Source organism: Luteibacter sp. HAY1-4A (genome assembly GCF_056755355.1).
The window spans coordinates 1-115,343 of the sequence record NZ_JBNDHZ010000003.1; the positions used below are offsets into that span (position 1 = coordinate 1).

Sequence of the window (115,343 nt, forward strand, 5' to 3'; positions counted from 1 at the left end):
CGAGGACGGCAATCGTCAGACAGACGACGAGGCCGATCACCAGGGCCGCGATGCTGAAAGCGCGAACGGCCTTGTACTGCGCCGTTTCGCGGGCGAAGATGGTCTCGGCTTCCGCGCGCTTGGCTTCGATCAGCTTGCCGAGCTGGCTCTGGCGATCCATGAGCAACGGCCGCACCTGCAGCTCGAGCACGTCGGTGGCACCCTGGTCGCCCTGGTTCAGGGCGTCGACCATGTCGGACTTGGCCTGGGCGTAGTCGTCGTTGGTCGACTGCCACTTGTCGTAGAGCTTCTTGATGTCGGCAGACATCGGCACCTTGTTGAAGGCCGCCTTCGTCGCGTTCATCTCTTCCTGGTACTTCTGGAACTCCGCGACCTTCTGCTTTACCTGATCAGGACTCCCGACCTTTGCCGCCGCCTCGCCGAGGACGACGAACGACATGAGCGATTGCGAGTTGATGCGCGTCAGCATTTCAGCCGGCACCAGTTCTTCCTCGTAGATCTGGCGCATGCCTTCGTTCTGGAAGTGCATGGCGCCGAGGCCAATGGCCGCACCACCGAAGAGCATGAGCGCGAGCAGGCCAAGCACTCCGTAGAGGCGGCCTCGGACGGTCAGGGCGGGCATTTTGAACTTGAACTTCTTCATTGCGATTCCAATCGGCAAAGTGCGACAAGGGCGAACCGGGGTTACACGCGAAAGGGCTGGCACCCCCTCGCGTCGGCGGCTCAGGCGACGGCTTTTACATCCGTAGAGGCCAGCGCGGCCTCCAGCATCTGGGCGTCCTGCGGCTGCAGCAGGCGATCAACGTCGAGCAGCAGCACCATGCGCTCGCCGACGGAGGTCAGGCCCTTCAGGTATTCGGTGTCGACGGTCGTACCCATGTCCGGCACCGGACGCACTGCACCCGGCGCGACATCGACGACGTCCGAGACGGCATCCACCACCACGCCGAACTGGCGACCGGCGACCATGACGATCACGCAGACCGTGGTGGCGGTGTATTCCTCGCGGTCCAGGCCGAAGCGCAGGCGCAGGTCCAGCACCGGAACGATGGCGCCGCGGAGGTTCAGTACGCCGAGGACGTAGGACGGGGCTTGCGGAATGCGGGTGACCGGTGTCCAGCCGCGGATTTCGCGGACGGCGAGGATATCGACGCCGTATTCCTCGTTGCCGAGGTTCACTGTGAGGTATTGCGCGGCCTCGTCGGACGCGGCGCTGGCGGTATTGGCGTGCTCGTTCATGTCGTTCCCACGGCGGATCGGATCGGCGGTTCGGGACCCCTTCCCTTGGGGTATCGGCCGCGGCCGCGGGGACTTGAGGGGGAATTGGACGCGGTGGAAGGACCATTCCGGTACAGCCGCGGCCCTGTGAAAGCCGGCCACAGCAGCCCCGAAGGACTCGGTTACAGGAACCTTGTGAGAGCCGGCTGTGGGAGCCGGCTATGCCGGCGATCCCGCGGCAGCGGGCCTGCTTGCCGCGAGCCCCCATCGCCGCTGAAGCGGCTGCCACACAGAGCACGGCTGCCGGTGGGAGAACCCATGTGCCCCAATGCGAGCCCTTGTCAGGCCGCCTTGCGGCGGCCCTGCATGCGCACGAGGCCCGTCACGTCGGCAATCAACGCGACGGAGCCATCGGCCAGGATGGTGGCGCCGGAGATGCCGGCCACGCGGCGGTAATTGGCCTCGAGCGACTTGACCACCGCCTGCTGCTGGCCGATCAACTCGTCCACGAACAGGCCGATGCGGGTGCCCTCGCCTTCCACCACGATGACGATGCCTTCGTCGACGGCGCGGCGGCGGCCATCACAACCGAACACGTCGAACAAGCGCACGATCGGCAGCCAATGATCGCGGAAGCGGAACAGCTCGCCGCCACCCGCCACGCTGCGCACGGCATCCGGCTTCACCTGCACCGATTCCACGATGGACACCAGCGGCACGATGTAGGTCTCCTCGCCCACCGCGGCCGTGAGACCGTCGATGATCGCGAGCGTGAGCGGCAGCGTGATGGTGAAGGTGGTGCCGCTGCCCTGCGTGCTGCGGATGGCGACGGTGCCGCCCAGATCCATGACGTTGCGGCGGACCACATCCATGCCCACGCCACGACCCGAGAGATCGGTGGTGGCGGCAGCGGTAGAGAAGCCCGCCTCGAAGATCAGTTCGGCCACGGCGTCGTCGGACATGCCGTCGCCCGAAGCGATGATGCCGCGCTGCACAGCCTTGGCCACGATGGCGTCGCGGTTGAGACCCGCGCCGTCGTCGGCCACTTCCACCACGATGGAACCGCCGCGATGGAAGGCCTCCATGCGCAGCGTGCCCGTGTCGGACTTGCCGGCGGCAAGGCGCTTGGCCGGCACTTCCAGGCCATGGTCGATGGCGTTGCGCACGAGGTGGACCAGCGGATCGCCGATCTTCTCGAGCACGGTCTTGTCCAACTCGGTAGTCTCGCCGCGCAGGTCGAGCACCACTTTCTTGTCCAGCTTCTGCGCCAGGTCGCGGACCAGGCGCGGGAAGCGGTTGAACACCGTGCTGATGGGCAGCATACGGATGCTCATCACGCTTTCCTGCAGCTCGCGCGTATGGCGGCCCAGCTGGGCGAGGCCATGGCGGAGCATTTCCAGCTGCGATGCGTCCACACCGTCGTGGAACTGGCTGAGCATGGACTGGGTGATGACTAGTTCGCCCACGAGGTTGATCAGCGTATCGATCTTCTCGATGCCGACGCGGACGGAACTGGCTTCGCTGTTCGTGGCCACGTCGCGCACGGCACGCGGCGCGGACGGGGCTGCCGGCGTGGCGGCGACCGGCGCGGGCGCGGCAACGCGGGGCGTGAGGGTGAGATCGCAATCGCCGTCCACCCAATCGAACACGCCCTCGACGGCCGCGCGCTTGGCACCGGCATCGAGGTGGAGCGTCCAGCCGAGGTAGGACGACGAGGCGTCCATGTCGGCCAGCGCGGGAAGCTTGCCGGCATCGCATTCGACGCGAAGCGGGCCGAGGGCGCCGAGTTCGCGGAACATGCGGGCCGGATCGTTACCCGTCTTCAGCAGGTAGTCGAAGGGACGGAAGGCGATGTCCCAGCCTTCGATGGCTTCGGCCGGGGCGGCGGCTTTCGCTGCGGCAGGTGCCGCAGCGGCACCACCGGACACCATGGCCGAAAGTTCTGCCAGCAGCGCCTGGCTTTCCGCCGTGGCGGCCGGTTTGCCGGCCATCGACAGGGCAAGCATGTCGCGCACGGTGTCGCCCGAGCGCAGCAGGAGCTCCACCACGGCCTTTTCCATCGGACGGCGGCCGCTGCGGACCTCGTCCATCAGGTTCTCGGCGACGTGCGTGAAGGCGGCCACATCGGTAAAACCGAACGTGGCCGCGCCACCCTTGATCGAGTGGGCGGCACGGAACACCACGTTGATCAGTTCCGGATCGTCGGCACCCTCGTCCAAGGCGAGGAGCGCCTGCTCCATGGCGTCGAGACCGTCGAGGCTCTCTTCATGGAACGCCTTGTGGAATTGCGCCAGATCGACTTTGGACATGGGGGTGGATCCTGGATTGCCGGAACGTCTTGGTACGGATTAACCGAGCACGCGGGCCACGGTGGCCAGCAACTGGTCGGGGTCGAACGGCTTCACCAGCCAACCGGTGGCGCCGGCGGCCTTGCCTTCCATCTTCTTTTCCGGGTTGGACTCGGTGGTGAGCATGAGGATCGGCACGCCGCTGTAACCCGGACGCGTGCGGATCTCGCGCACCATCGTGATGCCGTCCATCACCGGCATGTTCACGTCGGCAAGGATCAGGTCGAACTTGTGGTTGCCGGCCGAGTCGAGCGCCGCCTGGCCGTTGTCGGCCTCTTCGACGTCATGGCCCGCGCCACGCAGGGTGAAAGCGACCATGCTGCGCATGGAGGCCGAGTCGTCTACCGCAAGAATCTTTGCCATCGGAGCACCTTCAGTTCACGCCGGCGTGGGCCGGCAGTTCGATCAAAGCATCAAGGCCCAGCACGGCCACGCCGCGCCGGAGAGGATCGCTGACACCGGTCCAGGCGACGGGCAGGCCCGCCGCACGGGCATCGCGGGAGAACGCCGCGAGCACTTGCAGGGCGGCCGTATCGACCTGGGCCACGGACGCACCGTCGAGTTCGACGGGCTGGCCGGCAGCCAGGACACCCAACAGCGTGTCGCGGAGTGTGGGCGCCGCGCCGATACGCAGGTCGGCATCCAGCGCCAGCGGGGCGCGAGGGGCGTCTTTGGAGGATTTCTTCGCCATCGTCCGTACCGTTGGGACCCTTGGCGCGCATCGCCCGGGGGGTCGTTCGATGGTCTTATCGGCTTGGTGGGGGAAAGCTTTAGGGTAGCCGGCATGTCGACGCCCCCTGCAGCGACGCCGATACCAGCTGTGCCACCATGCGAACCGGTCGCAATCCTTATCCCGGCCCGCACGGCGACACCATCCCGGGCACGCTCGAGTTCCGGCGTGCCGCGCCGCTTGCGGTCCCAGCGGGACTCCTGGTGAAAAGCAAATCGCTTCTGTGGCAGTTGTTCGTGTCGCTCTCCGTGGTGCAGACCGTGGTGCTGTTCTTCGCCTTCGGCGGCCTGCTTTATTTACTGATAGATGCGCGTAACACGTACATTCCCGACAGCTTGATCAAGACGGCCGCGGAAGCGGTGCGTACCGGTTCCTACCGCAACCTGACGGTATTGACCGCGTCCAGCAACAGTTCCATCTCCTTCCCGTAATCGTTTGCCTCGAAGTCGTCATCTATTCCTTTGACGAGAAACTCGTCATTTATCACTTCACACAATATATCCACTTCATCCGAAGTAGCGGTACCTAGTTGCGCCTTAGCAATTAACGAGAGATCGGCTCCAAAAGTAAGACAGAGCTCCCGCAGCTTCTCTAGTTGTCGGCTACTTAGTTGAGCCTTCATCTACCAATACCCTCGCTCGACTTTGCCCACCCGGTTACTACGTTTTCCACAATGGTCGTACCCTGGCACAACAGAAGACCGCGGCGTGACAGGCGACCATTGGCGGCTTCAAACATTCCGTGCGGCCAGACCGTGCCGCTCTGGAGGATGGCGAAAATTCTGGATCGTCGTTTCATCGCAATCGCTTGCAACAACGACAATCGGGCGAACCGGCGCATGGAGGTGGTGTCGTGCTGCCGGATCGGACAGCGCGTACCACTGCTGCAGCAAGTGGGTGCGCAACATCGTTCCCTGGCGTACGGGTGTCAGCCGCGCCGCGCCTTGGCATGACCGACCACCTTCCACCCGCCGAATTTGAACGGCGCGCGGACAATGCTTCTACGCAGCGGCTTACGAAAAACCGGTCACTTCATTGGCGCTTCGCGCACCGACAGTCATTGAACCCCAAAGACAGCGCGGCGCAGGGCATTCTGAGCGTCAGCTGTGGCAGCTGATCTGAAATCACCAAGCAGGTACTCAACATGGAGAAGATCGCCGTCCGTGACGACCTGAAACTCTCCAGGATTCAACGCGGAGCGGTCAAGATCGCGCCCCAGGACCTGGAAAACCCTATTCGAAAGCCACATCCTCGAAGCGACCATTTCAACATAACCCTTGCGAAGAACTCGTCGCATCGGATTTTGGGATGTATCGACTACCAAAGCGTTGAGAGGTGAAGGCACCCCGTTATCGACAAGCTTCAAGGTTGAGATGTCAATACCGGACCCCTCGAACTCAAGCAAGTCCCTCGCATTCTGCCAATGATAATAATCGTAGACGAATGAATATCCCTGCACGAACGACGGCACCTGTTCAAACAGAGACCGCACGACCGCTTGAAGGTCAAGCAACCGCCAATCGTCACTGCTGATTCTAAACATCTGATGATCCCAGGAAGCGACGGTCGCAAAGTCCCAAACCAGACCACTCGATTCAATCACAAACCCCATGTTGCCCTTCGCTCTTAATCGCTTCTCCAGCACTTTCGGCGTCACTTCTTGACCAAAGAGAAAAACCTGCCCAGATACCCATGATTGGTCGGCAATAAACGCCCACAAACGTGCCGCCTCAACTTGCCTTCCGGTGAAGATGATTTCGAGACACTTTTTCATTTGAATTCCTTGACAACAACGGTCACGCCGCGAGCTCGGCCGAACTCTATCAGCTGATCGGCAGCCGCGGCGCCTCCTGGCTGAACCCTCAAATCCAGGATCATGCTCGCCGGCTTGTCATTCACCGTCGCGCCTGCAGCGCACTCTGCGGGAAGTCGGGTGGTGCCGCTTCCTGGGGTGTGGAGGCAGGCTGTGCCGGGTGCGTCCGAAGTACCAGTGCGTCTATAGCGCACCCGCACTGGTAAGCGTGTCCCAAAGCGCATGAAAGTTACATCCGTAGTACGAAAGCCCCAGCGACTTCTCCAGCTAAAGGTAAAAAATCAGCCTCGGAATTTATCCTTGAATCGTCTATCTGCATCGAGATAGAGCCATCCGCACGCGCTCTCCCAGCACATCGTCATTCTCTTGCAACGACACCTCGACGTACTGTGACGGATCGATACCATCACCAGTCCACGCTTCCAGCTTCACATGCACACTAGGGCGCAATGTCACAAGACTCTCAACGCAGCGCACCGAGCAACTCATCATTTTCTTGAACAGCGCTTTTTTCGACTTGTAGCCAAAGCGCCCCGATGCCGCCTCGGCCCATCCTCGATTAATTTCCTTAAATCTCTCGGTGTCGAAGAACAGAGGGTATTCGTCCAAGGAGATCCACCGACTGGCGTCCACCGCTTTGCGCAACGAGGATCCCAGCGTGACGCTCGGCGTATCAAGCTCGTGGAACTCACAAACGCCATCGGGATCCCTTCCCATCAGGCCACGACCAGAGTAGGTCTCAATGCAAATAAACATCTCATTCATTACCACGCTAGCAGCTTTAGACTCTTTCAACATTCCATCATTCCCCTGCAACCACTTTGACGTCTATGCGCGGTCTTGGCGGCACAACCGATCTTCAGGTGATCGCCATCTGAGCTGCTCGCGCGCTTAACGCCACTCAGTTGGGCCTTCATCTGCGTCGCTCACCCTCATTACCAAGAGGTCTCTGGGAAAGTCAACTCGGTACTGTGAAAACTTCACCCCGCGAGAAGCCTTGCTGACAAACCACGCAGTCATCCCTTGGAAGAATCTGACTCCGCAAAGAGGTCCCTGCGAAGTCTCTCCAATAACAGACCCCAGTTTTCCAGGAGTTGACTTTCTCCACCACTTCCCGGGTGTTCGGGCGGCATGTAGCGAATTATTGAAGACATGCATTCGGGATAATCAAAGTCCGCATACAGACATTCGGCCACTACAAAAACGTTGTCGTAAGCGTCCCGATTTCGATACACCCAAAGAAGCGTCAAATATATCCATAGACCCTTCATCCGATCTTCCGAGCTATCCGGCCTGATCAAGCGAGCCATCATGTCCTTCACATCGTCGGAATCATTCCCACCTAGGCCAGCCAGATCATAGTGAGCATCTGATGAGTCCTGCGACAGGCTATCGCTGGCGTATTCGACGACACCTCTGGGGCTGATAAGGCCTCTATCCAGTCCGCATCCGAGCTCGCTCCATTTCATCCCAGGCGCTTCCGCGAAGCAAAACCCACCTGTCAACGGCACTTCCATCGTTCACCTCAATTTTTCGTGACACCTCGCTATCGCCTCGTAACGCCAATTGCATGATCCGCCACTGCGAAGCAGAGCTCGCCCACCTGGCTACCGAAGCCTGACGGCGTCGGCGAAAAGTGTTGAAGCACTGCCCCCCTTTACTGCCGCCCCTGATTCAGGGGGGATGCGCACCTCGTCAGTGCAGTGGCAAGCCAAACGCACTCCGCTTCTGACGGGATCACGCAGAGGCAGTCTTCTGCAGCGCCACTGCTACTCTAAGTTGCTTCTCTTCAAGACTGCAGCGACCCCTGGCAGTGTGAGAAACCCGCACTGAGGATAATCACAACCTCCGAAGATCAGCCTCATGACTCCAACATTCTCATCTTCGGTTGCACAACCTTATCAATAGCATTCACAACGACATAGCTCTAGACCATGCAACTGCGCTGCGCGCAGGAGCTAATCACGGTAAATCCGTGATTCTCTTGGCACGAGCGGACCAGATGCATGCCGCAGGACTAGAATTCTTCAACGCCCCTTCCGAGGCCCAGGCCCTCCCATCGCGGTCAAGATTATCGCGATGAACCCAATAAACTGGCCGTTCTTAAGCGCGATCGGCCAGGCGACTTCGAACCTGAAAACAATGCCATCGATGAGACAACGAACGTATACGATAGCCATGATCAGCACAAAAAACGCAACCGCAAAAACGCCACCTAGAGCGAGTACACGTAACGATCTGCTAAGCCTCACTTTTGAGCCCTGCCAGTTCACGACTCTCCTTCGCAGGCTGTCTCATCTCACCCGCTTTAAACTTCCACGCATGGCCAGAAGGAACTTTGAGCCGCCAAGGTGATCGATATCGTCCGCAGAACGGAGGTCGTCGTCCATTCACGATCGACCGCTAGGCAGGAAGGCGCAGGTCACTGAGAGAGAGACTTCGCATCGCCAAGTGCAGTTCTTAAAGCCATGGCCGCATCCTGCTGTCTCCCTATCGCCGTGAATATAAGGCATACCCAATTCGCAGCGGCGATGTACTGGCAGCGGGATATCCAGCCATCGTACGAGGCTATCCTCGACCAAGCGACGGACATATGTGACTGTCACTGAAGTCACGAAGGAAAAAGTAGCGAAGACGACCCCATGGGCCACGATGAGGAGCATCCTACTTAGCCGCGATCAAAAACTCGCACCATTCTGGATGGTCGATATTGAGTTCAAAGAAATCCTCAAAATAGAGGAAACCAATTTTCTCGAGACGTCGCACGAATTCGCGCTGCGCTCCAATTCCGAACAAAGGACCAAATGAGACCAACTCTTCGCTTATGTCGAAGGGCGAAGTAGTGTCCATACAACGATACAACTCATCCAGCCCCACACCCCTCTCTTTCAGGCATTCACGCCTGACCACGATCCCCAACTCAACTGATGCATGTATAGACTTCACTAAGTAATCCTCAGTTCGATGGCGGGATGACTGAGCGCGATCTATCCGTGCATTCAGACTCTCAATTGACTTAGGAAGAATGTCTCGCGCGTCTCTCAGATCAATCCAGCGACCTCGGTTGCGGGCTGAACCGGAGTCCCTGGATAACTCCTAATCCAGGTCTTCGACCCCGTCAAAATATCCTGCCCCGCGTCGTTCAGATGCTGAGCCAGAAGTCCAACATGGAGTTCGAGCCACTCTGCGCGAGTTGTGGTCACTGGCTCTTTGGCCAAAAAGCTCAATTGATCACCGCGGGTAGCACGCAGAAAAAGGAAGAGGTTGTACCCCCTAACCGGCTTCTCGCTGGTGTTCAGGTATATCATGCTCACGCCGTCCCTATCAGCAATAATGTCGATGGCATACTTTGACGCCTTAAGGAGGACGTTGTTCGTTCCAGCGTCAATCACACTCAGATCGTGATCTGAGATCAATTTTTTCCAACACATGCGGGTGATCGCGGCCAAGCTCGAACTCTCGCTCATTTCACAAACTTCCCGTCTTTGTAAACATAACCTGCTCGCTTGAGCATCAAATATTCGCGCCCGAACCCCGACAACTCCATCATGTTCGTCGCCTCATTAGGCCGAGCCAGGACACTAAATCCCGTCTTAACGTCTCTTACATCGAAACCTGGACGAGTCGCCGCCAGAAAGGTATCACCGCGATCGATCGCGTTCGCAAGCCATGGCTGATTGTAGTCCGCCCAGAACTGCTGAGGGTTCACGTACAGATCATCGGGAACATTCAAGACGTTAAAGCCACCAGCCCTAGGCCCTAGATCGGTGCTCTTCACATTCCCCAACTCTGTCACCACTGACTTCATGTCATTCGTGTACGAGCCAAGAACAGTAGTGGTGCTTCCCTCCTCAGATTGCAGAATCACTCCCGAACTTGGCTTGTAGTTCAGAATAGTGGTTGATTCCGCGTTAACTAGCTCGGCACCTTCTTTTACGCGGTTCGCCGAACTGAGCGCTCCTGCAACAGTCAAGGTTCCGGCGGCGCCAAGTGCGCCATATATGAGCTCACCCGCACCTTCAGAGATTCCAAATGCGTTGGCAATGGCCGCTCCCCCAAACGTCGGGGTCGACGCACCCGTTACGGTGGTTCGTGTGCCCGCTTGGAACTGATCGACACCCCAACCAGCTGCAGCGACGCCAACAACTGCAGCCCCACAGCCGGTGCCCAGCGATTCTGGGCATGAAGCGGCTCCGCCAACGGCGAGGACGCCTCCCCCAAACGCAGTGGCTCCGCCGCCGATCGCCTGAACGACGCCGCCTGCACGAGTAAAGGGATGCCCGTAACTGTTATTGAGGTAGGTGAGGCCATCAGCAACACGGTCGCCAGGACCATAGGCAAACAAATACTCTGTAGATGGCGTCGCCTTGCCATCAACATTTACTCCCATTCGCTGGAACGACTGTCCCTCTAAAAGGTGACGTTCTGAGGCGTAGTCGTCACCGTTACCAACAGCTTCTAATTTTGAGTAGTACGCATACTCCGGCGAGTCCTTCGCATATTCTGCTGAGCAATGCACCAAAGCACACGCTGCCGCGCTGAGACGCACCTCCTTCGTCTTATCACCACCGGCAAGTAGCTCGATTCGTTGCTTTTCAGTCTCATGAAGCTGGCGGTTATAGAGTTCACCATCGAGTGCCGCCTTAGCGCCGGAACTTCCTCCAACCGCGCCGCCTATCGCAGCGGATCCGAGCTCCATGTACGTCTTCCACTCGTCGGAACCAGGGACGACCCCGCTCGAAACGAGGTAGTCCTGCATGGCCTTCGAGGCGGCCTCTGAAGACGCACCTCCCAACGCGCCCAGCGCGCCGTTTCCACCGCCTAGGGACGCCATCGCAGCGCCGACAACCCCGTGAAGGATGACTTTGTTGCGACTCCCGTCCGCCCAAGCATCTCGCTCCTCATCCGTTGTCGCGTGATCCTGCATGTACTGAGCAATCGCTCCCACGCTTCGCATGCCAACATATCCGGCAACAGCACCTAGCTCCTGCTGCTCCGCCACCTTCTTGGCGTCGTAGCTGTTCTTCAGCGCCGCATCGTCAAGCGTCGGGTCCCGATCAAGCCCGCTTAGATCCTTCCCCGGATCGTTCCGAACGATGATCGTCCCAGCCGCAATGCCAGACTTGGTGTCGCTACTACTATTCCCATGCTGCGGGGTGGCCATAGAGATCGCAGCACCGATGGCACCTGCCACGTTGCTCGCCATCGTGCTGCCACCACTGAAGCTCACCTGGCTGGCGTTGTACTTCGACTCGTTGTGCAGATCCTCCCAGACTAGGTCGCCCGTGCTGAGCACGTTCTTTGACGCGTCTGCCGTGCTGGCAATCTGCCCACCTACCAGATGGGTAGTGCCGCCAACGTCGATCTGGAAGCCGCCGTCGCCGGCCTTGATCCCGCTGACCTCGTTGACGCTGGTGTAGTGGCTGTCGACCTTGCTCGCGGCGTAGTAGGCGCTACCGCTTACCAAGCCGCTCTGGGTGATGCCGACCATGAGCTTCCCACCAGCCAGCATCGACTTGCTGGCGTAGTCGTCGGTATCTTGCTCGCTGCGGATCGTCAGGTTGTTACCGATATCGGCTACGACCTGGCTGCCCTTCAGCTGGGCACCCTCGATCGTAGTGTCGTTGCCGCTGACGATGGTGAGTTTGTCGTCCGCATTGATCGTCGTTTCGGCGTAGGTACTTCCATTGCCGTGGGCCTTCGCGCTGCCCACGCTGGCCGATGCGTAGATGCCGAAGCCATCGGAACCGAAGCTGACGCCGATGCTGCCTGCGGCATTCTTCGAATCGTTCTTGAGGCTGTGCTCCTCCGACTGGCTCAGGAGATTGATGTCGTTGGTCGCGGCCAACGCCACATTCTTACCTGTGACCTCGCCGCCGATGATAGTGAGATCCCCACCGGTGGCGCCAATGGTGACATTGCCGCCACTGGTGATGTGGCCGCCATAGGACGTGCTGTCATGGGTGGTGGTCTTGCTGCTCGCGCTGCTACCACCGATACCCACCTGGATATTGATTCCCGCGGCTCCCGCGGCACTCTGGGCATCGGTGACGCCACTGAAGCTCCCGACAGCCCCGACCGCGTCGTGTGCTTCGTACGCTGCCCTTGCTGCATACAAGGCCTTCAGGCGATCGTCGTCGCTGCCGCCGGCACGCTTCGCCGAGTCATAGGCATTCATGGCGAACTCATAAGCGGCGCCACCCAGGCCACCCGTGATGCCACCCTCGCTATGCTTCTGCGACTGCACCGTATCCAACGTGTCCAGACCCGCATCGATCGTGACGTTCTTGCCGACGATCGTCGTGCCGGTCTTGCTGATGACGTCCGTACCGGTCAAGTGCAGACCCCCACCCGCCGTCAACGTCACCTGCCCGTCGGTAGAACCGACCACACTGCCCGTGTGGGTTACCTGATGTGAGCTCTCGGAGCGGCTGTCCTTCGCCTGCCCATAAAGCTCGTTCATGCCGCTCTGCGAGTAACCCGTCTTCGTGACCGTCTTGCTGTGGCTGTCGTCGTAGATGTCGACCGCCGTGGTCAGGGTGAGGTTGTTACCCGCTGCGACCACCACATCGTGTGTGCCGGCGATCTTCGCGCCTTCGCCGAGCACATCGTGGCCCGCGGCGACCGAGATCGAGTCGCCACTGAGCAGCGTGCCGTTGGCGACGTGCTGCGCGGTGTCGTCGTTCGTTACCGTCTTCTTGCCCGCCTGGACGATGCCGCCACCTCGGTTGAGCGTGAAGCCGGACTTCTTGACCGTCTTGTCGTGGGTCTCGTTGTAAGTGTCGGTCGTGGCCAGCAGGTTGACGTCATGGCCTGCCGCCACGGCGATACCGCCCGTCGCCTGGACGGTCGCTCCCATGGCGGTCAGATCGTTCCCGGCCACCATGTGGATGTTGTCGCCGCTGAGCGACGTACCCACGGCCAGCGTCTGTTCGCTGGTGTCGTGCGTGGTGGTCGTCTTGCTGCTGAAGAGTCCGCTCTTCTTTTTCTTGGTATCCGTGACGACCGTATGCGTCTCGTCTTCGGCGGCGAGCGTCAGGTCGTGCCCGGCCGCCAAGGTGATGTCGCCGGTTTTGGTCGCGACCGTCGCCGCATCCAGCGTGGCGTCGTGGCCGGCGGCGATCTGCACGCCGGTGCCGGCGTCCACTGTCACCCCGCGGACGGTCTCGTCCGTCGTCGTCTCAGTAATCCGCTTCTTCCCTTCCTTCCAGCTCTTCGTGCTGGTGGTGCTATCCGTCACCGTCGTCAGGTCGAGGTCGTTCCCCGCCTGCAGTGCGGCCGTGCCGCCGGCCTTGATCTGCGTGCCTTCCAGCAGGGCATTGTTCCCGGCGGCCACGGCGAGATTGCCGCCGGCGTCGAGGGTGGTCACGTCATGCGTGACCTTGCTCGACGTGCCGTTGGTTGTAGCCGTCAACGACAGGTCGTGGCCGGCCAGCAGGGCCATGTCGCCGCCGGCCTTGAGCGTGCCAGCCTGCACACCGAGGTCGTGGCCGGCCTGCAGCGAGAGCGAGCCGCCGGCGTCGATGCCGCTGGCCGTGGTTTGCGTCGTCCAGCGTGTGCCACTCTGCACCGCACCCAGGGTGAGGTCGTGACCTGCCTGCAGTGCCGCGTTTCCGCCGGCCTTCAGCGTGGTGGCCGACAGCGTCATGTCGTTACCGGCGACCAGGGAAAGATCCTTGCCTGCATTGAGCGTGAGACCGTCGACCTGGGTGCCGGTGAGCGTATTGCTCCACGCGTAGGGATGAGTCGTGGTGACGCTGGACGTGATCGACAGGTTGTTGCCGGCCGCAAGGGCGAGACTGCCGCCCGCCGATACACCCTGCCCGCTCAGGGCCAGGTCGTGTCCTGCCGTCAGCAGCGCGTCGCCACCTGCCGCGACTTTGGTATGGTCGAGCGACAGATTGTTGCCTGCGCTTATCTGCAGGCCCTGCGTCGCGGTGATGCTCGCTCCTTCCATACCCCGGCCGGCAAGGCCGCCCACGTTCTCCGAGCGAATATCGCCACCGGCGATCAGGCTCACGCCCGCGCCGTCGATGCGACCGTTGATGTTGGCGATGTTGCCGGTGGCGCTGATGGCCGTAAGCCCGTCGCTGGAGATGCGGCCGCTGTTGAGCAGATCCTGTGCCGTGAGCAAGGTGCTGTTCTCACCGCGGATCAGGCCGTCGTTGGACAGCTTGCCCGACGCATCGATGCTGACGTCCTTACCGGCGATCACCGCGCCCTGCGTGGTGAGCCCGAGGTTGCCACTGGCCAGGTAAACCACCGGCACCAGCACCTCGTGTCCGTCGACGTTCTGCTGCACCATCCAGACGATGTCCTGGGTAAGTGCACTGACCTGCTCGGCCGTGAGTGCCACGCCCACGCTCAGGTTCATCGCCTGGGCCACATGCGTGGCGTTACTCATCAGCGCCTGGTATTCCTCCAGGCCGCTGGAGTAATCGGCAAGGTAGGTACGGCCGGTGAGCTGCGTCACCTGCTGGGTCACCAGCTGCTGCTCGTAGAAGCCGTCGCCCAGACGCATCATCGTCCGTGCCGGATCCAGTCCGAGCTGGTCCAGCAAGTAATCACTGCTGATGAACTGACTGTAGTCGACGAAGCGCGAGTTCGTCTCTATCAGGTAGTTGCCACTCGGCGGATGTCCGAGCAGTGCCGTCAGGTAGGCGTTGCCCATCAGGCCGACACGGCGCGCGGAGGCGCCATTCGCCAGCGCGGAGAGCGAATCCGCACCTGCGCCGTTCACCGAGGTACCCACGGCGCCGGATGCCGCGGCGAGCTGGGCGCCCGAGGGCGGGCCGTCCACGGCCACACTCTCGCCGCCGCTGCCGCCGCGAACGCTGTAGATCCCGCCCGTCGGAAGCACCACACCCGCCAGTGGCTGGCCCGCGCCGCCCAGCACCTGGGGTGCATGGCCCGTGGCGGGATCGACCTGCGCGCCCACCGGAAGACCTGCCGCGCCTTGTGCGTTGCCCTTGTTTACCGACGAGAGGCCGATCGCTTGCGCATTCGGGTTGAGGCGCGTGTTCCCCACGGAGCGTCCGTCGGGCGTAACGCCGCCGTTAGATACCGTCTGGCCGCTGATGGAAACGCCACCCGCGCCGGTCATCACCGTCCCGAGTGCGGTGTAGTTGTCGTGCAGGTAAGTCGAAGGGTCGGTGTTCGGCCGATAGCTATACGAATCTTCTTCGCCGCCGCCCTGTTCGCACAGATCGAAGTCAGTGCCGCAACCCATGTGGTGGGTCACGGCCACCTGCTGGATGGTGCGACCCGCAGCAAGGGACTGGTTGGCGACATTCTCGTTGCCGAACACCATGCCGGTGCCGCCGCCGGCACCCGCGATATTCACCCACAGCGCGCCATTTGCGGCAATGGTGGACGTGTTGTTGGTCACGGAGCCGTACAAGGCGATGTTGCCGCCGGCCAGGATCTGCGACTGCGCGCTGGCAGCGTTGACCACGGTCTCCTGGATAGTGTGGTACTCGGTGTAGGTCTCGTATTCCTGCACCTTGTTGATGGCATGCTTGTAGTCGGACCGCGGCAAGGCCTGCGAAGCGGCGGATTCCTCTGCCGTGAGCACATGCTCGGTCGTGTTCAACACGCGGCGCACGTTGTTGATCTGGTTCGCCGCCAGCAGGATGCTGCCTTGCGCCTGGATCGATCCGGAGATGTTGTCTATCTGCCCGGCGCGTGTCGCGAACAGCCCTTGGCCATTGCGCGCCGCGCCCGCCACGTTGATGTTGCCCAGGCTGAAGATCTGCGCATCGCGGTTGAGCAGGTAATTCGTGTAAATGTCGACGCTGTTCGTCGCGGCGATGGTGCCGCTCTGGTACGCGGCATTGCCGGTGGCCTGGCCGAAGTCGGCGCCGTTGATCACGGTGCCGGCCTGGATGGTGACATTGCCGCCCATGATGCTGCCGGTGTTGTTCACCACACCGGCATTCATACCGACGGTATTGCCCTGGATGCTGCCCGCGTTGGCGATCGTGCCGCCGGTGTTGAGCTGCGTATTGGCGGAGTTGAGCAACGCACCCGCGTTGTTGGTGATGTTCGCGGCGCTGATCGTCAGGCCGTTCACCGCCTGGATGCTGCCGTTGTTGACGAACTGTCCGTCCACGGCGAGGCTGAAACCGCCATTGGCCTTGATGCTCGAGCCCGCCGCCTGGATGTAGTCGCCCACTAGGTGCATGCCCAGCGTATTGTTGGCGACGATGGTGCCCTGGCCGACCAGGTTGCGAATGTCGAGCACGACGTTGCCGACACCGGCCACGCCGTCGATGCCCGCCTGGACGGTGCCGCCACTGTTGTTCAGGCTGGACAGCGTGAGGTTGAGCTGGCGGCCCGCGGTGATCTTGCCGCCCGCGTTGATGGCCGATGCGCCCGCATTGACGAAGTTGAAGGTATTGCCGGCGTAGACGGTGCCGTTGCTGTTATCCAGCTGACCCGTACCCAGGGTCATGGTGCCCGCGGCGACCATCGTGCCGCCCTGCGCGTTCGAGATCGACGTGCCGGAGAGGTTGACGTCGCCCTGCCCGCCAAGCGTGCCACCTCGGTTGTCGATGCCACCACCCGAGGTGATCTGGGTCAGCGCGGCACTGGCATTGGCGATACGGCCGCCGACATTGGAGATCGATGCCGAATTCAGCGTGGTGGCACCGTTGGCCTCGATGCTGCCCGAGTTATTGTTGAGACCGTTGGTGGCGCGCAGGTCGATGGCGCCGCGGCTTTGCAGATGGCCGCCCACGTTGGTGAGGGTGTCGGTAGCCTGTACGTTGAGCTGCCCACCGGCGATAACGCCAGCGTTGGTTATCCGGGCGGCATTGAGCCTGGCGAGCGTGCCAGCCGCGATGGTTCCCGTGCCGTTGTCGAGCGTGCCCGCGATACCCAGCGTTACGCTACCGGGAGCGGACTGGATCGTGCCGCCTGCATTGGAGAGGCCGGCCGCCGTGAGGGAGAGATCTCCCGTAGTCGCCTGCAACAGTCCCCCGGCGTTGTTCACGCCGTTGGTTATCGTCACGCCAAGGGTGCTACCCGATATCGCGCCGTTCGCGGTATTGCTCAGCGAAGCGGCGGAGATGGTAGTGGTCCCGTGGGCGTTGATCAGGCCGCCGTCATTGAGAAGGTTGGTCGCGGCCGTGACACGCGTCGTACCGTTACCGGCCAGGGTGCCTTGACTGTTGTCGATGTCCTGGCCGGCCTTGACGTCGAGCAGGCCGGTGCCGGCGAGCTCAATGCTGCCGCCCTTGTTGACCACGCGTGCGCCGTGCACGGTCAGGTCATTGCCATTGGTTGCGATTGTGCCGCCGGTGTTATCGAGCGTGCCGGCAGTGCTCAGCGTCCAGACTGCGTTGCCTGTCTGCAACAGCTGGCCGCGGCCGTTGTCTATGGATGCGGCATTCAACAGCAGTGTGTTCGCCTGCATGCGCGCGGCATGGCCATCAACACCACGGTTCACCAGCGCACCGCTCGCCTGTGCGGTGAGCGCACCACCCACGGCGAGGTCACCCGCCGTGTGGTCGATGTTCCCCGCCCTCGCGACGAGGCTGGCGTCGGCGCCAGCACGCTGCGTGCCGTAGGAAAGGTCGAGAGCGTTCGCTTGCGCGTCCAGCGCATGACCCGCAAGCAGGCTGCCACGGGCGCTGAGTGTCGTGTCGGCGGACACATGAAGATCGCCGACCGTCGCGAGCGTACCGTCGTCCTTGACGCCGGCCCCCAACACACCGGTTACATCCACGGTACCGCCGTGCACGGTGAGGTCGCCCGTGGAAAGCGTGTGTCCACCATTCGTTACCGCGATGCCGTCGAGCGCGATCGTGTTCGCGGACAACGTGCCGCCCTGGGAGAGCGTGGCACCGCTGGTAAGCGACGCCGTCTGCGCGGCCATGTCGCCTTGCGTAGCGAGGTCACCGTCGGCATGCAGGTTCAAGTCCACGGCGGCGAGTTGGCCGCTCTGGCGGATGGCGCCCGTAGCCGAGCCGTCCAGCCCCGCCGCCGACACCACCGTGCCGCCCAGCACGAGGTCGCCTTGCCGCGCCTGCAAGCGCACGTCGCCCTGCTGCGTGCCGAGCGTACCCATACTGGAGACGCTTCCGCCCTTCAGATCGAGCGATTTCGCGGCGACGATCTTGCCGGCATTGTCGACCGCGCCGGCTACGTCGATGGTCAGGTCGTCCGCGCCGGAAAGTTCGGCCGTGGCACCCTGCGTGAAGCTGTTCGCTCCAAGCGTGAGCTTCTGCCCCGCATAGGCGCCGCCCGTGTTGGTGAGTGCACCCGCGGCCTGAAGGTCGAGCGCGCCGTCGGTCGATATCGCACCGCCATTGCCGATGCTTCCCGCCATGACCGACAAGGCCGTCGAGGCCAGGAGTTGGCCGGCGTTGTTCACGGCGCCTGCCGTGTCGATGCCGAGCACGCCGCCCGCCTGGGTGGTTCCCGCGAGACCTATGTCACCCCGCGCTGCCAACCACAGGTCGTGGGCGCTCGCCAACGCGCCCTTGCTATCGATAGTCCCGGCCGTGACCGAGAGAGAGCCATTGGTTTGCAGTTTGCCGTTCGCATCCTGCGTGAAAGCGCCAGTGACATCGACGGTGACGTTCTGCTCGGCGGCCACGCTGCCGCGATTGTCCAGATCGCCGGCCGTATGCAGGCCGAGCGTACCGGCCGTGTAAACGCTGCCGGTGTTATGAAGATTCCGGCCGGCTTCCAGTACCAGCGCCCCACTCGCCGACGTGTCGCCCCCGAGAACCAGGTCTCCGGTGGAGATCAGCTTTGCCTCGTTCGCGCTCATGGCACCGGTCTGCGTGAGCGAACCGGCTGACGTCGCGTCCAGCCGGCCCGAGGCGACAGTGGTGCCAGCCAGCGAAAGGTCGCCTTGCGTCGTGACGAGGGAGACGTCGCCGCCTGTACTGCCGAGCTGCCCCGTGCTGCTCAGGCTGCCCGCATGAATGTCGAGGCCGGTGCCGCCGACAATGGCACCCGCGCTGTCGAGCGCACCTGCGATATCCAGCGTGAGGCTCTTCGCCGCGTTGACCTGTCCATCGGCTGTCTGGCCGAGGCTCGCCGCGTCCAGCGAAAGCACGTTGCCTGCGTAGAGCAGACCCGCGTTGACGACATCCTGCGACGCCACGAGCGCCAGGTCGCTTCCCGCGCTGATCGCGGAACCCTTCGCGCTGTCGAAGCGCGTGGCATGGACGATGGCATCTCGCGCGGCGACCACCGTCGCCGCCTGGGACAACGTGCCGGAAACGTCCGCGCGCACGTCGCGGCCCGCCTGCACATGGCCACCCAATGACGCCGTATCGGCAGTAAGGGCCAGGTCGTTGCCCGCATCGAGCGTTCCACGCGTGACGATGCTCGTAGCGTTCAGGCCAAGGTCGCTACCGGCATGGGTCGTGCCCGATTGATCGATACTATTGGCGTGGACCGACAAGGCGCCGTCGGCATAGGCATCGCCACCGAGCGCCATGCCCTGCGCGGCATCGAGCACCGCGTTCCCGGAGGCATAGATCGACCCGGCGAGCGTCATCGACCCGGCCGATGCCAGGTTCAGGGACACACTGGTGAGCTTGCCGTCGAGAAGGAGGTTGCCCGCCGAGCGGGCATTGAACGTCGTCGCGGCGGAAGCGACGCCACCGAGATGCAGGTCGCCACGCGTGGTCAGCGCCACCGCCCCCAGCGTGCTACCCAGCGAGCCGCTGGAATCGATGTTCGCCGCATCGACGGTCAGCGACTGCGCCCCCACCACGCTGCCCGCACTGGCCAGGGCTCCGCCCAGATGCAAAGCAGCTGTATCCGCAGCGCTCAGCGAGCCGCCGGTACCGATGGTCATGCTCCCGGCGTCCACTTCGAGCGCACGGCCGGCGTAGAGCTGCCCTGCGTTATCGATGTCGCCGGCGATACCAAGCGTCAGATCGTGAGCCGCCGAGACGGCACCCGTGTTCCTTAGTGCATTGGCTCGCAGTGCCGCATCGTGGCCGGCCACGACCGTGGCGGCGTTGTCCAGCGTGCCGGCAGCGGTCAGCGCGACATCCCGACCACCTTGTACGTTACCCGCGAGATGCATCGCCTGCGCGTCGATGGCGACGTCGCGACCGGCATCGATCTGCTTCGTGCTGTCGAGCGAAGCAGCATGAATGTCGAGGTCGGTTCCTGCGTGCAAGGTACCGGCATTGCTTACCGTGCCGTCGGCATTGAGAACAAGCCGACCGTCGGCGTAAAGCGAACCGGTGTTGGCCAGGTCGTGCGCGGTGTGCAGCTGCGCATTGCCCCGTGCGTACGTTTCACCGCTGTTCTCTGCCGAGGCGACATCGATATCGACATCGCCCGTGGTCAGCTGTCCCTGCTGACGGAGGATGCCCGGGGTGTACAGGCTCAGTTTGCCGCCCACCACCGTGTTTCCGGCAAGGGTGATGTCCGCCGCACCAGCCACGGAAGCGTCGCCCTGCTGCGTGCCCAGCTCGCCACTGCTGGCGATACCGCGCGCGTGGACAGTCAGGCCGTTACCGCCCACGAGGCTGCCGTCGTTGACCAGATCGCCGGCGACGGTCACCTGCGCGCTACGCACGCCATACAGCTGACCCTGCGCCCCTTGCGTCAGCGATGCCGCGCCCACGGCGACGCCACCTGCCGCGTACAGCGTGCCCTGGTTGAGCAATTCACCGGCGGCGTTGACCGCGAGGTCCCCGCCCGAGGAAACGGTGGCCGAGGACAGGTTGGCCACGCGGGCCGCTTGTAGATCGAGGCGGCCGCCGGAAACGATCACCGCTGCGTTGTTCAACAGGTTCGCCGCGTTGACCGCCACGTTGCCGCCACCCTGCACCGCGCCCGCAAGGTTCGCGTAGCCGCGGCTGAACAAGCCGAGGGCGCCACCGGCATCGACGATGCCGTTGCTGTTGACGGTGCCCGCATCGACGGCGAGGTCGCCACCCGCGTGCAGCGTGCTCGCCGCAGTGCCATCCAGGAGACCACCCACGACAAGGTGACCGCCGCCGAGGCCATAGATCGTGCCTTCGTTGCGAAGCGTGCCCGTGCGCAGGTCGAAGGCGCTGTCGGTGTAAAGCAGACCCTTGTTGCGCAACGCCTGCGCCGCGTACACCGCGAGACTCCCGCCCGCGCTGAGGCGGCCGGCCACATCGATGTCGCCCGCCGCATTGACAGCCAGTGCGCCACCTGCGATCACCCGGCCGGAGACACCGAGCGCACCACGCGTGACCAGCGCGACATTGCCGTTCTGCGTACCGAAGGTGCCGTCCACATTCACCGAACCATTGGCATCGAGCGACGCATTCCCTAGGGCCACCGTCGTGCCGCCAAGACGCACCTCCCCCGCACTGCTCAGGGTCAGGTCGCCCGCCTGCGCCGCGATGGCGCCGCTGCTGACCACACCGACGCCCGCCTCGGTACCCACGAGGCGGATCTTCTCCGCATACATACCGCCGAGTGCCGCGACGTCGATCGCCACGGCGGGATGGCTCGCGTCGGCGCCGAGGGCGCGAACGCCCGCGTCCGCATAGTTCGCGTCATTGCTGCCGGCAACGACGTTCAGGTCCTTCGCCCAAAGCTGGCCGTTCACCTGCACCGCGCGGGCGATGAGGTCGGTACGGTCCACCACGGAGCCGTCGAGGCCACCGCTGCCGATGGCGATGCTGCCGCCCGTCACGTGGAAGGCGTCGAGACTGCCGCTACCGCCGAATACCGGCGTGCCGGTGGTAAGTGTGAAGCGCTGGCTGTTGATGATGCCGCAGCCGTCGCAAGTGATGCCGTAAGGGTTGGCGATCACCACCGGCGCGGCCTTGCCGCCCACCTCGATGTAGCCGTGCAGGCTGCTGGGCAAGCCGGAAGTGACCTCGTTGAGGATCAGCGAAGCGGCGCCGCCGTTGAGATTGTCGTTGCCGGCGATATAGCCGCCGAGCTGCGTCTGCACGATGCTCGCGCTGTTGTTGAGGATCACGCCGCGCTGGTCGATGTCGAAGCGCTGGTACTTGTTGTGCGACACACCGCTCGCATTGGGCGCGACGATGTCGACCACCGGCACGCCGTTCGCCGCCGAATCCATCTTGGGTCGATGTGCTCCCGCCGCGGCGTCGGGCACCTGTTGTGCCCACGACACCACCGGGATACCCAGCGCCGCCAATGCGATCGCGAGCGCGAGAGCACGCACCGCCGAGATCGCCACATCGCCCTGAGGGCGCCCCATCACTGCCTTGTTCGTCGTCATGACCTTGCCCCTTGACGGATGCCGGCTCCGGCATCCCTGCCTTAGTTCAGTACTGGTAGATCAGCTGGAAGCCCGTGGTCGGCCGTTCGGTCTCGAATCCGCGCGGCGCGTGAATGCGCCGTCCCGCGAAGAGGTCCCAGCTCAAGCCTGCGTAGCTGCCGCGCAATCCGACGACCGCGCCCGTCAGCTGCCGATGTCCATCCACGGTCGACGGTCCGGCCACGCGGCCGATGTCCACGCCGAGGTACGGCGCCAGCGAACCGACCGGCAAGGTGAACGTGTTGCGGAGGTAAGCACCGCGTTCTCCCGCGAGCGTCTGCTCGCCGTCGAAGCCACGCACCGAGTAGCGGCCGCCGATGGTGATGAGCTCGGCGGCCGGCAGGTGGTCGGTCGACCGTTGCAGGCGCAGGCTGCTGTCCCAGATCGCCTGGCGATCTCCGAGCTTCAATGGCTGGCTCAGCGAAAGATCGAGCGTGGTGAGCCCATAGCGGTTGGTGGGAAAGCCCACCGCCGGGTCGTAACCGGTCCACTGGCTACCGAACCATGGCGTGCCGCGCTGGTATCCCAGGCGCGCATCGAGCTGGGCCTGTCCGATGTAATGCCGGTGCACCAGGGCAAGCTCCGCGCTCGCGACGCGCTGGCGCTGGATACCGACCTCCACGCCTTGGATGTAGCTGTGCGCACTGCGTGCGGCCAGGCGCATTTCCACCGAGGTCTTGCTCGACGTGCCGCGCGTCAGCAGGCGCTGCACGGTGATGTCGCTGGACGTGGAGATGCCCGTGGAGCGAAAGCGGGTCTCGAAGCCCTCGATCCACTGCCGATAGCGGTACGTGGAAATCGATCCGCTGAACGTCCACCAGCCCCAGGGAACGCTGTACGTCGCGTTCTCGCTGAAGGTGCTGCCGCCGTCGGCGTGGGTGAACAGCGCATGGCCCGCGCCTATGGAGAACAGGTCGTTCAGGCCCAGCGGGTTGTCGTATGAGACGTTGAGGTTGCCCTGGTTCTTGCCGGTGCCGTCGAGGCCCGAGTCGCTGGCGTCGAGCACGACGTGCCAGCGGCGCGTGGTGTGCACCGTGAGCACGACATCCGATTCGCCCACCTTCTCGCCGGGCGCGATGTCCATGGTCACGTCCTGCGACGGCACGCGCTTCAATTGCTCCAGCCCCTGCTCGATCGCGTGCAGGTTGAGCAGGTCGCCTTCGTGGATCGGGAACGCCGTGCGCCAGTTCAGTTCCGGCGAGCCGGGCGCGAAACGGATGTGCCGCAGCTTGCCCGGCACGAGAAGCATGCGCAGCTGGCCCTTCGAAATATCCTGCGCCGGCACGCCCACCCGGGTGGTCACGAAGCCACGTGCGATGACGAGGTTGGACAGTCGCCGTTGCAGGGCCTCAAGGCCGTCGCGGCCCACGCACTGGCCCACGAAACGGTCGAGATAACGCTGCGCCCAGGCGAAGTCCTGCAGCCGATCGCCCTCGAGCTTCAGGCTTTGCAGCGGGAAGCACGTGGTTTCTTTCGGCAACGGCGCGTCCAGCCGCTCGACCTGCGCCGGCGGTGTGGATTGGAACGGCGCCTCTTTGCGCTCCGCTTCCCTCCGTTCGAGTTGCTGTGCGCGACGCAGCTGCTCTTGCTTGTCCAACGTGGTCTGCTGCGCCGAGGCGGTACCGCCGGCCCCGATCGCAAGCAGGGAAATCAGCCCGTACGCCGTTGTGCGCCAACGGCCTTCCCCTGTAACCCTCATCAGTACTGCTACTCCAAACCGTCCTGGTTCAAGGGCGCGCGGGACCCCTCTCGAGTGCCACGGCCCGGCTCTTCAACGCCTGTTTTCGGCAGGCGACGCGGGAACTTTAGGGATGCCCGACGATTACGAATTCCCCTGGAGTCGATTATGATTTTTTCTTTATTTCACCAGTAAACGGTGTATTCATATTGACACACTGTCATGAGCGGGAAAGACTCGGCCCTCGTTAGCGCTCGACGAGACGCGTGTGTCCCCGCGCATTCGATCCACGCACGGGGCTCTGGCCACCTGGCCGCTGCGGGGAGCAATTGCAATGAAGAAAGTCGATCGGTTCCAGCGCCCGGGAGCGCGCCGTCATGTACGTCCGTTCCAACTCGCGCGCCGTGCCCTCGCGGCTTCGGTACTGCTGGCGTGTGCCCACGCGGCCACGGCACAGTCGTTGACCGGCGGCCTCTACGGCCATGAATCCGCCGGCACGGGGGTCACCATCCGTGTCGCCAGCGCGGCCACCGGCTTTCAACGCGACATAACGCCGGACGCGGATGGTCGATACACCGTCGCGGGCCTCAATCCCGGAACGTACCAGGTCACCTTGTTGCGCGACGGCCAGCCGCTCGGCAGCTACGACGTGGCGGTCAACCCGAATCGCAACGCGTCGGTGCCCGAACTCGGTGCGGCCCCGGCGGCGGCGGAAGCCAATGCGAGCGAGCTTGCGGGTGTCCAGGTATCGGCTACCGCGATGACGACGAACATCACGCCGATCGATGTCAGTACGCCCGAGCTCAGCACCAGCTACAACTACAAGCTGATCGATGCCCTGCCCGTCGACCGCAGCCCGGAAAGCGTGGCGAGGCTGGATTCCAGTGTCCGCTTCGACCAGCACAACACGGGCTTCGTTTCCATCGGCGGCGCCAGCCCCGCAGAGAACCGCTACTACTACAACGAATTCGACGTCACCAACGACAAGAACTCGCTGGGCTCCACCACCCTGCCCGCGGAAGCCATCAGCGACACCCAGCTGATCACCGGCGGCGCCAGCGCATCCTGGACCAACGCGACCGGTGGCGTGCTTTCCTCCACCATCAAGCAGGGCAGCAACCAGTTTCGCGCCGGCTATTCGTTGTACTTCACGCCGCCGACCTCGCGCTGGCTCAACCCGCGCGGTCACAACACGCTGAACTCGATCGGCGACTACTACAGCTATGCCTCGGCGAACAACCACGACGGCGTGGCGCAGCAATACCTCTGGGCCTCGGGCGCACTGGTGAAGGACAAGCTGTTCTTCTTCGCGCTGCTGGGTAACGAGCCGGCGAGCAAGAGCCAGGCTTACAACCAGACGCAGAAGCAGACGTCCAGCGCCCGCGACAAGAACTACCTGCTCAACCTCACCTGGAACATCACGGGAAACCAGTCGCTGAACGTTCTTGCGCACCGCGACTACGCGCAAACCTTCAACAACTACTACGACCTCGACGAAGACTACAACCCGAAATCGGTGGGCGCGTATCGCGCCTGGAGCCAGGTGCGTACCGACAGCCGCTTCCTCATCGGCAACTACCATTGGCAGATCAACGACGACCTGGCGCTGCGCCTGATGGGCGGCTACCTGGGCTCCATCGTGTATTCGCCAAGCTCGGGCGAGCAGGACACCGCGTTCCCGTATGTCACCTCCTACGACACGGCCACGCAGGTACAGACCAATATCGGCCGCAACAACGCGGCCTATGTGTACTCCCCGTCCGACTACTGGCGCCGCGGCTGGAAAGGCGACCTCACTTGGCAACTCGGCGACCATAAGCTCGTGTTCGGTGGCGAGTACTACAAGCATTCCCTCGCCAGCACCACGAACTCGGTGCCGGCCGGCTGGTTCACCTATTACAACCAGGCCAACGTGGCCCTGCTCAACGGCTCGCTGTCGCCGGCGGAAGGCCACTATGTCAGCCAGTACGTGGATCTCGAAGGCGGATCGTTCCAGACGATCAACAAGGGCGCCTACGTGGAGGATTACTGGCAGGCCACCGACCGCATGCTGCTCTACGGCGCCCTGCGCTGGGACAACTACATCTACAAGGACGGCGTGGGCAACCAGTTCATGCGCCTGCCGACCACGTCGCCACGCCTGGGCTTTTCCTGGGACGTGAACGGCGACAGCACGCTCAAGATCGGCGGCAGCCTCGGCAAGTATTCGATCCCCCTGCCCTCGTCCTTCAGCTTCGGCGTGGCCGAACCGCGCACCACCTATACGAACTACTACACCTACACCGGCATCGATCCGAACACGCAGGCGCCCACCGGACTCAGCCAGATCGGCAGTACGTACTACTACAACCAGGGCGTTCCCACGCCGGCACAGATAGCGGCCACGAACGTGAAGGCGCCCTACCAGTACGAAGCCCAGCTCTACGCACAGAAGCAGCTGACGCCCGAATGGTCCGGCCTGGTGCAGCTGGGCTGGACGGACCTGCGCCGCGTCGTGGAGGACACCTGCTACGGTGGCGGCGTGCAGGCGTATGCGCAGTCGCACGGCTATCCGGGCTACGAGCAGAACGACACCACCTGCTGGTTGGTGAATCCCGGCGAGAAGTTCACGCTGAAGCGCGACTACGACGGCGACGGGGACCTCGAGGCGCTGTCGATTCCGGGTACGGCGATCGGCATCCCGCGGCCCAAGCACAAGTACTACAACCTCAAGCTTGGCCTGACGCATGCGTCTTCCCCCGCCGAGCCGTACTTCCTCAACCTGAGCTACACCTACGCCCGCGAGTACGGCAACACGAACGGCCTGATCGACGAAGAACGGCGCAACGCCGGATGGATCGGCCAGACCACCGCGTTCAACTATCCGGCCGTCATGGTGGGCAGCAACGGCGATCTGGCGGGTGACATCCGCCACAGCTTCACGGCCACAGGTACGTACGACTTCGCCAACGGGCTGTCGCTAGGCGGTGTGTTCTCAGCGCACAGCGGCGCACCCACCAGTTGTCTCGGCACGGTGCCCGACGCCGCCGATCCGGCCTACCCGCTGGGCGCGGCCACGCACTATTGCGACGGCGTGGTCGACCGGCAGGGTTCCGATCGACGGCTGCCCTTCTTCTGGCAGCTCGACCTCTCGGCCACGTACCACTGGTCGATTAACGCGGCCAACGATCTCAGCCTGCAACTCAGGATGCAGAACGTCACCAATCGTCAGGGCACGATCGACATCAACCAGGGCTACGATACGGGTTCGCTCATCGACGGTGCCACGACGCAGAGCGTGAACTACCACGCCGCCACCTGGCAGCTTCCGCGCACGACGAGCATGGTGCTGCGGTACACGTTCCAGTGAAGGAGTTTCAATGAAGCGTTTCGTACTTGCGGGGCTGCTCCTGCAAGGTGTGTCGTGTCTCGCGGGCGCGTCCGTCCTGCACGCGGAAGCCACGCTGCCGTTGATTCCCCTGCCGGTGGAAAGCAGGCCGGCTTCGGGCTCCCTCGTCATCGATGCGCATACCGTCATCGGGTATGCGCCGGGCGATGCGGCGGCGAAGGCTGCCGCGGCGTACCTCGCGGCCGAAATCCAGCGAAGCCGCGGCCTGTCGCTTGCGGTGTCGTCTTCCGACAAGCCCGCGCAGGGCGCAATCGTGCTGCGGACGGACCCTAAGGATCCGGTCGGCAAGCCCGAAGGCTACACGCTAGACGTCGGTGCCGACGGCGTGCGTATCTCGGCGCGGAGCGGCGCCGGTCTGTTCTACGGCGCGGTTACGTTGTGGCAACTGGCGACGGCGGACGGCGGACAGGGCCGCACCAGCGTTCCCGCCGTAACCATCCACGACTGGCCGCGCTTCGCCTGGCGCGGCCTGATGCTCGACGTGGCCCGGCACTTCCACGACGTGGCGGGAGTGAAGCAGGTGCTGGACACGATGGCGGAACACAAGCTCAACGTTTTCCATTGGCACCTCAGCGACGACCAGGGTTGGCGCATCGAGATCAAGCGGTATCCAAAGCTCACCAGCGTGGGCGGCTGGCGGACGCCACCCGGTGCCGGCACGCATGGGGAACCGCAGCTTTATGGCGGCTTCTACACGCAGGCGCAGATTCGCGACGTGGTGGCCTATGCGGCTGCACGACACATCACCGTGGTGCCCGAACTCGACATGCCTGGCCATGCCCAGGCCGCCGTCGCGTCTTACCCCGAGATAGTGGGTGTGACCGCGGAACACCCGAAGGTATCGGTGGACTGGGGAGTGAATCCGTACCTGTACAACGTGGACGACAAGAGTTTCACCTTCATCGAAAACGTGCTCGACGAAGTCATGGCGTTGTTTCCGTCCACGTACATCCACCTCGGCGGCGATGAGGCGGTGAAAGACCAATGGAAGAACTCGCCAGCCGTGCAGGCCAGGATGAAAGCGCTCGGCATCGCGAACGAAGATGCCTTGCAGAGCTGGTTCATGGACAGGCTCGGCGAATACCTCGGCAAGCACGGCCGTCGGCTCATCGGTTGGGACGAAATACTCGAAGGCGGTATTCCGCGCACGGCCTCTGTGATGTCATGGCGCGGCGTGCAAGGCGCCATCGATGCCGCGAAGAAGGACCACGACGTGGTGCTGGCACCCGCCGGCTGGATGTATTTCGACAACCTGCAAAGCGACCGTGCGGACGAGCCGAACGGGCGCCTCTCCGTCCTGGACCTGAAGCGCGTGTATGGTTTCGAGCCCGTCGATGCGTCGCTCACGCCCGAACAGGCAACGCATGTCCTCGGCACAGAGGCCACGCTGTGGACCGAGTTCATTCCTTCCGCAGCGCACGTGCAGCACGCCTTGTTCCCGCGTCTGGACGCCATGTCGGAAATCGCGTGGTCGCCGAAAGAGTCGCGAGGGTGGGATGGTTTCCTCCAGCGCCTGCCCGCACAGCTGCGTCGCTACGCGAGCCTCGGGATCGGCGCCTCGGACACGGCCTTCGCACCCGCCATCCACGTGGACGAATCCGTACCTGCCGCGCTGGCATCCGGCAGGGCCACGGTGCGACTCGACAACCAGACGGGTTTCGGCACCGTGCGCTACACGACCGACGGCAGTACACCCGGCGCGAACTCGCCTGCTTATACGGGGGCGTTCAAGGTGAGCCTTCCCACGACGGTCCGCGCCATCGCGTTCGCGCCGGACGGTACGGCGTTGGCAGCCGTCCGTTCGCGCACCCTCGACCGCGCCAGCCTGCTCACCCGCAGCAATGGCGAATTCACCAAGTGCCCCGACGGCGGGCTGGGCCTGCGCATGCCCTTGCTTCCCGATCTCGGCGCCATGGACACGGCGGTGTACGACGTGGACCTCTTCCACTCCTGCTGGCTGTATCCGAAAGCCCCGCTGGACGGCATCGCGCGCATCCACGTCGACATGGCGCGCCTGGCGCGCAACTATGGCCTGGCTCATGACCAGTCCAAAGTGGTCTCCTACCCGGCGAAAACCGCACACGGCGAACTCGAGATCCACCAGGACACGTGCGCGGGCGCCCTGCTCGCAAGCCTGCCGCTTCCACCCGGCAACGCGTTGGGCGAGCGCTTCCCGCTCGACGGCGACCTGCCGGCCTCCAGCGGCGAACACGATCTCTGCCTGCGGGTGACGGCCCCGATCGACGGACCACTGTACGGTCTGGGTAAAGTGCAGCTCCTCGAACCGGCCACCAAGAAGAAACGATGACGTACCGCTGCCTCCTGCTTTCCCTCGCCATTGCCCTTGCCGGAAGCGCTCAAGCGGCGGCCCCGGCCACACCGGAGCAGAAGGCGACGGAGCTGGTCTCGCGCATGAGCCTCGAGGAGAAGGTCGCCCAGTTGCAAAGTGCGGCACCGTCGCTCCCGCGCCTCGGCATTCCCGCCTATGAATGGTGGAACGAGGGTCTGCACGGCGCCGCCAGGGCCGGCTATGCCACGGTGTTCCCGCAGGCCATCGGGCTTGCCGCCACATGGAATCCCGAGCTGCTGCGCCAGGTGGGCGACGTGGTGTCGGCCGAGGCACGCGCGCGATTCGACGCCATCGGTGCGGGTCGCGACCACGGCCGTTACGAAGGCCTGACCATCTGGTCGCCGAACGTGAACATCTTCCGCGATCCCCGCTGGGGCCGTGGCCAGGAAACGTATGGCGAGGATCCCTACCTCACCGGCCGTCTTGCCGTCGGTTTCGTCGAAGGCATCCAGGGCCCCGATCCCATGCATCCCCGGGCCATCGCCACGCCGAAGCATTTCGCGGTGCACAGCGGCCCGGAAGCAGGCCGGCACGGCTTCGACATCGACGTGTCGCCGCACGATCTCGAAGCCACCTACCTGCCGGCCTTTCGCGCGGCGGTGACCGAAGGCCGGGCGGGTTCGGTCATGTGCGCATACAACGCGCTGCATGGCACGCCGGTATGCGCCGATACCGGCCTGCTCGGCGACATCCTGCGCAAGAGCTGGGGCTTCGCAGGCTACGTCGTGTCCGATTGCGACGCCGTGGACGACATGACGAAGTTCCACTATTACCGTCCGGACAACGCCGGCTCGTCGGCGGCCGCGATCCGCGCGGGTACCGACCTGGACTGCGGCTTCGCCTATGCGGACCTCGTCCAGGCCGTACGCCGTGGCGATGTGGCGGAAGCGGTGCTGGACACCTCGCTCGTTCGCCTGTTCACCGCGCGCTACCGCCTCGGTGAACTGGGGGCCGCCGCCGTGCGGCCGAAGGCGGTGGCCACGGCAGCCCACGCCGCGCTCTCGCTGCGAGCCGCGCTGGAATCGATGGTGCTGCTGAAGAACGACGGCGGTGCCCTGCCCTTTCGCGGCACGCCGCGTATCGCCGTGATCGGACCGAATGCCGATACGGTCGAAACCCTGGAAGCAAACTATCACGCCACGCCGCGCAACCCCGTCACGCCGCTATCGGGCCTGCGCGAGCGGTTCGGCGCGGAGCGCGTCAGCTATGCGCAGGGTTCACCGGTCGCCGTCGGCGTGCCGGTGCCCATTCCCGAAACGGCCTTGCGCACCAGCGGCGCCCCCGACGCAGCGCCGGGCCTCGTCGGTCAGTACTTCGCCGGTACCGGCTTCGACGGAAAGCCGCGCAACACGCGAACCGATCGCACCGTGGACTTCGACTGGGATCACGTCGTACCGGCCGACCTGCCGAAGGGCCGTTACGCCGTGCGCTGGACGGGCACGCTCTTGCCGCCAGGTCCGGGCGACTACACGCTTGCGGTGCGCGTGGAGCGCTGCTTCGATTGCGCCGGCCACGATCCGGTCCGTCTCTTCGTCGATGGCAAGGCGATCATCGACGACGCGGGGGACGACACCTCGACGAAGGCCACCATCCGCTTCGACGACACGCGCCCGCACGACGTGCGCCTGGAATACGTGCACAGCGGTGAGGACCAGGGCGTGCGCCTCCAGTGGCTGCCGCCGGAAGCCGCGCAGCTGGCCGAAGTTGAGCGCGCCGTGGCGTCCGCGGATGTCACGGTGGCCTTCGTGGGGCTGTCGCCCGATGTCGAAGGCGAGGAGTTGCACGTCGACGTCCCCGGCTTCGATGGAGGCGACCGCACCGACATCGGTCTTCCCGCCCCGCAACAGGCGATGCTCGAACGGGCCGCCGCCGCGGGCAAGCCGCTCGTGGTAGTGCTCATGTCCGGCAGCGCCGTCGCACTGAACTGGGCGCAGGCGCATGCGGCCGCCGTTATCGCGGCGTGGTATCCCGGCGAACATGGCGGCACCGCCATCGCCAAGGTGCTGTCCGGCGACTACAACCCCGCCGGCCGTCTCCCGGTCACGTTCTATCGCTCGGTGCGCGACCTGCCGCCGTTCACCAGTTACCAGATGAAAGGGCGCACGTACCGGTACTTCAAGGGCACCCCGCTTTACCCGTTCGGCCACGGCCTGAGCTACACGCGCTTCGGCTACAGCGACGCGCAGGTATCCACCGCCACGCTCGATGCCGGACAGACGCTCACGGCGAGCGTCACCGTACGCAACAGCGGCGACCGCGCCGGCGACGAAGTGGTCCAGGCGTATCTGGGCTATCCCGCCACGGATACGCTGGCGCCAACGCGCAGCCTCGTGGGCCTCCAGCGTATCCACCTTGCACCGGGCGAATCGCGCACAGTGACCTTCCCCCTCGACGCCCGGCGGCTGAGTTCGGTGGATGCGACCGGCAAGCGTGCGGTGACCGCAGGTGACTACCAGCTCTTCATCGGGGGCGGCCAACCGGGCGATGCGCCAGGGCAGAAGATCGACTTCGCGATCCAGGGCAAGAAGGATTTACCGCGGTGAGTGCCACGCTCTGCACAAAGCCCTTCTTCAGGGACGTTGCTCCGGCTGGAAAACGAATGCCTCGCTCCACTCTCGCCCTCGTTGCCTTCGCCATCGGTACGCTCGGAGCGTCTCCTGCGGTGTTTGCCAATCCCCCGGTGACAGTGTCGGGCGCGCATTTCATCCGCGAAGGAAAGCCGTACCAGATCATTTCGGGCGACATGCATTTCCAGCGTGTGCCGCGCGCGTACTGGACGGATCGCCTGCGCAAGGCGCGGGCGATGGGCCTGAACACCATCACCACCTACGTGTTCTGGAACCTGATCGAGCCGGAACCGGGAACGTTCGACTTCGGCGGGAACAACGATGTGGCCGCCTTCGTGAAGGCGGCGCAAGCGGAAGGCCTGAACGTGATCCTGCGTCCCGGGCCGTACATCTGCGGCGAATGGGATGCCGGCGGATATCCCGCCTGGCTGTTTGCCGTGCCCGGCATGCGCGTGCGTTCGCGCGATCCACGTTTCCTCGCGGCCTCCGATCGCTACCTGCAACGCCTCGGTAAGGAACTCGCCCCGCTGATGGCGAGCCGGGGTGGCCCGATCGTCGCCACCGAACTCGAGAACGAGTACGGCTCGTACGACAACGACAAGGCGTACCTGGAAACCATCCGCTCGCAGTTGCAACGCTCCGGGCTGGCCGACGACGTTCTACTCACATACGACGGACCGGATCTGCTCGCCAACGGCACCCTTCCCGGCGTTACGGCGGTCATCGATTTCGCTCCCGGCGAAGCGAAGAAGAGCTTCGACCTGCTCGACCGTTTCCGTCCGGGCACGCCGCGCATGGCGGGCGAATATTGGGCGGGCTGGTTCGACCAGTGGGGTGGCAAGCACGCGAAGACCGACGCGAAGCGCGAAGCCGATGAAATCGGCTGGATGCTGAAACAGGGTTACTCCGTGAACGTATACCTCGTTCACGGCGGCACGAGCTTCGGCTTCATGAACGGTGCGAACTACCAGGGCAATCCCTCCGACCACTACGCGCCGCAGACCACCAGCTACGACTACGACGCTGCCCTCGACGAGGCCGGCAGGCCCACGGCGAAGTACGCGCTATTCCGCGACACGATCGCGAAAGCCACCGGGCGCACGCCGCCCGCGGTTCCCGCGTCGCCGCCCGTCGGCACGCTGCCCGCATTCACGCTGAAGGAATCGACGTCGCTTTGGGACAACCTGCCCACACCGCAGGCCTCGGACCAGCCCAAGCCCATGGAAGCGTATGGGCAGGCCTACGGATACATTCTCTATCGCACGCGCGTGCATGGGCCGTTTCGCGGCACGCTCTACCTGGGCGACGTGCGCGACTACGCCACGGTGTACCTCGATCGGAAAGCCAGCGGCACGGTCGAACGGCGGCTCAAGCAGGTGTCCACCCAGATCGACATCGGACCCGGCGAGCACACGCTGGACATACTGGTGGAAAACACGGGACGGGTGAATTACGGCCCACGCATGGAGGACGGCCGCGCGGGCATCGTCGATCCGGTGCTGCTCGGCGACACGATCCTTCATGGTTGGCAGGTGTTCCCGCTGCCGATGACATCGCCCGAATCGCTCCGCGGCTGGACCACCGCCAACGTCGAGGGGCCCGCCTTCCACCGCGGCTCCGTCCACATCGACGTACCGACCGACACTTTCCTCGACGTTCGCGCCTTCGGCAAGGGCGCCGCGTGGCTCAATGGCGTGAACCTTGGGCGCATCTGGTCGATCGGACCACAACACGATCTGTATGCACCGGCACCGTGGTTCCGGCGCGGCGAGAACACCGTGGTGGTGTTCGATCTGCAGACGCGTACGGCACCCGCCCTGCGCGGCGTCGATCAACGACTCTGGTCCGATGTTCCGGCATCGCCTTGACCCCTACTTACCCAGGATTCTTCCCGATGTCCCAACTTGCCTCCCGTCGCGTGAAAACTCTCCTGGCTGCGGCGCTGCTCGCGGCGCTGCCGTTTTCCGGCCAGGCCGAATCGTTCGCCGACGTGAAGCCTTCGCCGCAGCAGGTGGCGTGGCAGGACCTCGAATTCGGCGTGATCGTCCACTTCGGTACGAACACGTTCCTCGACCGCGAATGGGGCGACGGCACCGCATCGCCGTCGGTGTTCAATCCCGACAAGGTCGATCCTGACCAATGGGCGCGCGCGGTGAAAGCGGCGGGTGTGCGATACATGGTGCTGGTGGCGAAGCACCACGACGGCTTTGCGCTATGGCCAACCGGACAGACCGACTATTCGGTGAAAGCCAGTCCGTGGAAGGGTGGCAAGGGAGACCTCGTGCGCATGGCGTCCGAGGCGGCGAAGAAGAACGGCCTTGGGTTCGGCGTATATCTGTCGCCGTGGGACCGTCACGATCCTCGCTACAAGGACTCCGCGGCCTACGACAAGTACTACCTGTCCGAGATGGAAGAGTTGGTGCAGAACTACGGCCCGCTCACCGAGTGGTGGCTGGACGGCGCCGGGAGCGCGGGGCACGTGTACGACTTCGCGAAGTACGTCGAGACGCTGCGTACCTATCAGCCCAATACCATGGTCTTCGCCGACGTGGCCCTGTTCGACTACGGCGACATCCGCTGGGTGGGCAACGAGCAAGGCGTGGTGCAAGGCGAGAACTGGAACGTCATCGACCGCCACGGGCAGCTTCGCTGGCGCCCGCTCGAGGTGGACACGCCGCTGCACAAGCTGCACTGGTTCTACAGTTCGAAGCCGGACTTCGCTACGTCGCTGAAGACCGTGGACGAACTGATGGACAACTGGGAAAGCAGCGTCGGCAAAGGCGGCCAGCTGATGCTGGGCATCGCGCCCGACCGGCATGGCCTGTTACCGGAGGCCGACGTGAAGCGGCTGGCCGAATTCGGCAAGGCGCTGAAGGCGCGTTATGGCGAGGAGGCGAACCTCGCAGCGAAACACGCCACCGCGGACGAAAACGTCGCCGCGGCGCTGGACGGCGACCCGGCCACGTTCTGGTCGGCTCCCGCTGGTTCGGCCCATGCCACGCTGGAAGTCGATCTTGGCCGCGACGTGACCTTCGACCATGCGATGAGCATGGAGCGGCTCGACGATGGGCAGAACGTGCGCGGCTACGCCGTGCAGGTATGGGACGGCCAGGGGTGGAAGACCGTGGCACAGGCCGAAGCCATCGGCCATATGAAGATCGATCGCTTTCCGGCGGTGACGGCAAGGAAAGTGCGGTTGAACATCCTCTCGTCGGTGGGCACGGCGCGCATCCGCGAGTTCAAGCTGTTCAACGTGGAGCATCGCCGCTGAAGCGGCTCCCACACAGGTCAGTAGTTCGTTGTGGGAGCCGCTTCAGCGGCGATGGATTCGCCTTAGCTGCTCAGCGCACCGCGTTCGGCAGCTCGTCCCAGATCTTCGGGTCTTCGGCACCCAGAACCCAGGCGCAGAAGCCCTGCAGGCCGTACTGCTTCGTCACGTCGTAGCGGTCGCGGAATGCGCGGGCATCGGGCAGGAACACCCACTCGCGCATCTGGTCGCGGTAGAAATAGAACCACGACTCGTGTTCCACCGGGTCCCACTGCATCGTCACATTGAAGCGCTTCGCCAGCGGGAAGGATTCGTCCGCGTCGATGTAGCTGGCGGAGATGTTGGAGTTCTCCTTGCCGTCGGCTCCCACCGGGTTGCCGGCGTACCAGTGGTAACCGTACAGGCCGATGCCGAGCGACAGCTTCTCCTTCGGTACCACCTTCAGTGCGTATTCCAGGTGCTCCATCACCCATGGCATGCCGGCGACGGGGCCCGGCGTGGTCCAACGGGTGTGCTGGTCGTAGGTCATCAGGCAGACGATATCCAGCACCTTCGCCAGCTCCTTCAGGTCGTACGCGCCCCGCCAGTATTCCCACATCCACTTGCTGAAGGCGCCGTGCCCGGCATGGCCCGGCGCATTCGGCACCACCGCCATCGACAGCTGCAGGCCGTGCTTGTGCAGCGCCTCGTAGGTCTGCTTCGTCAACAGCGTGAGCTTGTCGCGGTCGGTCCAGTCGATGTTCTCGAAATCGAACTGGAATCCGCTGAAGCCATGCTGCTTCGCTTCGGAAACCATGGCGTCGATCATCGCCTTCTTGGCCGTCTCGTTGCCCAGCAGCGCATGGAACTTCTCGCGGTCGCCGCCGGCCGAGATGATCGGCATGACGGGCAGCTTGTGTTCCTTCGCGATCTTCAGCACGTAATCGTCCGGGCCGCCGGAGACCAGGCCATTCGCGTCCACGCCGTACCAGGTGGGCACCAGCAGGTCGATCTTGTCCACGTGCGCCTCGAACGAGGCGATCGATTTCTGCGATTCCATCATGTAGAAGAGTGCGACCGGTGCCTTGGCGAAGGCACCGAACGGCAACCACAAGAGGCAGGCGAGCAGCGGGAGTATCCGTCGTTTCATCGGGTGGCCTTGGTGGGATTCGCCGTCGCCAGGCCAATGCGGAACACGTACGCATCGCTGCCGACGGGATGGGGAGGAAGTCGCAGGTGCAGGCCGTCGGCGTCCTGGGTGAATGGCACGGTGCTGCCGTCGGCAAGCAGTTGCACGCGGGTTACCTTGTCGTCGGGCCGGATCGAGCGCACCGTAGCCAGCCCTTTCGCAGGCCAGCCGAGTTCGATCGCATAAAGGTTGCCGTTGCCGGTGGTGAAGCGGAAATCCTGGGCGGTATACGGCTTGGTCTTGGTGTCCTGGAAGGTGCCCCCGACCACTTCGGTCGGACCTTCGCCATACACGCGCCACGGCTTGCTGCCGTAGATGGCCTCGCCGTTGACCTTGAGCCAGCGGCCGATGCTGCGCAACGTATCCTGCGCGCCCTGCGGAATTGTTCCATCGGCGCGCGGGCCGATATTGAGCATGAGGTTGCCGTTCTTGCTCACCACGTCGGCCAGGAGATGGATGATGAACGTGGGTGACTTGTACGTATCGTGCTCGACGTAGCCCCAGGAGTCGTTGCTGATGGAGGTGTCGGTCTGCCAGTGGGTGTCGTGGATGCCGGTGAGTTGCCCGCGCTCGATATCCAGCGTGCCCGCGCCTTCGGGAAAGTCGCCCAGCTTGTAGTTCACCACCACGCCGTCGCGCTTTGCGCCGTCGTTGTAGTAATACGAAAGCAAGGTGGGCAAGGTGTTCCGGAGCGTGGGGTGGCCGATCCACCAGTCGAAATAGATCAGGTCCGGGTGATAGTCGTCGATCAGCTCGGCGGTCCGCGCCAGCCAGTCGTCCAGCCAGGCCTGCGACACGTAGGTCCAGTCGTCGGCCAGGTTTTCGTCGTGCTTGCTGAGGTGGTCCACAGCAGGGCCGTACAGCTCCGCGTTCGCCGGATCGTTCACGTCGGAATCGAAGTGCCGGCCGCCGTCGAAGAACCAGTCGTGCTCCGCACGGTGCGACGACACGCCGAAACGCATCCCCTGCCCTCGCACGGCCTTGGCCAGCAAGCCGATGACGTCGCGCTTCGGGCCCTTCTTCACCGCCGTCCAATCCGACAGCCGGGAGTCGTACATGGCGAAGCCGTCGTGATGCTCGGCCACCGGCACGACATACTTCGCCCCCGCTTCTCGGAACAGCGCGGCCCAGGCATCGGCATCGAAATGCTCCGCCTTGAACATCGGCACGAAGTCCTTGTAGCCGAAGCGAGACTGCGGCCCATAGGTGGCGACGTGATGGGCGAATTCCTTCGTGCCCTGCTGGTACATGTTGCGCGAGTACCACTCGCTACCGAACGCGGGCACCGAATAGACGCCCCAGTGGATGAAGATGCCGAACTTCGCATCGTCATACCACGCGGGCGACCGGTACCCCTTCAGCGAAGCCCAGTCGGGCCGGAACGGACCGTCGGCCACGTCCTTGCGCACATGCTCGAGGATCGCGTTGCGTTGCGGCGCGAACTTGGCCGAAGCCGCCTGCCAGGCCATGTCCTGCGTTTGCGGCGACGAGCCGGCGGTGGGAGCGGTTGCCTGGCCGGCATGCGCACCGCCAACCAGCAAAGCCGCCGTCGCAAGGCAAGCCAATCGTCGTCGCAGCATGTGTCACTCCTTTCGGCAAAAAAGACCGGCGGCGTTCCCGAGGGAGTCGAACGCCGCCGGTTCGCGCTTAAAGCTTGAAGTTCATCGTGACGGAGTACGTACGGCCGCTCTTGTACTCGCCGATGGGAGCGTACTTGATGTCGGCGTACTGGTAGTACGTGGAGTCCAGCAGGTTCGTCGCGCTCAGGGTAATGCCGGCCCACGCGTTGATCTGGTACGAGGCGCTGAGGTCCAGTTCCTTGTAGGCGTCGGCGAACACGTTCGAGTTCAGGCGCCCCACCTGGGTGAAGTACGGCGACCGGCGGCTGTAGTTGATGCGCGCCGACCACGGCCCATGCTCGTAGTACGGAATGATGTTGATCGTGTTCTTGGACAGGTACGGCAGGTTGAGCTTGTCGCCGGCGGCGTTCGTCTGGGTGGTCGCCTTGCTGTACGTATAGTTGGTCTGGATGCCGAAGCCGTAGCCGAGATCCTGCTGGTAGATCAGCGACAGGCCGGACACCTTGGCGTTGGACGCGTTGACCGGCGAGGTCACCGAATAGAGATTGGTCTGACCGGTGGTCGGGTCGGTGATCGTCCGCTCGGTGGTGGTCGTCACGATGTAGCTGTCGATCTTGCGGACGAAACCTTCCACCGAGAGCAGGCTGGCCGGGGCGAAGTACCACTCGGCCGAAACGTCGAAGTTCGTCGACTGGTAGGGCTTCAGGTTGGGATTGCCGGCGCTGGCGGTGAAATTGCCCGTGCTGGCGCCGCTGAGCGAGGTGGCGCCAGCCAGGTCGCCGTAGCGCGGACGGGCGATCACCTTGGCCACCGACAGGCGCGCCACCTTGTCGTCGTCGATGTCGTAGGCGAGGTTGAAGGACGGTAGTGGCTTGTAATAGTGCGTGGTGCCCGAGACGCGGTTATAAGTGCCGCCGTCGCTGTTCACGTAGTAGCTGGACGTGTCCTTCGTATCGACATAGCGCACACCGACGTTGCCGCGCCACGGGCCGCCCTGATAGTTCACCTGGAGATAGGCGTCCTTGGTGACTTCCGCCACGCCGAACATCGCCGGGTAATTGATCGTGTATGGGCCCTGGGGCTGGCCGTTGAGGTACGACACGACCGCGCCCTTGCTGGCAGTGGGCCAGTCGGTGAGGTCGCCGCTGGCGTGCAGGCCGTCGAACAGGCCGCCGGGCGTGCTGCCCGGATCGAAGTCGAGCAGCGAGACCGGATCGGTGGTATTGATACGGTTGCCGCGCGAGTTGGTGCCGTTGAAGTGGTTGGTGTACTTCACGCCCATCTGGATCTGGTTGATGGGCCCCCACTCAAGGTCGCGGGTGGCATCGAACTGCGCATAGCGCTCGCGGTCCTTCGTGGTTTCGTAATAGATGCCGCCCGCCTGGTTCTGGCCCGGCAGCGAGGTGTCGCCCGGCGGCGAGTTCGCCGGCGAACCCGGCAGGCCCCAGTTGGCGGCCGAGCCGTTCTGGTAGTTCACGCTGGTATTGCGGCCGTCGTAACCGAAATTGTACCCACCGTTCTTCAGCAGGTACTTCATCAGGTATTCCGGGTCCTTGCCGCCGCTGGCGGAGGTATAGCCCACCTGGCTGGTGAACACCCAGGCATCGCCGTTGAAGTCGTGGCGAAGGTTGATGCTCTTGGTGGAGACCTCGGTCTTGCGGTAGTTCGCATCCAGCTCCGCGTAGGGTTGGCCGTTGCCCGTCGCGGACGAGACGGTGCCCGAGGTGATGTAGCCGTTGTTGACGTTGATGTCCGTCAGCTTGTTGAGGTCGCCGCAGCCCGGGCAGACGTAGCGCGACTCGCTGAAGTTGTTGTACTTGCCCTTGACGTAAAGGCCCGTCAGGTTGAATTCGTTCTTCTCGTCGGGGCGCCACTGCAGCGCGGACTGGATGCCGTTGCGCTCGCGTTCCTGCTGGAAATACGCACTGTTGATACCGACGGGAATCTTCGCGTTGGCGTAGTTGGGATCGCCGGTGACCGTCGGGTTGCCGGTGATGTTGGCGCCCGTGGTGTAACCGAAGAACTCGATGCCCGCGCGGGACAGGTTTTCCTTGTCGTGCGTGACGCTGGTCAGGAAGCCGAACGTGCTGTCGGCATTCTTCCAACTCCACAGTGCCGATCCACGCGGATTGCCGTCCTTCGAGCGGTCGTTGTAGTTGTACCCGAGTGAACCGCGCAACGTATTCGCCGGCAGGTCCAGCGGCTTGCGCGTGTGGATGATCACCGTGCCGCCGATGCTGCCTTCGTCGATGCGGGCCTCGGGCGACTTGTAGACCTCCATGAGTCCGATGATCTCGGGCGACAGCAGGGAGTAATTGAAGGTGCGGCCACTGGTATCGGTGGGATTGCCACCCCAGTCGCCGGAAGCGATGGTCTGGCCGTTGAGGAGCACGCGGTTCAGCGCGGCGTCGGTGCCGTTGACGCTGATCTTCTCGCCCTCGCCGAACTGGCGATCCACCGTGATGCCGGGAAGGTGCGACAGCGACTCCGCGGCATTGGTATCGGGAAACTTGCCGATGTCGGTGGCGCTGATGGCGTCCACGACAGCATTCGCATTGCGCTTGACGTCGATGGCCTTCTCGAGGCTTCCCCGGTAACCGGTGACGGTTACCTCCTGAAGCTGCTGGACCTGCTTCTCGGCGGCCCTCTCCTGCGCCGTTTTCGGTTTGTCCGCCTGGGCGGGTGCCGCGTCCTGCGCCTGTGCCACCGTGGCGAGCGCGTACACGATGCTCGCACACAGCAAGGTCTTGCTGATCTTCATGGATGGTCTCCCCAAACCTCTGCCCGGATGCACGCGCCTGGCCCCGGCAGGGCGGCGCATGCTTGGTGTGTATGAATCCGTGCCGTTGGCGACGGCGCGGGAACGTTGGCGCTTGGCACCCGTGAAAGGAGGAATGGCCGACCCCTCGCCGCCCTATCCACCTCGTCATGCCCGTTTCCGGCAAGCGTTCACTGGCGAACCGAGTATTCAGATATGTTTCGCACGATTCAAGTTGCGATGCAACATGAGGAAAAGAGTGATCTTGACGCTGGACAAGTTCACCTATAAACGTAATATCCATATCTGTTCAGTGCTGCGCACCGAGTGCGGCACGCCCCGGGGAGCCTCGATGTCGTTGCCGAAAGCCGGCCCAGCAGCCACACCGCACAACGCGCCTTTGTCGCCGTTGGCGTTCGGCGGCGCGCCGGTGGGCAACCTCTACAACGAGGTTGACGAGGCAGAAGCCGAGCGCGCCATTGGGCACGCATGGGAAGGCGGGATTCGCCACTTCGACACGGCGCCCTACTACGGTTTTGGACTGAGCGAATCGCGTATCGGAAAGGTGCTTTCCGACGTGCCACGCAAGAGCTACACGATCTCGACGAAGGTCGGGCGGGTTATCGAGGACGTCGCGGGCCATCGCGGACAGGACGACGGATTCGCCGTCGACGGCCGCGCCGCACGCTTCGACTACAGCCGTGCCGGCGTGCGACGCAGCCTGGAAGCCAGCCTGCGACGGCTGCGCCTCGAATACGTCGACATCCTGTTCCTGCACGACATCGGCGCGCTCACACACGGCGACCGCCACCCGCAGGTACTGGCCCAAGCGTTGGACGAGGCGCTTCCCGAGATGGCACGCATGCGCGAGGAAGGCCTCGTCGGCGCCATCGGCCTCGGCGTGAACGAGGAAGCCGTCTGCCTCGAAGTGATGCCGCGCTTTCCGCTGGACGTCATCATGCTTGCCGGGCGCTACACCCTCTTCGAGCAGCACGCGAGCAAGGCCGTGATGGAGCGTGCCGCGGCGACTGGTGTGTCGGTGCTCGTGGCAGGTCCCTACAACTCCGGCCTGCTGGGCTCCGGGGACGGTCCGGGGTCCACGTATGACTACGCACCGGCATCGGCGGAAATCCGTGCTCGCGCACAGCGCTACTACGACGTATGCCGCCGCACCGGCGCTGAGGTCGGTGCTGCCGCCCTGCAATTCCCCCTCGCCCACCCCGCGGTTTCCGCGGTGGTCTGCGGGCTGCGCTCGACGAGCGAAGTGGACGCCGCGTTGCACCGCTGGCGCGCGCACGTACCACCGGCCACATGGGACGCGCTTCGCGACGAAGGACTGATCGATCCGACGGTGCCCACGCCATGATCGTCGATGCGCACCGGCACTATTGGGACCCTTCCCGGCTCCGTTACGACTGGCTCCGCGGCGCGCCCGACGCGCTCCGCCGTGCCTTCCTGCCGTCCGACCTGCCGGGTGAAAGCGACCGCTGCATTCTCGTGCAGGCTGCGCCGGACGAGCGAGAGACACGCTTCCTCTTCGAGATCGCCCGTAACGATCCCGGGGTGCTTGGCGTCGTGGGCTGGGTGGATATGGAAGCGCTCGATGTCGCTTCGCGCCTCGACTGGCTCGTGGCAGACGGCGGCGGCCTGCTGCGCGGCATTCGGCCGATGGTGCAGGACATACCCGATACGCAGTGGCTGGCTTCGCCCGGGCTCGACATCGCTTTCGAACACATACGCGAGCGCGGGCTGGTGTTCGATGCGCTGGTGGACGGGCGTCACCTGCGTTCGCTCGCCGATCGCCTGGCGCGGCACCCGGGCCTTCACACCGTGATCGACCATGCCGCGAAACCCGATATCGCCGGCGGTAGCTTCGCCGAATGGGCCACGTCGATCGCACGTCTCGCGCAAATGCCCGATGTGTATTGCAAGCTCTCCGGCCTGCTCACGCAGACGGGCCCCACGCCCAGGCCGGAAACGCTCGAGCCCTACGTGGCGCACCTGTTCGATGCGTTTGGGGCGAATCGCCTCATCTGGGGCAGCGACTGGCCGGTGCTCACCACGCACGCGACCTACGACGCGTGGAAAGCCTGCGCGCGTGCCCTGGTCCAGCGCCTTGCACCTCGCGCGGAGGCCGCCGTTTTCGGCGGTAACGCACTCACCGTTTATTCCCTGGCCGGCCACGTGCCGGCGCACGCCGCTTCGAGGACATCGTGATGACGACCCTGCTCGCAGCCCTGGCTTCCACCCGATACGGCGTCCGCGCATGAGCGGCCGACTGGCAGGCAAGCGCGCCCTGGTCACCGCGGCCGCGGCGGGCATCGGTCGCGCGACGGCGCTCGCCTTCGCCGCCGAGGGTGCGACGGTGCTCGCGACCGACATCGATGCCGCCAGCCTCGCCTCGCTCGGTGCGGAACATGCGTCGGTGACCACGCACCTCCTCGACGTGACCGACCCGGCGGCGATCGCCACGCTGGTTGCCGAGGCCGGCATCGTCGACATCCTTTTCAACTGCGCGGGCTATGTGCACGCCGGCACCATCCTCGACACCGACGAGGCGAGCTGGCGCCGTTCGTTCGCCATCAACGTGGACAGCATGTTCCATACCTGCCGCGCCGTGCTGCCTGGCATGCTCGAACGGGGCACGGGCAGCATCGTGAACATGTCCTCGGTGGCGTCCAGCATCAAGGGCGTGCCGAACCGCTTCGCCTATGGCGCCACGAAAGCCGCCGTCATCGGCCTCACCCGCTCCATCGCCGCCGACTACGTGGCGCGCGGTGTGCGCTGCAACGCCATCTGCCCAGGCACGGTGAAGACACCGTCGCTTGCCGACCGCGTGCGGGCCATGGGCGGCGACGAAGACGCCGTGTGGCGCAGCTTTACCGAACGCCAGCCGATGGGCCGCCTGGGCGATCCCCGCGAGATCGCCGCACTGGCGGTCTACCTGGCCTCCGACGAATCGTCGTTTACCACCGGCACTGTCCACGTCGTGGACGGCGGCTGGTCGAACTGAGGAAGCACTGCGATGAAACTCGCCCGCTACGGTGCACCCGGCCAGGAAAAGCCTGGCCTCGTCGATAGCGAAGGCCGCCTGCGCGACCTGTCTGCGATCATCGACGACCTCGCCGGCGACGCCATCGGCAACGCCGGCTTGCGCCGCCTTGCCGCGATCGACCCGGCGACGTTGCCGCTCGTACCAGGGAATCCGCGTTACGGCGCGCCCGTGGCCGGCATCGGCAAGATGCTCTGCGTCGGCATGAACTACGCCGACCACGCCGCCGAAACCGGCGCGCCGGTACCCGAGCAGCCCGTCCTTTTCATGAAGGCCACCACGGCGATCGGCGGCCCCAACGACACCGTGGTGATTCCACGCGATTCGGTAAAGACCGACTGGGAAGTGGAGCTTGGCGTGATCGTCGGCGAGGTAGCCCGCGATGTCTCCGTCGAAGAAGCCATGAACCACGTGGCCGGCTACGCCGTCATCAACGACCTCTCCGAGCGCGCCTTCCAGCTCGAGCACGGTGGGCAGTGGGTGAAGGGCAAGAGCTGCGACACCTTCGGTCCGATCGGACCGTGGCTGGTCACGCGCGACGAGGTTGCCGATCCACAGAACCTCTCCCTCTGGCTCGAAGTGAATGGCCACCGCTACCAAAGCGGCAACACGCGGACGATGGTGTTCGGCGTGGCGCAACTGGTGAGCTATATCAGCCGCTACATGACGCTCATGCCCGGCGATGTCATCAGCACCGGCACCCCGGCCGGTGTCGGCCTGGGCCTGAAGCCGCCCACGTACCTCAAGCCCGGCGACGTGATCGAGCTGGGCATCGAAGGGTTGGGCACACAGCGCCAGGACGTGGTGGCGCACGGAGACAGGCGCGTATGGTGACGATCACGGCGCTGGACACGTTCGACGTCCGCTTTCCCACCTCGATCGACCACGACGGGTCCGACGCGATGAACCCGGACCCGGATTATTCCGCGGCCTATGTGGTCATGCGTACCGACAGTCCCGACGGCCTGGCCGGCTATAGCCTTGTGTTCACCATCGGCCGCGGCAACGACGTGCAGACCGCGGCGCTGGCCGCGCTCGAACCGATGGTGATCGGCCGGCGCGTCGAGCACGTGGTGGAACGCCTTGGCGACTTCGCCCGAGAACTCACCGGCGATTCGCAGCTGCGCTGGCTGGGTCCCGAGAAAGGCGTGATGCACATGGCCATCGGCGCGGTGATCAATGCCGCGTGGGACCTCGCGGCACGACGCGTGGGCAAACCGCTGTGGCGCTTCATCGCGGACATGACCCCGGAGCAGATCGTCGACCAGGTCGATTTCCGCTATCTCACGGACGCGCTCACCCCCGAGCGCGCCCTGGAGATACTGCGTGCGGCAGAACCTCACAAGCGTGCGCGTATCGCGCAACTGGAAGCCGAAGGCTACCCCGCTTATACGACCTCGCCCGGTTGGCTGGGTTATTCGGACGAGAAGATGCAGCGGCTGGCGCGGCAGGCCGTGGACGACGGATTCCGCACCATCAAGCTGAAGGTCGGGCTGCGCCTGGAGGACGACATCCGTCGCTGCCGCCTCGCCCGGTCCACGGTCGGGCCCGATGTCGCTATCGCCGTCGACGCCAACCAGCGCTGGGACGTGGGTAGCGCGATCGAGTGGTTGAAACCGTTGGAGAGCGTGGGGCTTGCCTGGGTGGAAGAACCCACAAGTCCCGACGACGTGCTGGGCCACGCGGCCATCCGCCGTGGCGTGGCGCCCACGCCCATTTCCACCGGCGAGCACGGCCAGAACCGCGTGCTCTTCAAGCAGCTGTTCCAGGCCGGCGCGGTGGACCTCGTGCAGATCGATGCCGCGCGAGTGGGCGGCGTGAACGAAAACCTCGCCATCCTGCTGCTCGCCGCGGAGTTCGGGGTACGCGTCTTTCCACATGCGGGCGGCGTAGGCCTGTGCGAGCTGGTGCAGCACCTCGCCATGGCGGATTTCGTGGCGATCACCGGGAAAAAGGAAGACCGCGCCATCGAGTTCGTGGACCACCTGCACGAACACTTTGTCGATCCCGTGCGCATCGTGAAGGGCCGCTACATGGCCCCCACTGCTCCAGGGTTCTCCGCACAGATGCATCCGGCGTCGGTGCGCGACCACCTGTATCCGGATGGCATCGTGTGGCAGGGCATCGCCATGGCCAGCGGCGGCTGACGGCGATGGCCGCGCCGGTCACGAACATCGCCGACCTGCGCGAACTCGCGCGCCGGCGTGTGCCGCGCGCGTTCTTCGAGTACGCCGACCGCGGCTCATACGACGAAGTCACCTTGCGCGAGAACCGGCGTGCGTTCGAACGCCTGCGTTTCCGCCAGCGGGTGATGCGCGACGTCGACCACCGTTCCCTCGCCACCACCATCGTTGGCCAGCCCGTCAGCATGCCCCTGGCCATCGCGCCTACAGGCATGGCCGGACTCCAACATGGCAGCGGCGAGATCCACGGCGCCCGCGCCGCCGCGAAGGCCGGCATTCCTTTCTGCCTCAGTACCGTGTCGATCTGTTCGATCGAGCAGGTACGCGCGGCGACGCAGGTTCCGTTCTGGTTCCAGGTATACGTGATGCGCGATCGTGGCTTCAGCCGCGAGTTGATTCAGCGCGCGCGTGCGGCCGAGTGTTCGGCCCTGATGGTCACCGCCGACCTCACGGTACAAGGCCAGCGGCACCGCGAAATCAAGAACGGTTTGTCGGTGCCGCCGAAGATCACGCTGCACAACCTGTTCGACATCGCCAGCAAGCCACGCTGGGCGTGGAACGTGCTGCGCGCGCCAAGCCGGTCGTTCGGCAACCTCGACGGCCACATCAAGGGCGCTGACAGCCTGACCACGCTCGCGCAATGGATTGCCGCCCAGTTCGATCCGACCATCACCTGGGACGACCTCGCGTGGATTCGCGACCTGTGGCCCGGCAAGCTCATCATCAAGGGCATCCTCGATGCCGAGGACGCGAAGCTTGCTGTCGCGCACGGCGTGGACGCCATCGTCGTCTCGAACCACGGCGGCCGCCAGCTCGATGGCGCACCGGCGAGCATCGACGTACTGCCCTCCATCGTCGACGCGGTGGCCGGCGGCACCGAGGTGCTGTTCGACAGCGGCATCACCAGCGGCCAGGACGTGCTCAAGGCCCTCGCCCTCGGCGCTCGCGCCGGCCTCATCGGCAAGGCCTTCCTGTACGGCCTCGGCGCCGGCGGCGAAGCAGGAGTTACCCAGGCCATCGAACTCATACGCAAGGAACTGAGCGTATCGATGGCCCTTACCGGCACGCTGGATGCCACCCGCGTGTCACCAGACATCCTATGGAATGGATGACCGTTTGCTGTGGGGAGCGCGCTGGCGCGCGAACGGCCTGGCCGTTATCCCTCCGCGCTCCGGCGCGCTCCCCACGCTTCTGTTGGAGCTGACGCGAGTTTCCTCGCCGCCATGGCGGCTCCTACAGTTGACGGCGGCGCTTACGGGGGGCAGTTGGCCAGATCGAAGATTCGCCGCATCGGCACCCACTTCTGCCCGGCTTCCGCCCACGGCAGGGGCTGCTGGAACGTGGACATCAGGGCTTCCCACGCCTGCACCCGCTCGTTCGCCGCATCGGCTTTCGCCTTGGCCTCGGCGTCGAATCCCGGCGCCACGCGCATCAGCATCACCAGGCGATTGCCGGTACGGAAGATCTGCATGTCGAGGATGCCCGCTTCGCGGATCGAGCGGACCACTTCCGGCCAGACGAATTCGCTCCGGTGCCAGCGCTCATATTCCGCGATAACGGCCGGGTCGTCGCGCAGGTCCAGTGCAAGGCATTGCCAGCTCATGCGATGGCTTCCCTACCCTTGGCCCGACGCCAGGCGAACAGAAAGATCGCCACGAAGCACAGCATGGGCACCAGCATCGCATGCGCGATACCGAAACGGTCCGACGTTGCGCCCATCGCGGCAGTGAGTACGGCCCCACCCACGATCGACATCACCAGCAGCGAGGCGCCCAGCTTGCGCTCGGCATCGCTCCTGCCCTCCACGCCGAGGGCGAAGATGGTCGGGTACATGATCGACATGAAGAAGCTCGAGGCCACCAGCGCGTAGATGCCGACGCTTCCCGGCAGGAACGCCGCCACGCTGGCCAGCACGACATTCACCAGCGCGAAGGTACCCAACACGCGCGCGGGACGCAGGTATTTCATGATCGCGGCACCCGCGAAGCGGCCCGCCATGAAACACAACAGGCCCGCGGTGATGAAGTTGGCGGCGACCTTGTCGGCCGTTCCGGGCATCGTCGCCTGCGCATAGCGGATCATGTAGCTGAAGATGGCCACCTGGGCGCCGACGTAGAAGAACTGCGCCAGCACGGCCGACATGAACCGGCCGTCGCGAAGCAGGCGGCCGAGCACGCCCCGCTCGGCCGCGTCGCTGCCATCGTTCTCGGCCGCCGTGCGGGGGAAGCGGGTCAGCAGGATGATGACGGCCCATGCGATCACGCCCAGGCCGATCACGAGATACGGCATCTGCACGGCGGCGGCTTCGCTCTTCATGTAGGCGGAGCGGGCCACCGCATCCATCGCCGCGAGTTCGGCCGGCGTGCGCTCCACGCCGGTGAAGATGAAGTGCTGGCCGATCAGCACGCCCGTGATGGAGCCGAGCGGGTTGAAGGCCTGCGCGAGGTTCAATCGCGAGGCCGCCGAATCGCGTGGCCCCAGCAAGGTCACCCACGGATTGGCGGACGTTTCGAGGAACGCCAGGCCGGCGGCGATCACGAACAGGCCCACGAGAAACGTTTCGTACGTCGCAGTGGCCGCGGCCGGCCAGAAGAGCAACGCACCGGCGCCATAGAGCGACAGGCCGAACACCACGGCGGCCTTGTAGCCGAAGCGGCGCATGAAGATGCCCGCGGGAATCGCGAGAAGGAAATAACCGAGGTAGAAAGCGCTTTGCACCAACCCTGCCTGGAGGTCGGACAGGGTGAAGGCCTTCTTGAACTGCGCAACCAGCACATCGTTGAGGTTGTTCGCCACGCCCCAGAGGAAAAAGAGGCTTACGATCAGCACCAGGGGAATCATGGGCGTGCGCGCAAGCGAGCGCGTGGCGGTCGCCGCGACCGGCGTGTGTTGCTGCATGCTCGCCCTCCTCCACCGTGACACGGCTCGCCCCGTCGTGTACAAATATGAACTCAATATTCACCAGCATAACAAGCTGCGCTGCAACATACGGGTGTCCGGGCGCAGGCTAGACTCCCGCGACACCACGCCAAACGCCACGGAATGCCATGCCTCCAGAGACCCCGAAGTATCGCGCCCCCGCCCTCGACAAGGGCCTGGATATCCTCGAACTGCTCGCCAAGGCCACCCATCCCTTGTCGATCGCCGAGATCTCCGACGGCGTGGGCCGTTCGCGTGGCGAAATATTCCGGATGCTCCAAGTGCTGGAGGAACGCGACTACATCGCGCGCGCTGACGGCGACGGCGCCTATTCGATCACGCCCCGCCTGTTCCGTCTTGGCATGGAACAACCGCCGGTGCGCAATCTCGTGGAAACGGCAATGCCCGTGATGCACAGACTGGCCGACGAGATCGACCAGTCCTGCCACCTCGTGGTCCCGTCACAGGAGCAGATCGTCGTGATCGCGCGCGTCGACCCGCCGGGCGAAACAGGCCTGGTGGTGCGCGTGGGCCATCGCCGACCGATCTCGCATTCCGCCTCGGGCTACGTGCTCCTGGCCTGGCAAACCGACGAAACACGCGAACGCTGGTTCCGCACGATGCTGGAGCACGAGCCGACGCTGAAGCGTGCGCACGTCGAAGCTACCGTCAAGGACATACGCGACGCCGGACTTGCCACGATTCCCAGCGAAGTCGTCGATGGCGTGACCGATCTGTCGGCACCGATCATCGAAGGGAACCATGCAGTGTGCGCACTGACCGTGCCGTTCATCGAACGGCGTGGGGCGAAGCTCGACATGAAGGGAACAGCGCGCGCGCTGGTCGCGGCTGCTGCGGATGTGTCGCGCGAACTCTCGCACGGTGTGCCCGGCACGGCGATGGTCTAGCGCTGTGAGCCGACGTCAGAACGCGACGTTCCAGCCGAGATTGAGCCAATGGGAACGGTCCGACATCTGTCCCGTCCCGTCACCAAGTCGAAACTCGAGCAGGCCAACGATGTCGAAGCGTGCGTCTGCGATACGACCCAACGACCGCTCTAGTAGATTATGTTCGCCGCTACCGCCACGCCGATACCGCCCTTGCCGCCGTTGTGCAGTGTCGGGGCACCGACCATGCCATGCATGGATCACGCACTTTTCACCACCCCCGGCCCAAGCGGATTGCTCAGAGTCCGTTGCCGCGTGTTATCGCCTACGAGGGAACACGGCATCAACGATGCCTACCTCTTCACGGGCGCTTGAACGCTAGCCAAGAGAGCCGCAACCACCCCCATCAACGCACTACCCCTCAAGAGAATTGGCCAAATTACCCCAAAGTCGAAGTTGATGCCTGTCAACATACATTTGACAAATACAAGAACGAGTGCCGTTACGAAAGTGGAGATAAAGTATGTGGCACCGAAGACGGCCATCCTCCCCAATCTATTGACCATCGGTTTTGGCCCCATCCGCCTGGTTCATGTCGAGTGCACTAGCCATGGACTGAACGAGTTCTGCCGTTGCAGGCCCGGCCGCATTGCCAAAGATGTAGGGCTTTAACGTCCCAGCATTTGCACCGCCCGATGCGGCAGTTGCCAGTGCCCCAGACCGGTAACCTGCAGCAGCACCAGCTGCAGACAATGCGCCTTCAACGAAGACGTTCTTATCCTCGTCATATACGAGATTGTTGAATTCGGTCTGCACCAATCCGCCAGCGGCTCCAAGAGCAGCGTTCCAAACTCCTCCGCCGCCCACACCGGCGACACCGGTCCCAAGAGCAACCAGCACGTTTGCAGGGCGGAAATCGTCGCCGTTGATCAGCTGCGAGGCCACGTTTACCGTGGCGGCGGTGACCCCAGCGCCGGGCCTGCTTGTGAGCGCATAGCCCATCATGGTTCCAACGGTTCCAGAACCTCGCGCGGCATTTGCCGCGGCCAGCGCTGGCGCTCCAGCGGACAATCCAGCGCTCGCGCCAGACGCCGCCACCTCTCCATTGAAGTACAAGAAGCTCTTCGCATCCGCGTTCGACCAATCGCGAAAACGCTCATCAAAGCTCACCGACTGGAAGTAGTCATGCAGTGCCTTGCCCTTTGCCTGATCTCCGGACGGGTTCATCGCTTGAAGAACATACGAATAGGCCGTGGGATCGTTGATCAGCGCTGCCGCACCCATGCGGGCATTGGCAATCTCGTCAGCTGAAGCATTCAAGCCCAGCTTCCAACCTGACGGGGTGACCGCGTCGTTCCTGATAAGGAAATCCTTGGCGCTCGCTCGAGCCTCTGCCGAATCCATGTCCTGAAGGTAACGAGAGGCAAAACCGTCCACCTCCGACATAGCCGCCCGTAACAACACACCTCTCGCCTCGTCGATAGAGACGCCGTGGTCAGCCACGTATTTCTGCGCAAGATCGTCCGCAATGGCCTTGATCACCGGCACGTGCAACTGGCGATTGAACCGATCGCCCTGCACCGCAATACGCGCACCCTCGCCACCGCCGGCCAGCCCGCCCACCGCGGCCGAGCCCAGTTCCATCAGCGCATCGAAGGTCTTCGATTGCGGATCCACGCCCTTGGCGACCAGGAAGTCCTGCATCGCCTGGCTGGCCGCTTGCCCTGCGGCTGCGCCGGCCGCACCCTGCGCAATGTTTCCCTCGCCCAGCGCGGCCGTCGCGGCACCGACCATGCCGTGCAGGATCACCCGGTTTTGACCACCTTCGGCCCATGCGGCTTGCTCGGCGTCCGTCGTCGCGCGGTCCTGCATGTACGTGGCGATGTCGCCCGCCCCTCGCATGCCCACGTAGCCGGCCACTGCAACAAGTTCCTGCTGCTCGGCGACCTTCTTGGCGTCATAGGCGTTCTTCAGCGGTGCGCTTTCGAGCGTGGGCTTTCGATCCAGGCCGCTCAGATCCTTGTCCGGATCGTTGCGGACGAGGATGGTGCCTTCCGCGATGCCCGCCTTCGTCTCGCTGTCCTTGTTGCCGTGCTTCGGCGTCGCCGCCGAAGTCGCCGCGCCGATGGCCCCGGCGATGTTGCTGGACAACGTGCTGCCGCCGCTGACGCTCATCTGTTGCACGTCGTACTTGGATTCGTTGTGCAGGTCTTCCCACGTCAGGTCGCCCGTGCTCAGCTGGTTCCTTGACGGGTCGGCCGTGCTTGCGATCTGCCCGCCCGCCAAATGGGTCGCACCGCCCCCTGTGACCCTCATTGGCTAGACGCTCCCTATCGAAGGGAGCTATTCCAACGAAGATTGCGGAGCCGATCTATCGCCGCCGGGCGTCTGTAAGCGTCAGCCGGATCCGACTACCGTTTGGCGGGAACAATAAGCATCGCGTCACCGTACGAGAAGAAACGGTATCGCTGCAACACCGCGTAGCGGTACGCATCCAGGATCGCTTCCTTGCCCGCCAGCGCCGACACCAGCATCAGCAGCGTCGACTGCGGCAGGTGGAAGTTGGTGATCAGGGCGTCGATGCTGGTGATCTTGTAGCCGGGGAAGATGAAGATTTGCGTTTCTCCGGCGAAGGGACGCAGGACGCCCTCGACGGTGGCGCTCTCCAAGGCACGGACCACGGTGGTGCCCACGGCGATGACCCTGCCTCCGGCCGCGCGCGTGCTGCGGATCTTTTCGACGAGGCCGGCTCCCACGTTGAGCCATTCGCGATGCATCACATGGTCGCGCACGTCGTCGGCGCGCATCGGCTGGAAGGTGCCTGCGCCCACGTGCAAGGTGACATAGCCCATCTCGACGCCGCGTTCGCGCAGGCGGTCGAGGAGTTCCTCATCGAAATGCAGCCCCGCGGTGGGCGCGGCGACCGCGCCCGGTTCGCGTGCGAAGACCGTCTGGTAACGCTCGGTGTCCGTCGTGTCGGCGCTACGTTCGATGTACGGCGGCAAGGGCATCTCGCCCAGGCGTGACAGCAGCCGTTCCAAGGGTTCCTCCGTGTCGAAACGCAGCACGAAGAACTCGCCCTCGCGCCCAAGCACGGTGACCATGCTGCCGTCGGCGAGTTCGATGCGGCCACCCTCCTTGGGCTTCTTGCTGACGCCTAGCTGCGCGCGTGCCTCGTGGGCGCCGGTGACCCGTTCAATCAGGATCTCGACAGCCCCGCCCGACTCCTTGCGTCCGTACAGGCGCGCGGGCAGGACGCGGGTGTCGTTGAACACCAGCAGGTCGCCCGGAAGGAGCATGTCCGGCAATTCGTGGAACTTGCGGTCCTTCTTGCTGTGCGCGGCCACGTCCACGACGAGCAGTCGGCTGCCCGAACGGCGGGCCAACGGCGCCTGCGCGATGAGTTCGGAGGGAAGGTCGAAGTCGAAATCGGATTTCTTCACGGGTACGGCCGGGGATGGAGCGAGGCGGGAATTATCGCCTAGGGATGCGTGTTCAGGGCATCCCTAGAGCCAGCCTTTCTGCCGGGCCAGGCGATAGGCTTCGATGCGGTTGGCCGCGCCAAGCTTGCCGATGGCTTCGGATAAGTAATTCCGGACCGTGCCGTGCGACAGGTTCAGCTGGGTGCCGATATCGCTGGCCGAGTGCCCCTCGCCCGCCAGGCGCAGCACCTGGCGCTCGCGATCGTTGAGGGGGTCCGCATCCGACCACGCCTCGAGTGCCAGCTGCGGATCGATGGCGCGGCCGCCGCGATGCACGGTGCGCAGCGCTTCGGCCAGATTTTCCGCGGGAGCGTCCTTCAGCAGGTAGCCGCCGACACCCGCGTCGAGGGCACGGCGCAAGAAGCCCGGACGGGCGAAGGTGGTGACGATGATGACCTTCACCGGCAACTCATGCCGACGCACCCGCTGCGCGATTTCCAGGCCCGTGAGGCCGGGCATCTCGATGTCGGTCACCAGCACGTCGGGCTTCAGGCGCTGAAGCTCACGCCACGCGCTTTCACCGTCGGCGGCGGAGCCCAGCACCTCGATGTCGGACTCGAGATTGAGCAGCGCCGACAAGGCGCCGCGCACCATGGCCTGGTCTTCGGCAAGCAGCACGCGGATCATGCGAGACGCTCCATGCGGGCTGCCGCGACGGGCACGTCGATGTCCAGGACCGTGCCGTGCCGCGCGGGCGAGTCGATGGCAAGGCGTCCGCCGATCTGGTGCACGCGCTCGCGCATGCCGGAAACGCCGTTGCCGTGCGCCGCGAGTCCGCCGCAGCCGTTGTCCGTGATACGCATCGAAAGCTCCTGCCCGTTCCGGGCGATGACGACGCGCGCCTCGGTGGCGCGCGAATGGCGGTGGATATTGGTGACGGCCTCGCGGAGCACGAGGCACAACGTCGCCTCGGTCGGCTCCGGGAGGTTCAGCTCCGCGGGCAGTTCGATGGTGAAGTCGATGCCGGAGGACTCCAGCATCAACCGGGCCGACACCAGTTCGCTCGAAAGATCGCCGGCGCGAAGGCCCGTGACGGCGCTGCGCACTTCCGCCAACGTATGCCGGGCGACGCGCTCTACTTCTTCCATCTCCTGTCGCGCCCGCGATGGATCGGCGATGGCAAGCCGCTTCGCCAGTTCCGACTTCAGCGTGATGAGGGAAAGGGTATGACCGAGCAGATCGTGCAGGTCGCGGCCAATACGCTCGCGCTCTGCCAGCGTGGCCAGGCGGCGTACTTCCGTCTGGGACAGACGCAACTCGGCGTCGCGGCGTGCGCTGCGCACATAAAGGTAGTTGCTGAAACCCGCCGCCAGTCCTGCACCGAACACGACCGCTACGTGGACCGGCGGCACGTCGAAGGCGTACCGCCAGGCGAATGTGACGAGCGTGGCGACGACCACGCCACCCAGCCAGACACGCGGGCGGTTCGAGTACGCCAACAGGGTTACGCCGATCACCACGTAACCCAACGCTAGCGGATTCACGGGCCACAACACGAAACCCAGGGCGGAGATGGCCCCGGCGTGGAACGGCAGGCGCGCCATGGGGGCCGTGTACACCGCGGTATAGCAGACGAGGTACACGGGAATGGACGCGAGGGTCGGCGCCATCCAGTCCCAGTGGAAACCCTTCACGGCAAGCGGCGCCTGGATCAGCGCTATCAGCCAGAACACCTGCAGGCCCGCCTGCCAACGCAGGTAAACCGGCGAACGGAGTGCGCCGAGGAGCGAATCCCGATGCGGCGGCGGGATGCGCATCACGAGGCCAGCCTGTCGCGGTCGAGCGGCAGCCCTTCGTCCGGCCGCGTGCTCGCCGAGGTGAGCCGGTCGGTCGGCGCCAGCGGCACCACGATGCGCACCACCGTTCCCTTTTGCGCCGCGGATTCGAAGGCCAGCGTGCCGCCGAGGGCGCGCACGCGCTCGCGCATGCCGCAGATGCCGTTCCCTTCCCCGCCCGCGAGACCGCGGCCGTTGTCCACGATGGTCATCGTGCAGGCGCGGCTGTCCATGCTCACGGTGGCCTCGGCGAAGGTGGCGCCCGCGTGGCGGTGGATGTTCGTCACGGCCTCGCGCAGGACGAGCGCAAGCTCGTTGTCCAGCCGCGGCGGCAGCTCCGGTACATCCGCGCGGTAGACGAAGTCGATCGTCGACGTGTTCAACAGGAGGCGCGCGGCGGCCAGTTCGGCCACCACGCCGGAGGCGCGAATGCCGGTGACGGCGGAGCGCACCTCGGCCAACGCATGACGCGCGACCTGCTCGGCTTCCTCGATCTCACGACGGGCCGCGTCAGCGTCACGATCGAACAGGCGGCGCGACAGTTCCAGCTTCAGCGTGATCAGCGAGAGCGTGTGGCCCAGAAGGTCGTGCAGGTCGCGGCCGATGCGTTCGCGTTCCGCCGTAGCCGCGAGGCGCCGGACCTCGTCGTGGGAGAGCTTCAGCTCCACGTCGCGCTGCGCATTGAAGCGGTAGACGACGTTGATCGCTCCCACCGACAAGGCGATGAACGAGATCGTCGCGATGACGGGAATAGGCCAGCCCACGAGGACGTACGCAACGCCGACGAAACCGCCGATGACGGTGATCATGCCCACGACGCACTTTTTCGGCGCGCCTTCGAAGCCGAGCATGGCGCAGGCATAGATCACATAGGTGGCGCCGCCGCTGTGATTGAATTCCAGCGTGGTATAGGAAAGCAACGCTACTCCGCCGGCGAACCAGGGCACATGCCGCAAGGGCCGGATGTACGCGGCGGCGTAGAGCAGCAGGAAGATCGGGAACGATATCGCCGTGGCCAGGCCCCACCAGGGGCCAAGCTGCTCGGAGAAGATGACGTCGCCGAATACGTAAACCGCCCACACGAGATTAATCAGGCTGGCAAAGCGCAGCCTCGGCCGCTCGCGGAAGCGGTTCCAGAGAGAATCCTGGGTCGGCTTGAACCACGAGGGCGGCATACGTGTATCCGTGGAGAGGCGTGCGGTCATGCTACTTCAACCGTGGCGGCGCAGGCGACGCGTTGCGATGGCCACGAACACCACCGTGAAACCGACCAGCACGGCCGCATGCACCACTTCGCCGCCTTGCCCGAGGCCGACCGCCGAGAGTGCCAACCGGTTGAGGTGGTAGGCAGGCCACAGCGGTGCGATCGACTGCAGGAACGCCGGCATCACGGACAGCGGAAACCATAGGCCCGAGAGGAATGCCATGGGCAGGTAGATGAGGTTGACCACGCCCGGCGCACCCTGCCCCTTCACCAGCGTGCCCACCAGCAATCCCAGTGCGGCGAACGGCAGCACGCCGAGCACTTCCAGTACGAAGAACGCCATGATGCGCGACATCGGCAGTTGCACGCCGGCAACGAAGATCGCAAGACACAGCAGGATGACCGATACGATCGCCGCGACGAGCAAGGCCATGCATATCTTGCCGAGCAGGTACGCACCCGGCGGCATCGGCAGCGCACGCTTGAGGGTAAGCAGGCCGGTGTCGCGCTCCAGCGCCAGCGACACGCCGAAACCGAACAATCCCGGTGCCATGACGCCAAAGGTGCCGTACGACGCAAGGAGGTAACGCGGTGCGTCGGCGCTGTTCGCGTGGGCAAGGAAGATGCCGAACATCACATAGAACACGGACGGAAACAGCAGCGTCGGCAAGAGGAAGCCAGGATTGCGCAGATAGCGGAGACATTCCGCCCTCGCCTCTTCGATATACGCGCCCATGACACGCCCGGTCGTCATGACCGGCGTGGCGGTGCTTTCGATCGTGCTCATGCGGCCTCCTGGAGGTCCTCGGTGTCGCGTGTGATTTCCTGGAATGCTTCGGCGAGGCCGGCGCGCTGTACCTCCAGTTCGGACAGCAAGGGATCGGCGTCGAGGAGCCGCCTCACCACGACTTCCGCCTGTGCGGTGGCGACCACTGTGCGCCCCAGTTTCGTGTCGACCGATGCCACTTCAGGCCATGCCCGCAATGCCTCGGCAGCGACGGAAGTGACGCAGCGGATGCGGCGCAACGAGACGTGCGCGCGCAGCGCATCCACGCTGCCCTCGGACACCACGCGGCCCTTTGCGATGACGCAGACGCGGTCCGCCAGGGCCTCGGCTTCCTCGAGATAGTGCGTGGTGAGCACGACCGCACAGCCTTCGGAGACGAGCCGGCGAATGGCGGCCCACAAGGATTGGCGGGCGTCGATGTCCATGCCCACGGTCGGCTCATCGAGGAGGAGGATGTCCGGGCGACCGGCCATGGCGAGGGCGAACTGCACCCGGCGCTGCTGGCCGCCGGACAACGCACCGTAGCGGCGCGTGAGCAGGTCGCCGATGCCGGCCAGTTCGGCGCATTCCGCCGCCGGCCGCGGTTCCGGGTAGTAGCTCGCGGTCAACCGGAGCAATTCACCCACCTTCAGCGTGACGGGCAGGTTCGCCGCCTGCAGCATCACACCGATACGCCGGCGGGCGTCGATGTCCTGGGGATCCTTGCCGAACAGCGTGGCGGCTCCGCCGTCCGGCCGATGGAGCCCGAGCAGCAGCGCGATGCTGGTGCTCTTGCCGGCGCCATTGGGACCGAGCAGAGCGAGGATTTCTCCCCGGTGGACATCGAGGTCGATGCCGTCCAGGGCAGTGACGGCGCCGTAGCTTTTACGGGCGTCGACGAGGCGTGCGATGCGAGTGTCGTTCATGGTCCCCTCCTTGCAGCGCAACATAAGCCGTCGCAAGCCATTGGCGGCAGTCGCTTGCGTCATTGTGCGAATGTGACAAGCGTCACCTGGGGGTTACGCCGCCAAAATGCGCGTGGTATGCTGGGTCGATAATCCCTTTACATATAGATACTTAGCGGCCTCTTAAGGGATCGTTTCCAGCCAGTGCCGCGTCACCAGTGCGAGGAGTGGGTTTATGGACGTCGTCGGTCTTTTGCGTGAGTTGCGCGATTTCGGCGGTTCGCCGCGTACGCGTGGCTTGCCGGATGCCACCATCACCCGCTTCGCTTCCATGGATGCGTCCCTGGTCAAGGCGATCGAGGATGCCGTCGCCTACCATCGCGCCCTGCGCGACGACATGGCCGACTTCCTTCGCCTCGACGAGGCAGAACAGATCCACCGCGTGCAGTCGGGCCTGGTGAATTTCTATCCCGACGACGGTGTGAATCCGTACGTTCCCGCCGCCGCGCGCGGTCCGTGGATCGTCACGCTGAAGGGCGCCGTGCTGCACGATGATGGCGGCTACGGCATGCTCGGCTTCGGCCACAATCCGGAGCACGTGCTCGAAGCGATGTCGCGGCCGCAGGTCATGGCCAACGTCATGACGGCGAACGTCTCGCAGTTGCGCCTCTCGGACGCACTGCGCAAGGAACTCGGCCGCAACCGCGGCGGCAGCCCCTACTCGCATTTCCTGTGCCTGAATTCGGGTTCGGAATCGGTCACGCTGGCCGGACGCATCGCCGACGTGAACGCGCGTCTCATGACCGACCCGGGTGCCCGGCATGCCGGCCGCACCATCAAGCGCCTGGCCGTAAAGGGTGCGTTCCACGGCCGTACCGAGCGCCCGGCTCTCTACTCCGATTCGTCTCGCCGCAATTACCAGCAGCACCTCGCCAGCTTCCGCAACGAGGACAGCCTGATCACGGTGGAGCCGTACAACGTGGCCCAGCTGAAGGCCGCATTTGCCGAAGCCGACCGCCAGGGCTGGTTCATCGAGGCGATGTTCCTCGAGCCCGTGATGGGTGAAGGCGATCCGGGCCGCGCCCTCACGCCGGAATTCTATGCGGCCGCGCGCGAGCTTACCCGCGAGCACGGCACGCTGCTGCTCGTCGACTCCATCCAGGCCGGCCTCCGTGCGCATGGCGTGCTGTCGATCGTCGACTATCCGGGCTTCGAGTCGATGGAAGCCCCGGACATGGAAACCTTCTCGAAGGCGCTCAACGCGGGGCAGTATCCGTTGTCGGTGCTGGCGGTGACCGAACGCGTGGCCGGGCTGTACCGCAAGGGCATCTACGGCAACACGATGACCGCGAACCCGCGCGCGCTCGACGTCGCCGTGGCCACGCTGCACGAACTCACCGACGACGTGCGCGTGAACATCCGCGAAAAGGGCCAGGAGTTCCTCAGGAAACTCGAGGCGTTGAAGAACGAACTCGGTGGGCTCATCACCAAGGTGCAGGGCACCGGCCTGCTGTTCTCCTGCGAGCTTGCGCCGGAATTCAAGTGCTACGGCGAAGGCTCCACCGAGGAATACATGCGCGAGCGTGGCGTCGGCGTCATCCATGGCGGCGCCAATTCGCTCCGCTTCACACCGCATTTCCGCGTGACCAGCGCGGAAGTGGACCTGATTGTGGAAGAGATCCGCCACGCGCTGAAGGAAGGGCCGCGTCGGGCGTCCACCAAGGCGGCCTGATAGACATGTGGGAGCCGGCTACGCCGGCGATTCCACGGGAGCGGGCAATCTTGCTGCCAGCACCCATCGCCGCTGAAGCGGCTCCCACACAAATCCAACACAGTCGCGGTAAGCTCGCTGGGCCGGATTCGCCCGGTCTCTCACGTTTGGGGTTCGCCATGCGTACGCAGCTCCGTGTCCTTGCCGTCGTTTCCCTGTCCCTCTTCGCCGCCGGCACCGTCGCCGCGCAGCAGATGCCCGCCAAGAAAGACCTGACCCCGCAGCAACAGCGGATGAGTACCTGCAATTCGCAGGCCTCGGGCAAGGTGGGCGACGAACGAAAAGCCTTCATGAGCAGTTGCCTTAAGGGCGAACAACCGGCGAAGTCGTCGCCGCAGCAAAAGATGAAGTCGTGCAACGTCGACGCTTCCGCCAAGGGCCTGAAAGGCGACGAGCGGAAGAGCTTCATGAGCACCTGCCTGAAGAACTGAGGTAGGCGGACGACACCGCCGAAGGGAACGCCCCCCCTGTAGGAGCCGCTATAGCGGCGAGGCACCGCGCGACACCACACAAGATTGCCTCGCCGCTATAGCGGCTCCTACAGTCGCGCCGACAGTCGCACCGATTAACAGTCGCACCCATTACCGGTGTGGCCAGGTTTTCTCGCCGCTGTAGCGGCTCCTACAACGGGGCGGCGGGTGCGACAATGGATGGGTCACCGCCAGCCGAAGCCCGCGCCATGAAGATCGTCGAAGTCCGTCATCCCCTCATACAGCACAAGCTTGGCCTCATGCGCCGCGCCGGGATCAGCACGAAGGAATTCCGCGAACTGGCTTCCGAGGTCGCCGCCTTGCTCACCTACGAAGCCACGGCGGACATGGAAACCGAGTGCAAGACCATCGACGGCTGGGCCGGCCCGGTGGAAGTCACTCACATCAAGGGCAAGAAGGTCACCATCGTGCCGATCCTCCGCGCCGGACTGGGCATGCTCTCGGGCGTGCTGGAGCTGATCCCGTCGGCGAAGGTCAGCGTCGTAGGCATCCAGCGCGACGAGGAAACCCTCGAGCCGGTGGCGTATTACGAAAAGCTCAGCGGCGGCATGGCCGAGCGCACCGCGCTCATCGTCGATCCGATGCTCGCCACGGCGGGCACGCTCGTGGCCACGGTGGACATGCTCAAGGCGGCCGGGGCGAAGAAGATCAAGGGCCTGTTCCTGGTGGCCGCGCCGGAAGGCCTGAAGCGCATCGAAGCGGCCCATCCGGACATCGAGATCTACGTGGCCTCGATCGACGAGTGCCTCAACGAGCTGGGCTACATCCTCCCGGGCCTGGGCGACGCGGGCGACAAGATCTTCGGCACGAAGCAGAAGGTCGGCTGAGGGCTCCCCCAGGGCGCCTGCCCCCTGTAGCCCGACCCGGGTTTATCCAACCCGACGGGTCCGTCACATCCCGCTGTCATAAATTCGGGGCACACTCCGCGGGTGGGCTCGACAGGGGGAACGCCGCGCAGGGGATGCGGGGTGCTTTCGGGTCGCACGCAACCAACGACTCGAGGGGACATTCGAATGCGTTCGACGACTTCACGGCGCGCCTCATGGGCGGCGCTGGCAGGCCTTCTGACCGTCCTGCCGCTGCAAGCGGCGGATCTTTCCATCACGCAATTCCGCGTGCGCGGCCCCAGCGGCGGCAACGATGAATTCGTGGAAGTACAGAACACCGGTACGGCCGCGCTGGACGTTTCCGGCTATAAGTTAAACGCCTCCAACGCCAGCGGCACCACCGGCACGCGCTTCACCTTCCCGGCCGGCACGTCGGTAGCCCCGGGGTGCTTCCTGCTGTTGGCGAATGGTGGCTCGTCCGGCTACTCCGGGGCAGTGACCCCGGACCTGAAGTATTCGACCGGCATCACCGACGACGGCGGCCTCGCGCTGTTGAACACCTCGGGCACGATCGTCGACCAGGTCGGCCTGAGCGCCGGTTCGGCGTACAAGCAAGGCACGCCGCTCGCCAGCCTCGGCAGTGCGAACGTGGACCAGGGCTACGGCCGCAAGGTCAACGGCGCCGGCCTGCCGCAAAACAGCGGCGACAACTCGGCCGACTGGGTGAAAGTGGCGCCCACCGCGCCGCGCGCGAGCACCTCGCCCTGCACCATCCAGGGCCTCAGCCTTTCGATTGCCGATGCGACGGTCAGCGTGCGCAACGGCGACGACCAGTCCATGCCGTTCACGGTCACACTGAGCGAGGCCGCCTCGACCGACGTCTCCGTGCACGCCACGACGGCCGACGACACCGCGACCGTGGCGGCCGGTGATTACGACGCTGTCGACACGACGCTCACCATCCCCGCCGGCAGCACGAGCACGACGCTCAACGTCACCGTGCACGGGGCGACGGCCGCCGGTCCGGACAAGGCGTTCCGCGTCAACCTGAGCGACGCCGCCGGTGGCGATGTCACGATCGCCAAGGGCAGCGCGGTCGGCGCCATCCTCAATGAAATTCCCATTGCCGCCGAAATCTGGCAGGTCACGGGCCGCGGGCAGGTATCGCCGCTGCTCGGCAAGCGTGTGTCGACGCACGGAAATATCGTCACCGCCGTGGGTCCCGCGGGCTTCACGATGCAGACGCCGGACGATCGCGCCGACGACGACCGCCTGACCTCCAACGGCATCTACGTGTTCACCAGCACCGCGCCGACGGTGAAGGCCGGCGACTTGGTCGACGTGGAAGCCACCGTCGACAACTACTTCAACCTGCCGGAACTGAAGAACGCCCAGATCGCCACCACGAAGCGCGGCGTGCGTCTTCCGAAGGCCGTGGTCTTCGGCGAGAAGACGCCTTCGTCCGATCCGAACGCGCTGTCGTGCGGCGACACGAACTTCCAGTGCTACGTGGGCATGCGTGTTTCGATCGACAACGGCATGATCACCACCGGCAACCTGCGCTTCAGCAACGAACCGTTTGCCGAGGTGTACATCACCGCCAACGGCAAGCGCTCGCTGCGCGAGCCGGGCGTCCGTTACACGGTTCCGGTGCCGGAGGGCGTGAACCTGCCGAACTGGTCGGGCAACCCGCAGGTGTTCAAGATGAACACTGCCGATTTCGGCGCGGTCGCCCCGAACACGCCCTTCAACGCCGGCACCACGTTCCGCGCGGAAGGCGTGATGTCGTATGCGTTCGGCGCGTACACCTTCATCCCGACCACCATCGACATCAAGAAGGCCGCGACCCTGCCGCGTGCGGTGGATTCGCGCCCGTTCTATGCGGTGCGCGTGGGCGCGCTGAACACCGAGCGCTTCTGCGATACGGAGTTCAATACGACCTTCACCTGCAGCGGCGGCGACACCGAGCCGACCGCTGACGAGGTGAAACTGAAGACCCAGCGTCTTTCCGCCTATATCGGCGGTGTGCTGAAACTGCCGGACATCCTCTCGGTGGAGGAAGTGAAGAGCCTGCAGGTGCTCCAGGGTCTTGCGAAGCAGCTGGGCGACGATTATCCCGCGCAGTACGAGGCGATCCTGCAGCCGGGTCATGATCCGAGCGGCATCAACGTGGGCTTCCTCGTTCGCACCGACCGCGTGCGCGTGCTCGACGTGCGCCAGCTCGGTGCCGACGAAACCTGGCAGGACGGCGGCCAGACCGCGTTCGTGCACGACCACCCGCCGCTGCTGCTCACCGCCGATGTACCGTCGATCCTGGGCCGGATGCGGGTCAATGTGATCTCGGTGCATCCGAAGGCACGCCAGAACGTGGACAAGACCGGCCCGACCGCCGATCGCGACCGCGAGAAGCGCTTCCTCCAGGCGAAGTCGCTCGCCACGCAGGTGCAGGCCATCCAGACGGACCGGAAGAACCTGCTTGCGCCGCTGCTGGTCGTCGGTGATTTCAACTCGTACCAGTTCAGCGACGGCTTCACGGATGTGGTGGGCCTCATCTCGGGCAAGTACGACGACAGCCAGAACCTTCTGAAGCTGGGTACGAACCTGGTGAAGCCCACGCTGTGGAATGCCGTGGATTCGGTGCCGCCGCAGGATCGCTATTCGTTCCTGTTCACCGAGAACTTCGGCAACATCCAGGGCCAGGCTCCGCGCCAGGTGCCGACGCACCAGGTGCTCGACCATGCGCTGCTGAACACCGTCGCGCGTGGCCTGTTCCTCAAGATGCAGTATGGCCGTGGCAACCTCGACGCACCCGTGCAGACGCTGGACGATTCGGCGTCCGCGACGGGCGTGCAGAAGGCAGTCGGTTCGTCGGACCACGACGGCTTCGTGGTGGACATGGTGGCGCTGCCATTGGGTTTGTTCTGATGTGACCGGGGTGCCCTTCGGGCACCCCGATCGCGGACAGGGTCCGCTCCCACCAAGCAGGGATTTCCTGGCTCGGTGGGAGCCGACTTTGTCGGCGATGCTTTTGCTTCAGCTTGCGAAACCGTTCGTGGCCTTCACCAGTTCGCGCGTGATGCCCGGTTCGAAGGCCGAGTGTCCCGCGTCTTGCACGATGCGCAAGTCGGCTTCGGGGAACGCGCGATGCAGGTCCCACGCGCTGCGCGCCGGGCACACCACGTCGTAGCGGCCCTGCACGATCACGGTCGGAATATGCCGGATCTTGTCCACGTCCCGCAGCAGCTGGCCGTCGACCTCGAAGAAACCCGCGTTGACGAAGTAATGGCATTCGATACGCGCGAAGGCGAGCGCGAATTCATCTTCGCCGCTCGAAGCCATGTGGCCTTCGTCCTGGTAGAGGTGACTGGTGGCGGCTTCCCACACGGACCATGCGCGCGCGGCGGCAACACGCACGGCCGGGTCGGTGCTGGTGAGCCTGCGATGGTAGGCGCTGATCAGGTCGCCATGCTCCGCAGGCGGGATGGCGGCGAGATAGTGCTCCCACGCATCCGGATAGAGAGCGTCGCAACCCGCTTGGTAGAACCATTCCAGTTCGGAGCGGCGAAGCATGAAGATGCCGCGCAGCACCAGTTCGGTCACGCGCTCCGGATGGGTTTCGGCATAGGACAAAGCCAACGTGGATCCCCACGATCCGCCGAACACCTGCCAGCGCTCGATGCCCAGGTGCTCGCGCAGGCGCTCGATGTCGGCGACGAGATCCCAGGTGGTGTTGTCGGTGAGTTCCGCGTGCGGCGTGGACTTGCCGCAACCGCGCTGGTCGAACAGCACGATGCGGTATCTGGCCGGATCGAAGAAACGGCGGCAGCGCGGGTTGGTGCCCGCACCGGGGCCACCGTGGAGGAAGACCACCGGTTTGCCCTTCGGATTGCCGCTTTCCTCGAAGTAGAGGGTATGCAGCGGCGAGACCTTCAGCATGCCGCTGTTATAGGGCTCGATCGGCGGGTAGAGGTCGGAAGATTCCTGGGCCATGGGGCGATTCCTGGGGGTGCGGAAAGCACAAGGCTAACGAGCGTAGCCTTACGGCGCCAGCCCGTGTGGGAGCCGCTTCAGCGGCGATGGGTGCTAGCGGCCGGTTGCCCGCTGACGCGGGATCGCCGCTGAAGCGGCTCCCACAGAGCAGCCGGCTACAACAGCTTGCCGGGATTCATGATGCCGTTGGGGTCCCACGCGGCCTTGATACCGCGCATGAGTGCGATCTCGGCCTCGCTGCGCACGCTGCCCAGCCAGGGTTTCTTGACGATGCCGATGCCGTGCTCGGCGGAGATGCTGCCGCCGTGACGCGCCAGCGTCTCCACGAGCAGCGAAGTGACGTGCTCGCACTGCTCGACGAACGTGCGGTTGTCGAGCCCGTCGGGCTTGAGCACATTGATGTGCAGGTTGCCGTCGCCGATATGCCCGAACCACACCACGTCGAAGTCCGGATATTCCGCGGCAAGCAAGGCCTGCATGTCTTCCATGAAGGCGGGTACGGCGGAAATGCGCACCGACACGTCGTTCTTGTACGGCTTGTGCGGGGCGAGACTCTCGGTGATGCCTTCGCGCAGACGCCACAGCGACGCCGCCTGCGCCTCGCTGGACGCGATCACGCCATCCGTCACCCACCCTTCCCCGAGGCAGAACTCGAAGAATGCGAGGGCCTCAGCCTCCGCTTTCGCGTCGCCCGCGTCGAACTCGGTCACGACGTAGAACGGATGGCCCTCGTCGAAAGGCCGTTGCGCGCCGTGCGCGAGCACGTGGTGCAACGCTCGCTCGGTAAAGAACTCGAAGGCTTCGAGGGCGAGGCGATGGCGCGCTTCCGCGAACACCTTCATCAACGCATCCATCGCCGGGACTGCCAGGAGCATCACCTGCGATGGCGGCGGCGGCGAAGTGAGCGTGAGCGTGGCCTCGACAACGATGCCCAGCGTGCCCTCGGACCCGATGACCAGATGCCGCAGGTCGTAGCCGGAGGCGTTCTTGACCAGCCCCCGGTTGAGATCGAGCAGTTCGCCGATACCCGTGACGACCTTCAGCCCCGCCACCCACTGCCGCGTGTTGCCGTAGCGAATGACGCGTATGCCGCCGGCATTGGTCGCGATGTTCCCGCCGATCTGGCAGGAGCCGCGCGCAGCGAAGCTGACCGGGTAAAGGAGCGCGTGCTCGCGAGCGGCGTTCTGCACCGCCTCGAGCGCGATGCCCGGCTCGACGGTGAGTGTGCGATCGATGGGATCGAAGCCGAGCACGCGGTTCATGCGGTCGAGGCTGAGCACCAGTTCGCTCTGCGCCGCCACGGCGCCCCCGGAGAGGCCGGTACGCCCGCCGGACGGCACGATGCCGACGCCGTGGACGTTCGCCCAGCGAACGATGCGCTGCACCTCGCCGATGGAGGCCGGCCACGCGACCGCCAGCGGCGCGGGCGTCCAGCGCCGGGTCCAGTCGCGGCCGTAGTGCTCCAGGTCGCCGGCGTCCACGGACAGCTTGAGGTCGGGAATCAGGCCGATCAGCTCGGCCAGGCGCGGGTCGGTCATGGGAAGCTCACCAGGGTGTCGTGCCGAGCGTGCCAGCCCTTTGGGTGCGCCGCAACATGGCCGCCGGGTTCTGGCATAGTGGCCGTTCCTCCCGTGGAACTGAAAGTACCGCCATGACGCGCACCTCGTACCCGAAGGAAGACATCAAGGTCCTGCTGCTCGAAGGCGTCAGCCGCAGCGCGCTGGATACCTTCCGCCAGGCGGGCTATTCGCAGATCGAGTTCCACGAGAAGTCGCTGCCCGAGGACGAACTGCTGGAGCGTATCGCCGATGCCCATATCGTGGGCATCCGCTCCCGCACCCAGCTCACCGCGCCCGTGCTGGCGGAAGCCCGCCGCCTCATCGCCGTGGGCTGCTTCTGCATCGGCACGAACCAGGTCGACACGGCCGAAGCGGAGCGCCTCGGCGTGCCCGTGTTCAACGCGCCCTATTCGAACACCCGCAGCGTCGCCGAACTGGTCATCGCCGAGACCATCCTGCTCGTGCGCCGCATTCCCGAGAAGAATGCCCTGTGCCACCGCGGCGGCTGGTCGAAGTCGGCCGCCGGAAGCTTCGAGGTTCGCGACAAGGTGCTGGGTATCGTGGGCTATGGCCACATCGGCACGCAGGTCGGCGTGCTCGCCGAATCGCTGGGCATGCGCGTCATCTTCCACGACATCGAGGCGAAGCTTTCCCTGGGCAATGCCCGGGCGGCGGCCAGCCTTGAAGACCTGCTCGAACGCGCCGACGTGGTCACCCTGCACGTGCCCGAAACGCCGCAGACGAAGAACCTGATCGGCGCCGCCGAGATCGCCCGCATGCGTCCGGGCTCCATGCTCGTGAACGCGTCGCGGGGCACGGTGGTCGACATCGATGCCCTGGCCGACGCCCTGCGCTCGAAGCACCTTGCCGGCGCGGCGATCGACGTCTTCCCCGTGGAGCCCAAGGGCAACGACGATCCCTTCGTGTCGCCGCTGGTGGGCATGGACAATGTGATCCTCACGCCGCACGTGGGCGGCAGCACCGCCGAGGCCCAGGAGAACATCGGCATCGAGGTGGCCTCGAAGCTGGTCCGTTACAGCGACAACGGCAGCACGCTCTCGGCGGTGAATTTCCCCGAAGTGTCTCTGCCCGGCCACGCCACGAGCCGCCGGCTGCTGCACATCCACCGGAACATCCCAGGCGTGCTGTCGCGGGTGAACGAGGTGTTCTCTCGCGCGGCGGTGAACATCGACGGCCAGTACCTGCAAACCTCGCCGCAGGTGGGCTACGTGGTGATCGACGTGACCACCACCGAGGAACACGCGGCCGCCCTACGCAACGAACTCGCGGCCATCGACGGCACGCTGAAGACGCGCGCGCTCTACTAGAGCACGCCGTCGTCGGAAACCACCCGCGCGCGGCCGCGTTCCTTCGCCAGATAGAGGCGCCGGTCGGCCGCGGCGAGGAACGGGGTGACCTCGTCGTGCTCTTTCGGCACCACGGTATTCACGCCCGCACTCAATGTCAGGCGCTTGCCAGGACCGTGACCGGCATGGGGGATGAGTGCCTTGTCGATGAGGTCGAGGCAACGCCATGCCTGGGCCATGGCCGCACCCTCGTCGGTGTCCGGCAGCAACAGCACGAACTCTTCGCCACCGAAACGGCAAAGCATGTCGCGCGGCCCGCGAAGGATGCCTTCCAGCGCCCTGGCCACACGCTTCAGGCACTCGTCGCCTTCGAGGTGGCCGTAATGGTCGTTGTACTGCTTGAAGTAATCGATATCGAGCACGATGACCGACACCGGCTGGCGCAGTCCCTGGGCATGACGCCATTCCGCGTCCATCATCATGTCGAAGCGGCGGCGGTTGGCGAGGCCGGTTAGCCCGTCCTTGTACGACAGCTCTTCCAGCTCGCGCTGCATGTCCAGCAGCCGTTCCTCGGTGCGCTTGCGCTCGCTGATGTCGAACATGAAGCCGATCAGCGCGTTCGGCGTGCCGTCCGGATTGCGCACCACGTGCACCACGTCGCGGATCCACACGAACTCCCCGTCCTTGCGCAGGGCGCGATAGTCCGCTTCATGATCCATGCCCGCCTGCGACTGGGCCACGCAGAAATTGAAAACCCGTTCGCGGTCTTCGGGATGCATGCGGTCGGCCCAGTCCTGCACCGTGGCCCACGATTCGGGGCTCCAGCCGAGCAGTTCCTCGATCTGCGGGCCGATATACGCAAAGCGCAGCGTCGCCCAGTCGATCTTCCAGGGAATGGCGCGCGTGGATTCGAGCAGGGTCTTGTAGACCCCGGTGTCCTCGCCGAGGAGTGCGTCTTCGATGCTCATGGCCTGCGCTCGCTCGGGACTTTGCCGGGACGCGGAGATCGCGCCGTTATGGCTGTGGTATCGGCCGTGCGGCCCAGGACTTGACCCCTCCCTCCCGCACTTGCGCCGTGGCTGGCGACATGTTTACAGTGTATACATGTCGCCAGCCAACACCTCCGACCGCATCCTCGCCGCCGCCCACGCCATCTTCGACGCGGAAGGTGCGGACGCCGTTTCCATGCGCCGCGTCGCGGCCGAGGTGGGCCTCTCGGCCATGGCGATCTACCGCCATTTCCCCAATCGTGAAGCGCTTCTCGCGCGGCTCTCCGACGACAGTTTCGAGGAGGCGGCCCGCACCTGGACCGACCACGCGGGCCAGGGCACTCCGCGGCAGCGCCTCCTGGCCATGCTCGGCTCGTACCTCGACTACGCGCTGGCCCATCCGCATCTTTTCGACCACGCCTTCGGGCTTCCCCGTGAGGACGCCAGGCGCTTTCCCGAGGATTTCCGCGCGCGCCGTTCGCCCACACTGAACCTGATCGCCGACGCGATCGTGGAAGGGATGTCGCGCGGCGCGTTCCGCAAGCTCGACGAATGGGACCTGGCGATGGACCTGTGGGCGCATGCGCACGGCCTTATCGCGTTGTACCGGGCGGGCCGCTTCAGCTACGACGAGAAGCGTTTCCGGGCCTTCTATCTCGCATCCACGGGAAGACTGATCGATGCTATCGCGACTTGAACGTTCCGTAGTCCCGACCTGGTTGCTGGCTACCGCACTGACGGCGATTGGCTGGTGGTTCGGGAGTGGCACGCATCCGGTGTGGTGGGCGACGTGGCTGGCGCCCCTCCCCGTGCTCTGGCTGGCGTCGCGGGTGCGTACGCCGTGGGCAGTCGCCGCCGCCTTCCTCGCCATGGCGGTTGGCTCGGGCAACCTGTGGTCGTACATGTACACCCACATTCGCCTGCCCGTGGGCGTGGTCATCTACGCGATGGTCTTGCCGGGATTGATGTTCGCGCTCTGCGTGCTGCTGCATAGGCGCCTTCTCCTGCGGGGCCGCCCGTTCGCCGCGGTGCTCGCCGTCCCGGCGATGTGGGTGACCCTGGCATTCGTCAACAACCTGCTTTCGCCGCACGGCACCTTCTTCGATATCGGCTATACGCAGATGGATGCATTGCCGCTGATCCAGGTAGCGGCGCTCACGGGCATCTGGGGCATCGGCACGTTGCTCATGCTTGTCGTGACCGCGGTGGCGATGCTGGGTGCCGCGCAGGCGACTCGCCGGGCCAAGGGCGCGATCGCCGGCGCATCGCTGCTGATCCTCGTGCTCGCCCTCGTTTATGGCTTTTGGCGACTCGATACGCCGGCGACATCGAGCGTTCGCATCGGACTCGTTTCGCTCGAGCAGACCGGCAAGCTGGTCTCGGTGGATTCGCCGGAAGGCACGGCCCGCCAGGATCGCTACCTCGCGGCGATGGACCGCCTCGCGGCCCAGGGCGCGCAGGTGGTCGTGATACCGGAAGGCAGCTTCGCCACGTCCTCGGCCATCCCTGCCTTCGCCGGGCTCGCGCAACGGCATGGCATCATCGTCAACGTGGGCGTCGACTTCCAGGGAGCGCACGGCTCCGAACGCAACATGGCGATGGTTTTCCAACCGAACGCGCCCTCCCCGGTGATGTACGACAAGCACCACTTGATTCCCGGTTTCGAAGACAGGTTCACGCCGGGGAACGACTTCCAGATGCTGAACGGCACGCCGCGCACCGGCCTCGCCATCTGCAAGGACATGGACTTCCAGGATTTCGCCGTCGCCTACGGGCAACGGAACGCGCAGTTGCTGCTGGTGCCCGCCTGGGACTTCGTGGAGGACGGTTGGTTGCACAGCCGCATGGCGATCATGCGTGGCGTGGAAGGCGGTTTCGCCATCGCCCGCGCCGCCCGCTCCGGCCGCCTCAGCCTCAGCGACGATCGTGGCCGGGTGGTGGCGGAGGCTTCGAGCGAACAGGGCGATGCGGAACTGGTCGGGAACCTCGCGCTACGCGAGACGCGGACGCTTTATGCCCGCTGGGGCAACTGGTTCGCGTGGCTGGACGTGGTGGCGCTGCTGGCGCTCGTCGGACTCGCGATAGCGCCCCGCACCCGTCATTCCCGAGCATAAAAAAAGCGCCCCGAAGGACGCTTTTCAAAATAATGGTCGGGGTGGCGAGATTCGAACTCGCGACCACTACACCCCCAGCGTAGTGCGCTACCAGGCTGCGCTACACCCCGACGAGCGAACGATTGTAACAGCATCGCCGCGATCTGCGGAAGGCGGATCAGCGACGAAGGAGGGTCAGAACTTCTTCGAGCTCCAGGCGGACCTGGCGAACGATCTGGTGCGACATGCTGGCTTCCATGCGCGCCTGCGAGCCTTCCAGCCGGGCGCGGGCGCCCGTGATGGTGAAGCCCTCGTCGTACAGCAACGAGCGGATCTGGCGGATCATGAGCACGTCGTGGCGCTGGTAGTAGCGGCGGTTGCCCCGGCGCTTGACGGGCTTCAGTGCGGGAAACTCCTGCTCCCAGTAGCGAAGGACGTGCGGCTTGACGCCGCAAAGCTCGCTGACCTCACCGATGGTGAAGTAGCGCTTCGCCGGAATGGCGGGAAGTTCGGTGTTATTCCCTGGATCCAGCATAACCCTCGACTCTTACCTTGAGTTTCTGGCCGGGACGGAAGGTGACCACCCGCCTGGCAGAGATGGGAATTTCCTCGCCGGTCTTCGGATTGCGACCGGGCCGCTGATTCTTCTGCCTCAGGTCGAAATTGCCGAAACCCGACAGCTTCACCTGTTCGCCCCGCTCCAGAGCCTCGCGCACGACTTCGAAGTACGCGTCAACGAACTCCTTGGCCTCACGCTTGTTGAGGCCCACGTCGAGGAAAAGCCGCTCGGCCATTTCCGCCTTGGTCAGCGCCATCTTATCCTCGCAGTCTCGCCTTGCATGATTTCTCCAATGCCCCCACCGCATCTGCCACGCGAGCGTCGGCATCGTCGTCGGTAAGGGTGCGTGAAGCGTCCTGTAAAATCAAGCCCATAGCGAGACTCTTTCGCCCTTCATCGATCCCCTTGCCGGCGTATCGGTCGAAGAGGCGAACCTCCTTCAGGACATCGCCCAGCGCGCCGCGCACGGCGGCCTCCACGGCGCCCCAGGTGACCTCCTCGGGCAGTTCCACCGCGATATCGCGGCGAACCGCGGGGAAACGCGGCACCCGCGCCGCGCTCGGCAGCCGCCGGGCCAGGATGGGTTCCAGGGCCAGTTCCATCACGTGGACGTCGGCACCGAGGTCCAGCGCCTTCGCCAGCGCGGGATGCAACGCGCCGAGGTAGCCCACGGGCTGGCCGTCGCGAAGCACGCGAGCGCCACGGCCGGGATGCAGCCACGATGGCAGGTCGCCCGCGTCCACCGACCAGCGCTGCGGTTCACCCGTGTGGGCGATCAAGGCGTCGAGGTCGCCCTTGAGGTCATAGAAGTCGACGGTACGGGTGGCTTCGCCCCACTGCTCCGCGCGGGCGCCGCCGGAAGCGACGATCGCGACGCGGCCCACCTCGTCAGGCGCGCCGCCCGTGGCGTGGAAGCTGCGCGCCACCTCGAACAGGCGCACCCGTTCCTGCTGGCGGGCGCGGTTGTGGCGCAACGCCTCGACCAGTCCGGGCAGCAGCGAGGTACGCATGACGGCCAGGTCGGCGGACAAGGGATTCGCCAGCGGCACCCAGCCGCGGTCGAGCTGCCACGTGGTCAACAGGTCGGCGCTGACGAAGGAGAGCGTCACCGCCTCGAAGTAGCCGCGCGCGGCAAGCTGGTCGCGCAGCGCCATATCACTCAGGCGCGCTTCTGGCTCGGCCCGCAGGGCGATCTCACCCGCCGGCACGTGGGTGGGAATACGTTCGTAGCCATGGATGCGGGCCACCTCTTCGATGAGGTCTTCCTCGCGCTCGATGTCGAAACGGCTGCTCGGCGGCGTGATGCGCCAGCCATCCGCCACTTCCTCCACCCCCATGCCCAGGGCGGTGAAGATGCGGGTGACCTCGGCGGCCGCCACCTCGATGCCCAGCACGCGACGCAGGCGCGCGTGGCGAAGCAGGACCGGAGCGTGATCGCGCAGGTCTTCCAGGCGCTCGGCCACAGTGACGGGGCCGGCCTTGCCGCCGGCGATCTGCAACAGCAGTTCGGTCGCGCGCTCCAAGGCGCGCTTCGGCAGGGCCGGATCCACGCCGCGCTCGTAACGGTGCGAGGCGTCCGTGTGCAGGCCGAGCTTGCGGGCGCGTCCCATGATGGCCGATGGCGCGAAATGCGCTGCCTCGAGGAACACGTTGCGGGTGCTGTCGGTAACGCGGGAATCGAAGCCGCCCATGATGCCCGCCACGGCCAGCGGCCGCGCCTCGTCGGCGATCACGACGAACGACGGATCGAGCTTCGCCTCGTTACCGTCCAGCAGCTTCAGCGTCTCGCCCTCCCTCGCATGGCGCACTCGGATGTCACCGGAGAGTGCGTCGTTGTCGAACGCATGCAGCGGATGGCCGAGTTCGAGCATCACGTACTGGGTGATGTCGACGATGGCGCTGATGGGGCGGATGCCCGAACGGCGCAGACGCTCGGCCAGCCAGAGCGGCGAGCGTGCCGTAGCATCCACGCCCTCGATGACGCGGCCAAGGTAGCGCGGCGCATCGGCACCGGCTTCGAGCCGTACGGGACGCGACAGGCCGGAGCTTACCGGCGCATCGGTGGTGCCAATGGACTTCACGCGGCTACCGAACAGGGCCGCCACATCGTGCGCGAGCCCGTTCAGGCCGAGCACGTCGGGGCGGTTCGGCGTGATCTTCAGTTCGATGGTGGCGTCGGGCAGGCCGAGGTACTCGGCCAGCGGCATGCCCACGGGGGCATCGGCCGGCAGCTCAAGCAGCCCGGAAGCGTCCGCATCGATGCCGAGTTCTTTTGCCGAACAGAGCATGCCGAACGATTCGACGCCACGCAGCTTCGCCGCCTTGATCTGGATGCCGCCGGGCAACGTCGCACCGACGGTGGCGAGCGGAACGCGAATGCCCACGCGCGCATTCGGTGCGCCGCAGACGATCTGCAGCCATTCGCCCTGCCCCGCGTCCACCATGCACACCTGCAGGCGATCGGCCTCGGGATGCCTGGTGGCCTCGACGATCTCGGCAACCACGACGCCGTCGAGACCTTCGCCCAGCGGCGTGACCTCTTCGACTTCGAGTCCCGACATCGTCAGCGCGTGCACCAGCGCGGCGCGGTCGGCGTCGATGGTCACCAGTTCGCGTAACCAGTTTTCGGAGAATTTCATGGGAGCGACTCGTTAGAACGTGGGAGCGATCAGGCGAACTGGCGCAGGAAGCGCAGGTCGTTCTCGAAGAAGGCGCGCAGGTCGCCCACGCCATAGCGGAGCATGGCGAAGCGCTCCACGCCGAGGCCGAAGGCGAAGCCGGTGTAGCGCTCCGGATCGATGCCGCAGTTCGCCAGCACGGTCGGATGGACCATGCCGCAACCCAGTACCTCCAGCCAGCGCGTGCTGCCGTCCTCGGCATCCCAGCGGATGTCCACCTCTGCCGAGGGCTCGGTGAAGGGGAAGTAGCTCGGGCGGAAGCGCATCTCGAAATCGCGTTCGAAGAACGCGCGCACGAACTCCGCCAGCGTGCCCTTCAGGTCGGCGAAGCTCGAGGTCTCGTCGACCAGCAGCCCCTCGATCTGGTGGAACATCGGCGAGTGCGTCTGGTCCGAATCGCTGCGATACACCTTGCCCGGCGCGATGATGCGAATCGGCGGTTGCCGGCCCTGCATCGAGCGGATCTGTACCGGCGAGGTATGCGTGCGCAGCAGCCGGCCATCACCGAAATAGAAGGTGTCGTGCATGGCGCGCGCAGGATGGTGCGGCGGGAAGTTCAGCGCCTCGAAGTTGTGCCAGTCGTCTTCGATCTCGGGACCGTCGGCACGCTGGTAACCCAGCCGGCCGAAGATATCGGCGATGCGTTCGAGGGCGCGCGTGATGGGATGGATGCCGCCGTATTCGCCATCGCGTCCCGGGAGGGTCACGTCGATGCGCTCGGACGCGAGGCGGCGGTCCAGCTCAGCCTGCTCCAGTGCCTGCTTGCGCAGTGCGATGGCGTCGGTGAGGCGTTCCTTGACGCGATTCACGTCGGCGCCTCGCGCCTTGCGCTCGTCGCCGGAAAGCTGGCCCAAGGCCTTGAGTGCGGCCGTAACGGCGCCGTTCTTGCCCAGCAAGGCCACGCGCACGGCGTCCAGCGCCTCGAGCGACGGGGCGGCTTCGATGTCCCGCAGGGACGCGTCGATATGCTCGATCGATTCCATCGGTTTTCCTGACGTGGAAAAAAAATGGGGAGAAGGCAAGGCCTTCTCCCCACGTCATCCATCATCGCGCGATATGGCTACCGCGCGTGGTAAAGCGGATTACGCAGCCAGACTGGCCTTGGCCTTCTCTGCGATCGCGCCAAACGCCTTGATGTCATGCACGGCCAGGTCGGCGAGGACCTTGCGGTCGACCGAGATGTTGGCCTTTGCCAGACCGTTGATCAGGCGGCTGTAGGACAGACCGAACTGACGGGCGGCGGCGTTGATACGGACGATCCACAGCGCGCGGAACTGGCGCTTGCGCTGCTTGCGGCCGATGTAGGCGTACTGACCGGCCTTGATGACGGCCTGGTTGGCTACGCGGAATACCTTGCGGCGGGCGTTGTAGTAGCCCTTGGCACGGCCGATGATCTTCTTGTGACGACGACGGGCGGTAACGCCACGCTTAACACGAGCCATGGTTCAGCCTCCCTTAGAGATACGGCAACATGCGAGCTACACCCTTGGTGTCGCACGCCTTGACGTGGTTGGGAGCGCGCAGGCCGCGCTTACGCTTGGTCGACTTCTTGGTCAGGATATGCGACTTGAAGGCGTGACCGGCCTTGAACTTGCCGGATGCGGTCTTGCGAAAACGCTTCGCGGCCGCCCGGTTGGTCTTGATCTTGGGCATCGGAATGCTCCGTATTCGGTTGCTGACTGATCCGGCGGCAAGACCTTGAAGGGTCTGCACTTTCCTTCCTGCCGGGTACGGTGGTTCGGCCCATCCATACGGACCGAGCCGGCGATTCTACATGAATCTTAAGGGGATGTGTAGGAGCACACCCCTGTGGGAGCCGGCTATGCCGGCGATCCCGCGGCAGCGGGCACGCCGCCGCGAGCATCCATCGCCGCTGAAGCGGCTCCCACACAAGGCCAGGGTCAGACCTTCTTCTTCGGCCCGATCATCATGACCATCTGGCGGCCTTCAAGGCGGGGGAACTGTTCCACCACACCTTCTTCGCCGATGTCCGCCTGGATCTTGCGGGCCAGGTTCTGGCCGAGGTCCTGGTGGGACATCTCGCGGCCGCGGAAGCGGATCGTGACCTTGACCTTGTCGCCTTCTTCCAGAAACTCGCGCATCTTGCGCAGCTTGATGTCGTAGTCACCCACGTCGGTGACGGGGCGGAACTTCACTTCCTTGATTTCGACCTGCTTCTGCTTCTTCTTGGCGGCCTGGGCCTTCTTCTGGGCTTCGAACTTGAACTTGCCGTAGTCCATGATCTTGCAGACCGGCGGATCGCCGTTCGGCTGGATCTCGACGAGGTCCATGCCCAGCTCCTCGGCGGCGCGAATCGCATCACGGGTGTCCATGATGCCCATCTGCTCGCCTTCGGCGCCCAGCACACGCACCCGCGGCACGCGGATGTCGTTGTTCTTGCGATTGCCCTTGTTATCGGTCGTAGCGATACCGCTATCCTCCAGAAGAATGATCCCAATACCGAACCCGCGGCCTAGCGGCGGGTCTCGGCTTCCAAACGTTCGACGAATTGTGCCACCGGCATGCTGCCGAGGTCTTCGCCCCCGCGGGTACGTACGGAAATGGTGCCTGTTTCTTTCTCGCGGTCTCCGACCACGATGAGATAGGGAACCTTCTGCAACGTATGCTCGCGGATTTTATATCCGACCTTTTCGTTGCGCAAATCGGCGTCCACCCTGAACCCTTGTCCGACAAGGGTTTGCACGACTTCACGCACATAATCGGCCTGGGCGTCGGTGATGCTGAACGCCACGGCCTGAATGGGGGCAAGCCACGTGGGAAGCAAGCCCGCATGGTGCTCGATCAGGATGCCGATGAAGCGCTCCATGGAGCCGACGATGGCCCGGTGCAGCATGACAGGATGCTGGCGCTGGCTGTGCTCGTCCACGTATTCGGCGCCCAGGCGCTCAGGCATCATGAAGTCCACCTGCATCGTGCCCACCTGCCAGGCGCGGCCGATGGAGTCCTTCATGTGGTACTCGATCTTGGGGCCGTAGAAGGCGCCCTCGCCCGGCAATTCCTCCCAAGTGACCCCGGCCGCGGACAGGGCGGCCCGCAGGGCGTACTCGGCCTTGTCCCAGACCTCGTCCGAACCGATGCGCTTGTCGGGGCGGAGGGCGATCTTCATGGCGATGTCGTTGAACCCGAAGTCCTCGTACACCTTCATGGCCTGGCCGTGGAACGCCGCCACCTCGCCCTCGATCTGGGCGGGGGTGCAGAAGATGTGGCCGTCGTCCTGGGTGAAGGCGCGGACGCGCATGATGCCGTGCAGGGCGCCGGAAGGCTCGTTGCGGTGGCAGCCGCCGAACTCGCCGTAGCGGATCGGCAGGTCGCGGTAGCTGTGCAGGTTGGTGTTGAAGATCTGCACGTGGCCCGGGCAGTTCATCGGCTTTAGCGCATACGTGCGCTTTTCCGACTCGGTGAAAAACATGTTCTCCTGGTAGTTGTCCCAGTGGCCGGACTTCTTCCACAGGCTCACGTCCATGATCTGCGGGCCGCGCACTTCCTTGTAGCCGCTCTTCTTGTAGACGCCGCGGACGTATTGCTCCACCGCCTGCCAGATGGCCCAGCCCTTCGGATGCCAGAACACCATGCCCGGCGCTTCTTCCTGCATGTGGAACAGGTCGAGCTGCTTGCCGATGCGCCGGTGGTCGCGCTTCTCGGCTTCCTCCAGCTGGAGCAGGTAGGCCTTGAGGTCCTTGTCGTTCAACCATGCGGTGCCGTAGATGCGGGTGAGCATCTCGTTGTTGGAGTCGCCGCGCCAATAGGCGCCGGCCACCTTCATCAGCTTGAACGCGCGGAGCTTGCCCGTGTTGGACACGTGCGGGCCACGGCAGAGGTCGGTGAACTCGCCCTGCGTATAAAGCGAGAGTTCCTCGTTGGCCGGAATGGACTCGATGATCTGCGCCTTGTATTCCTCGCCCATGTCGCGGAAGAAGCGGATGGCCTCATCGCGGCTCTTCACCGAGCGCGTGACGGGAATCTGCTCCTTCACGATCTTCTCCATCTCGGCCTGGATGGCGTCCAGGTCGTCGGGCGTGAACGGCCGCTCATACGCGAAGTCGTAATAGAAGCCGTTGTCCACGACGGGGCCGATGGTGACCTGCGCGCCCGGGAACAGGCGCTGCACGGCCTGGCCAAGAAGGTGTGCCGTGGAGTGGCGCAGGATGTCCAGCGCCTCCGGGCTCTTCTCGGTGACGATTTCGAGCGAGGCGTCGCGGTCGATGGTGTAGCTCGCGTCCACCAGCTTGCCGTCGACCTTGCCGGCGAGCGTGGCCTTGGCCAGGCCTGCGCCAATGGAGGCGGCGACGTCCTGCACGGTAACGGGGTGGTCGAACGGGCGCTGGCTGCCGTCGGGTAGCGTGATCTGGATCATGAATGGTGTTCCGGACAAACAAAAAGGGCGCCAGGCGCCCTTCGGGATGACGAAGACGTGGCGGGGGCTCAGGTTGGAAAGCGCGTAGTCCGCATGTCGCACACTCGGCCGGCGTTGCCGCGGGCCACCTTCGTTGCTGGATATCGGGCAAAAACTAGAGCAGGGTCGCTGCCGTGTCAATCGGGGTGTCCGTTACAATCGTCGGACAACCCACCTCCCCGGTCATTCCCATGCGCATCCTGGTCACCGGCACCGCCGGCTTCGTCGGCTCGGCCCTGGCGGAACGCCTGCTCGCCCGCGGCGACACCGTACTCGGTTTCGACAACCACAACGACTACTACGACCCCGCCCTGAAGGAAGCCCGCCTGGCGCGCTTCGTCACGCACCCAGGATATACGCACGTGCGCGCCGACCTCGCGGAGCAGGCGGCAGTGGACCGTGCGTTCGCCGACTTCCAGCCCGAGCGCGTGGTGAACCTCGCCGCGCAGGCCGGCGTGCGTTATTCGCTCACACACCCGCACGCCTACGTGCAGAGCAACCTGGTGGGTTTCATGAACGTGCTCGAGGCCTGCCGGCGGCATGAGGTGGGGCATCTCGTGTACGCATCGTCCAGCTCGGTGTACGGCGCCAACCGGAAGATGCCCTTCGCGGTGGAAGACGCCGTGGATCATCCGGTCAGCCTCTATGCCGCCACGAAGAAGTCGAACGAGCTGATGGCCCATACCTACAGCCACCTGTTCGGGCTGCCGACGACGGGGCTGCGCTTCTTCACGGTCTATGGACCCTGGGGACGTCCGGACATGTCGCCGATCCTCTTCGCGAGCCGGATCATGCGCGGCGAACCGATCGACGTTTACAACCACGGGCAGCACAGCCGCGACTTCACTTATATCGATGACGTCGTCGAAGGGGTGATTCGCACGCTGGACCATCCGGCGACACCCGCGTACGACGCCGTGTCGCCGAATCCCGGCACTTCCGCCGCGCCCTATCGCGTATACAACATCGGCAACGACGAGCCGGTGCAATTGCTCGACTTCATCGCCACGCTCGAAAAGCACCTGGGGCGAACGGTCGAAAAACGCCTGCTGCCGATGCAGCCGGGCGACGTGCCGGATACGTGGGCCGACGTGTCGGCGTTGCGGCGGGACGTAGGCTACGCGCCGTCGACGTCGATCGACGAGGGACTGGCGAAGTTTGCCGCCTGGTACAAGGATTTTTATCCCGTCGCATGACGCCCGCCTTATGTGGGAGCCGCTTCAGCGGCGATTCGCCGGCATAGCCGGCTCCCACAACATCGTGGTCACAGAAGGCGGCGCAGGAGGCCTGACGCGCGCTGAGTCTTTCGCTGCACGGCGTGATCGAGGATGTCCGGCGCCGCGAGCAAGGTGAACCAGCGGCGCGCGCGCGTCACGCCCGTATAAACCAGTTCGCGCGTCAGCACGGGCGACGGATCGGGAGGCAACGCGAGAGCGGCGTGCTCAAATTCCGACCCCTGCGACTTGTGCACCGTCATCGCGTATACGGTTTCCACGGCCGAGAGGCGACTGGGCACGACGAAGCGGATGCGTTCGCCGCCGCGCTCGTCCATGACCGGGAAGGCCACGCGCAGCGCCATGCCGCCCTGCTCGTCCGGAACCCACAAGGTCACGCCCACGTCGCCGTTCATCAGGCCCAGCGCGTAGTCGTTGCGTGTGAGGATGACCGGGCGTCCTTCGTACCAGCCTCCCGTCGCCTCGATGAGGCCGCGGTCGAGCAGGCCCTGCGCGATACGTTCGTTCTGCGCGAGCACGCCGTGGTCGCCCAGGCGTGTGGCGCACAGCAGTTGGAACGACGCATAGGCACGTAGCGCGCCGCGCGCCCAGCCGACGACCGCGTCTTCGCCGCCACCGACATCGGGACGTTCGCGCTCGATCCAGTCCAGGTAATGGCGATATCCGGGAGCACCGTCCCGTCCTTCGATCGCCAGCGTGGCGACAGCCGCGGGCGTTGGCGTGCCCCATGCAATATCGTCGAATGCCTCGAAGGCCGCCCGCGCGTGCGCGGCGTCGCCGGCGTTGATGGCGGCAGCCAGGGCACCGATACCGCTGTGGCTGCCGAAGCGCCTGCTGAAGCGCAGCATCGCCACCTGCTGATCGAGCGCCGCCGCATCGGCATCGTCGGTCCAGGGCGCCACGTCTTCTGCGCAGACCTCACGGATCCAGGCGCAGGTCGAGGCGGAATAATGCCCACCCTCGGCACGCGCACACAGATCGCCGAGCACGGCGCCCGCCTCCACCGAGGACAGCTGATCCTTGTCGCCGAGCAGCACGAGCCGCGCCTGCGGCGGCAATGCTTCCAGCGTGGCGGCCATCAGCTCCAGGTCGATCATCGACGCTTCGTCGATCACCAGCACGTCGAGGTGCAATGGATTTTCCGCGTTGTGGCGGAAGGCACGGGTGTCCGGCCGGCTGCCCAGGAGGCGATGCAGCGTGGTCACTTCCGCAGGGATCGCCTGCCTCACCGCCGGGTCGACGTCGAGCTTCGCCACCTGGCCGGCGATGGACGCGTTGAGCCGCGCGGCCGCCTTGCCCGTGGGTGCGGCCAGACGAATGCGCAGACGGCTGCCGCCGTCGCGCAGCGCCAGCGTCTGCAGCAAACCGAGCATCCGCACCACCGTCGTGGTCTTGCCGGTGCCCGGGCCGCCGGTGATCACGGAGAAACGGGAGCGCGCGGCGATGGCGCAAGCAATCTTCTGCCAGTCCGGACGAACGTCGTCGGACGGAAACAGACGGGCCAGTTCGCCGCGAAGATCCGCATCCGTTATGCGATCGCCCAGCCGCTCCCGGATCGCCGCGGCCACGCGCGATTCGTCGCGCCAGAAGCGGCGCATGTAGAGAAGGTCGCGATCGAGCACGAGCGGCGCGGCCGGATCGCCCGACGGTTCTGCCACTACCTTCGCTGCGGTAAGGAACGCAGCAGGGTCGCCTAGATTCGGCTCGCGTTCGCGCAAGGTGTCGAGGGGCATGCAGATGTGCCCCTGCCCAAGTTCATGGCTCAGCAGCGCGGCCGCGACCTGCACGCGAGAATCGACCGACGGGTCCAGCTGGCGAAGGAAGCGTGCGAACGCACGGTCGACGGGACCGATGCGGCCGTCGGCGAGCGCGCTGTCGAGCCAGGCGTTGTCGTGGGCGCTCATGCAGCCACTCCTTCGAACAAGGCATCCATGGCGTCGATCATGGCCTTCGGCGGCCGCTCGACGTGCACGCCATGGCCTTGGCCATCGATGCCGCGCAGGTAGAGGTAGACGGCGCCGCCCACGTGGGTGTCGTAGTCGTAGGCGTCGCCAAGGCGGCTGCGTAACTGCCGGTGCAGGGCCAGGAGATACAGCGCGTATTGCAGTTCGTAGCGGGCGTCGAGGATGGACCGGCGCATCGCGGCAGGCGTATAGGCCCGCTCGTCCGGACCGAGGTGGTTCGACTTGTAATCGATCACGTACCAGCGCCCGCCGTGTTCGACGATCAGGTCGATGAAGCCCTTGAACATGCCGTTGATGGTATCGGCCGCGAGGTGGGGCCGCCCTTCGCCACCCAGCGTGTAGTCGCGCACGACCCGATCCAGGGCCAGCGTGTCGACACCGCGCGACTCGAACAGGAATTCGAGTTCGGCGCGATAGTGCGAGGCATCGCGCAGCTGCGCGAGCGCCAGCTCACCGCCATCGGGCAACGCGATCGGTGTACGCAATAGGAGGAGAAGCCAGTCTGTAAGCAGGTCGATGTAGGCAGACCAGCCACGCCGCTCGCAGCGCCGCGCCACCATGTCACGCAGGCGTCCGCGGTCCCCGGCGATGGCGGCGAATCCTTCCTCCGCGATCCACTCGAGGAGATCGTGCAGGAACGTACCGGCCTCCGCGCCGCGTTCGAACGCATGAATGCCGGTGACAGCCGGCGCCGGTGCGGCGGGCTCGGTCGCGTATTCGACGATGACATCGTCCGTCGCCGTCTCGGGCGCCGCGACGTCCTCCGCGTGCCGCAGTCCGCTGTAGCTGGCGATGCGCCAGGGTGTCGCGCGGGGAATCTCCGCAAGCCGCGCATGACGCGGCGCCAGGTCGCGTTCGACCGGAACGTGGCGACGATCGTCCGGCGGCGGCATGTATTCCACGCGTATCGACGGCACGTCCGCCTGCAATTCGCGCAACAGGCCCGCGATGGCACCGTTGGCGATGTCCCGCCCCCCACCGAGCAGGTGCCCGAAGGCGCTGCGGTGCACCTGGGGCGTGCGCGAGTTGTTGTGGCAGACGGGCGCCACGCCGACATAGCAGGCGTGCCGCGCACGGGTCATGGCCACGTAGAGCAGCCGCAGGTCTTCCTGCAACTCGGCAAGGTCGGCGGCTTCCTTGGCGCGCTCGGAGGCCTCGCCACCTTTCGACTTGCCGACTAGTTCCAGTTGGTGCCCGGTGCCGTCGTGGTAACGATAGGTGGCCTGCCCGGGATGCGTGCCTCCGCTCGCACAGACGAAGGGAAGGAACACCAGCGGATATTCCAGCCCCTTGGATTTGTGGATGGTCACGACCTTCACGACATCGTCGTCGCTTTCCAGCCGCACGAGCTGGTCGTCGCCATGGTGGCTGGCGGTATCCGCGATACGTTCCGCGAGATGGCGAACCAGCGCCTGCTCGCCGTCGAGCGTGGAAGCGGCATGCTGGAGCAGTTCGGCCAGGTGAAGCACATTCGTGAGCGCCCGCTCGCCACCCGCACGGCCGAGCAGGCGCGCCGGCAGGTCGAAGCGGTGCAGGAACGCATGCAGCATGGCGAGCACACCGGAGTGCTGCCATACGTTGCGCAGCGCGAGGAACAGTTCCCCCCGTTTCTCCCAATGAGTCTCGTCGGCGTTCAACCGCTCGAGTTCGGCATAGCCCAGATCCAGCGTGCGCGTGGCGAGCGCCGCGCGCATCGCGGTGTCGGAAGTGGGCGACGCGACGGCGCGCAGCCAGGCGAGCACGTCGTTCGCTTCCACGCTTTCCAGGACGGAATCGCGGTCGGACAGGAACACGCTGCGTACATGCCGGGCGGCAAGCGATGCACGCACCTGCGCGGCTTCGGTGCGACTGCGCACCAGCACGGCGATATCGGCGGGCCTCAAGGGAACGATCGGCTCGTCCCCGTGCGCGAAGCCGGTCTCGCCGCGCCCGGCCCCGTCCACTAGCCGGACGATCTCGCTGGCGCACGCTTCGGCCATCTGTTCGCGATAGTGCCGCACCCCCACCGGTGCTTCGTCGTCCAGCAACCATAGCCGCAGCGCGGGTGGCTCCTGGCCGCCGGATACGAAGCGCTCCGCCCTGCCCTTCGCGCCCACCGCGACGAAGGGAAGACCGCGCTCGGGAAAGTGGAACGCCCCGTGCGGATGCCGCTCGCCGTGCAGGAAAAGCGCATTCACCGCTTCGACCATCGCGGCGGTGGAGCGGAAGTTGGTGTCGAGACTGTAGTGCGGCGCACGCGCCCGCTCGCGTGCCGAGAGGTAGGTGTGGATGTCCGCGCCGCGGAAGGCGTAGATGGCCTGTTTCGGATCGCCGATCAACAACAGCCCCGCATCGTCCGCCTCCGCGTACACACGGCTGAAGATGCGGTACTGGATGGGGTCGGTGTCCTGGAACTCGTCGATGAGGGCCAGCGGGAACTGGCGGCGGATGGTTTCGGCCAGGACATCGCCCGCAGGGCCACCCAGCGCGGCATCCAGGCGCTGCAACAGGTCGTCGAAACCGATCTGGGCCCGCCTGCGCTTCTGCATGGCGAAGCGTTCGCGCACGCGCGCCAGCGCATCGACCAGGAGCGCATGGCGGATCTCGACCTTCCGCTCAATACCCGCTTCCCAGGCGGCCAAGGCAGCGAATGCCGGATGCTCCGGCCTGGTCTTGCCCTTGGCCGTGGCGTCGCCGAGGCGGGTAGCCGTAAAGCGCCGCAGCTCGTCTTCACTCGCCTCGCCGCCGAATGCCCAGCGCCGCAGGGGCGCAAGGTAACCGGCCATGCGATCGGGGCGGTAGCGATTGTTGTTCAGCACCTTGGCCGTGGACGCTTCGACGAGCAGCGTTTCGATGCGGTCCACCTCTGCACGCCATGCCGCCGCAGCCTCCGCGAGAAGACGCTCGTTCTCGGTCTCCCACGCTTCGCGCGCCGCCAGCAGGGAGCGCGGATCCGTCACCGCGTCGAGTACCTGGCCCTCCACGCGCAACGTGACCTCACCGCCCAGGAGCAACGGCTTCAGCGAACGCAGGAGGTCATCCGGAGAGCGCCACTCCTCGAGCACGGCTTCCGCCTGCCGTGGAGCCAACGGATAGAAGGCCTGCCGCCAGTAGTCGCGCACGCAGTCGGCCAGCAGTTCGCTCTCGTCGGGTTCCAACGTGAGCGCGAACGCATGGCCGCTGCCGAAGGCATGCTGCGTGAGCATGCGCTGACTCCAGCCATGGATGGTGAAGATGGCGGCTTCGTCCATCCATTGCGCCGCCAGTTCAAGCCGCCGCGCGCAACCCGCATGCGCTTCCGCCGGATACGACGCGATCAGTTCGGAGAGGAAGGGCTCCGTGGAACCCGAGGCACGGAAGGCCTGCGCCGCCTCGACCAGCCGCGCACGGATACGCTCGCGCAATTCCTGCGTGGCCGCTTCGGTGAACGTGACGACGAGCAACTGCGGCGGCAGCAACGGCTGCGGCAGGCCATGGCCAAGCACCGCGCGCACGTAGAGCGCCGCGATGGTCCAGGTCTTGCCGGTGCCGGCGCTCGCCTCGATCAGGCGCACACCGTCCAGCGGCATGGACACGGGCTGCAATGGCGTCACGGCCGGACTCATGCCACCTCCACGCGCAAGGCGCCGAGGAAGTCCGCATATGGCGGCAACCAATCGACGAAACCCGCTGCCAGCAACGCGCCGAATTGCGGAAAGGCGCGGCGCAGGTAGGCGTCGTTGTCCACCTCACCTGGCACCCGCGCGCCGGGTGCGGCGGGGCCATACACGGCGCGAGCCGCGGCTTCCGCCTTCGGTTCGTCTTCCCCGAGCCAGGCGATGGCGGTGCGCAAGGCGATCGGCAGTGGCCGCCGCATACCTTCGCGCCACATCCGTACGACGCGAAGAAGATGAACATGGGCGTCGTCGCTACCGAACGGCGCCATGACGATCGTGGCGTCGGGACCGACATAACGCGTTTCCACCGCGACACCTGCCGCCTGCGCCACGAGATGCTCCACCCACGCTTCCACCAGACGATGCGCCGCCGGCCGACCTTCACGGTCCAGGACCGCCGTGGGCGACGCGCGCAAGGAGACGAGATGTCCTTCGCCGTTCGCGCGCAGTCCGGCCAGCCAGTCCTCGATGACCACGCCGTCGATCGCCACGCTGACTTCGCGCTTGCCGGCGTCGATCGGCCAGCATGCGCGCTCTTCCACGTAACGGGCGTGCACCGAAAGCGCGGCTTCTTCGAGCATGCGGCGCGCCATGGCGGAAAAGCCGCCCATGGGCAGCACGCCGCTGCGCTCCAGGCGCGCACTTGCCGCACGGATGGAGGCGGCCGGGTCACGACTTTCCTCGCGCAACGCCGCGCGAAGGAGCGCATCCGTCATGCCATAGCGGTCGAGTCCGCCGAGGGAGAACGGTTCATTGTCTTCACCGGTGATTTCCGCCGTATCGAAGCGCACCCCGAGCCGCGTGTTGAAGAACTCGCGCACTGGATGACGCAGGAACCGGCGAAGCGTGGCGATGGGCAGGGTGCCCTCCACGACCAAGGGCACGAGCGGCGCATCACGCTGTTCGTCGCGCGGCTCATGGGCCACGCGCCATTCGCCGGCGTAAGTGAAGAGGCGCGGATCGCCTTCCTGGAAATACGCGCGGCTGAAAGGCTGCAATGGATGGATGACCGTGAGAGCCGGAAGCACGTCGTCGCCACGCTCCGTGCGCCAGCCTGCGGCGAGATAGTCGCGCAACTGGCCTACGAGCACGGACGGTGCGCGTTCGGCGTTATCGCGTGCGCTCCGCCCTACCCAGCCCACATGCAGGCCGTCGCGCGCCGAAAGCAGCGCTTCCAGGAACAGGTAGCGGTCGTCCTCGCGCCGCGAGCGATCGCCGGGACGCCACGCGCCGCTCCGTGCCATCAGGTCGAAATCCATGGGCGGCCGCGCGCGCGGGTAATCGCCATCGTTCATGCCCAGCAGGCACACGAGCCGGAACGGGATGGCGCGCATCGGCATGAGCGTGCCAAAACTCACCGCGCCGGCGAGGAACCGCTTGGAAAGGCCGCCTTCGTCGAACGGTGCGAGCCAGGCCTCCCGTACCACGTCGACGGGCAGCGCCTCATCGAAAGAAGCCTCCGCACAGGCGCCCTCCCATGTTTCCAGCGCATCGAGCAGGCGCTCATGGAGGATGCGGTCTTCCGGTGCCGAAGGCGAGAACAGGTCGCGCAGCAGCGCACGCAGGCGCTCGGCCCAGATGCGCGGCGAGGCCGGTTGCGCCAGGTTCCGCCAGTGTTGCCCCAGTGCGTCGAGAAGGTCTGCCAACGGCCCGACCAGGGCCGCGTCGAGACCGCCCACTTCGCCATAGGGCTCGATGTCGCCCCACGCCTCACCTTGCCCGGAGGCATAGCCGAGCAGCATGCGCCGCATGCCGAAGACCCAGGTGTTCTGCTCCAGGCCCGGCAGCTCCAACGATGCCCGCTGTTCCGCGTCCAGACCCCAGCGGATGCCGGCACCCTCGATCCACCGATGCAGAAGAGGCAGGTCGTCGTCGCCCAGGCCGAACCGTTCGCGCACGGCAGGCACATCGAGCAGGTCGGTCATGTCGCCCACGCCGAAGCGCGACTCGGGCAACGACAAGAGCATGTCCAGCGCCATGACCATGGGCGCCGTGCCGCGCGCGGTGCGGTCGGCGATGCTGTAGGGGATGAAGCGCGCATCGTCGCGGGGCACGCGACCGAACACGGCGTCGATATGCGGTCCGTAGGTTTCGATGTCCGGCACCATCACGATCACGTCGCGCGGGAGGATCGGATCGCCCTTCCGTGCGGCATCCTCGAAGCGCGCCAGCAGCTGGTCGTGCAGCACCTCGACCTCGCGCTGCGGCCCGTGCGTCACATGGAATGCGATCGAGGTATCGCCTTCGGCAAGCGTACGGGGCGCGGAGCCCAACGGCTCGAGGTCGAGGATCGCGGCCTGCACCTGGCCCAGCAGCGTGTCGGTGCGCGGTTCGACGAACAGGTCGATGCGCTGGTCCCACGCCGTGAAGCGCTCGCGGTAGGTGTCCGGGTTGTCGAACTCGTCGAGCAGGCGGATGTAGTCGCGGCCTTGCTTGCCCCAGGCCGCCAGCAGCGGGTGGGCGTACATGTGCATGTCTTCGTCGGACGGCAGCGCGGGCATGCCGGGTTTGGCCGCCTGACGCCGGCGTTCGGCGCGCAGCAGTTCGCGGTCGTCCACGATGTCGGCCCAGTAGTGCCGGCATGGATTCATCACGACAAGGAGCACCTGCGACCAGCGGCCCAGCGCGGACAAAGCCTCCAGCGTCTGCCGCGGCAGCGTCGACATGCCGAACACCACGATGCGCCGCGGCAAGGTGGGCGGCCGCTCGCCACCTGCCGCCACGGCGGAGAGGAAACGTTCGTGCACGGCAGCCCGGTGGCCCGTGGCCTCGTCCAGACCGACGTCGGCGAGCAGGCGGCGCCAGAGTTCGGCCTGCCATCGATCGGCGATCGACAGCGCCGGCGCGCCGCCGCGTGCGTCGCGCGTGACGTCGCGACCGGCCGCCCAGTCGTCGAGCCAATCGGCGCGGTACACCTGATACTGGTCGTAGAGGTCGGCGAGGCGCTCGGCCAGCTGGTGGCACTTCCGCATGTCCTCCCCATCGCCGAGGAAGGTGGCCAGGGGTTCGAAGCCGGGTTCCTGTGATACAGCGGGCAGGAGGCGCATCAGGCGCCACACCAGGCGGGACTTGTCGAACGGCGATTCCGGCGGCACCGCGTCGCGCCCTAGCACGGCGCGATAGGCCTCCCAAAGGAAGCGCCCGGGCAACTCCACGTCGACCGCCGCGGCGATGCCCAGGCCACCTTCGTCGCGGCCGCGTGCGAGCGCCATTCGGAACCACTGGGCAATGCCGTTGGACTGCACGAGCACGCGCTCGTCTTCCAGCGGACGCAACGGCGTGCGCGCCAGCCAGCCGACCAGCACGTCGCGCAGTTCCTCGAGGCGGTTGCCGTGCAGGACCATCAGGCCCGGCACGATGTCGTCCACGTCGCTCAACCGGTGGCTCCATGGCGGAAAGGTGCGATCCGGATCATCGCCGATTCGCGTCTCGCCGGGTGAGACCTCAGAACGGCTTCGCCACCACGAGGAACACGATGGCGATCAGCACCAGCACCGGCAATTCATTGAGGATGCGCAAAGTCTTCGCCCGGGGCAGCGTGCCCCCCGCCATGCTGCGCTTGAGCAGGCGCCCCGACCATATGAAGTAGGCGAGCATCAGCACCACGAGCGCCAGCTTGGCATGCAGCCAGCCGCCGCTCACGTGGAAATAGAGCCAGAGCACGAGGCCGAAGAGGAACGCGAGCCCGAACATGTTGTGGCCGAACTTGTAGAGGCGCCGCCCCATGAGTTCGAGCCGTGCCTTCACCGCCGGCTCGGCGCCCGCTTCGGCGATATTCACCAGGATGCGGGGCAAGTAGAACACCGTCGCCATCCAGGCGATGACGAACACGATGTGCAGGGACTTCGTGAGAAGGTAGGCCACCGGCAGCGCTCCGTCAGGGAAACGGCGAGTTTAGCCCACGCTGCGACAGGCACAAAAAAAGGAGCCATCGGCTCCTTTCTGCGGTCTTCGTACCACTCGCCTCAAGGGAAAGTGGTGGGCGGTACAAGGATCGAACTTGTGACCCCTACCATGTCAAGGTTAGGGAAGAAGGGAAAAATCAATGACTAAGGCTTTCCTTAGCCTGCCTTTCCCATCATGTGCAATCAGGAACTTAAAGATGGCTCGGGGTCAGTTTGGGGTCAGCCTATCTGCGCTTCCGATTCGGCCTCTTGGGCGGCACATAGCTGGCCGAGAAGGCGTTATACCGGGCCTGTTGCTCTGGCGTCGGGTCGGTGTATTCACCCTTGCCATTCGGCCCTACGCCTGGGGTCGCCGCAGACCTACCCAAGGCGACCAGGCGGGACGCGGCGAACCTCTCCACCCAAAGCCTAGCCTTAGCCTCGGAGGGAGCCCTGTAGCGTCCCTTGGGGCCTACCCACCACGTCACCCACCACTGCCCTTCCTCACAGGTCACGGACGCGAACGGCCCGCCCTGGTGGGCATAGCTGGCGTCGAGGCGGTTACCTACGCGGTCCCATACGATCATGGGGTGAGGGTAGCGTCACTGTGACCGTTCGAAAATCCCGTGACATACTGAAACCGGGTCGGGCGTTCCGGCCTCGGCGCGCCAGCCGTGTCGTCACCTACAAAGGCATCTCAATGCACAAGTAGAAAACGGGCCGTTGGGCCAACCACCTGTAGAACCTTGTATTGATCGCGGAGCTTGTCAAAGCTCTCATTGAAATAGGGGTGGCGCTCATGCGGTGAACAAAGGGGGTTCCTTCTACAGGGCCCCTGATTCGTCAGGTCTAGCGCCTACAGTTCGATGGGCTCGACGAGTTCGGGCCCTTTGTTCTTCGGGGAGCCTACCGCCTTCGGCACCGGGTGATAGACCAACTCTGCCTCCGGCACAGCGGCAAGCACGCCCTGTGCGTCCGCCGGCGACGCCTCGCACCACACGGACCAAAGCTCCGGGGGAAGGATAACCGGCTGCCGGTCGTGGATGTCGCCTGAGACCTTTCCAGGCTCACCGGTGATGACGGTGTAGGTGTGCACCCATTCGGCGTCCTGGGACTCGCGCCAGACCTCCCAGAGCCCGGCGAACATCAGAAGATCGCCGGCAGGGTCGTGGATGAAGTACGGCTGCTTATTCGGGGACTCGCCCTTCCACTCGAAGTACCCGCTGGCCGGCACCAGGCACCGGCGCTTCTTGAACGCATCACGGAATGACGGCTTGGTGGCCACGGTGTCGGCACGAGCGTTGATGGTCTTCGCCCCGAATTTCAAATCCTTTGACCACGACGGCACCAGACCCCAACGGTACGCCCGTACGTGATAGCCACCTTCCCTGTACACCACAACTGGCGCTTTCTGCGTCGGCGCGATGTTGTACTGGGGTTCCCGCTGGTTGATCTCGCTGATGATGTCCATTTCCATCTGCTCCAGGGCTTCACGCGCCTGGCGCGAGACGGAGACGGGTCCAAAGGTGGCGTATCGGCCGCACATGGCCGCAGGATACTGTCCTGGCGTGACGGGCGCGTTAGTCTGTTGTACGCATACCTCGCCTCATGGCACCCATGGCGAGAAACCGGACAGAAGTGAGTCAGCGTCGACGCTGGTGAAGTCAGCCGTCCAGGCATGGCCATTTGCGTAGAGACCAACCGCGGCATAGTACGCTGCGGGCGTGACGGTGATAGCTCCCGCTCCTGTCGATGGATTGCCAGAGTTCTGCCAGACGCCGTTCTTGCGAAAGAACAGCTGACCGGTCGATCCCTTGTACGCCACGATGATCACTGCTCCGGTGGCATAGGATGTGCCATAGGCTGTGGCGACAGCATTCGTGTAGCGCTTGCCGTCCTGCTCGTAGTAGCTGTGGCCGGCCGTGGTGCCACCCGGGTAGGCCGTAGAACCATTCACTGGCATGGACGCTGTAGCGATGCCGACTTGAGCAAATGGCGACGCGGATGTGTCGGCCAAGGTCACCTTGAAATATCGATCCGAGGTTGCCGGACATTGCCCCACTGACCTGGCGCTAGCATACACAGACGATCCGCCACTTTTGGAAACAGTCAATTTGTCGGTGGACCTGCTAAGCGCTGTGCCGAAGCTTGCCAAGTCCCACGAGTTCGGATCGACCGGTGGCGAGCCGCCTCGGTAGCGGCTATTCGCTACAGCAGTTCGAAGATCCATCATGCCATGTCACCCAAGAAGGCCCAGGTATTCGCGCTTGTCCTATATGCGGAAATTGCTGAACCTTGGGCCCTTGTCTTCGGTGTCAGCATTGTCGGAGGAAAGGTGACTCCCGATCCCGCCACCACTGTGATCTGTCCAGTTCCTGTTTGCAGCCACGTGAGCAGAGTTCCGACTTTCCATGGAACGCTGGACTCCGGTGGAATGGTAACGTTCACGGCGGACGATCCGGTATAGGAGATCACGCCGCCGTTATCCGTTAGTAGAGCTGTGTCTGTGCTGCTAATGGGCCGAACGCCGGGAGGGTTACCTACCTCAGCCGTCTGGAGGTTTTGGCCTCCAGTTTGCGGAAAGTTGCTGCTTGATCCAGGGGTGCCGGCAAGCACCGTATGCCATCTCAAGTTACCCCTTAGACCATTGGCCGCGTCGTTAACACCCGCCGTATATGAGAATGATCCGGAAGCTTGATGCTCAACGTTCAGCTGCTCGATGGTCAGGTAGTGCGTGCCGCTTGACGGGCCTTTCACTGCCACCTTGGCATGCACCGAGCATGCACGCGTTATGTGCGACGCGTGGTCAGCCGAGGTATATACAAGTCCATTGTTGCAGCCGAACCAGTTGATATTATCTCCTGTAACGTGCTCCGAGATCTCGAACGCGTTGTAGAATCCTCCAACCGTGCATTCGCGAACGACAGTGTGCGCCCCATTTCCATTCGCCGGGGTTCGGATACCAAAGCTGGTGGTAGTAGTTGGCGGGGTCATCGACGCTACGGAGTACTCTCCCGTGTGTACGATGACGTCCTTCGCGTCTAGGCATGCGACGCAGCTTGCATCTATGGCTGTAAGCGTTGGGTTTGCCACCGTTTGAACGGTGATATTCCGGAGTACGAGCATTACGTTTGTGAAATTATTGAACGTACCTACCGGGCCATGACCTCCTATCACATTGCCCGTGCCAGACGACAAGGTAGATTTGAAGATCGTCCCGCAAGTAGGTAACGCTACGGAACCTATGACACTAAATACCGGCGTGGGAGGGATATACCCAGCGATAACGACGGTTACCTGCTTAGTGTCAACGTAATCGATGATAGGCAAGACAAGCTGGGCGTTGCTTCGTGACGTATCCTGAAGGGCACCAGAGATCAGGTAGGTACAAGACGCTACCTTAGGCATGCATACACCACCACCCGCCGCTCCAGCAGCGTTGATCGCTGCCTGTATTGCAGACGTGTCGTCCGTTACGCCGTTACCTACCGCGCCGTAATCCTCGAAATAGAAGACAGGTAGCCCAGCCCCTCCGCCGCCACCTGAGGCATTGAACGTGAAGGTTCCCGTCGGCGACTCGACAATCGCTATGTTGGTGCCGGGGGATAGTACGATCGGCCCCGTCCGGCTGTTCAGCGACGATACGCCCGATGCTCCTACAAGGCTGTGTGCGACCCCATCCTCGCCCTTGTATGACGGCTGTCCAGATGTGTCGTCCACGAACATGGCGACCTTCCCTGCCCCGGGCGTCGGAACGCTCGCCGCGGTCTGCTTACCGAACGAAAACCAGCCCATCAGGCAACCTCCACCAGCGCTCCGTCGATCTCCAGACCGGCGTCGCCTTCAAGTTCAATAGGGATCGTCCATAGGGCCTGCTTATTGGCCGGGACGCGGAAAACGGTGCCCGCCAGCACCAGGTAGGGAACGAAGCCGCCTTCGATCTCGACCACATTGGCTTCGGTAATGCGGCCGTATTCGTCTACGGTTATCTGCGGAACGTGGGTGTCATCTCCGTAGACGCCCGGCGTCACTGCCGTCCCGCTGAGCGATATGATCGCTATGCCGCTATTGAGCGAGCCATAGATATCGATCCCATCGCCAGCGGTGATCGTGCCGTTACCGTTGTCCTGTAGCTGCTCGATGACTTGGGTTATCTGGGTGACTTGCGAACTCAGATCACCGGTAAGCCTCGCCGCTTTCGCTAGTGCCTGGAAAAGCCGATAGAACGCCGGATCGGTCTTCCCATCTGAGGTAATGAGCGCAGCACGCGCCCCGGGAAGAATGGATGAATCGCTCATCAGGCTTTAAGGCCGATGGCAACCCACGAGTACTCGATGGGGTTGGTGATGTTGAACGACGATCCCGTGTTAGCGACGTTCACATCGAAAAATGCCGTGCATCCGGCTGTGCTGATGGCGCCCGCGCCAGCGGTTCCCAAAAAGCCTCCGGATGCCATGTTCCCAGAGTGGTTGATCATCACCACTGGGGCGGCATCAAACGCCTCTGGGAACGCTATATTTTGACTTGCCGTCTTATCGTTGGATGCGGGGCACGTTCCTGTGCCCGTCAGAATCATGAAGCCACCGTATTTGAACTTGCCGCTCGAAACACCGGGCGTTGGCACCGTGGGGGCGGCCTGCCAAAGCAAATTAACCCCGTCTGTTCCCAGTATCTTTCCGCCTGCCCCAGTCGGATCTGGAGGCTGCAAGACCGTCGCCCACTGCATCACAGACCCATCGTTGGTCAGGAATTTATTTGGGTCCAAGGCGGGGATGGCCGCTCCTGTTCCGCCCGGGATTTCGACGTCTTCAGCCTCAGCTATGAGGGTGTTGTCGACGTCGTATAGCCGGATCCTATAGACCCCAGAACCCCAAACATCTACGACCGTCCGGCCGTCAGTGCCGATTAACACCGTCGAGCCATTGTTGACGGTAAGATCAGGGTCGCCGAAGACGTCCTTCGGGGTGTCCGTGACATTATCGAAAAAGGCCAGGTAGCCCCCCGATGCGGGCTCACCGAGCCGGTTAAGGAAGACCGGGAATTGGTCTAGGATGCGGAATGCGGGCATGAGGTTTCCGAAGAATTGGGGGTTGAAGTGGGCTTCGACGGCTGGGTAAAGGTGATTGGACTAGTGGCTGGCATTTGGAGCGCTTTCTATGTCGGTCGCGGCGTTCTTTCATGGGTAGCGAGACACCCGTTGCCTTTTGAGAGACAAGTACTTCAACTGCTCCAGGACCGAGCAGCTGCCAGAGCCATAGGGATCGACAGAGAAGTTCTAAAAGCGCGCCGGAAGATTGACGGTCACGGCTGAGAAGCTAGGTTTGACCCAACTAGGGCAGGATTCGCCGTGCCCTGAAGCGCACGGATAGCCGTATCGCGTGGGTAGCCAAGGCCCACAAGCTTGCTGACGATGGCCGGATCTTGGAGAAGGTTTTGCGTGAAGCGCGACGTCCCAACGAGGCCGGCCAATCCTGCTGCCGTTGCTCCCGCGCCTGCGTAACTAGCACCAGCGCCAGCACCAACGAGGCCAACCTTCCCAAAAGCGTCCTGGATCGCTATGCGACGCGCGGTACCGGAATCGGGAATTGTCTCCCTTACGAATCTCTGCCCGATTGCGGCTAGGTTTCCAAGGTCACCACGCCGGCCGGCCGCCATGGATCCTTTCCCGGCATTGTTAGCCGTGACGCTACCCATAAGGCCCGCCGGGGAAATATTCCCGGATGTCTGCCCCTCTTTTGCTACTAAAGGCTCAATAGTCTTTAGGTCACGATACTGCTGACGAGCAGTTGCCCAGGCGGCCGTGTCCTCCGGCGATAGATTCTGCTGGACTGCATCTCGCAAGGCCTCCTGCAAATCCCCCAGCGGGACAGTTTTTTCGCCACCCGAGGCCATCGCCTTTGTGATCTGCGAATCAATGCTCTGGAACGCCTTACCGGGGACCATTCCGCCAACGTTCTGGCTGGCAAGGCGGTTAATGACGTTTGATACCAGCCGCGCGGAATCGTCCCCGTAGAAGTCTCGGGTATCCTGTACAACCTGCTTTAAGCGCTGTGTCGTCTGAGGATCCAAAGGCAGGCTCGCAGCGGCGGCGAGGCGGTCGAACTCGGATCCAATGCGGTTCTTGGCCTGAGCGAACACTTGTGGCGTGATCTTGTCTGCCGTCTCGCCGATCGTCCGAGCGACCGCGGCGTTAAATGCACGCTGCTGCTGTTCTGCGAAGTTGGCTGAGCCACTGAAAGGCACTTGCCCAGTGACCGAGTCGATGGCCTTTGCGACCTTCGAATTACTGACCTGAGACGCCTTGAGTGGGATTCCCTCGGACTGAGCAGTACGGGCTAGAGCCTGAGTCTCGGGATCAATCTTCCCGAAACTACTAGCGATTGCAGCCTTACCACCCTGCGCGGCTAGGCTAGCTAGGCCTGGAGCGGCTCCAGCCCCAATGCCTACGGCAAGCTGAGTAAGTGGTGATGCACCGCTCTCTCGCGCCAATTCGATGCCAGACCCGGAGGCAATGCCGCCCACTGCCTGCTGCCCAAGATTCGATGTGAGCGCATTTCCTACAGCACTCGTCGCAGGCGAGACGCTACGTGCAAGCAGTCCACCCACACCTGCACCCAGGGCAACGCCACCAAGTCCCTGCCCCGCGGCGTCGATATATCGCTCTGCCGTTGTTTCGGGAGTGGGAGCGCCAATCGCGTTTAGACCTTGGTTTACAGCTTGACCTACCGTGATCTGGTGGTATTTCGGGTCAACGCCAGCGGCGTCGAGGCCTTGGTTGACGAGCGCTGTCGTAGGACCGAGCACTAGATCAGGCACGGAGGCACCTACCTTTGCGATCGTACGGCCTGCCAACTCGGCGCCGCGCAATGCTTCCCTTCCGTAGTCTCCCGCCGTCCTTGGGCGCTCCGGAGCCATGTCCTCCGGCATGAGGTCAGCCTCGCTATACGGGCTCGCCCCATTAGCATACGGAACATCCGACGCGTGAGGCGCACTGGCGGGCGCGGACGTCTTAGGCCCGGTGTCAGCATCGAATTCCGCGCGCGCCGCCTGTACTTGGTCAGGAGAGACCTGCGGGGCGACCACTTCCTGGAAATACTGCGACCGCGCTGCTTCTTTCTGATCAGCCGGAAGCGACTGATACTCCGGATTGGCGACAACTTCGCTCCACTTCTTGGGCATGGGTCAGTTCCAAAGATGGCCGAAGTTGCCAGTGGCGGCAGGCGGTGAAGGAGCCTGAACCGGCTGAGGCGATCCATTCCCGTAGGGATTGTCGAGGTACTTCAATTGCAAGCGCCGAAGCTCCTTTGCCGCTGCCTGACGGGTAGCAATAGGTAAGTTCCTATTTGCAAGATCGCCAGCCTGCTTCTGGTACAACTCAACGTCACGATCGGATTGCGGACCCTGCATCCGCGGCACGGCAGATGTGAGCCGTCCAGCCAGGATGTCAAGCTGGGCAGATGCCTTAGCCGAGTCTGTGGCGTGATTGACCGAGGCCGCTGCCGCGTCGTATGCCTTGCCGAGAGCGCCCCCTGTGGCCTCAGGCAAGAGGCGATCAACCTCGTCAAGATCGCTCAGTGTTTTGCGAGCGTCCGCTTGCCTCTGCTGGAACGCTTGCGCCTGTTCCGCCTGCGTCTTCGCCGCATTCGTAGCCGCGGCGGCCCCGCCTGCCTGACGGATAGCTGCGTCCGTCTTAATGGCCTCTGTTTGCGGCAGATAGGCCAATTGAACACCCTGTTTGGCGTTCTCGGTAGCGGCTGCGGTGTCCTCTGGCGCACGCCCAACGCCAAGTGCCCCTGCGCCCGTGGCGGGCGTGGGAAGTCTTCCCTGCCCAGCGAGTTGCTGCTGAAGCCATGCCTCGGCCTGGGCTGCATTCGCCCCCGGGCCGCCCTGATTCGCCATCTCCGTGGCTTGGGCCATGAGCTGCTCCGGCGTGGGTTGCGCTGGGTCTGCTTGCGGTGATGCAGCCGCCCCACCAAGCTGCGCGGCCTCTGACTGGTCGAGTGCGCGGAACTGCGTTCCGTCGAATACTTTGTACGAACGCGAGGCCGGGTCGAAGACGTAGGGCCGTTCTCGTCCATCAGCGCCAGTGATCATGCCCGTCTTGGCCGCTCCCGTTACTGCGCGAGGGTCTAGGCCCAAGGCGATACGGTATGCCCGCTTGGCGTCGTCACCCGTAAGCCCCGCGGCAGCGACTTGGCCCTGGATCTCTCGCAGTCCTGTGGGAAGCTGGCCGTTGATTGCCGTGTCTCCGCCCGCCTCGCCGACGATCTTGTAGAGGTGAGGAAGCATTTCCTCGGTGAAGTGCGGCGCAGCTTCGCCCTGACCCAACTCCTGACCCAACTGGTTCAAGAAGGGGCGGACTGCCTGGTATGCACCCTCCAGCTGCTGCGGATTACCGCTTCGGTACGCACTGAGTACGTAGTTCGCGGCGCCCGCAAGCTTCTTCTGTCTCGCATCCTGGTTCGACTGGACTTCCTGCTGGATGGCGAGCGCCTTTCCAGGGTTGATCGTGGCTGCCAATCCAAGGTTCTGCGAGGCCGTAGAAGGATCAGCGATCGCCTGCCCTGCCAGCTTGTTGAATTGCTGGCCCTGGCCGCGGTCGTAGCCCTGATTGAACGACCCGACGATGTCCGGAAGATAGAGACTTGCCATCAGCCGATTTTCCCGTAGGCGCTATTGGGGTCGAGACCCCATGAGGTTGAGAACGAGCCGGGGCCGGTGTAATTGCCACCCCCGAGCAGGCCAGCGCTCTGCTGTGCAGACGGGCTTCCGTAGGAACTGGCCGTGACGGACTGGCCCCGCGATCCGAGGTATTGCCCCGCGATCCCTGTGAGGCTGTTGACGAGATTGCTGTTGGCGTTGGCCGAGTCGTAGAGTCCCTGCCCTGCTGCATTTGCCCCTGCAAGGCTAAAGTTGCCCTGCTGGGCAGCGTTACCCGTACCGATGCTGCCGAGACTCGTCGCAGAAGACTGTCCAAGTTGTGCAAGGCCAGCCAGGCGCCCGTAGTAGGTGTTGAGGTTCTGGCTGGCAAGCCCCGACGCAAATTTGGCGAGGTCTGCGGACTGCCCGCCGCTATAGAGCGCTCCACGAGATGCGGCGCTTCGGTCCAGGCTCTGGATGCCCTGATCACGGGCGAACAGGTAGTCCGGGGAATTTTCGAATCCGGTGTAGTTACCGTTGTTGACCGCCGTGATCCCAGCCAAAGCGGCTTTGCCGGCATCGGCATAGGGCTGAAGGTTCTTCTCGGTCGCTGCATAGTTGTCGGCAAGCTGCTGGGCCGCGGCATCGGCCGCGTACTTACCCTTGTTCGCCGCAGCCTTCGCTGCACCGGCCTGCTTATTTGCGGAATAGACCGCCCCGCCGACGGCGATCGCGGCGCCCCAAATCTCTGCCATGGGAGTCTCCTAAGCCAGCTGGCCGGACTGATTGAGCTTGTAGAAGTGGCTGACCCAGACCATGCGGCCGGTGTCGAGAGACGATCCGATGCCTTCCAGTGGGTAGCGGGAGTGAAACATCGGCGCGTTGAAGATCAGCGCCCTATTCCGAACGCCTCGCACGTAGTCGACCTGGACCCACTTGTCCGGATCACGCGACACCATGTCCGCCTTGAGTTCGTCAAAAATGCCCATCTCCCGCATTTCTGCAAAAGAAGGCATCGACTTAAGGCCCGTGCGCTTATGCATGAAGAACGCTGTCCCGCTCTCTTCTTCATGGTCCGTGAGGTAGGCAACACACGTGAAATTCCCCGACTCCCTATCGCTGTGGATGTAGGCTTTCTCCATGCCTACATTGGTCACGCGGAAGAACATGCTGTTGGGGACGACGACGCCGTTAGTCGCACGCATCAACGCCTGGAGCATAAGGGCGTGGTTTCCCCAGAAGCCCATGCCTTCGTAGACGGAACTGCCGACTTCTCCCTTGTTCGGGTTCCACGTATCGAACCCGGCCGCGAAGGCTGAGTCTCTAATCTCATCCAGGCTGTCGCAGAAATCATCGATAACGAGGTAGCTCATCCGTCGCAGGGCTCCGTCTGGATACTGGCGGCCAAGCAATCGGCCCGCACATTGTCGGTAATGCGATAAGCAAACACCCACTGACGTCCACGACCGATGCGTCGGCGGGTCACACGCTTCACGAAGTCGCCGGTCTTACCGAGATCGTGCGTCGTCCAGTCGGACCAGTTGGCGCCGCCGTCCTTGCTATATCGAAGATCTACGGTGCTCATAGGATCTCCAGGCGGAAATCGACATAGTTATTCACACCGTAGATGTTCCCGGCGCATATCAGAGATACAAGGTTTGTCCCTGAGACGAACAAGGACGAGTCAATATTGTGTTCGTAGTAGTAGACGTATGGGTTTCCTGGTGTCCCATTACCTCGAACGATGGCTGTATAGACGAAGACGCCGTTGATGTAGACATCCGCTGCGTCGTCAGCATAGATACACAGCTTCATGGGCCGCGGCGCCGACAAATCGAAGTAAGCGCGTAGGTAGCACGCCTTATCGAGAGGCCAGTTGATCGCTATATCTGGCGGGAAGCCAAAAGAGGCAGCGTCAGGCCTCGTAGATGTCCCCAGAGGCATCACCGCCTCTTCCCAGGCGCTGTCGTCGTAGCCAAGCGCCATGTAGTCTGCGGTCCATGGATATGGCCCGAGTAGGAACCTCAAGCCCTCGTGGTTCGGGTCGTACCCTGTGTCGGCTATGACCGCGTTGTCAGGAAGGTGCGCAACATGCCCCGCGCTATCCAGTCCAGTTACGGTCCATGAAAACGGTCCGGCTTCTGTCGGTATGCCGCTGACGACACCGAACGTGTCCATGGTGAGTCCTGTGGGAAGCGCTCCAGCGGTAATGGAGAACGCTACAGGTGGCTTACCACCGCTCGATGTGTAGCCATACGGAGAAATGGGCACATCCCGAATGCCCCCAGGCAAGTCGCCGGCCAAGGACAAGGGAATAACGATGGCGTCCTTCTGAGGCTGCCCAGTGTCGAACACCAGTTCAAGCGCGTTGACGATGATGGGATTCTGGTCGTCAGAGACAACGCCAGAAACCCGAAGCCGCTCCATCTCGGCCCCTGACTCGGTCTGCACGTTCCAGTCCAACTCGTACAGCTTACCGTTCGAGTAGTCCCCGGCGATCCACTTCCCCTTCCAGCTGACGAGATCGTTGATCCGCCAGCGGTCCAGCCCCTTTGACTGGCGACGGTGCCACTCCTGCGTGGCTACGTCATAGCCCCACGTGTGCCCGTCCTGAAAGGTAAGGTAGAAGATCTTGTGCCCGCGGTCCTCGAAGGTGAACGAGAACGCTGTCTCGTTGTTGCATCGCGAGATGGCCTGCTCGATGGGATACGTCGAGATGCGCTGAGGTGTGTATCCGTTGGCGCGGTAGACCACGCCATCGTTGCCAAGCCAGAACACACTATTGTCAAGTCGAGAGATGGCATAGGGGCTCGCTGCGCCCACTTCCATCACCGTGCCACTGGAACGCTGGAAGGTTCCTTCTGCCGCTCCCGTATTGACGTACGGCTCGATCGTACGCTCGCCGAAGAGCCACCATTCGCGATGGGAGACGATCTGACCAACCAGCCTGTCAGGAGAGCCTTCTGCCTCGTATCGGTCCAACGTGTTGTAGGCCAAGGCGTCAGCCAGGTCGGAGGTACCAGCAAAGCGCCTGCCTGGCTCGATAAACGTCATGTAGCTGTCGACGTAATCGAAAGTCAGCGCGCCAGGGAACCCCTCATCCGTAATTCTCTGAAGCTGCGCCGTCACGGTGTTGTAGACGTACCCGGAACTTCCGTTGGCGATGGCAACCTGATTGCCGCCCGTGATCTGGTTGTGGCTCATCGAAACCCGGCCAACGCCAGGTATCACCCCAACATTGGTCTTCTGGCCGTTGGTGCCAACCACGAACAGGCTAGTTCCAGAAACGACGAGCAACAGACCCTCGACGTTCCGCATTCCGCGTATCGGCGCCTGCGTGCCTAGGTCACTGAAGTCCGAGCAACCCGGCGCGCATCGCAACATCCGCGGCGAGCGTGTCCCAGCCTTCTCCGCATAAACGGGGATCAGGTTTACGGTGTCCTGCACCGAAAACGGACGCGTATCGTCACTGTAAGCACCGCCTACGATGGCGAAATCTACCCAACGCGTCATCGGACGAAGCCATCCGTCCATACGTCATAGCCTGACCCCCAACAGCTTTCGGGGAGAGGAGCATCACTGCCGAAGCTTCTAGGGCCGGAAGCGACGAACTGATCCCTGACTAGGCTTCGCATGTAGCCGAGCGCGAGGTTCACGACATCCTGTCGTACCGTGACGCCGTACTCGCTGCCAAGATCAAGAGCAAGGTTGTAAATAACCGCCTGCTCGGCCTCGATCGGTATGGAAATTAACTCGTCCGGGGCTGATGCAGGGGAGAACCCCAACTGGATGCCGTCCGCTTGCCACCGCATAAGCATCCGGTTCATGCAGCCGATGGCGTCAGCGACCATACGAGGATCTGGCGCGCTATCAACGTCAACGACGCGGGATTTGCGGAGCGCCGACCCCACGATTTCGACCACCTTTGTCATGCGCCGCTCCAAATAGAAAGAGGCCCCGTAGGGCCTCTTGTTGTCGTCACTTAGCCTTCGGATTCACGACCTGAACGGTCATGTCAGGCTTAGGCGGAGGCGCGTCCTTACGGGCCTTTTCCGCAGCCTTTTCGGCTTCATCTCGCTCCTTTTGCTTCTTAGCTTCCTTATCGGCGTCGATCTCCTGGCGAACCCTCATCAGATCGGCGGCTGCGTTGCGCTGCCCGAGGGAATCCTCGCCATTCCAGTCTTCGCCGTTGGCCTTCTGGCCTTCGGGCTCCTTCCACCCGTTGGCCTTGCGGTCGTCCACGTCATCGCCATGGACGAGCTCCACGCGGCCGGTATCCGGATCTTCCAGATACAGGGCTTCGACGGTCTCTTTCTTCGCCATGTCGTTCTCCTTAGACCTTCAGGACGAGGTTGAGGGCCGCGAGTGCATCCACGACGTTCTGGACAGTCGCACCGGTGGCCGGAACAGTCGGCTGCGCGACGGGCGTGCCACCGAAGAAGGCGTCCTTCGATGTCGCGTTTCGTCCCATCACGGCGCCATCAGTGGTTCCAGGAGCGGTGTGATACGTGAGGTCATGAGTAATAGCCATGTCATTTCTCCTTACAGAGTCGGATCGTTGGGGACACGGACGGCCAGTTCAGGGCGGAGCACAGCCGATCCGTAAATGACATCGACGCGAGTAATGAACATGTCGTTCACCGTGTCGAAGTCGTTAATGACGCGGAGGCTGATGCCCTGGTAGTTGGCGCGCGCTGCGTCCTTCTTCGGAGGAAGCGGCAAGTCGGCCGTGACGAAGGCGAAGGCATCGCGAGCGAAGGCCACGTTTTCGCCCCAGGTCTGCCCAGAGGTACCAAACACCGTGATGGCCGCATTGTCTGCCGGCCCGGCGCTGACGTTCTGATATTCACCGCTGACAACAATCGCCGGGCTGATCTGGATCGTACCGCCGCCACCTGCGTAGACCGCTGTCACCGTGAACTTCTTCAGGTAGCCGAGGTTCTGCTTGGTCTGAGCATGTACATCGAACACGCCTGCGATGGTGATGTCGTCACCCACGTTGAGCGTGCCCACACCAGTGTCAACGATGAGGCTTGAGCCAGTTTGCCCCGCACCGTTGACGAGGTACGCGCCGTTGGCGGTGCCGCGCGTGTGGTTAGGCAGGAGGCTCGACGCATACCAGTCGAAGCCACCCATGCGGTTCATCACACCGTCTTCGTACTGGTTGGCAATCTGCGCCTGCGAGTTGAAGTACGTCTTGAACGCATCGGCGGCCTGACGCTGCGCCGAGTTGTTCGTCAAGAAGCTGCGACCAGATTTAGGCGCCAAGTTGTTGTTGAGGATCTCCGTGGCCTGGAGGACCGTCTTGTAGTCATCCAAGGCACCGCCATCACCGACAATGTTGGGAATACCTGGGATCACGTTTGCCATGACCGTGGCTTCGATGGACGCGGCGAGATCAGCCATGCGGGGCTTGATGTATCGATCGCTGATCTCATCAATGGACAGAGCCCAGTCGGCAGAAGTCATGCCAAGGTCAACGCCATCCTGCTCGGTGATCTTGAGCGGCGTGGTCTTGTCGTTGATGTCCTGTAGGGTCATTACGCGACCCTTTCGGACGACGCCATGTCCGGGAACTCGGACGTTTAGGGTGTCACCGATCTTCGCGCCGGTCTTCGCGAACTGGTCGTCGTACTGTCGGTTAACACGCTTGAGGAACCAAAGTTCTTCGGCAAGAACCTTGAGGCTCTCCTTGGTGACCATCTGAATGGTAACGGGAGCGTTTGCCATGATCTTTCTCCAAAAAAAAGCCCCGCACGATGGCGGGGCCTGGATGGGTTGAGTTACGACTTAGGTCAGAGGAAGCCGCCCGACTTTTTGGACGACTTGTTCCGCTCCTTGATGTATTCGCTCATCGGCAAGTCCGCCAAATCTTTCTTGATCGGGGACTTCGTACTGAGCGTCTTCACCGGAGGCGGTGCGCCAGTGATGGCCTTTTTCTGATCCAGCCCGGTATTGGAGGTGATCTTGGCTTCGATCTTCGCCAAGGCGAGAGCCGCTTTATGGCCCTGCATGCGCGAGATATCGCTAGCCTCGTTGAGATGCTGTGCGAGGTAATAAGTGACAGCTGGTCCGTGATCCATATCCTGGATCACCTCGATCATCACCTCAGACGCCGGAATTCGGGACGCTTTGTCAACCCAATCCGGCTTGTCCTTGGCGAAGGCTGCCACTTTCGCGTTATATGCCGCTTGCCTTGCCTGGGCCGCCTCTTCCTGCTGACGGCGACGAACACCAAGTTCGGCCTGGTCCTTCGTCCATGCATCGATCGCGAGATCGAACTTTTCTATATCGAAATTGACGGACTCAAGCGTCGGTCGCGGCGTATCCTTTACCTCGGTGGCCTTCTGGCCCTGCTTGCGGAGGTACTCCAATTCCTCTCGCGCCGCACGAATTTCTGCTTCCTGCGCGGCCAGCTTCTCATCACGCTCCTTGACCCTGGCGGTCAGCTTGCCCAGCTTCTTCTTGACTCCGTAGGGCACGTCGTCACTTTCGTGGCCTTCGTCCCCTTCTTCGTCATCGTCCTGCTGTTCGGACGTTTCACCGGCCTCTTCGCCGTCGTCGTTCTCAACTTCACCCGGAGATGGCTGCTCGGCCTCCGTTACCGTTTTCTTCTCTTCCCCCGCAACGCTATCGGTCTGCGAGGAGCTGGATACTTCAACCTGGATTTCGTCGGACATGGGAACTAATACCCTTGAGAGGTGCCGCCGAGGTCTGCCGGCGTTGCAGCCGGGGCGATGAGCCCCAGGTTTGGATCGGTCAGCACCGCAATCTGATGCGCGTGCTCGTCTCGCGCGTCCTGGCCGATGTTGCGTAGGGCTTTCGACTTGTTCTCGGCCGCGGATGCCTCGTTACTGGCGATTTGGCTGGGCAAAGTCGCGATGACTTCTTGCGTCTTGGCGTCAAAATTTCGTGCCTGAGCCTGCTTAAGCTCGGCATCCGCCAGATCCTTGGGATTCGGCTGTGGCTGGGGCTGTTGCGGCGGAGGCTGGTCACCTTCCTCCGGCTGGATGAGGCCCTGATTGATGAGGAACTGCCGGAATGCCTTGACGTACTTCTCGCCGTTGGGGAAGTCAGCGTTCTCCATATACGCAAGCTGCCACAACATGCCGCCCGGCCCCTGCTGTTGGGACAGATGCATGGCCGCGTCAGCCAATTCTTGGCGCTGCGTGGTGTAGCTCGGCCCCGTGGTGACGCTGGCGTCGTACTTTCCCTTTGAGAGGTCGTTGATGACCTCCCACTCGCCGGTCACGGGGTTCTGAATGCCATGATTCAGCCTTACCCACTTCTCGCCACCATCCTTCCCGAGTACGCGAACCACTCGTTCGGTGTCGTAAATCTTGGGGATCAGATCTACAAGGATTTCGCCCGTGAACTTCAGCGATTTAGCGAGGTTGTCGGTGTAGACGAAGTTGGCAACGTCGCCCTCCTGCTGACGTTGCCGGATGGCGACACCGCTGGTTTCATTGCTACGGGCGCCCAGAGAGGCATCGTAGATGCCCAACGTGGCCTTGATGTTGTCCGAGGACATGGCCGACAGGTTGGCCCATGCATCGGGGAAGGTAGCAGGACTAACCCTCTCGGGCCTGCCGCCATTCGGCGCTCCGGCAAGAAGGTTGTAGGGCAGAAAAGGCACGTCCTGATCGCTCAGGTTCTCGTAGTACTTCTCGTATCCCTGGATAGCCTCTGCCGGTCCGGTAAGCGGCTGCTGCGGCTGTTTCGCCACAAGCTCGACGAGGGTTGACTGCTCGAAGTTGAAAAGGCGCTGCGCGTCCTTGGCGAAGCGAACCATGCCAGACCATTCGTCACGCCCATCGACGTTAATGATGTCGCCCCACACCGGGACGATGGGAATGAACTTACCCGCCCATTCGTAGGGACCTTCAAGGCGCTGGGAGCCAGAGACAATCTCCATCTTGACCTTGTCCACCACGACGTCGCGCGTCTTAGCAACGGTCACACCCTGGCCCGCGTACAACTCTTCGTCGAAGTCGGCCATATCGACGACTTCGCCACTACTCAGAAGGCCAATAGTCCGGTCTTCCTTCTCTTTGTACCAGTACTCACAGATGCGGATACGCTCGCCTTCGAACCAGTTGAGATACCCCTCTCCAACGTCGGTGCCGGCGTCGAAATTGGTCAGGTCAGCGTCCGGATACTTCTGCTTGAAGGCTTCCTTCCCCATGTAGTCCGAGAGGAACCAGAACTGTGCGTCTCGGCGGTCGAATTCCTTGGCGTCAGGATCGCAATATGCAGAGAACGGATTCAGGACTGGCTTGATGTAGATGTCCTGATCGAAATCGTCGTTGTCCCTGTAGTCCGTGACAATCCGCCAGACGCCGTACCCGCCGGTAGCCGAGTACATAAAGGCGTTGTCGTAGGCGCGATCGGCATGACTTACCGACTCGATATTGCGGATCAGCCCCTCATAGACTTCGGCCGTGTCCTCATCGCCATCCTCGACGGGGATAACCTTGATGCCGGGCCGATTCTGAAGCTGGTCGCCCGTGATCTGCCTGACCGACTGGCGAACCTTGTTGAACTCGTAGCACGGTCGGCTAGCGCGAAGACCCTTGGTGTACGTGTCCCACTGATTCCCGGGCACGAAGGTGAACTTCACATCCTCAAGGGCGGCCTGACGCATATCCCTGTCATGGTCAACGCAGCGCTCAAAGCGCGCGCGCATCTCAGTAAGGAAAGTCTGGTTCGGGTCGTCATCGTCCTTGAGGATCGGCTTCTGGTCGTCTAGTTCTTTGTAGTTAGCCATTACGGAACTGGGACCTGAAGTTGAGTTTTAACGGCCCCTTGTCTGCTTCGGGGTCATAGCCTTGGGCGAACTGACGGAACGCGTCCGCACCCTCGGAATGGATGTCGTGGAGTGGATCGGTCGACCAGCACCCCGCCGCGGTATTCCAGCGTTTGCGGTATTGCTGAAGGTGGATCAGTCCCTCTGAACATGCCTGCTCATCGAACCAACACCCCGCGAAGGCGTCGCGCGTCGCCTGGATGCCGTCCTGAATCGTCGATACCTGCGGGACGATTTGGATGTTTCGCAAGCCAAGGTTGGTGAGCATCGATTTCGGCGAGAGATTGGTCACTTGGCCTTGCCGAACGTGGTCAGCGTCATGCGGCAGATAGTGCGTGCCCCACACGTATCCCTTCTTCTGAAGCTCAGCCACGTAATGGGCATAGGGCTCACCCCATCCCTCTATGAAGCCTACGAAGTGGTTCTTCAGCCCAATGCGCTGATGGAGCCAGATAGCCGTGCCATCGCTGTTGCCGATGTCCCAGAAGGTGTTCACGGGTACGCCAGGCTGGTATGGGACGGTTGTAATCCGTCCTTCCTTCCTGGCATTGCTCAACTGGGTCGTGTAATAGGCGCCCTCGCTCGACCGCTGGAACGCCTCGGATGAGGTGGAAGGGTATTCCTGCCACATCTTCTCTTGGTCGTCGGCGAAGTCCGCTTTACGGGTCGCGACATACCAAGCGCGCTGCTCAGGATCGAGAGTGATGCCTTCCTTCCCCTCGATTTCCTCGAAGTACTGCGTGTCCTTGTCCGAGACGATCACCGAGGCCGGATCAAGGCGGTATTCCTTCGCCTCCCACCAGGGGAAGAAGTGGAACCGGTAGTCCTTCTTGCTGAGCTTCTTGCCAGATTCCATATCGGCCTCGGCTTGTTGGCTCATGGTGTAAAAAGCGCCCTCCCGCCCTTCCGCGGTCGATTCAATGACAACCACGCCACTGCTAGGCACGGCGGGGAGCGAACCTGTGGAGACTTCCTTAGCCTTGTCCGGGCTCTTGGCGCAGATCTTCCCGAACTCGGACACGAGAAGCCGGTGGATCGTCCCGGATCGCATCGAGGTCGCCACGCGTACCGACGAGTTGTTGTGCGCGAACAGAAGCTCCGACGCCGAGTCCCTTGCCAGCGGCATCGCTGCCCGAAGACTTGGGGGCAGGTTGTCGTAGGCGAACTTCACCTTGTCGCGGAAGATGACCTCAGCGGCTTCCCGGTCCTGGGCAATCACGCCGCATCGCTGGTTTCCCACGAACAGCGCATGGTCAAGCCACATCAGGCAGATAAGCGTGGTAAATCCGCGCTGCCGAGACTTCAGGATGATGTTCCGCGTCCAGTACCGCCGCAGGAACCGCTTTTGTGCCTCGTTCGGCTTGAAGGTGATGACAGAATCCTGGCCGTCATTTCCCTTGGTGATGATCTTGTACAGGTTCGACAGTCGCCACTCAGGATCTCGCAAGCTGGCTTTGAACTGCGCCTGCGGGTCCACGGTGTTACTCGTCTTCATCCCTTGGCAAAAGCGTGCTGCCACTCACCTCAGCGATGAGAGCGGTAATCGGGTTGTCCTTCTGACCGCCATGGTTGAGGTCGATGCGGTCGCCGTACTTCTTGGGTAGCCTCTTGCCTGCTGACCACTTCAAGGCGTCAATAGCAACACGACCCGCGGCAGGGTCTAAAAGACCCTTGGCAACCTTGTCCGCCAGGTCTCCAACCCGGTCAGCATCAGCCTCGCCCTGATCCTCGCGTGCGCGCGTGTATTGCTCTCGGAACATTTCATTGTTCGTCAGCCACCTGAATACCGTAGCCGTGGCAGGCATATCGTCCGCTTCACAGATAGACCGCAGCGACTCGCCCTCAGCCAGCCTGATGCAGATGGCATCCGCTGTTTCCTGTAAGAACGACGACGGCCTACCCATTACACGCTCACCTGAAGCTCGGTCGGGCCTTGGGCAAAGGACTGATCCTCCAACCAAAACCACCGCCACCCGTTCCGGACATCAATACTGAACATCTGGGCGTAGACCTCACCGTTGTCCATGGTGGCCTCGCACTTGAAGGAGGCGCATCCACCCCACTGGGCATGGATATCGACCTTGGTCTGGCGCCCTGTGATCGTGGGGTTGGACATGCCCACAGGAAAGCCTACGGCGCACTTCCACTTAACCGAGGCGAGGGTCCTACCTTTGGGCAGCGCGCCATTGAAGTCAGCCACTAGGCACCGGATCTCACCTACCCGCATGTTCGAGTAGTGGACGCGATCACGCTGGTAGGCGGAGACGTAGCATCGGGTAGACCGCCCAAGCTCGTCACATGCCGAAATGCTCATTTCTGTCCTGCTCTCTCGCCCATCAGGGCTTCTTGGAGGGCGTCACGCTGGGCTTGGCACTGTCCAACGGCACGAAGAATTCGTCCGACACTTTCCTCACGTAGTCGGTCTTCTCCATCAGCGCGCTGTCCAGCGGCGGCAGATGGCATTGCGGTGGCACCGGCTTGGCAGGCGATCCACTGGTCGCGCAGCCTGCGATTGCCAGTGCGAAGATCGGCAACAGCCAGATCAGCGGCTTGTTTCGCATCGTCTTTACCCTTCTGGTAGCTGGCAGCGGCTTTGGACAGCGCCTCGGCCTGCCCCTGTTCTGCTAGGCGCTGAGCCTTCTCGGCATCCGCGCGTTTTGTCTCAAGGCCCGCACGGGCTGTGTCCCAAGCACTCGTCGCCTTGGCAAGATCGCGCTCACCGGCAAGATGAGCCACGTAGTAGCCAGCGCCGAAAAGTGCAGCCGAGACGCCAAGGTATGCGATGAGCTTCAGGTTCACGAGCCATCCCCAGGTGCCCGCATGGAACGGCTGTTTCCGAATAGGTCGCCCACCACCGCACCGGCATTGCCGATCAGGGCGCCCACCATCAGGTTCAGCATGTCCTTGTTCTCGGGAGGCACCTTGAACTGAAGTAAGGCGGCGCCCAACAGCCCCATCAGCAGCCACACCAGAATGGCGATCCCGGCTTTCAGTGCTCGGGCGTCGCGCATCGGGTTCACCACGTCAGGTCGCTAGCGAGGGCGGTTCAGTACCAGTCCGCATCATGCGGGCCAGTTCCAGTACGCGGCGCTTCTCGCCGTCGTCCACGGCCTTCTCGGGCCATCGAGTCATCAGTAAGGCATCCGCTGCGTCGTCCCAGTTCTGCCGGTCAACCGCGGTCCACAGCGGCTTGCACTCAAGCAAAGGCTGAAGCCGTATAGCCAGCGCCACATGGGCCAGGACCGAAAGCCTTACACCGTTCAACTGCGGGTAGATCGCCGTGCGCGTTCTCAACATCCCGACAAATCGGGATAGGTTCTTCTCGGCCATCCTCAGCATCTCGCCCTGCTCAACCACGCGGGTCGCCGCGATCCGCTGAAAGTCGGACAAGTCCCGATCCCCAGCGTCCGCGAGAGCACCGAGGAATGGCGCATGCAGGGCGATATGTCGTAAGGCAACAGTGATCGCCTCGGCCTCGGTGGCTTCGACGCGAGCAATAGCCTCATCCACTTCCACATCGCGTTCCGTCACTTCACACCGGCCGCTCAAACAGGTCTCGCTCCACCTTCCGGCGCGCGACGAGCCCAGGAAGCTTCTTCTTGGCTGCGTACACCCACCGGTCAAACTCCCTTGCTGAACCTGCGAAATCGCCCTGGTTAAGCGATTTAAGCAGGGTGGATCCCTTGAAATTGGCTTGCCCGATATTGAAAACCAGGCTGCACAGGGCGTCGAACTGGTTCTGGTTGATAGCTACCTTGACCAGGCGGTTCACGGCATCCGCGGCTTCGGTCATATCCTCCGCCAAGCGAACTGTTGCGTCCGCGGCCGTAATGGTCATGCCCTTGGTGACCCCGTGTGTGCTGCCATAGCCGATGGTGTACGGCTCGGCCCCTGTGCCTGGGTCAGGATACGCGGACAGACGCAGCCCTTCCGACGCCTTTACCAAGTTGTAGGCGTTCGCGCTGGGCTTCATCGGTCTTCCGAATAGGTGTCCGCCCACCGAGCAGGGGAACAAGGTGGGCAGACGGGTGTTCCCGCGGCGGGAACAAAAAACCCGGCGCATGGCCGGGTCGCGTGGGCAGCGTGCCCACATACACAGATTGCCCGAAAATGTGGGGGTGAAGAAATCCCCCACTGTTCGTTATGCCACTGCTTGCCTGAGCCGATCGTGCGCGGGGCCGATCACCTCGTTACACAGGCTGATTGTCCACTCGTAAACTGGAGCCCACACGACCGAGTAGGTCTTCTTGTCGCGGTCGATCATCTGAGCGCGTTGGCGGTCGCTCACCTTCTGCTTGCCCGAACCTTCGCACGCCGAACATGCCGTAATGAGCCCCGCGCCATCACGGATATGGCCTACTCCGTGACACGTCTGGCACAGGCATGACGAGCTCATTTCAGCGAGCACGGCCTGCCGGATGGCGGCATAACAGGAGTCCGGGCCAAGCCGCGGCCACATGCGAGCTCTGGCCGCATCCAGCTTAGCCACTGCTCGGTATCGGTCAGACGGGTTATCAGCCATGGCCTGGAAGATCTGCGCGTTAACCAACTTGTCCATCCGAGCTCGCCACTCATCAAGCTGGGCCTCCATCAGAAGCCGGTCCAGTTCCTTGGCAGAAAGCCGGGCACCATCGGGCCACCACAGGCGGCAGACGAGCTCTCTGCCCAACCCTTCGGGCACCATAGCAATGGCCGCGGCTACATCCTGCGGCGTTAGCTCGGGAATACCTCCCCTACCCTGCTCATAGCGTTGTGTGGACGGGTTTAGCCTGGCTAGAAGCTTTCCGACGTGCATATGACCCCCTGCAATTTCACATGGTCAGGTTCAAAACTCAGCCCCGGCACCGTCAGGCAGCGGGGAAAGGTACGATGAGGCTGGTCGCAGGCGACACGGTTCCAGCCTTCGACTCGGTTGGCGCAGTAGGTACAGCCTCCAGCGGCACGGACCTTCGCGGCCAACTCAGCGCAGCCCACGCGCTCGGCGAACATCTCGGGACGGGATAGCTCACCCACGGCTAGCCCTCCGCTTCATTTCTCGCTCCAGCCTGTCGAGGGTGCCCTGCGCTGATCTGTCCCTCTTTCCAGTGCTACGCAAGATCACCGCCTGCTTCCTGAAGATTTCGAGGTCACTAAGCTGTTCGTACCCCGTCGCCGGAACTGGGCGATGCGAGCCCGGTCGCGGAGGAAGGGCCTTACTTCGGCCTGCTGCTCGGGCGTCAGCGCCTCGATCAGCGGCCCCCATTTCCGCCAGTCCGGCTCCTGCCGCATGATCCTTAGGGCGTGGTGCAGATGTAGGTAGACGCTCATTCACCGGCCGCCACCACTTCGATGCGGACACCGAAGTCGCCTCGCTTGCAGCGCTCCTGGGCGTAACGCCACTGGATGCGAGGATCGTTGTCTGGAATTCCATAAGCGTCGGCCACGCCATCACGGATCGCCTTGAAGGCGCCCTGTAGGTTGTCGTCGTCGAGCTTTCCAGGCGATAGACGGATAAGCGTAACCACGGCCGGGAGATGTTGGCGGAAAGCTGACGACGCCAGAGACATCCGCGCGGAGTGCCGCTCACTGCGGACCCTATTGGCGCGCTTCCGCCAATGCTCCCTGGCATTCAGTCCACCTACTGTCTTGATTGGCAACTCCACTGAGATCATGCCGCCAACCTCGCCAACGTGTCGGCCAGAAGATCCATCTCCGTCCACTTCTTGATCTTGAGCATGGTCTTGTCGCCGTGGATGCCCTGGGGTCCGCGGTGGCAGGAAGGGCACACGGGAACCGTCAGGAAGTGGCTAGCGCGCTGCGCACCGCCCTGCCCTGCACGTATGTGGTGGACCTCTACGCCATAGGCGCCACAGAGGCCGCAGGTAAGCTGCGCCACGCGGCCCATGTGCTTGCGTTCGGCTGCGGTGGTCATGCGAAGTTCTCCGGATCGCTCCACTCGACCTGGCGCTCGCCCCCGAAGGCAAACATCATCTCGATCACGTCCATGCACTCAGGTACCGTGAGCTCGCGAGAACTGGCGCCGAGGACGATGAACCCACCATCGAAGCCAGGAACGATCCTCTGCTCCTTCCGGTACGCGGCGACGAACATGTGCCGCCAGTCGTCCTTGGATAGCATCTGGCCGTGCCACTCGACCTGATCGGCTAAGTCACCGCACATGGCATTTAGCTTCCTGTTTTGCTCAAGGCTTCTTCGAGATTTGAACTCGTCGATGGTCACCATCACGGGCTTGTCGTGCTGGAGGTATTCGCAAACCTTCTTCCAGGCGAATTCCATGCGCTGGCGGGCGTTGTCGGGGCGTAGGACGACGGCTTGGGCGGTCATGCGGCCACCGGAATCCCGTCCCAATGAAGGCCAACGACCTCCGGGGACTCCTTTGCGCGCTTCTTGGTTATCTCGCGCAGGAAAGCCTCATAGTCGTCACGCTTCAGGCGGATGACGTCAGCCTTGCGGCCAGCTCTGTGCATCGTCTCCACGTATTCACGGATGCGCTTCAGCTGGTTGCGGCACGAAACGTTCTTGATCGGCTGGCTGGCGAGGTTAATGGTTATGCCGCCGGTATCGGGGAACTGCTCTTGGTTATCCATGGGACTTAACCTCACGAATACGGGTCTTGAAGCGAAGGATGATTTCGTCCACATCGGACGGGTGAAGATCTTCACCAGCCAAGGAATCCCGAAGGGCTTCGGAGGCGTTCTGCACGCTGTCCACGCCCACCGGATTGGCAATGAAGTAGTAATTTCCGACGTCGTTGGCTCTCATGCCGCCAACCCATTCATCTGCTCGTTGTAGACAAAGACCAGGGCTTCGGCGATGTCCAGCGACGTCGCGCTGTCGTTGAAGGTTCCGGCGACCATGGATGGGTATCGCGAGGCCATCAGTGCAGCGCGTGGCTCGTCAGCGGGACGGATGAAGACGCGGCCGTGGGCGTCCACCAGTGCGACATGCGGGCCATAGGTTCCGATGCGACGCTTAACGGTAAGGCCGGCGAGGCGCGGATCAGTGCCAACAGCAACCGTTGCGCAGGATGCGGGGAGGGTGAAATTAGTCATGCGGCCTCCGGCGGCTCGTCGCCGCGGTAGCGGTTGGTTAACTGCTTCATCGCGCCGGCAATCGCGTGGCGTGTGTCCGTGATACGAATGGCGGGCTGTTCCACGCCCTTCTCCATCACCAGCGCAGCGCGAGCCGGGTTGCCGATGAGGACGGGCTTCGTGCGGCTCTCGTAGCCGTTGAGGCGGTTGTCAGCCTCGTGACCGCCGATCAGGTACGGGGCGAACTGAGGAACTTCGCGGCGAACGCGGTAGCCCTGGTAGCGCTTCTCGAACTCGCGGGCCTTGAACGGCAGTTCTTCGGACAGGCTTGAGCACAGCGCGTACCAACCACCCATCTCAGCGATAACTGCGTGGATGAGTGGGTCGTCGAAGGCGACAGATCGCATCTTGCCCACGGAGCCAATAGCAGTCAGCACCTTGGCCCAAGCCTGCATGCCCTGGGTCTGCGTCGAGCCCTCGATCATCTTCACGATGTCCGCGACCTTGGGCGCCCATTGCCCGTTGTCCGGGTTCTGCGCGTGGAGCGTGAAGGCCCGGGAAACATCCGAGAACTCGAAGCGCTTCAGCGAATCCCAAAACACGCTTAGCATGAAATCCGAGACGTCCTTGCCGTAATACGCCATGGCGTCCGTCAGCAGGTCGGCGAACTTGATTCGCTCGTCAGGCAGCATGGTTTTCCTCCTGTCGGTTTATCCAGTTGTCGGCGACAGCGCGGTTACGCGATTCCAGGGCGGTTTGCCGGTTGGCGGTCGTGGTACCTCGGCGCGGTGTCGCCCTGCGAATCCAGTTTCGCCACGTCGCGGTCCAGTCCGTCTTGCAGCCATCCTTGCCCGGCTTGGCGTGCCAGTAGTCCCGGAAGCTTTCGGCTTCGACGCGAACGTCGATGTCGGGGCGCGCGTCTTCCGCCCACCGCAGTTCGTCCGGGGTTGGTTGCCAGTCGTCGGGCAAGCGAGTGCCGCGGGAGGATTTGGCTGGCGATGCCGCAGGCGTCGCGCGCGCTTCCTCTCCACTCCACTCCCTTCCTTTCCCTTCCTCTCCTTTCCCTTCCAACGACGAGCATTCGCGAATGCTCGCGAGGGTTCCACGAGGCTCAGGGAATTGGGGCTTACTCGGCTTATCAATCTTCTGGTGCAACAACCAGTTACAGATTTCCAGATAAGCCGAT

General features: G+C 63.9%; 93 protein-coding genes and 1 tRNA gene (1 of these 94 running past the window's edge). 21 read left to right on the forward strand and 73 right to left on the reverse strand.

Translation table 11 applies throughout. The features are described from left to right. The 5 genes from ACPYOD_RS01420 to ACPYOD_RS01440 form a co-directional block, all read right to left on the reverse strand. Nucleotides 1–643 (reverse strand): MCP four helix bundle domain-containing protein (locus tag ACPYOD_RS01420; RefSeq protein ID WP_481299943.1); only part of this gene is annotated, 643 nt, incomplete at its 3' end. Nucleotides 644–723: 80 nt separating this feature from the next. Further along, entirely contained in the window at nucleotides 724–1,239 is a 516-nt protein-coding gene (locus ACPYOD_RS01425; RefSeq protein WP_481299944.1) for a chemotaxis protein CheW, read from the reverse strand. A 320-nt stretch (nucleotides 1,240–1,559) separates the two neighbouring features. After that, nucleotides 1,560–3,527, reverse strand: a complete 1,968-nt coding sequence (locus ACPYOD_RS01430) for a chemotaxis protein CheA (RefSeq protein WP_481299945.1) — start codon at nucleotides 3,525–3,527, stop codon at nucleotides 1,560–1,562. A gap of 39 nt (nucleotides 3,528–3,566) precedes the next feature. After that, entirely contained in the window at nucleotides 3,567–3,929 is a 363-nt protein-coding gene (locus ACPYOD_RS01435; RefSeq protein WP_306850379.1) for a response regulator, read from the reverse strand. Nucleotides 3,930–3,939: 10 nt separating this feature from the next. Beyond that, on the reverse strand, nucleotides 3,940–4,257 hold the full coding sequence (locus tag ACPYOD_RS01440) for an STAS domain-containing protein (RefSeq protein ID WP_481299946.1): 318 nt from the start codon (nucleotides 4,255–4,257) through the stop codon (nucleotides 3,940–3,942). Nucleotides 4,258–4,394: 137 nt separating this feature from the next. Between ACPYOD_RS01440 and ACPYOD_RS01445 the strand changes: the two genes are divergently transcribed. After that, nucleotides 4,395–4,727: a hypothetical protein gene (locus tag ACPYOD_RS01445; protein WP_481299947.1), complete on the forward strand. Its 333-nt coding sequence runs from the start codon at nucleotides 4,395–4,397 to the stop codon at nucleotides 4,725–4,727. Between the two features lie 625 nt (nucleotides 4,728–5,352). On the opposite strand, the gene ACPYOD_RS01450 is transcribed toward ACPYOD_RS01445, so the two are convergent. The 7 genes from ACPYOD_RS01450 to ACPYOD_RS01480 all read right to left on the reverse strand — a co-directional run bounded on the left by ACPYOD_RS01450 (nucleotide 5,353) and on the right by ACPYOD_RS01480 (nucleotide 24,053). Next, nucleotides 5,353–6,069, reverse strand: a complete 717-nt coding sequence (locus tag ACPYOD_RS01450) for a hypothetical protein (protein ID WP_481299948.1) — start codon at nucleotides 6,067–6,069, stop codon at nucleotides 5,353–5,355. 348 nt (nucleotides 6,070–6,417) lie between these two features. Next, nucleotides 6,418–6,906: a contact-dependent growth inhibition system immunity protein gene (locus tag ACPYOD_RS01455; protein WP_481299949.1), complete on the reverse strand. Its 489-nt coding sequence runs from the start codon at nucleotides 6,904–6,906 to the stop codon at nucleotides 6,418–6,420. 218 nt (nucleotides 6,907–7,124) lie between these two features. Further along, nucleotides 7,125–7,625, reverse strand: a complete 501-nt coding sequence (locus ACPYOD_RS01460) for a DUF2247 family protein (RefSeq protein WP_481299950.1) — start codon at nucleotides 7,623–7,625, stop codon at nucleotides 7,125–7,127. 1,147 nt (nucleotides 7,626–8,772) lie between these two features. Next, complete coding sequence (locus tag ACPYOD_RS01465) at nucleotides 8,773–9,054, reverse strand: hypothetical protein (RefSeq protein WP_481299951.1); 282 nt, start codon at nucleotides 9,052–9,054, stop codon at nucleotides 8,773–8,775. 95 nt (nucleotides 9,055–9,149) lie between these two features. Next, nucleotides 9,150–9,575 (reverse strand): hypothetical protein, encoded by a 426-nt coding sequence (locus tag ACPYOD_RS01470; RefSeq protein WP_481299952.1) that lies wholly within the window; start codon nucleotides 9,573–9,575, stop codon nucleotides 9,150–9,152. Beyond that, a complete protein-coding gene (locus ACPYOD_RS01475) occupies nucleotides 9,572–22,315 on the reverse strand; it encodes a hemagglutinin repeat-containing protein (RefSeq protein WP_481299953.1) in 12,744 nt (4,247 codons plus the stop codon). The genes ACPYOD_RS01470 and ACPYOD_RS01475 overlap by 4 nt, the downstream gene beginning before the upstream one ends. Nucleotides 22,316–22,361: 46 nt before the next feature. Beyond that, nucleotides 22,362–24,053 carry a ShlB/FhaC/HecB family hemolysin secretion/activation protein gene (locus ACPYOD_RS01480; RefSeq protein ID WP_481299954.1) on the reverse strand — a complete coding sequence of 564 codons (1,692 nt, stop codon included), beginning with the start codon at nucleotides 24,051–24,053 and terminating at the stop codon, nucleotides 22,362–22,364. Between the two features lie 313 nt (nucleotides 24,054–24,366). On the opposite strand from ACPYOD_RS01480, the gene ACPYOD_RS01485 reads away from it, so the two are divergent. From ACPYOD_RS01485 to ACPYOD_RS01505, 5 genes are read left to right on the forward strand one after another with little or no spacing between them, the layout of a single operon-like run. Next, a complete protein-coding gene (locus ACPYOD_RS01485; RefSeq protein ID WP_481299955.1) occupies nucleotides 24,367–27,381 on the forward strand; it encodes a TonB-dependent receptor in 3,015 nt (1,004 codons plus the stop codon). Between the two features lie 10 nt (nucleotides 27,382–27,391). After that, a complete protein-coding gene (locus ACPYOD_RS01490) occupies nucleotides 27,392–29,728 on the forward strand; it encodes a beta-N-acetylhexosaminidase (RefSeq protein ID WP_481299956.1) in 2,337 nt (778 codons plus the stop codon). After that, entirely contained in the window at nucleotides 29,725–32,313 is a 2,589-nt protein-coding gene (locus ACPYOD_RS01495; RefSeq protein WP_481299957.1) for a glycoside hydrolase family 3 C-terminal domain-containing protein, read from the forward strand. The genes ACPYOD_RS01490 and ACPYOD_RS01495 overlap by 4 nt, the downstream gene beginning before the upstream one ends. A 56-nt stretch (nucleotides 32,314–32,369) precedes the next feature. Next, entirely contained in the window at nucleotides 32,370–34,205 is a 1,836-nt protein-coding gene (locus ACPYOD_RS01500) for a glycoside hydrolase family 35 protein (RefSeq protein WP_481299958.1), read from the forward strand. A 26-nt stretch (nucleotides 34,206–34,231) separates the two neighbouring features. Beyond that, nucleotides 34,232–35,608 (forward strand): alpha-L-fucosidase, encoded by a 1,377-nt coding sequence (locus ACPYOD_RS01505; protein ID WP_481299959.1) that lies wholly within the window; start codon nucleotides 34,232–34,234, stop codon nucleotides 35,606–35,608. Between the two features lie 70 nt (nucleotides 35,609–35,678). Here the strand turns inward: ACPYOD_RS01505 and ACPYOD_RS01510 are convergent, their stop codons facing one another. The 3 genes from ACPYOD_RS01510 to ACPYOD_RS01520 all read right to left on the reverse strand — a co-directional run bounded on the left by ACPYOD_RS01510 (nucleotide 35,679) and on the right by ACPYOD_RS01520 (nucleotide 41,114). Further along, nucleotides 35,679–36,734, reverse strand: a complete 1,056-nt coding sequence (locus tag ACPYOD_RS01510) for a glycosyl hydrolase family 18 protein (protein ID WP_481299960.1) — start codon at nucleotides 36,732–36,734, stop codon at nucleotides 35,679–35,681. Continuing rightward, on the reverse strand, nucleotides 36,731–38,353 hold the full coding sequence (locus ACPYOD_RS01515; protein WP_481299961.1) for an alpha-L-fucosidase: 1,623 nt from the start codon (nucleotides 38,351–38,353) through the stop codon (nucleotides 36,731–36,733). Before ACPYOD_RS01515 ends, ACPYOD_RS01510 begins: the two co-directional genes overlap by 4 nt. Nucleotides 38,354–38,420: 67 nt before the next feature. Then, entirely contained in the window at nucleotides 38,421–41,114 is a 2,694-nt protein-coding gene (locus tag ACPYOD_RS01520; RefSeq protein WP_481299962.1) for a TonB-dependent receptor, read from the reverse strand. Nucleotides 41,115–41,463: 349 nt separating this feature from the next. Between ACPYOD_RS01520 and ACPYOD_RS01525 the strand changes: the two genes are divergently transcribed. The 6 genes from ACPYOD_RS01525 to ACPYOD_RS01550 are packed head-to-tail and all read left to right on the forward strand — an operon-like array spanning nucleotide 41,464 to nucleotide 47,458. After that, on the forward strand, nucleotides 41,464–42,477 hold the full coding sequence (locus ACPYOD_RS01525) for an aldo/keto reductase (RefSeq protein ID WP_481300028.1): 1,014 nt from the start codon (nucleotides 41,464–41,466) through the stop codon (nucleotides 42,475–42,477). After that, nucleotides 42,474–43,328, forward strand: a complete 855-nt coding sequence (locus ACPYOD_RS01530) for an amidohydrolase family protein (protein WP_481299963.1) — start codon at nucleotides 42,474–42,476, stop codon at nucleotides 43,326–43,328. The genes ACPYOD_RS01525 and ACPYOD_RS01530 overlap by 4 nt, the downstream gene beginning before the upstream one ends. A 49-nt stretch (nucleotides 43,329–43,377) precedes the next feature. Next, nucleotides 43,378–44,124: an SDR family oxidoreductase gene (locus ACPYOD_RS01535; protein WP_481299964.1), complete on the forward strand. Its 747-nt coding sequence runs from the start codon at nucleotides 43,378–43,380 to the stop codon at nucleotides 44,122–44,124. Between the two features lie 12 nt (nucleotides 44,125–44,136). Further along, the gene (locus tag ACPYOD_RS01540; protein WP_481299965.1) at nucleotides 44,137–44,997 is read left to right on the forward strand and encodes a fumarylacetoacetate hydrolase family protein; all 861 of its coding nucleotides are present in this window, start codon (nucleotides 44,137–44,139) and stop codon (nucleotides 44,995–44,997) included. Continuing rightward, nucleotides 44,991–46,310: an enolase C-terminal domain-like protein gene (locus ACPYOD_RS01545; RefSeq protein WP_481299966.1), complete on the forward strand. Its 1,320-nt coding sequence runs from the start codon at nucleotides 44,991–44,993 to the stop codon at nucleotides 46,308–46,310. Before ACPYOD_RS01540 ends, ACPYOD_RS01545 begins: the two co-directional genes overlap by 7 nt. Beyond that, on the forward strand, nucleotides 46,277–47,458 hold the full coding sequence (locus tag ACPYOD_RS01550) for an alpha-hydroxy acid oxidase (RefSeq protein WP_481299967.1): 1,182 nt from the start codon (nucleotides 46,277–46,279) through the stop codon (nucleotides 47,456–47,458). Before ACPYOD_RS01545 ends, ACPYOD_RS01550 begins: the two co-directional genes overlap by 34 nt. Before the next feature lie 140 nt (nucleotides 47,459–47,598). Here ACPYOD_RS01550 and ACPYOD_RS01555 read toward each other — a convergent pair whose 3' ends face one another. Both ACPYOD_RS01555 and fucP read right to left on the reverse strand, forming a co-directional pair. Next, nucleotides 47,599–47,949, reverse strand: a complete 351-nt coding sequence (locus tag ACPYOD_RS01555) for an L-rhamnose mutarotase (protein ID WP_481299968.1) — start codon at nucleotides 47,947–47,949, stop codon at nucleotides 47,599–47,601. Further along, complete coding sequence (gene fucP, locus ACPYOD_RS01560; RefSeq protein ID WP_481299969.1) at nucleotides 47,946–49,244, reverse strand: L-fucose:H+ symporter permease; 1,299 nt, start codon at nucleotides 49,242–49,244, stop codon at nucleotides 47,946–47,948. Before fucP ends, ACPYOD_RS01555 begins: the two co-directional genes overlap by 4 nt. A 149-nt stretch (nucleotides 49,245–49,393) precedes the next feature. Between fucP and ACPYOD_RS01565 the strand changes: the two genes are divergently transcribed. Further along, complete coding sequence (locus ACPYOD_RS01565) at nucleotides 49,394–50,173, forward strand: IclR family transcriptional regulator (protein ID WP_481299970.1); 780 nt, start codon at nucleotides 49,394–49,396, stop codon at nucleotides 50,171–50,173. 534 nt (nucleotides 50,174–50,707) lie between these two features. Here the strand turns inward: ACPYOD_RS01565 and ACPYOD_RS01570 are convergent. The 7 genes from ACPYOD_RS01570 to ACPYOD_RS01600 form a co-directional block, all read right to left on the reverse strand. Then, nucleotides 50,708–52,468: a hypothetical protein gene (locus ACPYOD_RS01570; RefSeq protein WP_481299971.1), complete on the reverse strand. Its 1,761-nt coding sequence runs from the start codon at nucleotides 52,466–52,468 to the stop codon at nucleotides 50,708–50,710. 95 nt (nucleotides 52,469–52,563) lie between these two features. After that, a complete protein-coding gene (gene queA, locus ACPYOD_RS01575; protein ID WP_481299972.1) occupies nucleotides 52,564–53,595 on the reverse strand; it encodes a tRNA preQ1(34) S-adenosylmethionine ribosyltransferase-isomerase QueA in 1,032 nt (343 codons plus the stop codon). A gap of 63 nt (nucleotides 53,596–53,658) precedes the next feature. Next, a complete protein-coding gene (locus tag ACPYOD_RS01580) occupies nucleotides 53,659–54,261 on the reverse strand; it encodes a response regulator transcription factor (RefSeq protein WP_166697659.1) in 603 nt (200 codons plus the stop codon). Further along, on the reverse strand, nucleotides 54,258–55,391 hold the full coding sequence (locus tag ACPYOD_RS01585; protein WP_481300029.1) for a sensor histidine kinase: 1,134 nt from the start codon (nucleotides 55,389–55,391) through the stop codon (nucleotides 54,258–54,260). Before ACPYOD_RS01585 ends, ACPYOD_RS01580 begins: the two co-directional genes overlap by 4 nt. After that, on the reverse strand, nucleotides 55,391–56,614 hold the full coding sequence (locus ACPYOD_RS01590; RefSeq protein WP_481299973.1) for a sensor histidine kinase: 1,224 nt from the start codon (nucleotides 56,612–56,614) through the stop codon (nucleotides 55,391–55,393). Before ACPYOD_RS01590 ends, ACPYOD_RS01585 begins: the two co-directional genes overlap by 1 nt. Nucleotides 56,615–56,620: 6 nt before the next feature. Next, nucleotides 56,621–57,400 (reverse strand): ABC transporter permease, encoded by a 780-nt coding sequence (locus tag ACPYOD_RS01595; protein WP_481299974.1) that lies wholly within the window; start codon nucleotides 57,398–57,400, stop codon nucleotides 56,621–56,623. Beyond that, a complete protein-coding gene (locus tag ACPYOD_RS01600; protein WP_481299975.1) occupies nucleotides 57,397–58,305 on the reverse strand; it encodes an ABC transporter ATP-binding protein in 909 nt (302 codons plus the stop codon). Before ACPYOD_RS01600 ends, ACPYOD_RS01595 begins: the two co-directional genes overlap by 4 nt. A 214-nt stretch (nucleotides 58,306–58,519) precedes the next feature. Here ACPYOD_RS01600 and ACPYOD_RS01605 point away from each other — a divergent pair, with 214 nt between their 5' ends. The 4 genes from ACPYOD_RS01605 to ACPYOD_RS01620 all read left to right on the forward strand — a co-directional run bounded on the left by ACPYOD_RS01605 (nucleotide 58,520) and on the right by ACPYOD_RS01620 (nucleotide 64,298). After that, nucleotides 58,520–60,016 (forward strand): aminotransferase class III-fold pyridoxal phosphate-dependent enzyme, encoded by a 1,497-nt coding sequence (locus ACPYOD_RS01605; protein ID WP_481299976.1) that lies wholly within the window; start codon nucleotides 58,520–58,522, stop codon nucleotides 60,014–60,016. A gap of 158 nt (nucleotides 60,017–60,174) precedes the next feature. Continuing rightward, nucleotides 60,175–60,486 (forward strand): PsiF family protein, encoded by a 312-nt coding sequence (locus ACPYOD_RS01610; protein ID WP_481299977.1) that lies wholly within the window; start codon nucleotides 60,175–60,177, stop codon nucleotides 60,484–60,486. 248 nt (nucleotides 60,487–60,734) lie between these two features. Then, nucleotides 60,735–61,373 carry a uracil phosphoribosyltransferase gene (gene upp / locus ACPYOD_RS01615; protein ID WP_481299978.1) on the forward strand — a complete coding sequence of 213 codons (639 nt, stop codon included), beginning with the start codon at nucleotides 60,735–60,737 and terminating at the stop codon, nucleotides 61,371–61,373. 186 nt (nucleotides 61,374–61,559) lie between these two features. Next, nucleotides 61,560–64,298: a lamin tail domain-containing protein gene (locus ACPYOD_RS01620; protein WP_481299979.1), complete on the forward strand. Its 2,739-nt coding sequence runs from the start codon at nucleotides 61,560–61,562 to the stop codon at nucleotides 64,296–64,298. Between the two features lie 108 nt (nucleotides 64,299–64,406). On the opposite strand, the gene pip is transcribed toward ACPYOD_RS01620, so the two are convergent. Both pip and ACPYOD_RS01630 read right to left on the reverse strand, forming a co-directional pair. Further along, on the reverse strand, nucleotides 64,407–65,363 hold the full coding sequence (pip, locus tag ACPYOD_RS01625) for a prolyl aminopeptidase (protein ID WP_481299980.1): 957 nt from the start codon (nucleotides 65,361–65,363) through the stop codon (nucleotides 64,407–64,409). 155 nt (nucleotides 65,364–65,518) lie between these two features. Next, nucleotides 65,519–66,901 (reverse strand): FAD-binding oxidoreductase, encoded by a 1,383-nt coding sequence (locus ACPYOD_RS01630; protein ID WP_481299981.1) that lies wholly within the window; start codon nucleotides 66,899–66,901, stop codon nucleotides 65,519–65,521. Between the two features lie 113 nt (nucleotides 66,902–67,014). Here ACPYOD_RS01630 and serA point away from each other — a divergent pair, with 113 nt between their 5' ends. Continuing rightward, complete coding sequence (gene serA / locus ACPYOD_RS01635; protein WP_481299982.1) at nucleotides 67,015–68,250, forward strand: phosphoglycerate dehydrogenase; 1,236 nt, start codon at nucleotides 67,015–67,017, stop codon at nucleotides 68,248–68,250. Here the strand turns inward: serA and ACPYOD_RS01640 are convergent. After that, nucleotides 68,247–69,197 (reverse strand): GGDEF domain-containing protein, encoded by a 951-nt coding sequence (locus tag ACPYOD_RS01640; RefSeq protein ID WP_481299983.1) that lies wholly within the window; start codon nucleotides 69,195–69,197, stop codon nucleotides 68,247–68,249. The two genes, serA and ACPYOD_RS01640, sit on opposite strands and share 4 nt — an antisense overlap. A 136-nt stretch (nucleotides 69,198–69,333) precedes the next feature. Between ACPYOD_RS01640 and ACPYOD_RS01645 the strand changes: the two genes are divergently transcribed. Both ACPYOD_RS01645 and ACPYOD_RS01650 read left to right on the forward strand, forming a co-directional pair. Then, nucleotides 69,334–69,915 (forward strand): TetR/AcrR family transcriptional regulator, encoded by a 582-nt coding sequence (locus ACPYOD_RS01645; protein ID WP_481299984.1) that lies wholly within the window; start codon nucleotides 69,334–69,336, stop codon nucleotides 69,913–69,915. Continuing rightward, nucleotides 69,899–71,332 (forward strand): nitrilase-related carbon-nitrogen hydrolase, encoded by a 1,434-nt coding sequence (locus ACPYOD_RS01650; RefSeq protein WP_481299985.1) that lies wholly within the window; start codon nucleotides 69,899–69,901, stop codon nucleotides 71,330–71,332. The genes ACPYOD_RS01645 and ACPYOD_RS01650 overlap by 17 nt, the downstream gene beginning before the upstream one ends. A 33-nt stretch (nucleotides 71,333–71,365) precedes the next feature. Here ACPYOD_RS01650 and ACPYOD_RS01655 read toward each other — a convergent pair. From ACPYOD_RS01655 to thrS, 9 genes are all read right to left on the reverse strand, one after another. Continuing rightward, nucleotides 71,366–71,442 (reverse strand) — tRNA-Pro (locus ACPYOD_RS01655). A gap of 47 nt (nucleotides 71,443–71,489) precedes the next feature. After that, nucleotides 71,490–71,846, reverse strand: a complete 357-nt coding sequence (locus ACPYOD_RS01660) for a MerR family transcriptional regulator (protein WP_167022616.1) — start codon at nucleotides 71,844–71,846, stop codon at nucleotides 71,490–71,492. Beyond that, complete coding sequence (gene ihfA / locus ACPYOD_RS01665; RefSeq protein ID WP_036114917.1) at nucleotides 71,827–72,126, reverse strand: integration host factor subunit alpha; 300 nt, start codon at nucleotides 72,124–72,126, stop codon at nucleotides 71,827–71,829. Before ihfA ends, ACPYOD_RS01660 begins: the two co-directional genes overlap by 20 nt. Before the next feature lies 1 nt (nucleotide 72,127). Then, entirely contained in the window at nucleotides 72,128–74,509 is a 2,382-nt protein-coding gene (gene pheT, locus ACPYOD_RS01670) for a phenylalanine--tRNA ligase subunit beta (RefSeq protein ID WP_481299986.1), read from the reverse strand. A 29-nt stretch (nucleotides 74,510–74,538) separates the two neighbouring features. Continuing rightward, complete coding sequence (gene pheS / locus ACPYOD_RS01675) at nucleotides 74,539–75,531, reverse strand: phenylalanine--tRNA ligase subunit alpha (RefSeq protein ID WP_481299987.1); 993 nt, start codon at nucleotides 75,529–75,531, stop codon at nucleotides 74,539–74,541. Nucleotides 75,532–75,630: 99 nt separating this feature from the next. Beyond that, on the reverse strand, nucleotides 75,631–75,990 hold the full coding sequence (gene rplT, locus ACPYOD_RS01680) for a 50S ribosomal protein L20 (RefSeq protein WP_072322974.1): 360 nt from the start codon (nucleotides 75,988–75,990) through the stop codon (nucleotides 75,631–75,633). Between the two features lie 13 nt (nucleotides 75,991–76,003). Beyond that, nucleotides 76,004–76,201, reverse strand: coding sequence for a 50S ribosomal protein L35 (gene rpmI, locus ACPYOD_RS01685; RefSeq protein WP_036114929.1), 198 nt, complete (start codon nucleotides 76,199–76,201; stop codon nucleotides 76,004–76,006). A gap of 248 nt (nucleotides 76,202–76,449) precedes the next feature. Beyond that, nucleotides 76,450–76,977, reverse strand: a complete 528-nt coding sequence (gene infC / locus ACPYOD_RS01690) for a translation initiation factor IF-3 (protein WP_481300030.1) — start codon at nucleotides 76,975–76,977, stop codon at nucleotides 76,450–76,452. Between the two features lie 44 nt (nucleotides 76,978–77,021). Then, entirely contained in the window at nucleotides 77,022–78,923 is a 1,902-nt protein-coding gene (gene thrS / locus ACPYOD_RS01695; RefSeq protein ID WP_481299988.1) for a threonine--tRNA ligase, read from the reverse strand. A gap of 230 nt (nucleotides 78,924–79,153) precedes the next feature. Between thrS and ACPYOD_RS01700 the strand changes: the two genes are divergently transcribed. Beyond that, nucleotides 79,154–80,158: an NAD-dependent epimerase gene (locus ACPYOD_RS01700; RefSeq protein ID WP_481299989.1), complete on the forward strand. Its 1,005-nt coding sequence runs from the start codon at nucleotides 79,154–79,156 to the stop codon at nucleotides 80,156–80,158. Nucleotides 80,159–80,226: 68 nt separating this feature from the next. On the opposite strand, the gene recD is transcribed toward ACPYOD_RS01700, so the two are convergent. The 37 genes from recD to ACPYOD_RS01885 all read right to left on the reverse strand — a co-directional run. Beyond that, on the reverse strand, nucleotides 80,227–82,101 hold the full coding sequence (gene recD / locus ACPYOD_RS01705; RefSeq protein WP_481299990.1) for an exodeoxyribonuclease V subunit alpha: 1,875 nt from the start codon (nucleotides 82,099–82,101) through the stop codon (nucleotides 80,227–80,229). Further along, nucleotides 82,098–85,745: an exodeoxyribonuclease V subunit beta gene (gene recB / locus ACPYOD_RS01710; RefSeq protein WP_481299991.1), complete on the reverse strand. Its 3,648-nt coding sequence runs from the start codon at nucleotides 85,743–85,745 to the stop codon at nucleotides 82,098–82,100. The genes recD and recB overlap by 4 nt, the downstream gene beginning before the upstream one ends. Then, entirely contained in the window at nucleotides 85,742–89,164 is a 3,423-nt protein-coding gene (recC, locus tag ACPYOD_RS01715; protein ID WP_481300031.1) for an exodeoxyribonuclease V subunit gamma, read from the reverse strand. Before recC ends, recB begins: the two co-directional genes overlap by 4 nt. Before the next feature lie 76 nt (nucleotides 89,165–89,240). Further along, nucleotides 89,241–89,660: a CopD family protein gene (locus ACPYOD_RS01720; RefSeq protein ID WP_481299992.1), complete on the reverse strand. Its 420-nt coding sequence runs from the start codon at nucleotides 89,658–89,660 to the stop codon at nucleotides 89,241–89,243. Between the two features lie 876 nt (nucleotides 89,661–90,536). Beyond that, the gene (locus ACPYOD_RS01725; protein WP_481299993.1) at nucleotides 90,537–91,226 is read right to left on the reverse strand and encodes an SOS response-associated peptidase; all 690 of its coding nucleotides are present in this window, start codon (nucleotides 91,224–91,226) and stop codon (nucleotides 90,537–90,539) included. A 60-nt stretch (nucleotides 91,227–91,286) separates the two neighbouring features. Next, on the reverse strand, nucleotides 91,287–91,703 hold the full coding sequence (locus ACPYOD_RS01730; protein WP_481299994.1) for an SPRY domain-containing protein: 417 nt from the start codon (nucleotides 91,701–91,703) through the stop codon (nucleotides 91,287–91,289). A gap of 206 nt (nucleotides 91,704–91,909) precedes the next feature. Then, complete coding sequence (locus ACPYOD_RS01735) at nucleotides 91,910–93,406, reverse strand: glycosyl hydrolase family 28-related protein (protein WP_481299995.1); 1,497 nt, start codon at nucleotides 93,404–93,406, stop codon at nucleotides 91,910–91,912. Nucleotides 93,407–93,474: 68 nt separating this feature from the next. Beyond that, the gene (locus ACPYOD_RS01740; protein ID WP_481299996.1) at nucleotides 93,475–93,978 is read right to left on the reverse strand and encodes a hypothetical protein; all 504 of its coding nucleotides are present in this window, start codon (nucleotides 93,976–93,978) and stop codon (nucleotides 93,475–93,477) included. Beyond that, on the reverse strand, nucleotides 93,978–94,748 hold the full coding sequence (locus tag ACPYOD_RS01745) for a hypothetical protein (protein WP_481299997.1): 771 nt from the start codon (nucleotides 94,746–94,748) through the stop codon (nucleotides 93,978–93,980). Before ACPYOD_RS01745 ends, ACPYOD_RS01740 begins: the two co-directional genes overlap by 1 nt. A 233-nt stretch (nucleotides 94,749–94,981) precedes the next feature. After that, nucleotides 94,982–96,859: a hypothetical protein gene (locus ACPYOD_RS01750; RefSeq protein WP_481299998.1), complete on the reverse strand. Its 1,878-nt coding sequence runs from the start codon at nucleotides 96,857–96,859 to the stop codon at nucleotides 94,982–94,984. Between the two features lie 3 nt (nucleotides 96,860–96,862). Then, nucleotides 96,863–98,332: a hypothetical protein gene (locus tag ACPYOD_RS01755; protein ID WP_481299999.1), complete on the reverse strand. Its 1,470-nt coding sequence runs from the start codon at nucleotides 98,330–98,332 to the stop codon at nucleotides 96,863–96,865. Then, nucleotides 98,332–99,075 carry a hypothetical protein gene (locus ACPYOD_RS01760; RefSeq protein ID WP_481300000.1) on the reverse strand — a complete coding sequence of 248 codons (744 nt, stop codon included), beginning with the start codon at nucleotides 99,073–99,075 and terminating at the stop codon, nucleotides 98,332–98,334. The genes ACPYOD_RS01755 and ACPYOD_RS01760 overlap by 1 nt, the downstream gene beginning before the upstream one ends. A gap of 9 nt (nucleotides 99,076–99,084) precedes the next feature. Continuing rightward, nucleotides 99,085–99,693 carry a DUF6445 family protein gene (locus ACPYOD_RS01765; protein WP_481300001.1) on the reverse strand — a complete coding sequence of 203 codons (609 nt, stop codon included), beginning with the start codon at nucleotides 99,691–99,693 and terminating at the stop codon, nucleotides 99,085–99,087. Continuing rightward, nucleotides 99,690–99,905: a hypothetical protein gene (locus ACPYOD_RS01770; protein ID WP_481300002.1), complete on the reverse strand. Its 216-nt coding sequence runs from the start codon at nucleotides 99,903–99,905 to the stop codon at nucleotides 99,690–99,692. The genes ACPYOD_RS01765 and ACPYOD_RS01770 overlap by 4 nt, the downstream gene beginning before the upstream one ends. Next, nucleotides 99,902–101,638 carry an Ig domain-containing protein gene (locus tag ACPYOD_RS01775; protein WP_481300003.1) on the reverse strand — a complete coding sequence of 579 codons (1,737 nt, stop codon included), beginning with the start codon at nucleotides 101,636–101,638 and terminating at the stop codon, nucleotides 99,902–99,904. The genes ACPYOD_RS01770 and ACPYOD_RS01775 overlap by 4 nt, the downstream gene beginning before the upstream one ends. Before the next feature lie 191 nt (nucleotides 101,639–101,829). After that, nucleotides 101,830–102,252, reverse strand: coding sequence for a packaged DNA stabilization gp4 family protein (locus tag ACPYOD_RS01780; RefSeq protein WP_481300004.1), 423 nt, complete (start codon nucleotides 102,250–102,252; stop codon nucleotides 101,830–101,832). 46 nt (nucleotides 102,253–102,298) lie between these two features. Next, nucleotides 102,299–102,643 carry a hypothetical protein gene (locus ACPYOD_RS01785; protein WP_481300005.1) on the reverse strand — a complete coding sequence of 115 codons (345 nt, stop codon included), beginning with the start codon at nucleotides 102,641–102,643 and terminating at the stop codon, nucleotides 102,299–102,301. A 10-nt stretch (nucleotides 102,644–102,653) separates the two neighbouring features. Beyond that, complete coding sequence (locus ACPYOD_RS01790; RefSeq protein ID WP_481300006.1) at nucleotides 102,654–102,851, reverse strand: hypothetical protein; 198 nt, start codon at nucleotides 102,849–102,851, stop codon at nucleotides 102,654–102,656. An 11-nt stretch (nucleotides 102,852–102,862) separates the two neighbouring features. Beyond that, entirely contained in the window at nucleotides 102,863–104,050 is a 1,188-nt protein-coding gene (locus ACPYOD_RS01795) for a P22 phage major capsid protein family protein (RefSeq protein ID WP_481300007.1), read from the reverse strand. A 65-nt stretch (nucleotides 104,051–104,115) separates the two neighbouring features. After that, on the reverse strand, nucleotides 104,116–105,000 hold the full coding sequence (locus tag ACPYOD_RS01800) for a hypothetical protein (protein WP_481300008.1): 885 nt from the start codon (nucleotides 104,998–105,000) through the stop codon (nucleotides 104,116–104,118). 5 nt (nucleotides 105,001–105,005) lie between these two features. Continuing rightward, a complete protein-coding gene (locus ACPYOD_RS01805) occupies nucleotides 105,006–107,087 on the reverse strand; it encodes a portal protein (RefSeq protein WP_481300009.1) in 2,082 nt (693 codons plus the stop codon). Further along, nucleotides 107,080–108,603, reverse strand: a complete 1,524-nt coding sequence (locus ACPYOD_RS01810) for a terminase large subunit (RefSeq protein ID WP_481300010.1) — start codon at nucleotides 108,601–108,603, stop codon at nucleotides 107,080–107,082. Before ACPYOD_RS01810 ends, ACPYOD_RS01805 begins: the two co-directional genes overlap by 8 nt. 4 nt (nucleotides 108,604–108,607) lie before the next feature. Beyond that, nucleotides 108,608–109,030, reverse strand: a complete 423-nt coding sequence (locus ACPYOD_RS01815) for a terminase small subunit-like protein (RefSeq protein WP_481300011.1) — start codon at nucleotides 109,028–109,030, stop codon at nucleotides 108,608–108,610. Beyond that, nucleotides 109,030–109,242, reverse strand: a complete 213-nt coding sequence (locus ACPYOD_RS01820; RefSeq protein ID WP_481300012.1) for a hypothetical protein — start codon at nucleotides 109,240–109,242, stop codon at nucleotides 109,030–109,032. Before ACPYOD_RS01820 ends, ACPYOD_RS01815 begins: the two co-directional genes overlap by 1 nt. A gap of 194 nt (nucleotides 109,243–109,436) precedes the next feature. Next, nucleotides 109,437–109,925 carry an endopeptidase gene (locus ACPYOD_RS01825; protein WP_481300013.1) on the reverse strand — a complete coding sequence of 163 codons (489 nt, stop codon included), beginning with the start codon at nucleotides 109,923–109,925 and terminating at the stop codon, nucleotides 109,437–109,439. Then, on the reverse strand, nucleotides 109,922–110,137 hold the full coding sequence (locus ACPYOD_RS01830) for a hypothetical protein (RefSeq protein ID WP_481300014.1): 216 nt from the start codon (nucleotides 110,135–110,137) through the stop codon (nucleotides 109,922–109,924). The genes ACPYOD_RS01825 and ACPYOD_RS01830 overlap by 4 nt, the downstream gene beginning before the upstream one ends. Before the next feature lie 13 nt (nucleotides 110,138–110,150). Next, nucleotides 110,151–110,657 carry a hypothetical protein gene (locus ACPYOD_RS01835; RefSeq protein ID WP_481300015.1) on the reverse strand — a complete coding sequence of 169 codons (507 nt, stop codon included), beginning with the start codon at nucleotides 110,655–110,657 and terminating at the stop codon, nucleotides 110,151–110,153. 1 nt (nucleotide 110,658) lies between these two features. Further along, nucleotides 110,659–111,099, reverse strand: a complete 441-nt coding sequence (locus ACPYOD_RS01840) for a lysozyme (protein WP_481300016.1) — start codon at nucleotides 111,097–111,099, stop codon at nucleotides 110,659–110,661. A gap of 168 nt (nucleotides 111,100–111,267) precedes the next feature. After that, nucleotides 111,268–111,921 carry a DnaJ-like cysteine-rich domain-containing protein gene (locus ACPYOD_RS01845; RefSeq protein WP_481300017.1) on the reverse strand — a complete coding sequence of 218 codons (654 nt, stop codon included), beginning with the start codon at nucleotides 111,919–111,921 and terminating at the stop codon, nucleotides 111,268–111,270. 508 nt (nucleotides 111,922–112,429) lie between these two features. After that, entirely contained in the window at nucleotides 112,430–112,777 is a 348-nt protein-coding gene (locus ACPYOD_RS01850) for a hypothetical protein (protein WP_481300018.1), read from the reverse strand. Beyond that, entirely contained in the window at nucleotides 112,774–113,037 is a 264-nt protein-coding gene (locus ACPYOD_RS01855; RefSeq protein ID WP_481300019.1) for a hypothetical protein, read from the reverse strand. The genes ACPYOD_RS01850 and ACPYOD_RS01855 overlap by 4 nt, the downstream gene beginning before the upstream one ends. Next, the gene (locus ACPYOD_RS01860) at nucleotides 113,034–113,450 is read right to left on the reverse strand and encodes a recombination protein NinB (RefSeq protein ID WP_481300020.1); all 417 of its coding nucleotides are present in this window, start codon (nucleotides 113,448–113,450) and stop codon (nucleotides 113,034–113,036) included. The genes ACPYOD_RS01855 and ACPYOD_RS01860 overlap by 4 nt, the downstream gene beginning before the upstream one ends. Continuing rightward, nucleotides 113,447–113,713, reverse strand: coding sequence for a hypothetical protein (locus ACPYOD_RS01865; RefSeq protein WP_481300021.1), 267 nt, complete (start codon nucleotides 113,711–113,713; stop codon nucleotides 113,447–113,449). The genes ACPYOD_RS01860 and ACPYOD_RS01865 overlap by 4 nt, the downstream gene beginning before the upstream one ends. Then, a complete protein-coding gene (locus tag ACPYOD_RS01870) occupies nucleotides 113,706–113,888 on the reverse strand; it encodes a hypothetical protein (protein ID WP_481300022.1) in 183 nt (60 codons plus the stop codon). The genes ACPYOD_RS01865 and ACPYOD_RS01870 overlap by 8 nt, the downstream gene beginning before the upstream one ends. Then, nucleotides 113,885–114,178, reverse strand: coding sequence for a hypothetical protein (locus ACPYOD_RS01875; protein ID WP_481300023.1), 294 nt, complete (start codon nucleotides 114,176–114,178; stop codon nucleotides 113,885–113,887). Before ACPYOD_RS01875 ends, ACPYOD_RS01870 begins: the two co-directional genes overlap by 4 nt. Further along, complete coding sequence (locus ACPYOD_RS01880) at nucleotides 114,175–114,849, reverse strand: DUF6475 domain-containing protein (protein WP_481300024.1); 675 nt, start codon at nucleotides 114,847–114,849, stop codon at nucleotides 114,175–114,177. Before ACPYOD_RS01880 ends, ACPYOD_RS01875 begins: the two co-directional genes overlap by 4 nt. Continuing rightward, nucleotides 114,839–115,343 carry the 3' portion of a hypothetical protein gene (locus ACPYOD_RS01885; protein ID WP_481300025.1) on the reverse strand. It continues 248 nt past the right edge of the window, so only the last 505 of its 753 coding nucleotides appear in the window; the start codon falls outside the window, past its right edge; the stop codon is at nucleotides 114,839–114,841. The genes ACPYOD_RS01880 and ACPYOD_RS01885 overlap by 11 nt, the downstream gene beginning before the upstream one ends.

Bases quoted from the DNA above. Each gene is read 5' to 3' on its own strand.
- ACPYOD_RS01600 (WP_481299975.1), bottom strand. From the start codon at position 58,305: ATGAACGACACTCGCATCGCACGCCTCGTCGACGCCCGTAAAAGCTAC.
- ACPYOD_RS01865 (WP_481300021.1), bottom strand. From the start codon at position 113,713: ATGGATAACCAAGAGCAGTTCCCCGATACCGGCGGCATAACCATTAAC.
- ACPYOD_RS01775 (WP_481300003.1), bottom strand. From the start codon at position 101,638: ATGCGGAACGTCGAGGGTCTGTTGCTCGTCGTTTCTGGAACTAGCCTG.
- ACPYOD_RS01445 (WP_481299947.1), top strand. From the start codon at position 4,395: ATGCGAACCGGTCGCAATCCTTATCCCGGCCCGCACGGCGACACCATC.
- ACPYOD_RS01780 (WP_481300004.1), bottom strand. From the start codon at position 102,252: ATGACAAAGGTGGTCGAAATCGTGGGGTCGGCGCTCCGCAAATCCCGC.
- recB (WP_481299991.1), bottom strand. From the start codon at position 85,745: ATGAGTCCGGCCGTGACGCCATTGCAGCCCGTGTCCATGCCGCTGGAC.
- ACPYOD_RS01645 (WP_481299984.1), top strand. From the start codon at position 69,334: ATGTCGCCAGCCAACACCTCCGACCGCATCCTCGCCGCCGCCCACGCC.
- ACPYOD_RS01460 (WP_481299950.1), bottom strand. From the start codon at position 7,625: ATGGAAGTGCCGTTGACAGGTGGGTTTTGCTTCGCGGAAGCGCCTGGG.
- fucP (WP_481299969.1), bottom strand. From the start codon at position 49,244: ATGCAGCAACACACGCCGGTCGCGGCGACCGCCACGCGCTCGCTTGCG.
- ACPYOD_RS01500 (WP_481299958.1), top strand. From the start codon at position 32,370: ATGCCTCGCTCCACTCTCGCCCTCGTTGCCTTCGCCATCGGTACGCTC.
- ACPYOD_RS01535 (WP_481299964.1), top strand. From the start codon at position 43,378: ATGAGCGGCCGACTGGCAGGCAAGCGCGCCCTGGTCACCGCGGCCGCG.
- ACPYOD_RS01805 (WP_481300009.1), bottom strand. From the start codon at position 107,087: ATGGCTAACTACAAAGAACTAGACGACCAGAAGCCGATCCTCAAGGAC.
- ACPYOD_RS01565 (WP_481299970.1), top strand. From the start codon at position 49,394: ATGCCTCCAGAGACCCCGAAGTATCGCGCCCCCGCCCTCGACAAGGGC.
- ACPYOD_RS01425 (WP_481299944.1), bottom strand. From the start codon at position 1,239: ATGAACGAGCACGCCAATACCGCCAGCGCCGCGTCCGACGAGGCCGCG.
- ACPYOD_RS01755 (WP_481299999.1), bottom strand. From the start codon at position 98,332: ATGGCAAGTCTCTATCTTCCGGACATCGTCGGGTCGTTCAATCAGGGC.
- ACPYOD_RS01450 (WP_481299948.1), bottom strand. From the start codon at position 6,069: ATGAAAAAGTGTCTCGAAATCATCTTCACCGGAAGGCAAGTTGAGGCG.
- ACPYOD_RS01570 (WP_481299971.1), bottom strand. From the start codon at position 52,468: ATGAGGGTCACAGGGGGCGGTGCGACCCATTTGGCGGGCGGGCAGATC.
- ACPYOD_RS01800 (WP_481300008.1), bottom strand. From the start codon at position 105,000: ATGTCCGACGAAATCCAGGTTGAAGTATCCAGCTCCTCGCAGACCGAT.
- ACPYOD_RS01485 (WP_481299955.1), top strand. From the start codon at position 24,367: ATGAAGAAAGTCGATCGGTTCCAGCGCCCGGGAGCGCGCCGTCATGTA.
- ACPYOD_RS01840 (WP_481300016.1), bottom strand. From the start codon at position 111,099: ATGAAGCCCAGCGCGAACGCCTACAACTTGGTAAAGGCGTCGGAAGGG.
- ACPYOD_RS01740 (WP_481299996.1), bottom strand. From the start codon at position 93,978: ATGAGCGATTCATCCATTCTTCCCGGGGCGCGTGCTGCGCTCATTACC.
- recD (WP_481299990.1), bottom strand. From the start codon at position 82,101: ATGAGCGCCCACGACAACGCCTGGCTCGACAGCGCGCTCGCCGACGGC.
- ACPYOD_RS01540 (WP_481299965.1), top strand. From the start codon at position 44,137: ATGAAACTCGCCCGCTACGGTGCACCCGGCCAGGAAAAGCCTGGCCTC.
- ACPYOD_RS01545 (WP_481299966.1), top strand. From the start codon at position 44,991: ATGGTGACGATCACGGCGCTGGACACGTTCGACGTCCGCTTTCCCACC.
- ACPYOD_RS01750 (WP_481299998.1), bottom strand. From the start codon at position 96,859: ATGCCCAAGAAGTGGAGCGAAGTTGTCGCCAATCCGGAGTATCAGTCG.
- ACPYOD_RS01470 (WP_481299952.1), bottom strand. From the start codon at position 9,575: ATGAGCGAGAGTTCGAGCTTGGCCGCGATCACCCGCATGTGTTGGAAA.
- rpmI (WP_036114929.1), bottom strand. From the start codon at position 76,201: ATGCCCAAGATCAAGACCAACCGGGCGGCCGCGAAGCGTTTTCGCAAG.
- ACPYOD_RS01530 (WP_481299963.1), top strand. From the start codon at position 42,474: ATGATCGTCGATGCGCACCGGCACTATTGGGACCCTTCCCGGCTCCGT.
- ACPYOD_RS01820 (WP_481300012.1), bottom strand. From the start codon at position 109,242: ATGTCCAACCCCACGATCACAGGGCGCCAGACCAAGGTCGATATCCAT.
- pip (WP_481299980.1), bottom strand. From the start codon at position 65,363: ATGGCCCAGGAATCTTCCGACCTCTACCCGCCGATCGAGCCCTATAAC.
- ACPYOD_RS01785 (WP_481300005.1), bottom strand. From the start codon at position 102,643: ATGGCGAAGAAAGAGACCGTCGAAGCCCTGTATCTGGAAGATCCGGAT.
- ihfA (WP_036114917.1), bottom strand. From the start codon at position 72,126: ATGGCGCTGACCAAGGCGGAAATGGCCGAGCGGCTTTTCCTCGACGTG.
- ACPYOD_RS01660 (WP_167022616.1), bottom strand. From the start codon at position 71,846: ATGCTGGATCCAGGGAATAACACCGAACTTCCCGCCATTCCGGCGAAG.
- ACPYOD_RS01855 (WP_481300019.1), bottom strand. From the start codon at position 113,037: ATGACCACCGCAGCCGAACGCAAGCACATGGGCCGCGTGGCGCAGCTT.
- ACPYOD_RS01620 (WP_481299979.1), top strand. From the start codon at position 61,560: ATGCGTTCGACGACTTCACGGCGCGCCTCATGGGCGGCGCTGGCAGGC.
- ACPYOD_RS01830 (WP_481300014.1), bottom strand. From the start codon at position 110,137: ATGCGCGACGCCCGAGCACTGAAAGCCGGGATCGCCATTCTGGTGTGG.
- ACPYOD_RS01490 (WP_481299956.1), top strand. From the start codon at position 27,392: ATGAAGCGTTTCGTACTTGCGGGGCTGCTCCTGCAAGGTGTGTCGTGT.
- ACPYOD_RS01650 (WP_481299985.1), top strand. From the start codon at position 69,899: ATGCTATCGCGACTTGAACGTTCCGTAGTCCCGACCTGGTTGCTGGCT.
- thrS (WP_481299988.1), bottom strand. From the start codon at position 78,923: ATGATCCAGATCACGCTACCCGACGGCAGCCAGCGCCCGTTCGACCAC.
- ACPYOD_RS01510 (WP_481299960.1), bottom strand. From the start codon at position 36,734: ATGAAACGACGGATACTCCCGCTGCTCGCCTGCCTCTTGTGGTTGCCG.
- ACPYOD_RS01430 (WP_481299945.1), bottom strand. From the start codon at position 3,527: ATGTCCAAAGTCGATCTGGCGCAATTCCACAAGGCGTTCCATGAAGAG.
- ACPYOD_RS01475 (WP_481299953.1), bottom strand. From the start codon at position 22,315: ATGACGACGAACAAGGCAGTGATGGGGCGCCCTCAGGGCGATGTGGCG.
- ACPYOD_RS01595 (WP_481299974.1), bottom strand. From the start codon at position 57,400: ATGAGCACGATCGAAAGCACCGCCACGCCGGTCATGACGACCGGGCGT.
- ACPYOD_RS01480 (WP_481299954.1), bottom strand. From the start codon at position 24,053: ATGAGGGTTACAGGGGAAGGCCGTTGGCGCACAACGGCGTACGGGCTG.
- ACPYOD_RS01520 (WP_481299962.1), bottom strand. From the start codon at position 41,114: ATGAAGATCAGCAAGACCTTGCTGTGTGCGAGCATCGTGTACGCGCTC.
- ACPYOD_RS01605 (WP_481299976.1), top strand. From the start codon at position 58,520: ATGGACGTCGTCGGTCTTTTGCGTGAGTTGCGCGATTTCGGCGGTTCG.
- ACPYOD_RS01745 (WP_481299997.1), bottom strand. From the start codon at position 94,748: ATGCCCGCATTCCGCATCCTAGACCAATTCCCGGTCTTCCTTAACCGG.
- pheS (WP_481299987.1), bottom strand. From the start codon at position 75,531: ATGGAATCGATCGAGCATATCGACGCGTCCCTGCGGGACATCGAAGCC.
- ACPYOD_RS01765 (WP_481300001.1), bottom strand. From the start codon at position 99,693: ATGAGCTACCTCGTTATCGATGATTTCTGCGACAGCCTGGATGAGATT.
- ACPYOD_RS01515 (WP_481299961.1), bottom strand. From the start codon at position 38,353: ATGCTGCGACGACGATTGGCTTGCCTTGCGACGGCGGCTTTGCTGGTT.
- ACPYOD_RS01440 (WP_481299946.1), bottom strand. From the start codon at position 4,257: ATGGCGAAGAAATCCTCCAAAGACGCCCCTCGCGCCCCGCTGGCGCTG.
- ACPYOD_RS01860 (WP_481300020.1), bottom strand. From the start codon at position 113,450: ATGACCGCCCAAGCCGTCGTCCTACGCCCCGACAACGCCCGCCAGCGC.
- ACPYOD_RS01815 (WP_481300011.1), bottom strand. From the start codon at position 109,030: ATGGGTAGGCCGTCGTCGTTCTTACAGGAAACAGCGGATGCCATCTGC.
- ACPYOD_RS01875 (WP_481300023.1), bottom strand. From the start codon at position 114,178: ATGACTAATTTCACCCTCCCCGCATCCTGCGCAACGGTTGCTGTTGGC.
- ACPYOD_RS01845 (WP_481300017.1), bottom strand. From the start codon at position 111,921: ATGCACGTCGGAAAGCTTCTAGCCAGGCTAAACCCGTCCACACAACGC.
- ACPYOD_RS01590 (WP_481299973.1), bottom strand. From the start codon at position 56,614: ATGACCGCACGCCTCTCCACGGATACACGTATGCCGCCCTCGTGGTTC.
- ACPYOD_RS01505 (WP_481299959.1), top strand. From the start codon at position 34,232: ATGTCCCAACTTGCCTCCCGTCGCGTGAAAACTCTCCTGGCTGCGGCG.
- upp (WP_481299978.1), top strand. From the start codon at position 60,735: ATGAAGATCGTCGAAGTCCGTCATCCCCTCATACAGCACAAGCTTGGC.
- ACPYOD_RS01610 (WP_481299977.1), top strand. From the start codon at position 60,175: ATGCGTACGCAGCTCCGTGTCCTTGCCGTCGTTTCCCTGTCCCTCTTC.
- serA (WP_481299982.1), top strand. From the start codon at position 67,015: ATGACGCGCACCTCGTACCCGAAGGAAGACATCAAGGTCCTGCTGCTC.
- ACPYOD_RS01435 (WP_306850379.1), bottom strand. From the start codon at position 3,929: ATGGCAAAGATTCTTGCGGTAGACGACTCGGCCTCCATGCGCAGCATG.
- ACPYOD_RS01795 (WP_481300007.1), bottom strand. From the start codon at position 104,050: ATGGCAAACGCTCCCGTTACCATTCAGATGGTCACCAAGGAGAGCCTC.
- ACPYOD_RS01870 (WP_481300022.1), bottom strand. From the start codon at position 113,888: ATGAGAGCCAACGACGTCGGAAATTACTACTTCATTGCCAATCCGGTG.
- ACPYOD_RS01850 (WP_481300018.1), bottom strand. From the start codon at position 112,777: ATGATCTCAGTGGAGTTGCCAATCAAGACAGTAGGTGGACTGAATGCC.
- ACPYOD_RS01770 (WP_481300002.1), bottom strand. From the start codon at position 99,905: ATGAGCACCGTAGATCTTCGATATAGCAAGGACGGCGGCGCCAACTGG.
- pheT (WP_481299986.1), bottom strand. From the start codon at position 74,509: ATGAAATTCTCCGAAAACTGGTTACGCGAACTGGTGACCATCGACGCC.
- ACPYOD_RS01525 (WP_481300028.1), top strand. From the start codon at position 41,464: ATGTCGTTGCCGAAAGCCGGCCCAGCAGCCACACCGCACAACGCGCCT.
- ACPYOD_RS01735 (WP_481299995.1), bottom strand. From the start codon at position 93,406: ATGTTCGTGGACGACACATCTGGACAGCCGTCATACAAGGGCGAGGAT.
- ACPYOD_RS01580 (WP_166697659.1), bottom strand. From the start codon at position 54,261: ATGATCCGCGTGCTGCTTGCCGAAGACCAGGCCATGGTGCGCGGCGCC.
- ACPYOD_RS01555 (WP_481299968.1), bottom strand. From the start codon at position 47,949: ATGAGCTGGCAATGCCTTGCACTGGACCTGCGCGACGACCCGGCCGTT.
- ACPYOD_RS01640 (WP_481299983.1), bottom strand. From the start codon at position 69,197: ATGAGCATCGAAGACGCACTCCTCGGCGAGGACACCGGGGTCTACAAG.
- ACPYOD_RS01700 (WP_481299989.1), top strand. From the start codon at position 79,154: ATGCGCATCCTGGTCACCGGCACCGCCGGCTTCGTCGGCTCGGCCCTG.
- ACPYOD_RS01630 (WP_481299981.1), bottom strand. From the start codon at position 66,901: ATGACCGACCCGCGCCTGGCCGAGCTGATCGGCCTGATTCCCGACCTC.
- ACPYOD_RS01455 (WP_481299949.1), bottom strand. From the start codon at position 6,906: ATGTTGAAAGAGTCTAAAGCTGCTAGCGTGGTAATGAATGAGATGTTT.
- rplT (WP_072322974.1), bottom strand. From the start codon at position 75,990: ATGGCTCGTGTTAAGCGTGGCGTTACCGCCCGTCGTCGTCACAAGAAG.
- ACPYOD_RS01585 (WP_481300029.1), bottom strand. From the start codon at position 55,391: ATGCGCATCCCGCCGCCGCATCGGGATTCGCTCCTCGGCGCACTCCGT.
- ACPYOD_RS01880 (WP_481300024.1), bottom strand. From the start codon at position 114,849: ATGCTGCCTGACGAGCGAATCAAGTTCGCCGACCTGCTGACGGACGCC.
- ACPYOD_RS01790 (WP_481300006.1), bottom strand. From the start codon at position 102,851: ATGGCTATTACTCATGACCTCACGTATCACACCGCTCCTGGAACCACT.
- ACPYOD_RS01495 (WP_481299957.1), top strand. From the start codon at position 29,725: ATGACGTACCGCTGCCTCCTGCTTTCCCTCGCCATTGCCCTTGCCGGA.
- ACPYOD_RS01725 (WP_481299993.1), bottom strand. From the start codon at position 91,226: ATGTGCGGCCGATACGCCACCTTTGGACCCGTCTCCGTCTCGCGCCAG.
- ACPYOD_RS01760 (WP_481300000.1), bottom strand. From the start codon at position 99,075: ATGGCAGAGATTTGGGGCGCCGCGATCGCCGTCGGCGGGGCGGTCTAT.